The following is an 80,785-nucleotide window of genomic DNA, read 5'->3' on the forward strand; positions in this document are numbered from 1 at the left end:
CTCCCCCGCACCCGCGCCCGCACCCGCACCCGCACCCGCACCCGCACCCGGCGACATGAGCTCACGGATTTCCACTGAGATCAGGCACCCGATTTCCACTGAAACCGGGTCCCCGACTCCCACTGAGATCGGGTCCCCGGGCCCCACTGAGATCGGGTTCCGGATTTCCACTGAAATCGGGGGTCGGATTTCCACTGAAATCCGGAAGACCGGCCCCGGCCTGGTGACTGCAGGGACACGGACGCGGGTGGTCTCGGTTGGGTGGGTTTTTGTGGGTGGTGCGGTCCGCTGGGGCGGGGGTGCTGCCTGGATGGGTGTTCGGTCGGCGAGGAAGCGTTGGGGGCGCCGGGCCTCCTACGGGTCAGCGGCCTTGGTGAGCCGGGAAGTGGCTGAGATCCGGGGTTGATGAAGTTCTCGTTTCGGCGCTGTCAGCAGGGCGTTTCGGGGCGCGCGCGAGCGCATCGCATAGATCTTTCCGATGCGTTGCTCCGATTATTTCTTCTTGTTCGATGTTGCGGGCGGCTTCTAGCGTCCACATGAGATCCGGTCCGAGGAGGCCACCGATGACCGCACCTGAATCCGCTCCCGCCAGAGAGCTCATCGAGACGACAGCCGATCCCGCGACGTTGCGCCGCAGCGTCGCGGCGGGTGCGGTCGGCGTCTTCGTGCACTGGTTCGACTGGGCCGCCTACGCCTACCTCGCGAGCACCATCGCCTCGGTGTTCTTCCCCGCGGGTGACGCCACCGCCGGTCTCCTCGCCGTGTTCGGGGTCTTCGCGGTGTCGTTCGGCATCCGCCCCGTCGGGGCGCTGGTGTTCGGGCCGCTCGGCGACCGGATCGGCCGCAAGCGCACGCTGTCGCTCGTCATCTTCCTGATGTCCGGGGCCACGCTCGTCATCGGCCTGCTGCCGGGATATTCGACGATCGGGATCGCGGCACCGCTGCTGCTGGTGCTGCTGCGGTTGCTGCAGGGCTTCGCGGCGGGCGGCGAGTTCGGCAGCGCGGCGAGCTTCCTCGCCGAGCACGCACCCCGCCGTCGGCGCGGTTTCGGCGTCAGCTGGCTGGAAGTCGGTTCGCTGCTCGGGTTCCTGGCCGGCTCGTTCGTGTTCTTCCTGCTGTCGGTGGGGCTCTCGGAGGAGCAGCTGACCTCGTGGGGCTGGCGCATCCCGTTCCTCATCGCCGCGCCGCTGGGCGTCGTCGGCTTCATCATCCGCAACAAGATCGAGGACACCCCCGAGTACCGCGCCCTCGAAGAGGCCGACACCGTGCCCAGCAGGCCCGTGCGGGAGCTCCTGCGCAACAACGCCAAGCAGCTGCTGCAGGTCGCCGGTCTGATGACGATGATGCACGTGCCGTTCTACGCGATCCTCACCTACCTGGTGACCTACGAGACCGACCACCTCGGCCACGCCTCCGGCGACGCCGCCCTGCTGTCCACCGCGATCTCGCTGATCGGGCTGGTCCTCGTGCCGGTCTTCGGTCGGCTGTCCGACCGGATCGGCCGGCGGCCGGTCCTGATCGGTGCGGGAGTGGCGCTGTTCGTCCTGTCCACCCCCGCCTACCTGGCGATGCGCACGGGCCTCGTGGGGACGTGGATCGGCGGACTCGCGCTCGGCGTCGTGCTCTCGGCCATCCTGGGCACCTACGCGGTGTGGTCCGCCGAGATCTTCCCGACCCGGGTCCGCCAGGGCGGGCTGTCCATCGCCTACAACATCACCGCCGCGCTGTTCGCCGGCACCGTGCCCTACCTGATGACCGTCCTGATCGCCGCCACCGGCAGCACCCTGGTCCCGGGCCCGTACCTCATGGTCGCCGCCGCGGTCGGGCTCATCGCCGCCTTCACCCTGCCCGAGACCGCGGGCAACCCGCTGCTGCGCCCGGAGGACCTCAGCAGCGAGCGCTCCGAAACCTGAACCGGCAGCCGGTCAGGCGCCCGCGGCAACCGGTTGGTGGACGGGGGCTCCCGTCTTGGCCTGCACCTCGTCCGGGGTGACTCCCGGCGCCACCGACACCAGGTGCAGGCCGTCCGGGGTCACGTCGAGCACGGCCAGGTCGGTGACGATCCGGTTGACCACACCGGCCCCGGTGAGCGGCAGGGTGCAGCGCTCGACGAGCTTCGGGGAGCCGTCTTTGGCCACGTGGTCGGTGAGCACGACGATGCGTCGAGCACCCACGACCAGGTCCATCGCGCCGCCCATGCCCTTGACAAGGGAACCCGGGATCGTCCAGTTCGCCAGGTCACCGGTGCTGCTGACCTGCAGCGCGCCCAGCACCGCGATGTCGATGTGCCCGCCGCGCATCATGCCGAACGAGGCGGCCGAGTCGAAGTAGCTGGCGCCCGGGTTGACCGTGACGGTCTGCTTGCCCGCGTTGATGAGGTCGGCGTCCTCCTCGCCCTCCCACGGGAACGGGCCCACGCCGAGGATCCCGTTCTCGCTCTGCAGGGTCACCTCCACGCCGTCCGGGACGTGGTTGGCGACCAGGGTCGGGATGCCGATCCCGAGGTTGACGTAGTCGCCGTCGCGCAGCTCGGCGGCGGCGATGGCGGCTATCTCGTCACGAGTCCAGCTCATGTGCTGCTCCTAGTTCGTCGAGGCGGTGGCTCGGGGGCGCACGGTGCGCTTCTCGATGTCCTTGACCCGGGGCTTGGCCCGCACCAGGCGGTTCACGTGGATCCCGGGCGTGACGATCCGCTCGGGGTCCAGGTGCTCCTCGGCGAGGTGCTCGACCTCGACCACCGCCACCCGCCCGCACGTCGCGACGACGGGGTTGAAGTTGCGCGCGCTGGCGCGGTAGACGAGGTTGCCCGCCGGGTCGGCGGTGTGGGCGTGCACCAGCGCGACGTCGGCGACGATCGCCCGCTCCTGGACGTGGGTCACCCCGTCGAACTCCGCCAGCGGCTTGCCGTCGGCGACCGGAGTGCCCACGCCCGCGCGGGTGTAGAACGCGGCGATGCCCGCGCCACCGGCGCGCAGCCGCTCCGACAGCGTCCCCTGCGGCGCGAACTCCACCTCCAGCGTCCCGTCCAGGTACTGCTGGGCGAACCGCTTGTTCTCCCCCACGTACGACGCGATCACCCTGGACACCTGCTCGTTCTCCAGCAGCAGTCCGAGGCCCTTGCCGTCCACGCCCATGTTGTTCGACACCACCGTCAGATCGCTGACGCCGCTGTCGCGCACGACCTCGATCAGGTCGTTCGGAACACCGCACAGGCCGAACCCGCCGACGGCGAGCGTCATGCCGTCGGTGAGCACACCGCGCAGCGCCTCCTCCGCGTCGGTACGCAGCTTCGACACCTCATCACCTCTCCCACGTCCACTTAACGGACGTCGGGAAGTAAAGGACGCGCGAGGCCAGTACCGCAATGTTTGGGGATTGTTCGGGTGCGATCCGCTCGCTCGATGACCGACTGGGCCGAACCGCGTTCACTCAGCGGACGCTACGATGGCGGGCATGAGCGATGGTCCGAACGCCCACCTGGTCGGCAAGATCGGCGCCGTGCTCCGCGCGCTGTCCACGACGAACGCGGCGGGCACGACGACGACCGAGCTCGCACGCGAGACCGGGCTCCCCCGGCCGACCGCGCACCGCCTGCTCAGCTCGCTGGCGGAAGAGGGGTTCGTCGACCGCGACCTGCACACCGGCAACTGGTTCCTCGGGCCCGAGCTCTACCTGCTCGGGCAGACCGCGGGGAGCCGGTACGACGTCACCCACCACGCGCGCGACAGCGTGCACCGGCTGGCCGCCAAGACCGGTGAGAGCGCGTTCTTCTCGGCGCTGCGCGGTCAGGAGACGGTGTGCCTGCTGCGCGAGGACGGGGATTTCCCGATCCGCTCGTTCGTGCTCTACGAAGGCGCGCGGTTCCCGCTCGGAGTCGTCTCGGCGGGCCTGGTCCTGCTCGCCTTCCAGAACGACGCCGACATCAACTCCTACCTCGACGACACCGACCTGACCGCTCGCTGGGGCCAGGACCACTCCCGCGAGGCGATCCGCACCCGCGTCGACCGGACCCGCCGCCTCGGCTACGCCGTGAACCCCGGGTTGGTCGTCGAGGGCAGCTGGGGCATGGCCGCCGCCGTGTTCGACCACACCGGCAAACCCGCCTGGGCCCTGACCCTCACCGGCATCGAATCGCGGTTCACACCGGCGCGCCAACCGGAGCTCGGCGCACTCCTGCTCCACGAAGCCCACGTCCTCACCCGGCACCTGACCGGCACCCGGCGAGACCGGTGAGCGCTCCTACGTCCCGTCACCGCCCGCACCGAGAGCGATGTCGGCTTCGATGAGCGCGGTGATCTGCTCCTCGCTGCACCCGAGCGAGGCGAGGATGCGCCGGGTGTCGGCGCCCTGCTCGCGCGGTGTCGACCGGACGTTGCCGGGAGTTCTGCCGAGCTTGATGGGAAGCCCGATGCCGCGGTAGTCGTCGCGCTCGACGACCATCTCCCGATGCCTGACCTGCGGATCGGTCAGCGCCTCGCCGACGTGGTGCACCGGGGTGGCGGGAACGCCCCGGTTTACCAGCGCCTCGCTGAGCTCGTGGCGCTTCCTGGTGCTGATCGGCTCGGCCAGCAGCTCGCGCAGCGCGGCGATGTTGCGCACCCGGTCGGCGTTGGTCGTGAACCTGGGGTCCTCGGCGAGCGCCGGTGTTCCCAGCACGTCCACCAGGGTCTGGAACTGGCGGTCGTTCCCGCCGCTGATGAAGATCAGCCCGTCCGCTGCCTCGAAGGTGTCGTAGGGGGCGATCGACGGGTGCGCCGATCCGGTGCGCTGCGGGGTCTGACCCGAGGCCAGCCAAGCCGAGGAGTGCGGGTGCAACAGGGACACCGCGGTGTCCAGGAGGGCGCAGTCCACCAGCTGGCCGCGTCCGGTGGTGTTCCGGTCGTGCAGCGCCAGCAGGATGCCGGAGAAGGCGTAGATGCCGGTCACCATGTCGACGATCGGCACGCCGACCCGCAGCGGTGGACCGGTCCGCTCGCCGTTGATGCTCATCAACCCGCCGTAGGCCTGCAGGATCGCGTCGTAGCCGGGAGCGGACCCCATCGGACCGTCGGTGCCGAAACCGGTGATGCGGCAGTGCACCAGCCGCGGGAAGCGCGTGCCGATCACCTCGTCGGAGAAGCCCCACTTGGCCAGCGTCCCCGCCTTGAAGTTCTCCACCACGACATCGGCTCCGGCGAGCAGTTCGCCGAGCAGCCGCTGGCCCTCCGGCTCGGCCAGGTCCAGGCAGATGTTGGCCTTGTTGCGGTTGATCCCGGCGTGGTAGGCGCTCATCGACTCGGTGACGAACGGCGGCCCCCAGGTGCGGGTGTCGTCGCCGGCCGGTGGTTCGACCTTGATCACCTCGGCTCCGTGGTCGGCGAGCATCTGCGCGCACAGCGGCCCGGCGAGGATCCGGGACAGGTCGACGACGCGCAGGCCGCGCAAGCTGCCGGTGGGTTCAGGTGTGGTCATCGGTGATCCTGTTCGTTCTGCGCGCTCAGTAGGACTTGGGCAGGCCGAGGACGTGGTGGGACACGTAGTTCAGGACCATCTCCTGGCTGACCGGGGCGAGCCGGAGGATCCGCGACTCCCGGAAGTAGCGCTCCACGTGGTACTCCCGGGCGTAACCCATGCCGCCGTGGGTCTGGATCGCCTGGTCGGCGGCGTGGAAACCGGCGTCGGCGCACAACCACTTCGCCATGTTCGCCTCCTTCCCGCACGACAACCCCCGGTCGTAGCGCCAGGCGGCGTTGCGCGCCATGAGCTCGGCGGCGTCGAGCCGGGTCGCGGCCTCGGCGAGCGGGAACGCGACCCCCTGGTTCTGGCCGATCGGCCGGTCGAAGACGACGCGCTCCTTGGCGTAGCGCACGGCCTTGTCCAGCGCCGCGCGGCCGATGCCGAGCGCCTCGTGCGCCAGCAGGATCCGCTCCGGGTTGAGACCGTCCAGGAGGTACCGGAAACCGTCGCCCTCGGCTCCGATCCGCGCGCTCTCCGGCACGAACAGGTCGTCGATGACCACCTCGTAGGAGGAGACCGCGTTGCGTCCGAGCTTGGGGATCGGGCTCAGGTGCACGCGCTCGGGGTCGATGTCGATGAGGAACAACGACATGCCGTCGGTCGACCGGGACACCTCCTCGCGCCGCGTGGTCCGGGCGATGAGCACCATCTTCTGCGAGTCGCCCGCCTTGGTGATCCACACCTTGCGGCCGTTGATCCGATAGCCGCCGTCGACGCGCTCGGCGAAGGTCGAGATGCGGGTGGTGTCGGTGCCCGCGTCGGGTTCGGTGACCCCGAAGCAGACGTGCAGCGAGCCGTCCGCGGCCGCGGGCAGGACCTCCTCGCGCAGCTGCTCGCTGCCGTGCTTGACGATCGTGTTCAGCCCGAAGATGGTCAGGTGCATGGTGCTGCACCCGTTCATCCCGGCACCGGAGGCGGCCACCTCCTCCAGCAGCAGCGCGGCTTCGAGGACTCCGAGCCCGCCTCCGCCGTACTGCTCGGGGATGGCGATGCCGAGCCAGCCGCCCTCGGCGAAGGCGTTGTAGAACTCCCACGGGAACCGGGTGTCCGCGTCGCAGTCGGCCCAGTAATCATCGGAGAAGCTGCGGGCCAGTTCCCGCGCCCCCGCCCTGAGATTCGCCTGGTCCTCGGACAGTTCGAAGTGCATGCCCCGGCCTTTCGTGTTCGTATTTGCGAACAACACGACTGATATGAGAATAGATTCTTCCGCAGCGGCGCGGCTGTCAACCGCTTGACAGTGACTCGCTTCACTTCTTATGTTCCCGATTGCGACGCCCCGTTGGTATTTCCGAACGCCCCACGCGCGGCTTCTCACGCGATCTCCGCGATCACCACCGTCGAAGAGGATTCGAGCAATGACGCTGAACAACGCCGCATCGGCACCGCCAGATCCGTCCTCCCGCAAGGCCGTCGGGCCCGCGGTGGTGATCGGCTCAGCACTGGAGTGGTTCGACTTCTACCTCTACGCCTCGATGGCCGCGCTGGTCTTCGGCAAGCTGTTCTTCCCCGCGAGCAACCCGACCACGGCGACCTTGGCCTCGATGGCCACCTTCGCGGTCGGCTTCCTCGCCCGACCCTTCGGCGGCATCGTCTTCGGCCTGATCGGCGACAAGTTCGGCCGGAAGACCGTGCTGTCAGCCACCTTCCTGCTGATGGGCATCTCCTCCGGACTCATCGGCCTGCTGCCGACCTACTCCTCGGTGGGCCTCATCGCGCCGATCCTGCTGGTGGTGCTGCGCCTGCTCCAGGGGCTGGGCGCCGGGGCCGAGCTGGGCAGCGCAACCGCGGTGGCCTACGAGCACGCCGACGCGAAAACCCGCGGGCGGCAGAGCTCCTTGCCCGCCTTGGGCGTCAACATCGGACTGTTCGCGTCCTCGCTCACCGTCACCGTGCTGACCAGCTTCAGCGAGGAGTTCCTCCACGACTGGGGATGGCGGATCCCGTTCGTGGCCACCTTCGCCTTGGCAGGACTCGGTTTCTGGGTGCGACGCCAGATGCCCGAGACCCCGGAGTTCGAGAAGGCGGCCCGCACGGCGCAGGCCGGCGCGAAGGCCACGCCGCTGCGCTCGCTGCTGCGGTCCCACTGGCGCGGTCTCGCCGTGGTCATGGCGGTCACCATGGGCTACAACGGGGTCAGCTACATCTTCAAGACCTTCTCGCTGTCCTACCTCACCACGTTCCGCGACGTGCCCGCCAACGTCGGCGCTTTCGGCATCACGCTGGCCAGCGCCTGCGCCATCATCACGGTGCCGATCGCCGGCCGGATCTGCGACTTCGTCGGCGCCAAGGCGGTCATCCTGGTGGGCGCGCTGGCCACCGCGGCGCTGGCCTTCCCGTTCTTCTGGTTGCTGGACTCCGGGCAGCACGTGGCGATCTGGATCGCGCTCATCCTCGCCACCGGCATCGTGGTGCCCGCGATGCTCAGCGCCCAGGGCGCGTTCCTCTCGCAGCAGTTCCCGACGCGGACCCGGGTGTCCGGCCTGGGAACCGGCCGGGAGGTCGGCGGCGCCTTCTCCGGAGGGCTCGCGCCGGTGGCCGCGCTCGCCCTGGTCACGGCCACGCCCGGGCACGCCACCTGGGCGGTGTCGCTGATGTTCGTCGGTGGAGCCGCGCTCATCGCCGTCGGCGCGCTGTTCGACCAGATCAAGGCCGTCGAGGCCGACGAGGCGCAGCTCGCCGAAGCAGTGGGCGACAAGGCCTGAAGCACCGGCGGTAAGTTCGACACCGCCGGGGTCGGTCGACACGATGGGGAACGCAGTGCCACTTGCCGAATCGGGAGCAGCCAAGGCGCACCGGACCGTTTCGCGGATCACCACCATCCTCGAACTCGCCGCGTCGCGCCGGTCCGGGGTGCGACTGTCCGAGCTCGCCACCGAGCTGGACGCACCCCGGTCCTCGCTGCACGGCCTGGTCAAGGGCCTGGTCACCGACGGTTACCTGCGCGAGCAGGGCGGCGCCTACACCATCGGGCCGGCGATCAGCGCTCTGCTCGCCGCGGCACCGCCCACGGTCGCCGAGGCCGCCCGCGGAGCCATGGAGGAGTTGCACCGCCAGTTCAACGAGACCGTCATGCTGGCCTCCCCGGTCGGGAGCTCCCTCGTCTACACCGACGCCATCGAGTCCACGCAGCCCATCCGCTACTCCGCTCCGCTGCGCGTCCGGCGCCCGCTGCACCCGACGAGCTCGGGCAAGTGCCTGCTGGCCTTCGGCACGGAGCGGTTCCGGGAGAACTACCTGACCGGCCACCTCGCCGACGTGCCCCGCGTCGACCAGGTCCGCCACGAGCTCGACGAGGTCGCGAAGGCCGGGGTCGCGATCAACCGCGGTGAAACGCTCCCCGACATCACCGGGGTCGGAGCACCGGTCTTCGACAAGGGCCGCGTCGTGGCGGCCATCGCCCTGGCAGGCCCGACCTCCCGGCTCGGCGACGTCGTCACCGACATCGCCGAAGCCACCAAGGCCGCCGGCCACGAAGTCTCCGAACGCCTCGCCGGCCGCTGAGCGGACCACCACCGCAGGCCGTGCGGCCCGTCGACCACGCCGAACCACCCAGGGAGCGCGCCGTGCACGTGGGTACCTTCTCGATCGCCGCCTACGACGTCGCCTCCGGGCGGGCGGGAGTCGCGGTCAGCACGCGCATGCCCGCCATCGGCGCGTTGGCGGTGTTCACCGACGCGACCTCGGGCAGCGTGGCCACCCAGGCGCTGATCAACCCGCTGCTCGGCGTCGACGGCCTGGAGCTGCTCGAGGAGCACTCCGCGGAGGAGACGTTGCGCAGGCTCCTGGACGCCGACCCCGGAGCGGATTCCCGCCAGGTGTCCATCGTGGACAAGCACGGCGGCTCGGCGGCTCACACCGGGGTGGAGACGCATCCGTGGAGCGGCCACCGGACGGGACCTGGATTCGCGGTCGCGGGGAACATGCTCGTCGACGGCCGGACGATCGACGCCATGGTCGAGTCGTTCGAGGCCACCACCGACGAGCCCCTGCACGAACGGCTGCTGCTGTCCCTGGAAGCCGGCCAGCGGGCCGGTGGGGACAGGCGCGGCAAGCAGAGCGCCGCGCTGCGGGTGAGCAGCGGCGAGCCGTACCCGTACCTGGACCTGCGCGTGGACGACCACCCCGAACCGGTGGCCGAGCTGCGCAGGGTCCACGAGGTCGCGAAGCGAGAGCTGCTGCCGTTCGTCGAAGCGCTCCCGACGAGGGACAACCCGCACGGCAGGTTCCACGAGCTCCTCGGTCTCCCGGACGAGGGCACCGCGCCCTGAACGGGCCTCACGTCACGCTGAAAGCACCGGCCCGATCCGGGTTTTCACGCGGCTCGCCCCTCGTCGTCCTCCCCGCCGGGTTCAGGAGCGGTGCCGGAGGCGACGAAGCGCCGCCAGCGGTCCCACGTGCCCCGCAGGGCCTCGTCGGCGCTGTGCGCCTGCCGCGCGAGCGAGCGGGCGATGGACCCGGGACCCGCGAGCGGCGTCTCCGGCGGGGAGACCCGCCCGTCCGGACGCGCGCCGAGCAGTGCGGCGGTCGCGAGCACCCGGCAGTCGCCGAGGATTCCCGGTGCCTTCCTCAGCTCGGGCGAGCGCAGGTCGAGATCCTCGACCAGGAGGTCGCGCCCGGCCAGGGCGCACCGCAGCGTCGAGCGCAGCCCGCCTCCCTCTTCGCCGCTGCGCCCGAGCACCAGGGTTTCCGACAGCAGGGCCAGCGCGCCGTCGTCCAGGGCGATGCCGGTGCGCCGGTCCACGTCGGCGCCGCCCGCGACCACGAACGGAGCCGCGGCCCAGACGAGCGAGCCTCCGGTTCCGACGTGCACGTCGGCGGCCCAGCTCTGGTGACCGCCCCGCGCGTCGTAGGCGACCACGCCCGACGGCTCGACGAGTTCGAGGTGCACGCCGCTGCCGACCGCGACCTCCACTCGCAGGTCGTCTCCGGCGAGCAGGGTGGCGCACACGCCGACGAGCGCGATGCGCACGCGCGGTCCGTCGATCCCGAGCAGGCGGGGGCGCAGGAATTCCCCCGCCTGCAGGACCGTGGCCCGCGCGACGCCGTCGACGAGTTCGATCGACACCGTTGCCATCGCGCGGTCACCCGTGGTGGACGTGCGGGGCCATCGGCCCCGGGTCCACTGCGGTGTGCTCGCCCCGGCGGTGCTCGGCCACGAGGTGGTGCACCCACTTGCACAGGTCGCCGACGGCCGTCGGGTCCGTGCGGGACAGCGCGAGCGTGGGCAGGCCGGAGCGCACCGATGAGGCGTCGGTGATCATCCGGGCGACGTCGACGTCCACGTGCTCGGCGAGGTCGGTCTTGTTGATCACGAGCAGGTCGGCGCGTTCGATGCCGGGGCCTCCCTTGCGCGCGACGTCGCCGCCACCGGCCACGTCGATGCAGAAGATCTGGGCGTCGACCAGCGCGGGGCTGAAGGTCGCCGTGAGGTTGTCGCCGCCGCTCTCGACGAGCACGACGTCCAGCGGTCTGAAGGCGCGCTCCAGGTCTTCCACGGCGATGAGGTTGGCGGTGACGTCGTCCCGGATCGCCGTGTGCGGGCAGGCGCCGGTCTCCACGGCGCGAATCCGCTCGACGGGGAGAACGCCTGCGGCGCGCAGCATCCGGGCGTCCTCGTCGGTGTAGATGTCGTTGGTGACCACCGCGAGCTCCAGCTCGTCGGCGAGCTGCCGACACAGCGTGGCGATCAGGGTGCTTTTGCCGGTGCCGACCGGCCCGGCGATCCCCAGCCGCAGCGGCCGGGACGCAGCGCTGCCGTCGCGGTGTTCGTGTTCAGGCAACGAAAATCCTCCTCGTGCTGTTCTCGTGCTGCAGAGCCCAGTGCTCTGCCAGCGGTGCGGTCACGGCGGGCATCTCGGCCGGGCAGGTGACCGCGACGGCGATCTCCGCGGATTCGCGGACGACCTCCGCCGACTCCCAGATCCACCGCGCGGTGTCGACGGGGTCGACGGGCAGCAGCTTCAGCGCCGCCGCCGCGACCGTCTGGGCGTCCTCGTAGAGGCACGCCCGCGCGACGCGCGACTCGTCCAGCCCCATCACGGCCGCGACGACGCCGAGGGCCACGGGGCGCTGCGGCCCCGGGCCGAGCGCGTCGAGGGCGGCCACGGCCGGGTGGTACGGCCACAACCGCTCGGCGAGCCGGACCAGTCCCCGCCCGAGCAGGGCGGAGGCCGCGCGCACCGGCTCGGTCGGCGTTCGCGCCAGCAGCGCGTCGTGGATCTCGTCGAGCCGGACGTGCTGCTCCCCGGCCGCCCGCAGGGTCAGGACGGCGGCCGAGGCGTCGACCAGCGCGACCGAGCGCAGTCGAGCGCGGAGGTACTCGGCAACCTCCGCGCGGTCGAGACCGGCCGCCAGCGCCGGTTCCAGACCGGCGGAGTGCGCGTGCCCGCCGGTGGGAAGACGGGCATCTGCCAGGAGCATCGCTCCCAGGTCCGGGTCCATCACCCACTCCTCAGAACAACGAGTAGCGCTGGGCGAGCGGGACCGTGTCGACGGGGTTGGGGCGGACCCGCTCGCCGTCGATCTTGATGTTGAAGGTCTCCGGGTCGACCTCGATCCGCGGCAGCGCCGTGTTGTTCGGCAGGTCGTGCTTGGTGACGCTGCGGGTCTCGCGCACCGCGGCGAGCCTGCGCCGCAGGCCGAGCTTCTCGGCCAGCCCGTCGTCGAGCGCCGCCTGCGCCACGAAGCTCACCGACAGGTGCGGCGCGGAACCCGGTCCCTGGGGCAGCGCCGGGCGCATCATGACCGGCTGCGGTGTCGGGATCGTGGCGTTGGGATCTCCGAGAGCGCCCCACACGGCGGCGCCGCCCTTGATCACGGTGAAGGGGCGGATGCCGAAGAAGGCCGGATCCCACAGCACGAGGTCGGCCAGCTTGCCCGGTTCGACCGAACCGACCTCGTGGTCGATGCCGTGCGCGACGGCGGGGCAGATCGTGTACTTGGCGACGTAGCGACGGGCGCGTTCGTTGTCGGCGGGCAGCGACGAGCCCAGCGGTCCGCGCTGGTTCTTCATCACGTGCGCGACCTGCCAGGTGCGGCACACCACCTCGCCGATGCGCCCCATCGCCTGCGCGTCGGACGAGGTGATCGACATCGCGCCGATGTCCTGCAGGATGTCCTCGGCCGCCATCGTCGTCGGGCGGATGCGCGACTCGGCGAACGCGAGGTCCTCGGGCACATGCGGGTTGAGGTGGTGGCAGACCAGGAGCATGTCCAGGTGCTCGGTGGCGGTGTTGACCGTGTGCGGCAGGGTCGGGTTCGTCGAGGCCGGCAGCACGTTGGGCTCACCCGCGACGACGATGATGTCGGGTGCGTGCCCGCCACCGGCGCCTTCGGAGTGGAACGCGTGGATGCCGCGGCCGTCGATCGCGTCGAGGGTGTGCTGCACGTAGCCGGTCTCGTTGAGGCTGTCCGCGTGCAGGGCGACCTGCAGGCCGTACTCGTCGGCCGCGCGCAGCGCCGCGTCGATGGCCGCCGGGGTGGCGCCCCAGTCCTCGTGCACCTTGTACCCGCCCGCACCGGCCAGGGCCTGCTCGGCGAGCCCCTCGGCGCTGACCGTGCTGCCCTTGCCGAAGAGGATGACGTTGAGCGGTAGGTGGTCGAGGGCCCGGTGCATCATGGCCAGCGACCAGGAGCCCGGGGTGACGGTCGTGGCCTTCGACCCCTCGGTCGGTCCGGTGCCGCCGCCCACCACGGTCGTGGTGCCGGTGGCCAGCGCTTCGGCCATCTCGATCTCGGTGAGGAAGTGCACGTGGGTGTCGATCGCGCCCGCCGTCAGGATCTTGCGGTCCCCCGCGATGACGTCGGTGGTCGGACCGATCTTCAGGTCCGGGTGCACGCCGTCCATCACGTCCGGGTTGCCGGACTTGCCCACCGCGACGATGCGCCCGTCGCGGATGCCGACGTCACCGCGGACGACGCCCCAGTGGTCGAGCACGATCACGTTGGTGATGACCAGGTCGAGAGCACCCTCCGCGCGCGTGGTCATGCCCTGCGCGCCGGACTCGCGGATGCTCTTCCCGCCGCCGAACACCGCCTCGTCGCCACCGACGCAGAAGTCCTGCTCGATCTCGATCCACAGGTCGGTGTCGCCGAGCCGGACCTGATCGCCGGTGGTCGGCCCGTACAGCTTCGCGTACTCGCGACGACCGATCTGGCTCACTGCCCCTCCTCGGAGTGCTGCTGATCGCCACCTCGCTCGTCGGAGGCCGAGGCCGTGCCGGGCATCTCGGGTTCGGAACCCGGGGTTCCGTACGGGACGACCTTCCTGGGTTCGCGCGTGTAGGTCGGCAGTTCCCGGTCGCGGATCTGCAGACCGGGCACGTGCCCGGTCCCGCCCAGCGCCACCAGCTCCACGAGCTTGCTCACGCCGGGCTCGAAGCGCACCGACGTCCCGGCGGGGGAATCCAGGCGGTAGCCCTGGGCGGCGTCGCGGTCGAAGGTCAGCGCCGGGTTGGCGTCCGGGAAGTGCAGGTGCGCCCCGATCTGGATGGGACGGTCGCCGTCGTTGACCACCAGCAGCGTTCGCCGCTCGCGACCGGCGTTGAGCTCGATGGGCGTCTCGCGGACGCGGACCTCGCCGGGGATCACGAGATCGGCTCCGTGATCGTGACGAGCTTGCGCCCGTCGGGGAAGGTCGCTTCCACCTGCACGTCGGAGAGCATCTCGGGCACGCCCTCCATGACTTCCTCTCGCGTGAGCACGCGCCTCCCCTCGTTCATGAGCGCGTCGACGGTGAAGCCCTCACGGGCGCGCTCGATCGCCCAGCAGGACAGCAGGGCGACCGCTTCCGGGTGGTTGAGCAGGACGCCGCGTTCCCGTCGATCGCGGGCGATCATTCCGGCGACGCTCAAGAGCAACTTCTCCGCGTCAGACGGAGTGAGATTCATGAAATCACCTCGCATCACTGAAGTTCGCGACCGACTGTAAGGCACGTGCGGATCACCGCACAACGCGCATGCAAATCGTGAAACCGCGCTTCAAAAACAGCGAACCTGCTGTTCATGACGCCAGTAACGCTGGGCCCGAACAACTTCCACGCAAGAAAAGCGCGCAGCGAAGGTTTTCGTCCGCTTAGGATATTTTGGCGACTCTCGCCACACAACGCGTTTTTCGGAAACTTCATCGAGAGCCGAATCCCGAAACCCGCGCGATACATCCGCGCAATACAAAGGACCGAACAAACTTTCCCATTCGGCCTCGCCGGGTTGAAAAGATGCGCGCCTCGAGGACGAGAGGAGCAACTCCTCCTCGGCGCCCGCGCGGCTCAGCCCCGGCCGCGGCCGGTGAGGACGTTGCGGAGCCGGACCGCGACGTGCAGATCGCCGAGCTTCTCGGGATCGGTCACGTCGATCCCCAGCGACGCCGACAGCTTGTCCAACCGCTGGTAGAGGGTCTGCCTGCGCACGTGCAGGCGTTCGGCGGCCTGGGTCTTGTTCGCCCCGCAGTCGAAGAAGACCTCCAGGGTCCGCAGCAGGCGATCCCTCGTCTCGCTCGGCTCGTCGAGCAACGCCCCGAGCTGCTCGCGGATGAACCGCTGCAGGACCTCGTCGGCGTCGAGCTGGTGCACGAGCCGGTGCAGCGACCAGTCGGCGGCGTCGACGACCCGGGTCGTCTCGCCGTCCGCGAGATCCAGCTGGAGGCAGCGACGCGCTTCAGCCACCGCGTGCGGGATGCCGCCGCTTCCGCTCACCAGCGGACCGATCCCGACGGCCGGGTGCTCCGGCCCGAGCACGCCGAGCTGGCGCACGTCGTCGATCAGGTCCCGCCGGGAGCGTTCGGGCCGCCGCGCGTCCAGCGCGACGAGGGCGAGGTACTCCTTTTCGTCGGCGTGACCGACGGCCATCCGGCCGTTCCGCTGCAACTGCTGCTCCAGCGCTTCGCGCACCCCCGGGTCGTCGCCACCGGTGACGACGGCGACGAACGCATCCGTGCCCGTCAGACCGGAGTTGGCGAGCAGGACGTCGAGGTCGTCGTGCGCGGCGGAAGGGTCGCGGAGGTGCTGGAACAGCGCGCGGGTGGCGCGCATCCGCGGAGTGGGCGGTTGCGCGCGCAGCAGCGCCAGGGCGAACGCCTGCGGCGCCCGGCCGAGAGCCGCTTCCAGCACCAGCGGGTCGGCACCGGGCGCGGCCAGCACCTCCAGGTTCGCCGTGCTGATTCCGTGCACGGCGACGGTGGCGCGCCAGGTCACGACCTCGCCCGCGTCACCCGCTTCCCGCCCCGGCGCTCGCGAGAGCACCGCGCCCGAGCGATCCCGCACGACGACAGCGGCGCCGGTGAGCTCCGCGAGCGCGCCGGTGAGCTCCTGCAGGCCCGCCCCGGAGGTCAGCTCCGCCGACAGCGCATCGGAGATCGAGTCGGCCAGGCGCAGCCGCTGCACCGAATCGTTGATGATCAGGCCGTTGATGCCCTCGGTGATCTCCACGAAGGGGACGGGACGGTCGAACCGGATCAGCGGGAACCCGTGCTTGGCGCACTCGTCGATCAGGGCGTCCGGAACTCCGAGACCGGTGCTGGCGGTCTCCACGGCCAGCGCGGTGACACCGCGAGCGGCCAGGTCGCGGACGTAGGTGCGCTGACGCGACGGCGAGACCTCCGAGAGCACCACTCCCCCGGTGAGCAGCAGCTCCCCGCCCCGGAGCAAGGGCGCGATGTCGATGACCTCGCTGGAGTGCACCCACCGCACGCTGCGCGAACCCGCCTCGGCACCGACCAGCAGCACCGGCTCCCCGCGTTGCACGCTGCGGTGGCGCAGCACCTCGTCGAGCGACATCTTCATGACAGATCGTCCAACTGCGATCGACATTTGGTTGACGGAATGTACCTTGTTTCCTTCCTCCTCGGCCAGAAGCATGAGATCTCACCAATGCCAGCGTGGAGGGGAGACCCGATGACGAGTCCGGCAGGTGACGACCCCGCAAGAGGCGACCTGGAGGAATGCCTCCAACCGATCCCCGAGGAGTCCAGGACGCGCCGGGTCTCGGGGCAGTTCTGGATCTGGGCCGGCGCGAACATCGCACCGATCAACTGGGTGCTGGGAGCGCTGGGCATCGAGCTCGGCCTCGGGCTGTCCGACACGTTGCTCGTGCTCATCGCGGGCAACTTCGTCGGGATGGCCCTGTTCGGACTGTTCGTGCTGCTCGGCCAGCGCACCGGCGCGACCGGGATGGTGCTGTCCCGGGCCGCGTTCGGCCGCCGCGGGGCGTACCTGCCCGCGGCGATCCAGGCGCTGCTCGCCGTCGGGTGGTGCGCGGTCAACACCTGGATCATCTTGGACCTGGTCATGGCGCTGCTCAGCGAGCTCGGGGTGGTGGACCCGGCCGCCGAGAACCACGCCGCGAAGCTCGTCGTGGCCGCGGTGATCATGGGCGCGCAGGTGCTCATCTCCTGGTTCGGGTACCGCGCGATCTCCAGCTTCGAACGCTGGACCGTCCCACCGACGATCGCCGTGCTGGTCCTCATGTCGCTGGTCGCGTGGACCGGGCTGGAGATCGACTGGGGCTACGCGGGCCCGCCGGGACAGGTGCTCACCGGCATCGAGCGCCTCAGCGCGATGACCGCGGTCATGACCGCCATCGGAATCGGCTGGGGCATAACCTGGTTCACCTACGCGGCCGACTACTCGCGGTTCGTCAGCACCACCGTACCGCGACGCAGGCTCTACCTCGCCAGCACGCTGGGGCAGTTCCTCCCGGTCGTCTGGCTCGGAGTCCTCGGTGCCTCGCTGGCCACCAAGAACGGCGAGGCCGATCCCGGACGCCTGATCGTCGACAACTACGGCTCGCTGGCCGTGCCCGTGCTCTTCCTGGTGGTGCACGGGCCGATCGCCACGAACATCCTCAACATCTACACCTTCGGCGTCGCCGCGCAGGCCTTGGACGTCAAGGCCTCGCGCCGCACGCTGAGCGTCCTGGTGGGCGTGTTCTCGATGCTGTGCGTGACGCTGTTCGTCTTCCACGGCGACCTCGCGTCCGTGCTGGACTCCTGGCTCGTCTCGCTCGTCGCGTGGGTCGCCTCCTGGGCCGGGATCATGCTCGTCCACTTCTTCGCGCTCGAACGCGACAACAGCCGCACGGACCGGTTGTTCGCGGCGGTCGGCAGCCGGCTCCTGCCGGACGTCAACTGGGCGGCGGTGGTCTCCTTCGGCGCGGGCGTGGTCTCCACCTGGCTGTTCATGCACGGCGTCCTGGAGGTCTTCCAGGGACCGATCGCCGGTGCGATGGGAGGCATCGACCTGTCCTGGCTGGCCGGTGGACTCGTGTCGGCGGGCCTCTACGCCGTGCTGGGGCCGCGCGCGCACCGCCGTCACCTGCCCGAGCAGCTGCCGAAGCGCGAGCCCGATCACGCCCCCTCCTGAGCAGTGCCATTCCGATGTGGAACGAGGTGAACATGTCCGGAACTCCCGGGTCCTTCCCGTGGCAGCGCGGTGTTCGCGCCGCGGCCGCGCTGACCTTCGACGTCGATGCCGAATCCTGCGCCCTGGTCCAGGATCCCGGCTCGGTGGAGCGCATGTCCCTGATGGGGCACCAGTCCTACGGCCCCCGGGTGGGCGTGCCGCGGCTGCTGAACGTGCTGCGGCGGCACGACGTGCGGGCGACGTTCTTCGTCCCCGGCTACACCGCCGAGTGCTACCCGGACGCGGTGCGCGCCATCGTCGACGACGGTCACGAGGTGGCCCACCACGGGTACGTGCACGAGTCGATGCGCGGGCTCGACGAGGGCAAGGAGGCCGAGTACCTGGACCGGGGGCTCAAGGCGCTCGAACGCGTCGCCGGTGTCCGGCCGACCGGCTACCGCGCGCCGTGGTGGGAGATGAACTGGCACACCCCGAAACTGCTGGCGGAACGCGGTTTCACCTACGACTCCAGCCTGCTCGACGACGACGTCCCCTACCTGATGACCAGCTCCGGGCCGGGTTCGACCGAGCTGATCGAGATCCCGGTGGACTGGTCGCTGGACGACTGGGAGCAGTTCGCCTTCTACCCCGGCTGGACGGGCAGCGGTGTCATCGAGAGCCCGCTGAAGGCGCTGGAGATGTGGTCGCTGGAGGCCACGACGCGGCACGCCGAGGGCGGCTGCTTCGTCCTGACCGCCCACCCGTTCCTGTCCGGGCGCCCGGCCAAGGCCAACGTCCTCGACCGGCTGCTGGAGCTGTTGCGATCGCTCGACGGCATGTGGGTGACCTCGCTCGCCGAGATCGCCGCGCACGCGCGACCGGTCTGCGGTCCCGCCCGCACCCACGAGCGGCTGACCGACGTGCCGGTGTGACCGCTCAGGGGTGCGGCGGCGCGTCGCCGTCGCACCCCGGTGCGCCCAATCGGGTCGAGATCTCCGCGGCGGTCTCGCGGACCACTCCGGCCAGTTGGCCGCGCAGCTGCTCCGACACGCGGAAGCTGGGCGCCGACAGCAGCAGGGCGGCGACGAGGTGCCCGCGGTGGTCGCGCACCGGCGCGCTGATGCCGACCTCCTCGACGTGGGTCTCACCGGCGTTGATCGCCACGCCCGAAGCGCGCACCGCGGCGAGTCGTTCGAGGTAGGCGCTCAGCTCGGCGTCGTCCCTGCGCTCCGAGCGCACCAGTCCCCGCTCCAGCAGTTCTCGGGCGCGCCCTTCCGGCAGCTCGGCCAGGAACACCTGCACCGACGAGCTCGCCGCGGTGGTGTAGCGGGTCCCGATCGGGGTGGTGTGCTTGACCAGCTTCGGGCTCGGGACCTGCTCGACGGAGACGGACTCGTGGCCGCTCCACACGACGAGAGCGCTGGTCTCCCCGGTGCGTTCGGTGAGCCGCTCCAGCGACGGGTAGGCCACGCGGCGGACGTCGAGGTTGGCCAGCAGCGGACCGGCGATGCCGATCAGACCGAGACCCAGCCGGAAGCGCCCGCTCTCCGGGTCGCGCAGGACCAGGTCGAGCTGCTCGAGCTGGTTGAGCAGCCGGGACACGGTGCTCTTGTGCAGGTCCACCCGGCGGGCGATCTCGGTGACGCCGAGCGCGGGCTCGTCCACCGAGAACGAGCCCAGGACGCGGATGCCGTTGTGCAGCACCGAGTTGGCGCTCCTGGCCTCCTGCCGGTCGAGTTCGTCGTTGTCGCTCATCGTCGTGCCCTCCTGCACCGCCGCACACCGCTCGGGACCGCGACGACGCCGGCCCCCGAACCCGGAGACCGGCGTGGCCTGCGATCCGCCGTCAGGCGGGGAGGACGTTGTGCTCGGGTCCGTAGGGGAAGCGGGTGATGTTCTCCGCGCCGTTCTCGGTCACCACGAGGATGTCATGCTCGCGGTACCCGCCCGCTCCTTCCTGCCCCTCCGGGATGGTGATCATCGGTTCCATGGACACGACCATCCCGGGTTCGAGGACGGTCTCGATGTCCTCGCGCAGCTCCAGGCCCGCTTCGCGGCCGTAGTAGTGCGACAGCACGCCGAAGGAGTGGCCGTACCCGAAGGTGCGGTGCTGCAACAGCTCCTGCTCGTCGTAGACCTTGTTCAGCTCCGCGGCGATGTCACCGCAGACCGCTCCGGGGCGGATGAGCTCCAGGCCGCGTTCGTGCACCGCGGTGTTGACCTCCCAGTACCGCAGCTGGGCCGCGCTGGCCTCGCCGTAGACCAGGGTGCGTTCCAGGGCCGTGTAGTACCCGGCGATCATCGGGAAGCAGTTCAGGCTCAGCAGGTCGCCGCGCCGGACCTTCCGGGAGGTCGGCCAGTTGTGGGCGCCGTCGGTGTTGACCCCGGACTGGAACCACACCCAGGTGTCCCGCAGCTCGGCGTCGGGGAAGGAGCGCGCGATCTCGCGCACCATCGCCTGGGTACCCGCCAGCGCCACCTCGTACTCCGGCACGCCTTCGGCGACCGCGGCGGTCACGGCGGCCCCGCCGAGGTCGGCGATGCGCGCGCCCTCCTTGATCAGCGCGATCTCCTCGGGGGACTTCACCATCCGCTGGGCCATGGCCGTCGCCGAGACGTCGGTGAACTCGAACCCCGGCAGGACCCGGGCGATCCGCGCGCGCAGCGCCGGCGCCAGCTCGTCGTCCTCGACGCCGAGCCGCCCCTTGGTGACCCCGGCGTCGGAGAGCACCGTGGCGATGGCGTGCTCGAAGTTGTCGCGCTGCCAGTCGGTGTAGACGACGTTGTCGCCGAAGCTCCGCCGCCACGGCTGCCCGGCGTCGATGTTGGCCGACACGGTGACGTGGCTGCCCTGCGTGACCACCAGCGCGTAGTTGCGCCCGAACGCCGTGTAGAGGAAGTCGCTGTAGTAGTTGATGTTGTGGTAGCTGGTGAAGACGACCGCGTCCACGCCCGTTTCGGTCATGCGCCGGCGCAGCACGTCCACTCGCCGCCGCATCTCCGCCTCGGAGAACGTCGGTGCGACGCGTTGTCCGTTGTGGATGGTCTTGAGGCGTTCCATGCTCATCGAGCAGATCCCTTCTCGTGATCGGTGCTGCACTGTGCGGACCCCGGCGCCGGCCCGTCGGGGTCGGAACCGGGTGGAACGTGGCGCGCCGCGCGCATGACCAGCACCGCGGCGACCCCTGCCGCGGCGAGGTACCAAGCCGGGGCGACCGGATCGGCACTCGCGTGGATCAAGGAGGTGGCCACGAACGGAGCCGTCCCGCCGAACAGGGCGTTGGCCGTGTTGAAGCTGAGCGCGAAACCGCTGTAGCGCACGTGCGTCGGGAACAGCTCGGACAGGAACGCCGGGAGCGTGCCGTCGTTGGTGCTGAGCACGATGCCCAGCGCCGTGTGGATCAGCACGACACCGACCACGCCGGCGGTTCCGAGGAGCAGGAAGACCGGGATCGCCAGCACGGCGAACAGCGCTCCGGCCAGCGTCAGCATCCTCGCGCGACCGACCCGGTCGGAGAGGCGGCCCATGAGCAGCACGGCCCCGATGTAGACCACGAGGGTCACGCCGGTGGACGCGAACGAGCTCGTCTTCCCCAGCCCGAGCTCGGTCGACAGGTAGGTCGGCATGTAGCTCAGCAGCATGTAGAACCCGACGGCGTTGAGGCTGGTGACCCCGAACGCGACGAGGAGTCTGCGCTTGTTGTGCGCGAAGGCGTCCCGCAGCGGCGCCTGCACGGCGGACTGCCGGCCTTCCAGCTCCCGGTACTCGGGGGTGTCCTCGAGCTTGAGCCGGATGTAGCGGCCGATGAGTCCCAGCGGTGCGGCCAGCAGGAACGGGATGCGCCAGCCCCAGGACGCCATCGCCTCGTCCGAGAGCATCGAGGTCAGCGCGGTGACCACGACCGAGCCGAGCAGGAGCCCGCAGGCGGTGCTGGCGGGAACGACGCTGGTGTAGGCGCCCTTCCGGCCTCGGGGCGCGTATTCGAAGAGGAACGCCGAGGCGCCCGCGTACTCGCCCGCCGCGGAGAAGCCCTGCACCAGCCTGGTCGCGAGCAGCAGCAGGGGCGCGGCGATGCCCACGGCGGCGAAATCGGGCAGCAGGGCGATCACGCAGGTGGCGGCGGACATGATCAGGATCGACAGCGACAGCGCGTTGCGCCTGCCGAACCGGTCGCCGAAGTGCCCCCAGAAGAGGCCACCGACGGGACGGATGACGAACGACAGCGCGAACACGCTGAAGGTGGCCAGCAGTCCGGCGGTCGGCGAGGTGCCCGGAAAGAACACGCTCGCGATCGTGGTGGCGAGGTAGCCGTACACGGCGTAGTCGAACCACTCGACGAGGTTGCCGATGAAGCTGGCGCTGACGACGCGGCGCATCGTCGACGGCGCAGGCGTTCTCCGCCCGGGATCGGACGTGCTGGAAGGCATGCTTGCCCACTCCCCGATGGGTCGAGTCAGCGATGCAGGTGCGAACCCGCACCGTCCCCTTTCACCTAACCTGGTTCGCTAGAAACAACACAGTTGCGATCTCTGCAACGTAGGGACCCTGCGCCGCACTGTCAACGCCCACCTCGGCCGACGAGCACACTCCAAAGCCACGTATCCGCAGGTGAAAAGCACATTTCCGCACAGGCCGAAGTCAAGCCAAACACCCCGACAGCGGACACTCCGCGCAACATGAGTGCACCCGATGCAACACCGGATCGGACTCAGGGACGTCGCGCGCTCACGTGCGCGGGTACCGCTGCTCGCCCGCCAGCTCGGCCCCGACCTGGCGGACCAAGGCGAGGAACTCCGCGACCACCGGCCGGTGGTCGCGCTCGAGCCAGATCACCGACAGCGGCAGCGTCGCGGGGCGTCGCAGCGGCACGACTCGGACGCCGTCGGTGACCCGACCCGCCGTGGAGGCCGGGATCAGCGAGAACGCGCGCCCGTCGGCGATCAGGTACGACCGGCCGCCGACGATGCGGGGCGGGCTGACCAGCACCAGCGGGTTCAAGCCGCGGTCGGCGCAGAGGCGCATCAGCTCGTCGTAGTAGTCGGGGTTCTGCTCGCGCGGCCAGAGCAGCAGCGGCAGATCACCCATCTCGGCCAGGTCGATCGCCTCTTCCCTGGCCAGCGGGTGCTTCTCGCTCAGCGCGACCAGAACCGGTTCGGTGCGCACCAGGTCGGACCGGTGGTGCGGCGGCGGTGTCACGAAGCGGCCGAGGCCGACATCGCAGTCGCGGTTCACCAGGGCGTCGGCCACTTCCCCGGTCTCCACCGGGACCTCCAGCAGCTCCGCGTCCGGCATCGCCGACTCCGCGCGGCGCAGGACGACCGGCAGGATCTCGTCCATCACGCTCGGCGTCACCGCGATGCGCAGCCGACGCGACCGCATGTCGGTGAGCCGGCGCGCGCGGGCGACGAATGCACCCGCTGCGGCGCACAGCGCGCGGGCGTCGTCGAGCAGCGCCTCTCCCGCCTCGGTCAGCGCCACCGTCCGGGTCGAGCGGTCGAACAACGTCGTGCCCACAGCACCTTCCAGGCGCCGGATCTCCTGGCTCACGACCGGCTGCGAGCAGTGCAAGCGCTGCGCCGCGCGCCCGAAGTGCGACTCGTCGGCGACCGCGACGAACACCTCGAGCTGCCGCAACGTCACACCCATAGCGTGACGCTATCAGTCGCGTCCGAATTGTTCGTTGTTTCCAACGCACCGGCGGCTCTAGATTTCTCGCCACCAGCAAGAGATCCCGTCGGAGGTTCGCGCAGATGTTCGTGGTGTCAACGGAAGTTCGTGACGCGGTCGCCACCGGTCGCCCGGTGGTCGCGCTCGAGTCGACGATCTTCACGCACGGGCTGCCGCGCCCGCGCAACCTGGAAGTCGCCCGGGAAGCCGAGGCCAGGCTCAGGGACAACGGCGTGGTCCCGGCGACGATCGGCGTCGTCGACGGCGTGCCGACGATCGGGCTTAGCGACGACCAGATCGAGCTGCTGTCCAACGAGGACGACGCGGTCAAGGTCAGCGTGCGCGACCTGCCGGTCGCCGCGGTCAAGGGGCTCTCCGGCGGCACCACCGTCGCGGCCACGGCGCTGCTCGCGCACAAGGCCGGCATCGAGGTGTTCTCCACCGGTGGTCTCGGCGGTGTCCACGAAGGCGCCGGCACCAGCTTCGACGAGTCCGCCGACCTGTTCACCCTCGCCGACGTGCCGATCCTGGTGGTCAGCGCGGGCGCGAAGTCCATCTTGGACATCTCCGCCACCTTGGAACGGCTGGAGTCCCTCAGCATTCCGGTCGTGGGCTACCGGACGAACCGGTACCCCGGCTTCTACGTCGCGGATTCCGGGCACGAGATCGACTTCTCGGTCGCCGACCCCCGCGAGGCGGCTGCGATGGCCCGCGCCCGTCGGGAGCTGGACCTGCGGGCGGCGCTGCTGATCGCCAACCCGGTTCCCGAGGACGAGCAGCTCCCGCCCGAGCTGCACGATCGCGTGGTGGCCGAGGCGTGGCAAGCGGCCCGCGAGCAGAACATCGTCGGCCAGGACACCACACCGTTCCTGCTGGACCACATCGTCAAGGCGACCGGCGGGCGCAGCCTGGAGGTCAACATCGCCGTGTACCGCAACAACGTCTCCCTCGGCGCCGAGATCGCCAAGGCGATGGGGGCGTGATGGGACGCAAGGTGCTCGGCGTGCTGGGCGACCTCGTCGAGGACGTCGTCGTCTGGCTGCGCGAACCGCTCCGGCAGGCCACCGACACCGACGTGGAGATCCACCGGGTGCGCGGCGGGAGCGCGGCCAACGTCGCCGCTTTCGCGGGCTGTCCGACGCGCTTCCTCGGCTCGGTGGGCGCCGACTTCGCCGGGGACGCGCTGGTGGGCGAGCTGTCCTCGCACGGCGTGGACGTCCGGGTCCAGCGCCGCGGCCGCACCGGCACGATCGTGGTGCTCATCGACGAGCGCGGCGAGCGGGCCATGCTGCCGGACCGGGGCGCCTCGGTGCTGCTCGACGACGTGGAGCCGTCCTGGACCGACGGGCTCGCGCACCTGCACGTGCCCGCGTACTCCTTCGCGGGCGGCGCCGTCCGCGACGCCGCGATCGCCGCGGTCGGCCGGGTGCGATCGGAAGGCGGCTCGGTGTCGCTGGACGCCTCGTCGACCGGGATGCTGCGCCACCACGGCGTGGACCGGTTCCTGGACCTCGTCGCCGAGCTGGAACCGGACCTGCTGCTGGCCAACGCGGCCGAAGCCGAGCTGCTCGGCCTGCACGACGCCGAGCTGCCCAAGACCACCGTGGTGGTCAAGAACGGTCCCGACCCGACCGCCGTGCTCACTCCCGGTGCCGCGCCGCACCACGTGCCGGTGGCACCGGTCGAGGAGGTCCGCGACCTCACCGGCGCCGGGGACGCGTTCGCCGCGGGCTTCCTCACCGCGCTCCTGGAGGGCGCTCCCGTCGAAACCTGTTGCACGAACGGGCACGCCTTCGCCGCGCGCGTGCTCAACGCCCCGGGCGCCACGATGCGCCCGGCCTGATCTCGAAGAGTGGTGCGTTCAATGGAGCACGTGCGCTTGGCCGACTCCCGCGGGCAGCGAGCCCCGGTCGGCCGCTTGATGGCCGCGCTGATCGGCGCGGTGGTCCTCTTCCAGCTCAACGCGACCATGCTCAGCCCGGCCGTCACCGACCTCGGTGAGCGCTTGGACGCCGGTGCCGACCAGGTCGGCCTCCAAGCCACCGTCTTCTTCCTGTCCGCCGCGCTGTTCGGGGTGTTCCTGCCCCGGCTGTCCGACATCGCCGGTCGTCGACCGGTGATCCTCGCCGTCGTGGCGGTGACCAACGCGGGCACCGTCATCGGCCTGCTCGCGCCGAACATCGAAGTCCTCTACGCCGCCCGCGGCGTGCAAGGCGTGTGCGGCGTGCTCGTGCCGATGTCGCTGATGGTGCTGCGGGATGCCGTGCCGCCCGACCGGTTCGGCCTGCACGTCGGGATCATCACCGGTGTCAACGGCGGGGTCGCCGGGGTCGACGCCCTCCTAGGTGGTGTCATCGTCGACACCGTCGGCTTCCGCGGTGTTCTCGCGACGATCCTCCTCGTCGGGGTCATCGCCGCTGGACTGGTGTGGCGGTGGCTTCCCGACAGCCGGCCTTCAGCAGGGGCGCGGATGGACTGGCGGGGCGTCGCCCTGCTGTGCGCGACGATCGGCCTGCTCACCGTGGGGATCTCCGGTGGGGGCGTCCTCCTGGTGGGTGCGGCTGCGGTGCTGTTCGCGGTGTTCGTCCTGGTCGAGCGACGCCGCCCGGACAGCCTGGTGCCGGTGCGGCAGATGCGCGACCGCGGTACGTGGGGATTGCTGCTCACCACGACGCTGACGCTCGCGGGGGTCTTCGCGGCGATCAACTTCGTCCTGCCGCTGCTGGCGCAGGAGGGTTTCGGGATGAGCGCGAGCACCGCGTCGCTGCTCTACCTCACGCCGTACGCCCTGGTCGGATGGCTGGTGGCGCCGTTCGCGGGCCGGCTCGCGGAGAACATCGGGTACCGGAGGGTCTTCCGCGTCGGGGTGCTCGGCAGCGTGGTGGCGCTGGTGATCATGATGTTCGGGCTCTCCTCCCCGGCAGTGCTCGTCGGCTGCGCGGTGCTGCTGGGCGTGACGGCGGCCGGGATGGCCAACATCATGCTCAACGCCATGGGCGTGGTGTACTCCCCCGCCGACAACCAGGGGCTGCTGCCCGGGCTGAACTCCGCCGCGTTCAACGTGGGTGCGTCGCTGGGGACTGCGGTGCTGTCGTCGCTGGTCGGCCAGCCCGGCGGGTACCAGCTGGCGTTGGCCGTCGCGGTGGTGATCTCGCTGCTCGCGCTCGCGGTGTCCTTCGTCCTACCGGCGGGGCAACGGCAGTAGGCGGTCCGCGCCGTCTCCCGCGAGTGGGAGATCGCGCTTCACCCGACGGACTCGGGCGAGCGGGTTCGTGCGGTCCAGGCCACGGCCGGGATGATCGCGAGCGCGACGACTCCGCCCACGATCGTGAGCGTGGCGTAGTCGCTGCCGGCCACGACGAGACCGGAAGCCAAGCCGCCACCCGCACCGGAGAGGGCGATGGCGACGTCCACCGTCCCCTGGGTCTTGGCGCGGGTCGCGAGCGGAACGGTGTCGGTGATGATCGCCGTGCCGCTGACGAGTCCGAAGTTCCAGCCGAGACCGAGCAGCCCGAGGGCGAGCGCCAGGAGCAGAACCGAGTGGGGCGGGGCAAGAGCGGCGAGCAGACCGGCCGCCAGGAGGGTCACGGCCGCGGCGGTCGCCACGGGCAGGCGGCCGAACCGGTCGACCAGCAGGCCGCTGATCGGCGAGGGCAGGTACATGCCGGCCACGTGCACGGCGATCACCAGCCCGGCAGCACCCACGTCGTGGCCGTGGTGCTGCATGTGGATGGGGGTCATCGTCATGATGCCGGCCATCACCAGCTGCGTGAGGACCATGACCGACGCGCCCAGCACGAGTCGACCGCCACCTCCGGACACGCCGGTGACGCGGTGCCGCGCACCGATGTCCTGCGGAGCGCTCGCGGCGAGCTCGCGCGCGGTCAGCAGCGGATCCGGCCGCAGCATCACCCAGAGCACGAGCGCCGCAGCGGCGTAGGCGGCCGCGGCGAGCAGGAACGGCCCTGCCAACCGCGGGATGTCGAGCGCGTCGGCCAGATCACCGGTGATCTCGGCCAGGTTGGGCCCGGCGACGGCGCCGAGCGTGGTGGCCATGAGCACGGTGCTCACGGCCCGGCCCCGGTGCTGCTCGGGTGCGAGATCGGCTCCGGCGTAGCGGGCCTGGAGGTTGGCGGCGGTACCGGCGCCGTAGACGAACAGCGCGGAGAACAGCAGGGCCACGTTGCCGAGTGCGGCTGCCACGACGACACCGAGGCTGCCGAGGGCCCCGGCGCCGTAGCCCAGCGATAACCCGGCGCGCCGCCCCCACCGCTGCGAGAGGCGCCCGACGAGCACTGCCGCGGCGGCGGAACCGATGGTGAACAGGGCGCTGGGAAGACCCGACAGGCCGGTGCTGCCGAGCAGGTCCTGGGCCAGCAGGGCGCCGACGGTGATGCCGGCGGCGAGCCCGGCCCCGCTGAGGACCTGGGCGGCGACGAGCACACCCACGACGCGGCGGTGAGCGGGGTGAACAGCGGCGTTCGACACGGGATGCCTTTCCGGAGCCGGGATGGGTGAGCGATGCGCGTTGGTGCGTCAGCGCTCGGTGGTCTGGGTGATCCGCCGCGAACGGCGAGGGATCTGACCTTGCTCGAAACGGTGGACCTCGCGCGGAATCCATCCGCGAGCGAGCGCGGTGACGAGTTCGTGGTCGAAGCGCGCTGCTGGCCGCGTGCGCGTTCTCGGACTCAGGCGCTTTCCACCGGCAGTTCGGCGAGCCGCCATTCGAGCATCCCGTCGGCCAGGCGCCGGGCGCTGCGCCCACGCGCGTTGAGCAACCGCACGGCGTCGTGGGCGAGAACGCAGTAGCTGCCACGGCAGTAGGCGACGATCTCCTGATCGGCCGGGATGTCATCGAGCTTGTCGGCGAGCTCTTCCACCGGGATCGAGACCGCGCCGGGGATGTGCCCGGCCTCGTACTCCTCGCGCGGGCGTACGTCGAGAACGACGACCTCTCCACTCCGGGCGCGGTGCAGCAGGTCGTCGCGGCTGACCTGCTCGGCGTCGTCGGGCCCCAGGTAGGCGGCGCTGGCCGCTTCGACGTCCGGCAGGTGCGCGCTCGCAACCGTGCGCACCAGCGCGTAGAGGGCCGCCACGTCAGTCCCGGCGAGCCGGTAGTAGATCTTCGTGCCCTCCCGGCGCGTGGCGACCAGGTTGGCCTGCTTGAGCGTCTGCAAGTGCGCCGAGGCCGTCGTCATGCCCAACCCCGCAGCACGCGCCAGCGATTCGACCGTGCGCTCGCCTTGGGCGAGCAGGTCGACCAGTTCGAGTCGTTTCCCACTGCCCAGCGCCTTGCCGACGCGCGCGAACTGATCGAACAAGGCCGTCTTGGCGTCTCGATCACCCATCATTCTCCAATCATCCTTGGAATAGGGTATAACTAGCACCAGAGCAAGCTCCACCCCGGATGGGAGACGCCACGATGAGCACGGTGGATCTTGTCCCCCTGGTCGATGACGGACTGGGAAACTCCGCCTATCTGGTCGATCTGGGCGACGGTCGCGCGCTGGCGGTGGATGTGAGCCTGGACCTGCGAGGCACGTGGCAGGCCGCGCGCCGACGCGGGTTGACGTTGGCCTTCGCCGCCGACACGCATCTGCACGCCGACTTCGTCTCCGGCGCGCGGCAACTCGCCGCCACCGAAGGAACCCGCGTGCTCGCCTCGGCTGCGGGGAACCGGGAGTTCGCCCACACCGGCCTGCGCGAGGGCGACGAGGTAGACCTCGGCGGATTGCGCCTGCGAGCGCTGGCCACACCGGGGCACACCCACGAACACCTGTCGTTCCTGCTGCTCGACGGCGACCGACCTGCTGGGGTGTTCACCGGCGGATCCTTGCTGGTCGGCGCCGCGGCACGCACCGACCTCGTCTCACCCGAGCAGACCGAGGCCCTGGCGCGTCGGCAGTACGCCTCGCTGCAACGGCTGGCCGAGCTGCCCGACGAGCTCGCGGTGTGGCCCACCCACGGAGCCGGATCGTTCTGCTCGGCACCACCGGGAGCGCAGCGCACCAGCACCATCGGCGCGGAAAAGACCCACAACCCCCTGCTGCGCGCCGAGGACGAAGACGCGTTCGTGACCGCCCTGCTCGACTCGCTGGGCAGCTTCCCGCCCTACTTCCTGCGGCTGCCCGAGCACAACCGGCGCGGACCCGCCGTGCTCGCCACCGACCCAGCGCTGTCCAGTGTGGACGTGGCACAGGTGCGAGCGCTGCGCGCCGACGGCGCACAGGTCATCGACGTGCGCCCGGTGCGCCAGTTCGCCGCCGGTCACATCCCCGGCGCCCTGTCGATTCCGCTGCGCCCGGCGTTCGCATCGTGGCTGGGCTGGCTGGCCGACCCCGAGCGTCCGCTGGTGGTCGTCCGATCGGACGACCAAGACCCGGCCGAGATCGTTTGGCAAGCCGTCAAAATCGGCTGCACCAACCTCTCCGGCGAACTGACCGGCGGCATGACCGCCTGGACCGCCGCCGACCAGCCCACCACCACGACCCGCCTCGTCGACGCCGACGAGATCACCCGCGAGCACGTCGTGGACGTGCGCCAGGACGCGGAATTCACCGCCGGGCACATCCCCGGAGCCACCCACGTCGAACTGGGCGCGCTGTCCGACATCGCGGACGCGCTGCCCCGAACGCCGACAGTGGTGATGTGCGGGCACGGCGAACGCGCGATGGGAGCCGCCAGCCTGCTCGAACTAGCCGGGCACCGCGACCTCGCCGTCCTCGAAGGCGGCCCCGACGACTGGGCCGAAACCACCGGAGGCTCCCTGGAAGGCGGAGCATGAGCTCCACCGATCTGCGTTTGGGGTTGCGCGCCAACCTCGCCCAGTTCAGCCTCCTCGTGCTCGTCAACGCCCTGGTCGGCGGGATGGTCGGCCAGGAGCAGACCGTGCTGCCCCTGCTGGCCGAGCAGGAGTTCCACCTGTCCGGCTACACCTTCCTGTTCACCTACGTGTTCGTCTTCGGGATCAGCAAGGCCGTCACCAACTACTTCGCGGGCACGTGGTCGGACCGCTTCGGGCGCAAACCCGTCCTCATCGCCGGATGGCTGATCGCGATCCCCGTGCCACTGATGCTGATCTGGGCACCGGACTGGGGCTGGATCGTGGCCGCCAACCTCCTGCTCGGCATCAACCAGGGCCTGACCTGGTCCACCACCGTGATCATGAAGATCGACCTCGTCGGTCCCCGACAGCGCGGCCTGGCCATGGGCTTCAACGAAGCCGCCGGCTACGGCGCCGTCGCGATCACGGCCGCGCTCGCCGGTCACCTCGCCGAGCAGCACGGGTTGCGACCAGTGCCCTTCCTGCTCGGTGCCGCGTACGTCGTGCTCGCCCTCGCTCTGTCGAGCCTGGCCGTCCGCGAAACCCGGGAGCACGCCCGCCTCGAAGCAGGCCAACCCACAACCGCGCCGGGCGTTCGGACCGAACTGACCAACGGGCAGGTCTTCACCCGCACCACCATCACCGACCCGGCCCTGTCCTCGGCGAGCCAAGCCGGCCTGGTCAACAACCTCAACTTCGGCCTGTCCTGGGGCCTGTTCCCCCTGCTGTTCGCCAGCGCCGGACTGACCGTCGGCCGCGTCGGCCTCCTCGTCGCCCTCTACCCCGCCGTCTGGGGAGCCGGACAACTCGCCACCGGCGCGTTGTCCGACCGATGGGGCCGCAAGCACTTCATCACCGCCGGCATGCTCACCCAAGGCGCAGCGCTCGCCCTGATCGCGCTCGCCGATACCTTCTCAGCGTGGATCGCGGCGACCGTCCTGCTCGGCGCCGGCACCGCGATGGTTTACCCGACACTGCTGGCCACCATCGGCGACGTCGCCCATCCCGGTTGGCGTGCCCGCTCGGTCGGCGTCTACCGGCTCTGGCGTGACAGCGGCTACGCCGCGGGCGCCGTGCTCGGCGGCGTCGTCGCCGACCTCGCCGACATCCGCGCCGCGGTCTGGGCGGCAGCCGCCCTCAGCCTCGCCTCCGGGATCAGCATCGCCATCCGCATGCACGAAACCCACCCCCGAAACCGCCGCGCAGACGAGGAAATCGCATGACCGGCCACGATGGACTCCGCAGCACTCCGATCTACCTGGACCACGGCCACCGCGCTCACACCACGGTCGACACCGTCCGCGCCGCCGTCGCCCGGGCCCGCGCCGCACTGCGGCTCCCCCTCGGCCGCTGGACCACCGCAGATGACCTCTCCAGAGCCGCGGGCCGGATCACCAACGCCGCGAACGGAAACGGCCCGGACGTTTCCGGCTGAGGTGATGTCCCTGCACCTCGAACGGGCATCCCCCGTCGGTGCGTCTGCCGTGCGGAGTCAGGGCTGCGGATCGGTGTCCGGGGTGAGGCGCACGCAGCAGTGGCCGGGTCGCGGGTCCAGGCGGGCGGCCAGTCCGGTGACGCCGGCTTCGGCGAGAAGCCCGCTGCACAGCTGCAGGTTCATCCCACCAACCGGTCGAGGTGGAACGCGGCCGTCGTGCGCGCGAGATCGACAGCGGCCGCCGCCTCGCGACTCGGCGCTCCGGTCGTCGCCGCCTGGCTGGCCGGGATCATCATCAACCTGGTGACCATTCCCGCCTACTACGACGTCGCGCTGCGCGACTTCGGCCTCCTGGTGGCGGCGGTCGCACTGGCCAGGCTCGCCGTCGCGCACTCGCCTCGGCGCGGTGCGCGATGAGGCCGCCGGCCGGAGGCGCGGTGAACCTGACCGAGGACCTCCTGCCCGAGCGCGGCGGGGGCAGGGCGGCGCTGCACGTGGTGCACGGACGCCAGGGCTACGACCTGGACGCGGCCGAACGGGCGGTCGCCGACCTGCTCGTCGCCATGGGCAAGGACCCCTCCGACCCGCACCTGGCCGACACCCCGCGCCGGGTGGCGGCCAGCTACGCGGAACTGCTGACACCGCGCGAGTTCAACCTGACCACGTTCCCGAACGACGAGGGCTACGACGAGCTGGTCCTCGCCACGAGCATTCCGGTGCAATCGCTGTGCGAGCACCACATGCTGCCGTTCCACGGGATCGCGCACGTCGGGTACCTGCCCGATCAGCGCATCCTCGGACTGTCGAAGCTCGCGCGGGTCGTGGAGCTGTTCGCCCGCGATCTGCAGGTGCAGGAACGGCTCACCAAGCAGGTCGCCGACTGGCTGCAGGACAAGCTGGCGCCCAAGGGCGTCGGCGTCGTCATCGAGGCCGAGCACCTGTGCATGTCCCTGCGGGGCGTGCAGGCGGGCGGTTCGCGCACGGTGACCTCCGCGCTGCAGGGGTCGTTGCGCGACGACCCCCAGACCAGGCAGGAGTTCTTCGCGCTCACCAACACCGGACGCTGAGACCGACGGTGCCGGACGGACTCGAAATCCGTCCGGCACCGTCGACTACTTGGTCTCCCCGGCGAGGTCGACCGCGCGACCCTCGCGGGTCATCAGCACGCAGCCGGTGGAGATCAGGAACGACAGGGCCCAGACCGACGCCACCAGCCACAGCTGGCCACCTGCCGCGAGCACCAGCCCGGAGGCGATCGCCGGGGTGAACCCGGCTCCGAGGGTCGAGGCGGTCTGGTAGGCCAAGGACGCGCCGGTGTAGCGCATCCGGGTCGGGAAGAGCTCGGCGACGAACGCGCCGAACGGCCCGAAGATCACGCCTTGAACGATGCCGTTGGCCAGGAAGAGCCCGATCGCGAAGCCCCACAGCGTGCCCGTCTGCAGGAGCCAGATGATCGGGTACGCCAGCACCGCCCCGGCGAGCATGCCGGCGAACATCACCGGCTTGCGGCCGAACCGGTCGGACAGGCGGGCGGCGAACCAGATCGCCACGATCGTCAGGGTCGCCCCGACCGCCTTGACGTTGAGCACTCCGGTCCGGTCCACCCCCAGCTCGATGACGTAGGCCACCGCCCACACCGTCATCAAGCCCTGCACGGTGTAGGAGCTCATCCCGGCGATGATGCCGAGCACGAGGTTCCGCGGGTACTGGGTGATGACCTCCATCAGCGGGATCTTGCGCCGTTCGGCCTTCTCCCCCAGCTCCAGGAACAGCGGCGTCTCGGCCACCTTCAACCGGATCACCAGTCCGATGGCGATCAGCACGATGCTGAGCAGGAAGGGAACCCGCCAGCCCCAGCTGAGGAACTGCGCGTCCGGCAACGTCGACATCGCGGACATGACCAGCGTCGCGAGCACGGCACCGGCCGGGCCACCCATGTTGGCGAAGCTGGCCGCGAAGCCACGGCGCGTCGACGGGGCGTGTTCGAGCGCGACCAGCATCGCGCCGCCCCACTCACCACCGACGGCCAGGCCTTGCACCAGCCGCAGCACGACCAGCAGGGTCGGTGCCGCGACCCCGATCTGCGTGCTGGTCGGCAGCATGCCGATCGCGCTGGTGGCAACGCCCATCAGCACCATGGACACGATCAGCACGCCCTTGCGCCCGAGCCGGTCGCCGAAGTGGCCGAAGATCGCACCACCGAGCGGACGGGCCACGTACCCGACTGCCAGCGTGCTGAACGAGGCGAAAAGCCCCACGGCGGGCGGCATCCCGGCGAAGAACAGCTCGCCGAACACGAGGCTGGCAGCGGTCGCGTACAGGATGAAGTCGTAGAACTCGATGGCGCTGCCGATGAAGCTCGACGCCAGGATGCGCCGCATCTCCCGCGTGTTGAGGGTGTCCGAAGTGGAGGCCCGCTGCACGGCTCCGGTGGTCTGGTTCATGGTGCGACCACCCCTTCACGCGCGAGGTGAGCTCCGGGCGACGTCCCGAAGGGCAGCACGTCGAGGTCGTCGGGGACGAAGAAGGCTCCGCGGCACCGCTGCGCCGCGCTCTCCCAGACCGATCGCGGCGCGGTGCCGGGCACCAGGTGGTGCAGGGCCAGCGCCTTGGCGCCCGCCGCGTTGGCGATGTCGACCGCCTGCTGCGGGCTGGTGTGCGACTTGGTGTGGTGTTCGATCGAGGCCTGCGCGGTCGGGCCTCCACCCGAGTAGGTGCGGAGCACCCAGTCGAAGTCGATCGCCTCGTGCAGCAGCAGGTCGGTGTCGCGGGCGAGGCGGGCCAGGTTGTCGCAGGGAGCGGTGTCACCGGAGAACGTGACCGAACCCGCGGCGGTGTCGAAGCGGAACGCGAAGGCCGGTGCGATCGGCGGGTGGCGCACGAGAGTGGCGGTGACGGTGACCAGCTCGTCGGCGTAGACCTCGAAGGGCCGCACGTCGTCCGGTGTCGGGTTGTCGTTCGGGTGGTAACCGGAGTCCTCCGGGACGCGGATGTCCTCGGGCAGGAAGTGGTCGAGCGGGCTCGGGCGCAGGGCGTCGAGCACGCGATCGTTGAGATCGGTGGCGTGGGCGGCCATCAGGTGGTGGAACATCGCCGCGATGCCGGGTGTGGGTTGCTCGGCGAACACCGGGGACGGCGGCACCACCGCGTGGGAGGCGGCGGGCGGCAGCGCGCCGCGGTCGCCGGGCCCGATGATCCGGATCGGGTGCTGGTCCGCGCCCAAGGTGAACATGCCGAAGAGTGCCAGGCTCGCCAGGTCGACGGTGTGGTCGGAGTGCAGGTGCGTGAGGAACACGGCGCGCAGGGAGCTGACCTGGATGCCCGCCAGGTTCAGCTGCCGCCCGACGCCGTGACCGGCATCGACGAGGTAGGCGCGGTCGCCGACGACGACGGCGGTGGCGATGCCCGAGCGCTCACCGGCATCCGCACCGGGCCACCAACGGGGCCCTCCTGCCGTGCCGAGGGTGACGACCCTGGGCCGGAGATCGGCGACGCTGCCGCGGAGGAGTCTAGTGGTGTCAGTCACAACGGCGATTGGACCTCGCCCGACCGAACGGCACAAAGACGAATTTTCAGGGCATCCGATAGTGCTCTTCTATCGGTCCTGGTGAAGCAGCATCCGCTGGAACTCCTGCGCGGCGGGAGAGAGCCGGCCCGGGCGCTGGAAGACGTTGATCCGACGGTTCAGCGGCGGCTCCATCGAGCAGAGCACCGCGCCCTTGAGCTCGGCCAGACTCGCCAGCGGCTGCGGGAGGACCGCGCACCCGGCACCGGCGACGACGAGGTGCAGCGCTGATTCGCGGTGCCCGACCTCCACCACGACGTTGAGCTCCACCCCGCGACGTCCGGCCTCGGCGCGCAGGAGATCGCGCACCAGCGTGCCTTCGAACCCGGTCACCACGTCCCTGGTCAGCAGGTCCTCGACGGTCATCCGCCCCTCCGGCGGCAGGGCGCTGCCCGGCGGCAGCGCGACGACGAGCTCCTGCTCGCCGACCAGCGCGCTCTCCAGGTCATCGGCCGGGTGGGGCATCGCGTCGGCGAGGCCCAGCTCCGCCTCACCGCTGCGCACCGCCGCGTGCACGCCCTCGCCGAACTCCCACTGCTTCAACCGCACCCGGACCTGCGGATGACGGGCCCGGAACCGCCCGATCACCTCCGCGAGCGGATCGAGGGCGAGCGTGGGCAACGTGACCAGGTCCAACCGGCCGGCCATCAGCCCGGTCACGTCCCGCACTGCCGCCCGGCCGATCTCCAGCTCGCGCAACGCCCTGCGCGCGGAGTCGATCAGCGCGGCACCCGCCGAGGTGAGCTGCACGCTGCGGGGCAACCTGTGGAAGAGCTCCGCGCCCAACTCCCGTTCGAGCACCTTGATCGAGTGCGACAGCGAAGGCTGCGCCACGTGCAGCGCAGCGGCGGCCGCGGTGAAACCGCCGTGGTCCACCACGGCCAGGAAGTACTCCAGCTGACGACGTTCCACGCGCCTACCGTAAGCGCCCCACGACGCACCCACGCGCACGAGACGCACGGCGTGCCCCCACGTCCGCCGCTCTGTCCGATGTGGCCCCGCCGTGAACCACCCGCCCTGCGCCCAACCCGGAAAGAGGCGCGCTGACGGCCGAATCCCTCCCCCGACGTCCCGCTCGGGCCCGGCCGTCTCGGTCGAGGGCGTGCGCCCTCGACCGAGACGGGAGAGGTCAGGCCGCCGTTGCGTCCTTCTTGCGGGTGAGGGCGTTGTCCAGCGTGTAGGCGCCGCCGCGGAAGGCCAGCACCAAGGAGGCCGCCGCGAGCACCAGCACGTACTCGATGCCGCCGTCGGCGTCGGAGACGAAGAAGCCGGTCGGCAGGTGGTAGAACACCAGCGCGCCCAGCATGTTCAGCGCCAGCAGCACTCCGGCCACCGGCAGTCCGACGCCCAGCACCAAGGCCGCGCCGCCGACGGTCTCCACCAGGGCCGCGACCCACGCGGAGACGCCCGGCACCGGAATCCCCATCTGGCCGAACGACTGGGCGGTCCCTGCGATGCCCCACTCGAGGAACTTCTGCAGACCGTGGGCGATGAACACGGCTCCGATGACCACGCGGCCGACGAGCAGCAGCAGGTCACCGGCGGTCGAGGGCTTGTTCACTTGATTTCTCCTTCTACTGGTGCGAGTTCTCGCTTGCCCGGAGAAGTCCGGGACGCATGTGCGGGGTTCGACGCCTCACCGGCCGCCCACGCGCGGGCGGTCCCGACGACGGCCGCGACGACGTCGAGTTCGGTCTCGTCGCGCGGGCCGTGGACCAGCACCATTCCGGGGGTCAACCGAATTCCGGCCAGCGGGTGGGCGACCGCCCAGCCGCGCGCGATCGCGTCGGCCGCCAACCCCACCGGCAGCGCGACGTGCAGCGACCCGTCGAATCCGGGGTGCAGGTGGGCGAACTCGCCGGCGCTGGGCACCAGGAACGCCTCGGGCGGGCCCGCGTGCGGCGGCGTCAGCACGAACCCGCGGGCACCCGGGACGGAGATGGCCGACTGCGCGCTGTTGACCCCGGGCAGCGCGGCGATCCGGCGGAACAGCTCCTCCTGCAGCTCCGGCGGCGCGTTGTCGGACAGCTGCTGCTGCGGGATGGTGTCGCTGATCTCGGGACGTGGTCCGCGCCGTTCGGGCAGCCCGTCGGGGAACTCCGCCCACCGCTCGGGAACCCGAGGACCGGAGCCGTACCGCTGGAGGAATCCGGCGCGTTCCTCCAGCCAGGCCCCCAGGTTCGCCAGCACTTCGGGCGTGACGCCGTGCCCGCCGGGCGAGCGCACGGCGAAGGTCGGTGCACCGGAGGCACCGGTCAGGTAGTCCCACGTGCGGTCGAGCAGTTCACGCGGGATCACGCGGTCCTGCTCGCCGTGGGCGAGGAACACCGGCACCCCTGCCAGCCTCGCCGGAGTCGTCGGCACCCCGGCGTCGAAGGGCAGCGTGCCGCAGAGGATCGCCGCGCCCGCGAAGCGCTGCGGTTCGTCGAGCAGGAGGCCACCGGCGAACGCGGCACCGCCGCTGAAACCGACCAGCAGCACCGGCCGCTCGGGCGCGACGTCGTCGAGCCACGCGCGGAACCAGTCCGCGGTGGCCCGCAGGGACTCCGCGACAGGCCGACCGATGCCGCGGTTGGCGAACCAGGCGAAACCGTCGCCCTCCGCGATCGGCGCGCGCACCGCCGCGTACGACAGGCCGGTGGGCAGCGAGTCGGCGAGGGCGATGATCTCGCTCTCGCGCGATCCCCGCCCGTGCAGCAGCACGACGAGCGGACCGGCACCGTCTCCGCGTTCCAGCACCACAGGATCCGGGAAGCCGCTCATGTCCCCACTTCCATTTCCCTGACTAGTCAGATGTTGCCACGGTAATCACCAATAGTTCACGGCGTCAACCTCTGACGAGTCAGCTACCGGCGCGGTACGCTCGCGCCGTGCCCTCGCCGATCGACGACCGCCTCATCACCACGTTCGGGCGCCTGGTGGAGTCCTACAGCCGGCTCGAACAGCGCCTCGGCCCCGCCATGGAGGCCGAAGCCGGGCTGCCTCACGCCTGGTTCGAGGTCCTCATCCGCCTGGCCCGCTCGGAGAACGGGCAGTTGACCATGGGAGCGCTGGCCGACGAGATCGCGCTCACCACCGGCGGCGTCACGCGCCTGATCGACCGGATGCACAAAGCCGGCTACGTCGAGCGCCGCCCCTGCTCCACCGACCGGCGCATCTCCTTCGCCGCCATCACCGACCGCGGCCGGGAGGTCCTCGACCGCGCGGCGGTCGGGCACGCGCGCAACCTGCGGGAGCTCTTCGCCGACTTCAGCGACGAGGACCTGACCACGCTGGACGGCCTCCTCGACCGCCTCCGCGACCGCGCGCAGCGGAAGGACTGACCCGGCGGATCAGGTGAACACGGTGGCCAACCCCGAGGCGATCACCAGCGCCGCGACGATCCGCGCGAACGCGCGCGTGGAGAGCTTGGTCGAGATCCTCATGCCCAGCGCGTTGCCCGCGAGCCCAGCCAGCAGCAAGACCGGCAGGGTCGGCCACAGGTGAGGGAGGTCCGGGTACCGGACGAGCGCCAAGATCCCCAGCGAGAGCAGGTTGGTGATCACGAAGTAGCAGGCGAGCGTGGCGAGGAAGGCCGAGACCGGCAACCGGCACCGGCCCAGAAGCGCCGCGACCGGCGCCCCGTTGAGCGAAGTCGTGGTGGACAGGTAGCCGCTCAAAGCCCCGGTGGCGACGTGTTCGGCCCGACCGATCGGCCTGACTCCGCGCACCGGCAGCAGCAGCTGGATCCCGAGCAGCACCACCACGACACCCGCCGTGATCCGCAAGACCTGGGGCGGCAAGAGCCCGACGGTGAGCGCCCCCAGCACCGCGCCGGGCGCGCTGCCGCACATCAGCAGCCAGACCTGCCTGCCGCGGATCTCCCCGCGCCGCCGGATCGCGACGAGGAGGCGGGTCACGATCGTCACGGTCAGGTTGACCACGACGACCGTGGGCACGTCGTAGCCGATCAGCAGGAGCGCGGGCGTGGCCAGCAGCGATGCCGCGAAGCCGGACATGCCGCCGACGACCGCCGCGATCCCGATCGCGACCGCCCCGAGCAGGAGCGCGCTCACCCTCGACCAGCCCGAACCGCGAGGGCCTGGTGATCGACTTCGCTCGGCGTGAGCACAGAATCTCTCCCCCTCGTCCGGCGTCAGTGCCTGCCCGCCAGCAGAACAGGCCGAACGGAGTGCGAGGGCGAGGCGTCGACGACATCACGTGCTCGCCGGATCCGCTTCCACGAGGCGGTCTCGGCCGTCACCTAAACTGGCGTGCGTTGGAGGTGCGATGCTCGGGCTGGGTGAGTTGGAGCTGAAGGTCATGGACGTCCTGTGGGCGGCCGACGAGCAGCTTCGCGTGCGTGACGTGCTCGAGCAGCTCCCGGCTGAGCGCGAGTTCGCCTACACCACGATCATGACGGTCCTCGACCGCTTGCACGACAAGGGCTGGGTGGGCCGCGCCCGCACCGGCCGCGCCTACGGCTACTGGCCCGCGCGTTCTCGGGAAGAAGCGGGTGCGCACGTGCTGCGCGAGGTCCTCGACTCCTCCGGCGACGCGGAGTCGGTGCTGCTGCACTTCGCCGCCTCGGTCTCCGAGCGCGAGTCGGAGCTGCTGCGCCGAGCCCTGGAGAAGGGGCGCGGGGCATGACGATCGCCATCGGGCTGCTCGCGGGCGCAGTCGTGATCGCGGTCTTCGGACCGCTGTACCTGCGGCCGCTGCTTCACCCCCGGGTTCGTCCCGGCGTCGCGCTGGCCGGGTGGGTCGCCTCCCCGCTGGCGGCGATCGGCACCGCCATCACCGGCGCGGCGCTGCTGCTGGTGCCGAACAACGCGAACGTCGACGGCGTCATCGGCATGGCGCAGAGCTGCGTCAACGTCGTGCACGGGCACGCGAGCGCCTGGGAGCACCTGCTCCGGCTCGGCGGAGCGGCGCTGGTGGCCGGCGCGGTGCTGCACGTGCTGGTCACGGCCGCCGGACTCGTCCGCAGGGAAGCCGCCCAGCGGCACCGCCACATGACGGCCGTGCGGCTGCTCTCCCGCGAGGACCCGGAATCCCGCGTGCTCTGGCTGGACCAGACCATGCCCGTGGCCTACAGCATCGGCGGCCGGCGCGGGGCGATCGTGGCGACCACCGGGGTGCGGCGGCTCGACGCCGAGACCCGGGAAGCCGTCCTCGCCCACGAGCGCGCGCACCTGTCCGGGCGGCACCACGCCCTGGTGCTGCTCATGACCGCGCTCGCCAAGGCGCTGCCGTTCGTGCCGCTGTTCCGGACCGCACCGTCGACGGTGCGCGTGCTGGTGGAGCTCGCCGCCGATGCCGCGGCCGCACGGCACTGCGGCGCGGGTTCGGTGCGCGCCGCGCTGCGCGCGGTGACCGGTGACGCGGTGCCCGCGGCCTCGCTGGCGATGTCCCGGGAATCCCTGCAGCTGCGGCTGCACTGGCTGAACAACTCGGCTCCGGGGAGCCTGCACCGGACGAGCTACGTGGCGACCGCGGTCGTCTCCGCGTCCCCGGCCGTCGTCGCGGTGGGCGTCGTGGCCTGCCTGGTCCTGCTGTACTGCTTCGGCATCTCGGTCCTCTGACGAGGTCCTCCGCTGAGCTTCCCGGCAAGCGCTGAAACGCGGCTGCCCGAAGCGGTTTCACCGCGCCCCCAGGTGCCGCATGGCGGACATCACCCCTGGAGCCCTGTCCCGGCTCAACTACTACAGCTCGTCGTAGGTAGGCTCGCGGCTGCCGGAGCTGAAGGAGAGTGGTGACCGATGAGCGGCGCAGGCAAGAAGAAGTGGCTCAACGTGACCGCGGTGGTGCTCGCCGTCGTGGCCGCGTTCCTGCTGGGGACCATGCTGACCTCCCGAGGCAGTTCGGATCAGGCCGCGCCGCAGCAGGCCGAGAAGCAGCAGGAGAGCCCGCTGGTGAAGCTGGCGCGCCGCACACCCGGCGACCCGCTGGCCATCGGCAAGCCCGACGCTCCGGTCGTCATGCTCAACTACTCCGACTACCGATGCCCGTTCTGCGCCAAGTTCACCCGGGACATCGAGCCCGAACTGATCAAGCGCTACGTCGAATCCGGCGTCCTGCGCATCGAATGGCGCGACTTCCCCATCTTCGGCGAGGAGTCGCTCGCAGCCGCCAAGGCAGGCCGGGCGGCTGCGGCCCAGGGCAAGTTCTGGGAATACGTGGGCGCGATCTACCAGGACGCACCGGAGAAGGGCCACCCGTCGCTTCCGCACGACGAGCTCGTCGGCTACGCGCAGCGGGTCGGGATCACCGACATCGCGAAGTTCGAGGCGGACATGAACGACCCGGCCACGCTGGAGGCCATCCGGGCCGACGCGATCGAGGGTTCGCAGATCGGCGTGTCGAGCACGCCGACGTTCCTGGTCAACGATGAGCCCATCCTCGGTGCCCAGCCGCTCGACCAGTTCGTGCAGACCATCGAGCGGGTGGAAGCGGCCGCGCGATGAGCGAGATCGGACTGCTCGGCGCGTTCCTCGGCGGGCTGCTCACCCTGATCAGCCCGTGCTCGGCGATGCTGCTCCCGTCCTTCTTCGCCTACGCCTTCGACGGGCTCGGCAAGCTGGTCGCCAGGTCCGCGGTCTTCTACCTGGGTCTGGCGACCACGCTGGTCCCGCTCGGGGCCGCCGCGGGGTTCTTCGGCGCGCTGCTGACCCAGCACCGCACGACGCTGACCCTGCTCAGCGGCGTGGTGCTGATCGGCCTGGGCTTGCTGCAGATCTCCGGCAAGGGCTTCGGGTTCACCGCGGCGCAGCAGCTGACCGGCCGGATCCACATCTCCTCTGGTCTGTCGGTCTACGCGCTGGGCACCGTCTACGGGCTGGCCGGGTTCTGCGCGGGGCCGCTGCTCGGCAGCGTGCTCACCGTTTCGGCCGCCGGGGGCGCGCCGCTCTACGGTGCGATCCTGCTCGCCGTGTTCGCCCTCGGCATGGCCTTCCCGCTGTTCCTGCTCGCGCTGCTCTGGGAGCGGTTCCAGCTCGGACGGCGGGCGTGGCTGCGCGGGCGCGAGGTCGCGATCGGCCCACTTCGCCTGCACACCACCAACATCGTTTCCGGGCTCGTGTTCGTGGCCATCGGCTTGATGTTCGTCCTCACCGAGGGCACCGCGAACCTCGGCGGTCTGACCGATGTGGACACCCAGTTCGCGGTGCAGGCGTGGCTCCAGCAGACCGTCGCGGGCGTCTCGAACTCCGCCGTGCTCCTGGCGCTCACCCTGATAGCGCTGGCCGTGGTGCTGTGGAAGATCGCCCGCACGCGCGCGGAGCCAACTGCCGCCCGCAACGAGCAGGAGCGCTGAGCAGGCTCAGCTCCCCGCGGGCGGATCGGGGCGGACGTCGGTCTTCGGGTCGTCGTCCGCCGGCGGTTCGGCTTCGAGCGCCTCGTCGGCTCGCTGGCTGCCGCCGCTGCGGAGGTGCCCCTCCATCTCCTTCTCCAGCTCGTCGTCCTTCATCGGTCCGTGCTTGTCCGAGCCCCGCTGCATGGTGCCCACTCCTCGTCGTCGAGAGCCGGTAGCCACCCAGCCCTACCCGGTCGACTGCACGTGAAAACCGGACTCCGCCGGCAGCCCGGTGAGGTGGCCAGCGATCGAAGCCGGGTCTTGAGCGCTCGCGGTCTGCCTTCACCGACCTCGTCGGCGACGGCAGCCCGTCCCCCCGGGAGAACCGCTCATCCCTGCGGTTCGCCGATCAACCGGCTGAGCTCCTCCCCGCCGTAGCCCAGGGACTCGAGCACCTCGCGACTGTGCTGGCCGAGGGTCGGTGGGGCCGTCCTCGCCCTGGGGCGATTCCCGTCGAAGGTGACGGGCAGCGCGATCTGCTCGAGCGGGCCGACGACCGGGTGGTCGACCTCGTCGATCATCCCGAGCGCCGCGGTCTGGGGGCAGGCGTAGACCTGATCGAGCGTCCGGACCGGTGCGACCGGCACCTCGTGCTCCTTGAGCAGCGCGAGCCAGTGGGCGGTGGTCTTGCGCTGCACCTCCTCGGCGATGCAGCGGTTCACCTCGTCGCGGTGCTCCACGCGGCCCGCGTTGGTCGCGTAAGCGGACCGGGCGGCGAGGTCGCCCCGGTCCAGCGCCGCGCACAGGGAGCGCCAGTGCGCGTTGTTGCCGACCGCGATGACGAGGTGCCCGTCGGACGTGGGGTAGGCCTGGTACGGCACGAGACTGGGATGACCGGACCCCAACCGCGGCGGGTTCTTCCCGGTTGCGAAGTAGCCGGTGGCGAAACCTGCGTGGAAGGACAGCTGGGACTCGTACAACGACGTCGACACGTAGCTTCCCCTGCCGGTGCGGGCGCGTTCGACGAGGGCGGCCAGAACACCCGTGAGCCCCCACATCGCCGCGCCGAGATCGCCGATGGCGAACCCCGCCTTGACCGGAGGACCGTCGGGGTCACCCGTCAGCGACATCAGACCGGCAGCCGCTTGCACGACCATGTCGTAACCGGGTTCGTCACGCAGGGGCCCGGTCTCACCGTATGCGGAGATGTGCAGGGCCACGAGCCGCGGGTGCCGCTCGACGAGCTGCGGTCCGTGGAAGGTCTTCGCCAGGGAGCTGCCCGGCCGGAAGTTGTCGATGACGACATCGCTGCGCTCCAGCAACCGCTGAACGACCTCCTCCCCTTCGGCGGTGGTGAGGTCCAAGGCCAGCGACCGCTTGTTCCGGTTGACGGCCAGGTTGTAGGTGGCGTCGGGCCCGTTGAAGGGCGGACCCCACTGGCGGGTGGGGTCCCCTCCGTCGGGGTGCTCGACCTTGATCACCTCTGCGCCCATGTCGGACAGCGCCTGCGTGACGTAGGGACCGGCGAGGATCTTCGACAGGTCCAGCACTCGAACGCCTGCGAGCGGAGCTGCCCTCCCGCCCCGCGCGTCGGAGTCGATCACCATGCGCTCACCTCGCGGGCGCGGTCGGGAGCGCCGCCGTCGACGATGACCTCCAAGGCGGCGACAGCGGCGGTCGGGACTTCCTCCGGCGTGAACATCCGCTGCAGGAAAGCCTGGGCGACCAGGGTTTTGCGCGAGCCCAGCCCTTCCTTGACCTCCCAGGAGGCTTGTTCGACCAGCAGCGTGGCCATGGCGGCCTGGCTGAGCGCTTCGGTGAAATCGCCGACGGCGAGCTCCTGCTCGTCGCGGTCGCTGGCGAGGAGCGCGTCCCCTCGATCGCGCAGCGCACGCCAGTGGTCGTCGAGTCGGCCGACCAGCGGCATCTCGCCGGCGAGCTCGCCGGAGCGGAGTCGTTCGAGGTAGGAGTCGGCGAGGATCTGATGCGCGCTGTGCAGGCGCATGCAGCGGAGGACGTCGAGCGCGACGACGTTGGACGCCCCTTCCCAGATCGAGCCGAGCTGGGCGTCGCGGACCAGTCGCGGGTTGATCCAGTCCTCGATGTAGCCGTTACCCCCGCGGACCTCCATGGCCTCCGAGGTCACCCAACGCCCGCGCTTGCACACGGTGTACTTGGACATGGGGGTGAGAACGCGGGCTACCAAGCGCGCGCGCTCATCGCCGGCGTCACCCTTCTCGAGCTGGTCACCGATCTCCAGCACGATGCCCAACGCGGCTTCGGTGTCCAGTTGCAGGCCCAGGAGCGTGCGGCGCATGAGCGGCTGGTCGAACAGGGGTTTGCCGAACACGACGCGCTGCCGGGTGTGGGTGATGGCTTCGTGGACGGCACGGCGCATCAGAGCGGTGGAACGCATGACGTTGGAGACCCGGGAGTGGTTGACCATCTCCAACATCTGCTGGACACCGCGGGTGAGATCGCCGATCGGGCGGGCGTGAGCGTCGTCGAGGGTGACCTCGCCGCTGGCCATCGAACGGGTACCGAGCTTGTTCTTGAGCCGGTCGATCCGGTAGCTGTTGCGGCTTCCGTCGGGACGCAGCCGGGGAAGCAGGAACATGCCGAGTCCGCGCGTGCCCTCACCTTGTCCCGGGACCTGGGCGAGGGTGAGGATGACATCGGCGGTGACGTTGGAGCAGAACCACTTGCGGCCCTTGAGGGTCCAGTGGTCGCCGTGATCGGTGGCCACAGTCGCGGTCTGCGCCAGATCGGTTCCGCCGTCGATCTCGGTCATGAACATCGCGCCGGTGGCGTGCGCCTCCGCATCGGTTGATGTGAGCGCCTCGATCTCCGCTCGGAAGGCTTCCGGGTCGAACATCTCCAGCACCCGGGCCGCGGAGTCGGTCATGTTGATCGGGCAGCCGAGACCGTACTCCGCTTGGGAGAAGAGGTAGGACAGGGCGTACTTCACCACGTGGGGCGCCGCAGCCGACCAGCCGAGCACTCCGCGGTGGGACAGGGCCGCGAGGCCGAACCGGCAGAACCCGATCTCGACCATCTCCTCGTAGGAGGTGTGGAAGTCCACCTCGTCGATGCGGTCGCCGCTGGGCGAGAACTGCCGCAGCGTCGGGACGTTGACCTCAGCGGCCGCGGCGAGGCCGTCGAGTTCACCGGCGGCGAGCTCGCCGAGCTCGGCGATCACCGGCTCGATCCGGGAGCGGTCGTCAGGCGCCAGGTAGCGGTCCAGCAGCGGGCGCAGTGCGGGATCCAGGTCGGCGAAGTTCACGGGTTTCCTTTCCGTTGAGGGGTTTTCAGCGCCCGACGGGCTCGGGGGCGGCAGCGGTCTGGTTCGACTCGGCGGCTGCGATCCGGCGCAGCAACGGCACGACCGCGGCCAGGGTGATCACGACGTAGAACACGCCGAGACCGACGACCGACCAGATGCTTCCCGTGGTGGTCAACAGGAGCTGGCACACGAACGGCGCGGTGCCCGAGAAGACCGTCGCGCAGAGCTGGTAGGACAGCGAGATCCCGGTGTAGCGGACCTCGGTGGGGAAGGCCGAGGACAGCACGCCTGCGATGACCGCGTAGTACATCGCGTGCGGCACCGTGGCCAGCACCATGCCCGCCGTCGCCCACCAGAAGGAACCGGTCTGCACCAGCGCGAAGAGCAGTGGCAGGAAGACGATCTCGGGCAGCAGCATCCACATCACCGCCCGCTTCAGGTTGATCCGACTGCCCAGGATCGCGCCGAACGGCTGACCGAGGACCTGCACGGCCAGCGCGAGCGCCACGATGGCGAGGAACGTCGAGCGGTCGAACAGCGGAGCGTCGCCCTTGGTGGCCCAGGACAGCACGAAAGTGCTCTTGACGTAGGTGAGGGCGACCCCGGCGACGCAAGCGCAGGTGCCCAGCACGACCAACCAGGGGTACCGGGTGACGACGATCTTCGCCGGCAACCCGCTGTCCTTCTTCTGCTCCAGCAACCTGGCCATCTCGGGGGTCTCGCCCATGCGCAACCGGATGAACAACCCGACGATCATCAGCACCGCCGAGACCAGGAACGGGACGCGCCAGCCCCACGAGGTGAAGGCATCGTTGGGGAGCTGGGCAACGGCGAAGAAGGCCAGGGTCGCGAGGAGGTTGCCGACCGGCGAGCCCTGCTGCGCGAAAGCCCCGTAGAGCAACTTCTTGCCGGGCGGGGCGTACTCCGTGGCGATGAGCACCGCGCCGCCCCACTCGCCGCCGACGGCGATGCCCTGGACCATCCGCAAGACCACGAGCAGGATCGGGGCCAGCACCCCGATTTGGGCGTATCCGGGGAGCAGACCGATGGCGACGGTGGCCACGCCCATCATGGTCAACGTGACGACCAGCGCGGACTTGCGGCCGTACTTGTCGCCGAAGTGCCCGAACACCAACCCGCCGAGCGGGCGGGCCAGGAAGCCGACCCAGAAGGTGGCGAACGCGGCGAGGGTTCCGATGGCGGCCGGAGCGCCCGCGAAGAACACCTTGCCGAACACCAGAGCAGCGGCGGAACCGTAGATGTAGAAGTCGAACCATTCCAGTGTGGTGCCCGCGAATGCGCTGATCCCGGCGCGACGGGCGTCGCGATTCATCCCGGCCGGGGCCGGTGCTGCGGTGCTCTGCTCGGTCATGGTGCGCTCCTCGTCGAGCCCTGCCTCCCGTGTCGTGACCACGACCGGGTTTGCGGTGATGCGAGACACCATGACATCGCTGATCAGGTTCGGTCCAAGTCCAATAATGGGCCGCGGAAAGTCGCCTGACGACTCAATCGGGCGTGGGAAGCACCTCCTCCGCGAGATCGAGCACCGCGCGCAGCACGGCGGACTCATCCGCCTCCCGCCACACCAGCGAGACGGGCAGCACGGGCGCCTCACCTTCCAGCGGCACGAACACCACGTGATCGAGCCGGATCGTCTGCGCGGCCTCCACGACCAGGGCGATTCCGACTCCCGCGCCGATCAGCGAGAGGAGGCTGAACGAGTCAGGCGCCTCTTGCACGATGGCCGGGCTGAATCCGGACTCCAAGCAGGACCGCACGAACAGCTCGCGCACCTCCGACCCACGCGCGGCCGGGAACGCCACGAATCGTTCGCCGGCGAGTTCGCCGAGCGCGATCTCCGAGCGGCCGGCGAGCGGGTGAACATCGGAGAGCGCGACCATCAGCCGGTCCCGCCGCACCAGCCGCGCTGCCAGCCCGCGCGAGTTCGACACCGTCGCGAACCCCACGTCCACGGCACCTTCGGCGATCTTCCCGACCGTCTCCCCGGAGTACTTCGGACCATGCAGCACCATCTCGACGCCCGGCAGCTCCACCGCCGCGGCCCGGGTCAGCGCCGGGAGCGTGACCGCGCTGCTGACGCCCGCGAAGCCCAGCGTGATCCGGCCGATCTCACCCCGTCCGGCCGCCTGCGCTGCCCGGCGAGCCACCGACGCCGACGCCAGCACCTCGCGCGCCGAGTCGAGGAAGGCGTTCCCGGCCGCGGTGAGCTGCACCGACCGAGTGCTCCGCTCGAACAACGCGACACCGAGGTCGCGCTCCAACAGCCGGATCTGCTGGCTCAGCGGTGACTGCGACATGTGCAGCCGCGCCGCGGCTCGTCCGAAGTGCAGCTCCTCGGCGACCGCCACGAACCCAGCAAGATGTCTCAGCTCCACGGCACCCTCCCTGGTCAGCGAGAAACCGGAAGACTATCGCGGAACGCATCTCAACGAGGTGCTTGATTGATTCAACATGCGACATGAACCGTCGTTCGTGGGGACGCGAGATCCGGTGATCGCCTGGCTCACGTCGAGGGCCGAGGCGCCGAGGACTCACTTGGTGGCCGAGGCCGGGGCGGCGACATGCCTGCGCGAGCACGGCGGTGTCCGAGTCTCGCGTGGACACCACCAACGACGACGGCCCGCCGTCACTCCGCGGGCAGCACCGCCACCGGGCAGTTCGCCTGGTTGAGCACCGCGTGACTGACCGATCCGAGGAAGGCGCGGCGCACCGGTCCCCTCCCGTGGCTGCCCACCACCAGCAGGTTCGCTCCGTCGGCCTCGCCGAGGAGGAGGTGCGCGGGCTGGTCCGCGCCGACCACGTGGCGGACCCGCACATCGGGGTACTGCTCACCCCACCCGGCCGTCGACTCGGCGAGCACCTCGTTGGCCCTGTCCCGGAACTCGCTCCGGTCGGTGTCCCACTCGTCGACGATGTCGAACGGGTTGAACGCCGATTCGCCCCAGGAGTGCACGGCCACCAGCGGGCGGTCGTGCCGAGCGGCGGACTCGTAGGCGAAGCCGATCGCCCGTGTGCTCACGGCGGAACCGTCGACCCCGACGACCACCGGGGCGTCCGCCGCCGAGTTGATCTCGCCGCGCACCACGACGATCGGGGCAGCGGCACGGCGGGCGATGACCTCCGCCGCGGTCACCCCCAGGCGATCCGTTCGGCCCCCCACCAGAGGGCCGCCCAGCACGACCAGCTCCGCTTCGTCGGCGAGCTCGATCAGGAGTTCCGCCGCGTCGCCGATCGGGATGCTCTTGCGCACCTCGATGTCGGGGGCGATCGCCCTGCACGAGTCCTCCAGGGCGTCCAGCTCCCGACGAACCGCGTCCGCCAGCTTCCCCATGACCTCATGCTCGTCGGGGATGCGCATCGGGATGGAGTGCTGGAAGGGCCGCGCAAGGACGTGCACCAGCAGCAGCGGCGAACGCCTGTTGGAGGCCTCCTGCGCGGCCCAGCGGGCCGCTTCGCGAGACGCTTCCGTGCCGTCGAAACCGGCGAGCACCGCTGAGCGGGCTTCCTCGGCCATGCGAATCTCCTCCGATCGAACCGCAGCGGGACTGCGGGCTCCGAATACCCGCTGGGCCCCGCGGTCAACCGGGCAGCGCCACCACGAGGTGCACATCGCCTCCTCGCGTCATCGCCGCCGCCCGGAGCTGGGGTGGTCGATGCGCAGCGCGAAGCGCTCGAACGGCCCCGGCCGCGCGTCCGAGGGCGCGAGCAGCGGCCCGTCGTGACGTCGTTCGCCGGTGGCGCCGCGCCCGTCGGCGAGGCGGGCCTGGACCAGCTCGTGCATCCGCGCCCCGCACCGCCGGTAGAACCCGAGCTGGGTGGCCCGGCCGAACAGGCGCCAGCCCAGCCGGAGCACCGGATCGAGCGCCGGGTCGTCCTGGGAGAACCCGGTGATCACGAACTCGACGGTCCCCGAGCTCATGTCCTTGATGACCTCGTAGGTCATGCGACCGCGTTCGAGGTGCCCTTCGAGCGTCTCGTAACCCCAGCCCCACACCCTGCGGTCGCCCTCGCGCGTCTCGTCGATCACCACGGTGACGCGCACGCCCATGTCGAAGCGCAAGCCGTAGAAACGCCCCTCCAGCAGCATGTTCCGGCCCAGCAGCTCCTCGCGGCCGTCGTAGACGGCGCGGACGCGGTCGGGATCGGAGAACTCGTAGTCGCGCACCAGAGCGCGAGCGATGTCCCACGCACCACCGGGTTCCGGAGGCCCCGGTGCTTCGCGGGCGAGGAAACACCTATGAGTGTCGAAGTTCCACTCACCTCCGGGCGAATGCGGCTCGTCCTCGGTGAAGTTCACGCTCCTGCCCCGCAAACCCGCCAGCGCGCGAGCCCGATGCGCGGCGCTCGTGGGACGAGGGATGCGCACCGTCACTCGAACTCGCGCAACGAGTCACCGATCAACCACAACGTCGGAGGCCACAACCCGGTGAACAGCGCGCGGCGTTCGGCGTTGCCGCGCTCCTGCTGATCAACGGTCTTGGCCCGGATCCACAGGCCGAGGCACAGCGCGATCCCGCCCATCGACGCCAGGTGCAGGTACGCGCTGCGCAGTCCGATCCGGTGAAGCAACCACACGAACATCGGGTCCTCCCGAAAGCCTGGGTTTCGCCTGCCGCCCGGAGGGGCACACCTTCACCATGCCCGTCTGAGAGCGTCCACGCGAAAGGAACGAGGTGACCCCCGACGTCTCGCCCGTGCGCATCGTGTCGACCGTGATCCGCTCGACACTCGGGATGGCGCTGGTCTCCTGGCGCTACCTCTGGCTGACCACTCCCCTGCACCGTCGCGAGGAACCCGGCGACGAGTGGGACCTGCCCGCCGACGTGCCCGGCGATCACCTCGACGAGCGCTGCCAGCAGGTCTCCGATGGAGCGGGTCCGCTGTTCCACCGGCACTTCAGCGTCGTCATCGACGAACCCGACATCGGCGCACCGGAGTTGATGGCGATGGTGATGGCCGACTTCAACCGCGCTCTGCCGAGCGAAGTCGCGACGTTCGACCGATCGCACACCCAGCAGAGCCCGCTGCAGCTCGGCGAGGACTGCGTCGTGCGCATGCCGGGGCCGTGGAACGGCCCGGTGCGCGTCATCGGCCGTGCGGACACCTCGTTCCGCTTCGCCACCTTGCGCGGGCACCTCGAAGCGGGCCAGATCGAGTTCAGCGCCGCGCCGGAGGGAAGCGCGATCGTCTTCGAGATCGAGACGTGGGCGCGACCCGGCAGCCCGCTCGTCCACTTGCTCTACACCCGCCTGCGGCTGGCCAAGGAGATCCAGCTGAACATGTGGGTGCGCTTCTGCCTCCAGGTCGCCAAGATGGCCGGCGGACGCCCGCGCAACGGCGTCCGCATCCACACCCGCGAACTCATCCACCACTTCCCCGCGACGACTCCGGTCTGACGAATTCGACGGCGGTTGCGGTTTCCGGACAGCGAGTGCGCCTTGCGGATCGCGGGGTGTTCGGCGGCTGCCTAGCGTGTTCGAAGAGCCGCAGCCGGCGCAGGTCCGGTGCTTCCGCGCCGACTGCGGTTCCACCAGCGCACATCCCGAAATCCGTTGGGGGTAGCCGTGGTCCGCGACACTCTCGACACTCTCCGGCAGCGCACCGTGTGGCGCGGGCTCAGCGACGTTCCCGCCGACTGGCCGTCCTGCGCGGTCACCATCGGCGTGTTCGACGGCGTGCACCGCGGGCACGCCTGGCTGATCGAGAACACCCTGCGCGCCGCGGCCGAGTCCGACCTGCCCGCGGTGCTGGTCACCTTCGACCCGCATCCGGCTCGCGTGCTCGGGCTGCCGCGCGACACCTCGGCGCTGAGCAGCATCGAACGCAGAGCCGGGATCGCCCGCGAACTCGGCGTCGACCGCGTGTGCGTCCTGCCGTTCACCCTCGAGCTGGCCCGGATGAGCCCCGCGGAGTTCATCGAGAACGTGCTGGTCAACGCGCTGCACGCCCGCAGCGTGGTGGTCGGCGCCAACTTCACCTTCGGGCATCGCGGCGCCGGTGACGTCGACACCCTGCGGAGCCTCGGCACCCGCCACGGCTTCACCACCCGCGGGGTGCACCTGATGCCCGTCAACGGGGCGGACTGCTCGTCGACTCACATCCGGGGCTGCCTGCAGCGCGGCGACCTCCTCGCGGCCACTCGCGCGCTCGGCCGTCCGCACGAGGTGGAGGGCGTGCTCACCGGCGGCCACGAGGTGGCTCTCCCGGAGGGCACCGCACTCCCGTGCGCGGGGCGTTACGCGGGACTGGCCGCCGGACGCACCGTCGAACTCGTGGTCACCGGCTCGCCCCGGCACGATTCCGATGCCCTGCGACTTCGATGCCTCGACGGTCCCGGCGCACCCGGCGAGACCGTCCGAGTTCAATTCCTGGAAAAGATCGGCACCTGATCCGGTGCGCATGAATGATCAGGAATAGACGCACATCAACTACCGAACGAAAAATGAGTTGGTCGTCTCATAGGAATTCTGGGCACTTGACATGGTGGCTAGAATTTCGCAATCAATGAGAACGCTTTGCCCTGATCAGGGCGTTGCGATTCACCTCACCCGAAGCATTCGGAGGAGACGTGGCAAGGCGCGTTGGAAAGCTGCTCGTTCCCGTCACCGGCATGTCCGGCGTCACATATCCCGTGGGCACCACCGTGGTCACCCACGGCCGCGGTTCCGCCGTCGACGCCTTCGTGAGCGGCGACTGGCTCCCGCTCGCGTGGTGGGAGTTCGCCGACACCGCCGACCACCACCTGGACTCCTCCCACTCCTGACGGCGGTTCCTAGCCGGGTTCGCCGCGGCGCTTCCGGTGCAGCACCCAGATGAAGTCGGCCAACGCGCCGACCGCGAGCACGACCAGGACCCAGGCGAACCACGCCAGCGGCGGGACGAGCACGAAGAGCCCGACCGCCGCCGCGGTGCAGAAGACGAGGCCGAACCCGGCCAACCACAGCCGCAGCGTCAAAGCGCTCCGCGCGGCCGGCGCCCCCAGGTAGCGCACCCCGGGATCGTGGTAACCGGGCAGTCCCCGCTCGTAGTCGCGCCGCTCACGTCTCCGCTCCATGCGCGAGGACTACCCAGCACACCTCCCCCTGAACATCGGCAACGCCGCCGTCCGGCTCAGGCGCCGGCCCGGCCGGGCTTGGTGATGGTGCCGTAGTCGAGCCCGCCGTGGGTGTGCGTCGGGACGACGGGCCACTGCCGCTTCCACGGAGCGCACTCCGAGGACGGGATGATCTGCAGCCACTGCGGCGCCTTCGGCGAGCGGGACGCCAACGTCTTCTCCTTGACCATGGAGTCGTACTGGTCCAGCGAGTCTTCGAGCGTGTTGGCGTTGAGCACCACCTCGCGGCCGTAGAAGCGGGCCTGCTGCTTCACACCGGGGATCTTCGACAGCTCCGGCTGCCAGCTGTCGGCGGCCATGCCGTTCTCCGACGAGACCCAGACGCCGTCGGGCGTGTTGACGACCAGCGAGTGGTTTCCGTCGGTGTGCCCGGGAGTCCACAGGAGACTGACGCCGACACCGAGTTCCACGCCGCCGTCGATGATCTCGAGCTGGTCGGTCGAGACGCCTTCCATGCCGCGCTCGACGTACCAGGCCCACTGCATGGGGTGCATCGACTCGAAGGTGCCCAGCTCCTTGCGGTGCACCAGCAGCTTCGCGTGCGGGAACAGGGGCTCGCGCGGTGCCGGCTCGCCCGGGATCGGCGTGCTGCTGCCGAGGATCATGCGCACGTCCTGCACGTGCAGGTCGAAGCTGAGGTAGTCGACGTCCGAGTTGCTCAGCCCCAGCCCCGGCAGCACCGCGTCGGGGTCGTTGTAGTACTTGACGAAGAGCTTCTCGGCTCCCAGCTTCTGGCTCAGCGCCTGCAGCTTGTTGTAGAAGGGCGCCTCGGCGGAACCGGCGGCCACGGTCGGCTCCCACACCAGGGTCTTGAGCCGGCCGTCGAACCCCTCGAACTGGATGACGAACATCCGGTTGATGATGGAGATCATCGGGTTGAGGTGCACCGAGTAGCCCTGGAAGGCGAACCGCGTCGGGTAGGGCGCCGCGGCGATGTCGATGCTCTTGATCGCGGAGACGTGCCCCTGAGTGAGGAAGCGCTCCCGGTAGCTCTCCGCGGCGGCGCGCACCGCCCGCAGCCGCTCGCCGCGCGGCCAGATGTCGTGGACGCCCTCGAACTCCGGGATCGGGCGGGTGATCTGGGCCGGTGGTGAGGTCGTCACGCTGTCGTCCCCTCGCCGTCGGTGTCGGTCACGTGCTGGGCTTCGTAGCGGGCGCGGATCGCCTTGTCCGGCACGGCGGCGACCTGGTCGGGCACCATGAGCCGGAGCACGAGGTCGCGAGCGCGTTGGGGCAGGAGGTCGGCCCACCGCGTCAGCGGACCCACGTAGCCGGGCACGGTCAGCTCGAAGCGCGGACGGCGGATGACCGACACGACGGCGTCGGCGACCTCGCCGGGGCTGAGCAGCCGCGCCGCCCCGGTGGCGGTGCCCGCGGCGAGTTCGGTGTCGACCACGCCCGGCATCACCACCGACAGCGCGACACCGCTGCCGCGCAGCTCGGCGCGCACACCCGCCAGGTAGCCGAACACGCCGTGCTTGGTGGCCGCGTACGTCGCCTCCCCGGCCGGGGACACCTTGGCCGCCGCCGAGGCGACGGTGACGATGTGGCCGCGCCCGCGGGCGCGCATCGCCGGCGCGGCCAGCTTCACGCCCCGGATCACCCCGTGCAGGTTGACCGCGAGCTGCCGCTCGGTGGCCGCCTCCGGTTCCTCGTCGAAGCGGCCGACCCACATCACGCCGGCGTTGTTGACCAGCACGTCGATCGGACCCCACCGGCCCTCGACCGCGCTCAGGAACCCGCGGAGCGAGGCCGAATCGGTCACGTCGCAGTCGAAAGCCTCGACGGTGCCCGCGATGTCCCGCGCGGTGGCGTGCGCGGCGTCGAGGTCGCGATCGCCGATGGCCACGCGCGCTCCGCTCGCGGCGAGCCGTTCGGCGATCGCGCGCCCGATCCCCCGCGCTCCCCCGGTCACCGCGACGACCTTGCCCGGCAGTGAGCGCGCCATCCTCGTTTCCCCGTTCCCCAATCTGACACGCCTCTGTGTCAGATATGCGGTGGGTAGGATGCCACAGAAGCCGACCTGAGGAAAGAGCGATGACGCAGAACGCCGGGCACCAGCGACCGGGGCGCCGCTACTCCGGGCTCGACGCCTCCGAACGCACCCGGCAACGCCGCGAGGCGCTGCTGGAGGCCGCGCTGGAGCTGTTCGCCTCCCAGGGCTACCCGGCCACCTCGGTCAAGCAGCTCTGCCGGCAGGCCGGGCTGACCGAGCGCTACTTCTACGAGTCCTTCCGCGACCGGCACGCCTGCCTGATGGCGCTCTACGACGAGCTGGTCGACCGGCTGCGCGCGGCGACCGTCGCCGCGCTCGACGATGAGCTCGAAGCCGACGCGGTGACCTGGCGCGGGCTCTCGGCGTTCGTGGAGCACCTGACCGCCGACACGCGCCGCGCCCGCGTCATCCTGCTGGAGGTCGTGGGGGTCTCCGCGGAGCTGGAGGACCGCAGGCACGCGGTACTGCGGGAGTTCGCCGAACTCACCACCGCCGTGTGGCTGCGCTTCGACGACCAGTCCGCCCCGAGCGACCGGCAGCGGCTGGCCGCCGTCGGCCTCGTCGGCGCGGTCAACCACCTGCTCGTCGACTGGCTCCACCGGGGGCAGGAGGAACCGCCGACGGTCCTCGTCGAGACCTGCTCCACCCTCTTCGAAGGCGCCCGGCACCAGCTCGACGCGTGACGCGGGCGAGCGCCCCGAAACTCCGCAACGCCGCAGGTCATGCGCGGTGCGTCGTGTGAGAGCATGACGTCATCATGGAGGATCTGCTGCTCGACAACCCGGTCATCGCCAGCGTCAAGGACGATGCCGGGCTGGATGCCGCGCTCCGGTCGGAGTGCCCGGTCGTGTTCCTGCTCTACGGCTCGGTGCTCACCGTGCCGTCGCTGGTGGAACGGCTCAAGGACGCGGGGAAGACGGTCCTGGTCAACGTCGACCTCGTCGAGGGCTTCGTCGCCAAGGAGATCGTCGTCCAGTTCGTGCGGGAGAAGACCGGCGCCGACGGGATCCTCAGCTCCAAGGCCGCGCTGGTGAAAGCCGCTCGCGCGCACGGACTTCTGGGCGTGCACCGGTTCTTCCTGGTCGACTCGTTCTCCTACCACAACCTCGGCAGGCAGATCGCGATCTCCAAGCCCGACTACGTCGAGATCCTGCCCGGCTGCGTGCCCCGGGTGATCACCTGGCTGCGGGCCGACGTCGACGTGCCGATCATCGCCGGCGGCCTCGTGTGCGACAAGGACGACGTGGTCGCCGCCCTCGGAGCTGGGGCAGCGGCCATCGCCTCCTCGAACACCGACGTCTGGGCGATGTGAGTCAGCCGAAGATCCGGGCGGACCGGCGGAACACCTCGTCGGTGTGCCGGGTGATGTCCCGGTAGACCTCGTGCTGTCGTGCGTAGAGCTCGTGGTTCGCCTCGTCGGGCCGGAACTCCTCACCGACCGAGACCATCGCCGCCACCGCCTCGTCCACGCCGGTGAACCGCCCGAGACCGACCCCCGCGCAGATCGCGGCACCCAGCCCGGCTCCGTCGTTGACCGCCGTGCGGACCGCGGGAACGCCGAAGACGTCGGCGACGATGCCCATCATCACGTCGGCACCCGCTCCGCCACCGGAGACGATCACCCGCTCGAAGCCGGCGCCCAGCTCGTCGGCCATCGCACCCGCCCGGTCGTACATCGTCAGCGCGATCGCCTCCAGCACCGAGCGGTAGAGGTGGAACCTCCCCTGCCGACCGTCGAAGCCGAGGAACGCGCCCTTGCGGTGCGGCGCGTCGGTCGGTGCCAGCCAGTCCAGCACCGTCATCAGGCCGTCGCAGCCCGCGGGCACCTGCGCGGCACCCGCGTTGAGGTACTCCTCGGAGCTCAGGCCGGCTCGCCGCGCGCCCGTGACGACCTCTTCGCCGAGCAGGTCCCGCAGCCAGCTCACGGTCCACATGCCGCGCCGGATGCCGTCGCTCTCGTAGAGGTACTCGTGCGGGACGCTGCCGAAGTTGGTCCAGAACCCCTTGGCGCCGTGGACGTTCCGCTCGCCGACGGTCATGCTCGCGATGTAGGTGCCCAGCGAGATCAGCAGGTCCCCCGATCCGCGCAGCCCGCACCCCAGCGCCTCGACGGCCTTGTCGTTGGCGGTGGCCACCACCGGCAGACCGACCGGCAGACCGGTGTGCTCGGCGGCGGCCGCGGTGACCCTGCCCAGGGTCTCCCCCGGCATGACCAGCTCGAAGAGCATCTCCTGCGGGATGCCCACCGATTCCCGCACCTCCGGGTCCTTCGACCACTGCCAGGTGTCGGTGTCGATCGGCCACATGCCCTGGTAGTTCGCCGCGGTGTCCCGGAACTCCCCGGTCAGCCTGTGGGTGATGTAGCCCGAGGAGGTCGTGACGTGGGCGACCGACTCGTCGGTGCGGGCGTAAGGCCGGGAGACCCGCTCGTCCATCCAGCTCAGCACCGGCTGCGCGAGGGTTCCGTCGGCTCGCAGCAGCGCGCGGCAGAAGCGGATGGTGCACAGCCCGACACCGGCGATCTCGGCCGGGTCGCCCGGGAAACCGGCCATCGCCTCGCGGCACGCGGCACCCACCGAGGACCACAGGTCGTCGTCGGGATGCTCGACCACCCCGGGACTCGGGGTGTGGTTGGGGCGCAAGGCCTGCCGCCCCCGGCTGACGGGGTTGCCGCGCTCGTCGAAGATCGTCACCTTCGTGCTCTGCGACCCGTTGTCGATGCCGATCAGGTAACCCGTCATCGCCTCTCCAAGCAAGATCTCTTCATCGGTTGCTTCGCTCGGTGGCGGAACCTGAGCGGCTCCGTCGCAATCACAACCATCTCCTGGGCGGGAAGGGCCGGCCGCGCCGTTGCGGCCGCCCTGCCCCATCAGTCCGCGGGGAAGATCGTCCCGCGGTTCATGATCCCGCGCGGGTCGAAGGCTTCCTTGAGCCGGACCAGCATCTGGTACGCGCTGCCGTGCTCCTGCTCGGTCCACTGCGCGCGGTACTTGCCGATGCCGTGGTGGTGCACCATCGAACCGCCGTGCCGCAGGGCCTCCTCGACGATGATGGCGTTGAGCGGCTTGTGGTACTTCTCGATCTCCTCGCGGGGTTCGCAGTTGATCTCGTAGTCGTAGACGAAGTACATGTTCGTGCCGGTCTGGTAGCTGTGCGAGGAGTGCCCGCCCAGCATCGTCAGGTCCGCGACGTGCGGGTACTCGGTGCGGATGCGGTGCATCACCGCGTCGTAGATCGCGCCGACGCTGGACCAGTCGGCCGAGACCTCGGTCGTGTAGCCCAGGCGCTGCTCGGCGAGCATCGTGTCCTGCTCGGCCTTGATCTTGTCGGGGCCCCAGTTGAGGTTGTCGAACCAGGCCTCGACGAGCGCCGGGTCGACGGCCGTGTGCGGGTGCTGGGAGACGACGCGCTCGATCTCGGCGCTGGTGGCCTCCACGATCCCCTTCGGACCCTCGGAGACGAACACCAGCACGCACTTGCCGTCGGCGAAGTGCGAGAAGTGCTGCGCGGCGTCCTCTTCGGAGTACACCCGCGCCACCGACGGCCGGAAGCCCTCGGTGATCACCTCGCGCAGGATCGACACACCGGTGCGCACGTCGTCGATCAGGTAGCCGTGGAAGCGGTTGTTCTCCGGCTGGTGCTTGAACACCTTGACGGTGACCTCGGTGACGAAGCACAGCGCGCCCTCGTTGCCGATCACGACGTGCCGGATGTCCGGTCCGGCCGCGCGGCGCGGGACGTTCTTGATCCGGCTGACGGTGCCGTCCGGGAACACCGCCTCCAGCCCGACCACCATGTCCTCGATGCCGCCGTAGAGGGTCGAGAACTGGCCGATCGAGCGGGTCGCCACCAGTCCGCCCATCTGCGCCAGCGGCTTGGACTGCGGCGAGTGCCCGGTGGTCAGGCCCTGCTCGCGCAGCGCGTCCTCCAGCACCTGCAGCGGGACCCCGCACTGGGCGGTGGCCTGCATGTTCTCCTCGTCGATGCGCACGATGGAAGCCATCTCGGAACCGTCGAGCACGATGGTGCCCTCGACGCTGGTCTCCAGCCCGCCCTCGGTGCCGGTGCGTCCGGTGCGCGGCACCACGTTGATCCGGTGCTCGTCGGCGAAGGCCAGCACCTCGGCGACCTGGCGGGTGTCGGCGGCGCGCACGACGGCGCAGGGCAGCGGGCCGTCGAAGATGCCGTGGACCGCGGTGTACTTCTTGAACCGGTCCACGCTGGCCTCGCGCAGCACCTGCTCGTCGGTCACCACCCGTTCGTCGCCCACGATCTCGCGCAGCCGCGCGACGATCTCGTCGTTGTCGAATGCCGTTGGTGCGGTCAAGGTTTCCTCCGTGTGGGTTGCGGGACGGGTCAGCGGGTGAGGTAGCCGCCGTCGACGGTGAGCACGTGCCCGTTGACGTAGTCGGAAGCGCGGGAGGCCAGGAAGACGGTGGCGCCCATCAGGTCCGCGACCTCGCCCCAACGGCCGGCCGGGATGTGGTCCAGGACGCGCTGGTTGGCTTGCGCGTCGGCCCTGGTGCGCGCGGTGATCGCGGTCGCGAAGTAGCCGGGGGCGATGGCGTTGACCTGGATGTCGTGCTGGGCGAGCTCGTCGCAGTAGGCCTTGGTGAACCCGACGATGCCGTGCTTGGTCGCGGCGTAGGCCGGGGACCACTGGCCGCCGAGGAAGGAGAACAGCGAGGCGATGTTGATGATCTTGCCGGAGCGCTGCTCGGTCATGAACCGGGCCGCCTCGCGACCCAGCTCGAACGGCGCGGTGAGGTTGATGTCGAGCATCGGGTCCCACTGCTCGCGACCGAAGTCCTCCACCGACGCCATCCGGCAGATCCCGGCGGAGTTGACCAGCACGTCCACCGAACCGAGCCGGGAGACGCAGTCCTCGATCACCCGGCGCGGTGCCCCGTCCTCGGTGATGTCGACGTCCAGGAACTCCATCCGCCGGCCCTCGGCCTCGACGAGCTCGCGGGTGGTGCCGTCGTCGTCGAGCACGCTGGGGACGAACACGTCGGCGCCCGCCTTGGCCAGGGCCAGCGTGAACGCCTGCCCGAGCCCGGTGTTGCCGCCCGTGATGACGGCGTTCTTGCCCGCGAGGGAGAACGCGTCGAGCGAGAAGTCGCGGATGTCCATGGATCGCCCTTCTTGAGTGTGGGGAGTGTTCACGCGGCCGGTGCGAGTTCGGGGCCGGTGGCCTCGCGCACCCGTCGCGACCGCAGGATGATCGTGGTGAGCACCGCGCCGAGCACCCCGGCGGCCACCAGGAACAGGAACATCGAGTCGTACCCGCCACCGCGCTGGGGCACACCGGCGGCCGGATCTCCGGTCCACCACGCGGCCAGCGGCGGCAGGAACGCGTCCGGGAGATAGGCCAGCCCGGAGGCCAGGCCGATGACCCCGCCGCGCTGCCGCTCGGGAATGCCGACCTCGGCCACGCCGGCCCAGTAGACCCCGCGGCTGCAGAAGACCATCAGGCACAGCGCGAACATCAGCACCAGAGCCACCCACTTCAGCCCGGATTGCCTGGGCAGCAGCAGGAACGCCGCAGAGATGACCGCCGCGCCCACGAACATCCAGCGCAGGAATCCCGCGGTGGAGCGGGTGATCTTGTCCACGCACACCCCGCCGAGCGGACCTCCGATGAACTGGAACACGTAGGTGCGGGCCACGCCGATGGCACCGATGAGCCCGGCGGCCATGCCGAACTCGTTCTCCAGCAGCGGCGAGAAGTAGCCGAGCGTGGTGTAGAAGCAGTACATCAGCATGATCGAACCGCCGAGCAGCCACGTGTAGCGGTTGCGCGCCGCGTCCAGCAGCTGCCGCAGGGTGAGCGCGCTGCTCCCGAGGGCGGCGAGCCGTTCGCGATCGACCCGCACGACCCACCAGACCAGCCCGGCGAAGACGAAGGCCAGCACGCCGTAGATCCGGATCAGCGCCAGCACCCCGTCCGAGGGCACGACCGCCCGGGCGACGAGCACCGCCCCGACCCCGCCGATCAGCGTCGAGGTCACGCCGCGGACCGCCTCCAGGAAGCCGAACAGCCTGCCCTGCTGCGAGGCGTCCCCGAGCATCCCGATGGCTTTGACCAGCGCCGACCAGTACAGCGCCATGCCGGTCACCGCCATCACCACGTGCGCCACGAGCACACCGGTGAAGCCCGGGGTGGTCGTGAGGTAGAGGTCGGCGGCACCGGTCCCGGCGAGCGCGGCCACGATCAGCGAGCGGGGCGAGAAGCGGTCGGCGAACCAGCCGCCGAAGAAGTACATCACCGCCGCGACGGCGCCGAAGACGGCCATCACGGTGCCGTACTCCTGGCCGGTGAGCCCGAGCGCGGTGTAGGTCGGTTCGAGGAACACGAACCGGATGTAGGCGACCTGGAAGATGATCCCCGCCGTCATCGACAGGATCAGGTAGCTCGCCCAGTCCCGGGCAGTTCTCATCGTGGCCACCTCGTCGTGGTGAGTGCTGGTGCTCGGGATCGGCGGGAGAACCGATTCCGGGCATGAAAAAAGAGAACAGTCCCCCGGTGCGTGCACGGGTTACTGTTCTCTGCGTCTCTAGTAACCACTCGCGGCGAGCCGCGAGCGAATGTTCTGTTGTGCGACGGGGACTGCCCGTCGGGCCGGAACGTTAGCCAGACCGCTGGAAGCGTGTCAAGTCCCCGCGTGAGGCGGAGCACGAGCCCTCACGCGGGGAGACGATCGGGAGCTGTCAGTAGCCGATGCTGCGGAGGTACTCGCGGGAGTCGCGCAGGCAGTCCATCGGGTCGCGGCCGTACTGGTCGTCCTGCTCGACGAAGAAGTACTCGGCCCCCGCCAGCTCGGCCGCGGGAAGCAGGTCCGGCCAGTTCATGTTGCCCTGGCCGACCTCCGCGAACTGCACGTTGGTGTTGAACAGGGTCATGAACTTCGCCCTGTCCTCGGGGTTTCCCGAGGCGATGAGGTCCACCGCCTCCGGTGGCAGCGGCAGCACGCGGAAGTCCTTGACGTGAATCGTCTTGCACACGCCCGAGTACTGCCGGAGCATGTCCCGCGGGGCCATGCCGCCGCGCTGCACCCAGAACAGGTCGACCTCGAAGGCCACCGTCGCCGCCACCCGGCGGACGAGGTCGAAGATCCGCTCACCGTCGAACTGGGCGAGGTCGACGTGGTGGTTGTGGTAGAGCAGCGCGATCCCCTCGCCGGCCAATCGCCGAGCCTGCTCCTCGCACTCGGCCGCCCACGCCTCGCAGGCGTCCTTGGACGCCATCGCCTCGTAGGGCATCATCCCGATCCGCACGTAGCGGGTGCCCAGGCGCCGGCAGTCGGCGACGATCTTGTCGAAGTCGGTGTCGAGGCTGTCGCCGGTGGCGAACGCGTTGCGCTTGAGCGCGACGGACAGCGCTCCGACGTCGAGCCCCAGCTCGGTGACGCCCTTCTCGAGGTCGGCGGTGTTGGCCTCGTCCATCGGGATCTGCGAGACCTCGACCGCGTCGTAGCCGAGGTCCCGCAGCTGCCGCAGGACCGGGAACATGCCCTGCTCCGAGACCTGCTGCTTGACCATCATCATCTGAACGCCGAGGACTGCCATGCGTTCTCCCATCGTTGTCGGGGTGTGCGAGATCGGATCAGAAGGTCCCTGCTTCGACGGCGGCCGTGCGCTCGTCCTGCCTGGCGACGTCCTTCGGGTAGGTCTTGTAGAAGGCGAACCAGTACACCGCGTTGAGCAGGTACGGAACGGTCACGAGGTAGAGCATGACCTGGGTCAGGCCCAGCGATTCGCCGAGGAATCCCATGGCCAGCGTCAGCAGCGCCGAAAGTCCGCCCTGGATCAGGGAGAACAGCACGGCGAAGGCCGTCGCGGACAGCTGCTTGGGGGCGACCGCCGAGACCATCGGCAGCACGCAGGCGGAGAAGCCGATCAGCATGATCAGGCCGAACAGGAACATCACGACGTAGGCGACGATGCCCTTGCCCCAGTCGATCTGCAGCGCCACCACGGACATCCCGGCCACGGCGACCAGGTAGAGCTGCATCAGCGCGATCCGTCCCCTGTGGCCGAAGCGCCGGACGAACCAGTCCCCGAGGAACCCGCCGAAGAAGGACGACAGCGCCATGCCGCCGGAGAACACCGAGAACAGCAGCGCCGCCGAGGGCACGCCCCAACCGCGGGCGTCGACCATGAAGGTCACGAAGTAGGTGAACAGCACGAGGCTGGTCACCAGCGGCAGCATCCCGCCGAGCAGCGCGATCGTGGGGATCTTGAACAGCTTCACGGCGTCGGCGAGGCGGAACCGGCCCACGTCGGGGTCGTCGGAGATGGCGGTGCGGCGCTCCGGTTCCCGGACGAAGACCAGGATGGCGAAGCCGGACAGCACGCTGAGCCCACCCATGGCGAACATGCCGTAGCGCCACCCGTTGGGATCGTTGGCGAACAGGGCGATGGCCGGTCCGAGCCCCATGCCGATCAGCGATCCGAGCGAGCGGACCGTGCCGAAGGCGCGTCCGCGCTGCTCGTCGTCGAAGAGGTCGCTGAGCAGGCCGTTGGTGATCGGTTCGGAGGCGACGGTGCCGAGGACGCCGATGCTGTAGAGGATCAGCAGCGTCGTGAAGTTCGGCGCGAGGCCGGCCGCCGCGGTCCACGCGCCCCAGAGACCGGTGACGATGAACAGCACCTTCTTGCGGCCGAACCGGTCGGCGGCCATGGCCCACAGCGGTCCGGCGATCATGCGGGCGAACCGCGACAGGCTCGCCATGATGCCCAGGGCGCCGAGGCTGAGCCCGAAGGCGTCGCGGATCAGCGGGAAGAACGTGTTGATCAGGCTGTTCTCGGAGTTGTCGACCGCGCTGGCCGCCGCGAGGGAGACGATCGCCTTGCCGCGGCCCTTCACGGGTGCCGCACCGGCTTCCTCCGGGGCCGCGGTGAGATTGCCGGTGTTCGCTCTGCCGGAGGAGTCGGAACCGTCCGCGTGGTTCACGCTCATCGGGTGTGTCCTTTCGCCGGGCGCTCGTCGTTGGGCGACCGCAGGTGCGAGAGGCTGGGCGGCGGTGGCGGTCGGTGCTCACCCGTCGTCCAGCCCGAGGTGCACACCATTGCGACAGACGTCACAGCGGGACAGAAGCGGTTGCCAGAAGTTGCAGCCGAGCCCGGCCTGACCTGCTCTCTCCGCCGACAACAGGACGCCCTGGCTCCGCCTGCGGGAGGCGGAGCCAGGGCGTCCTGTCCGGTCGGTGTCAGGCTCCTGCCGGGCGTTCGGGGAACTTTCCCTCCGAGCGGATGCGCTTGTTGAGCTCGGCGAGGTAGAGGTCCTCGTCGAAGTCGAGCGAGACCTCGTGGCCGAGCCAGCTCGACAGGTGGATCGCGTTGGCCAGCCGCACCCCGTTGACGCCCTCGCTGCCCGGCGCGAGCAGCGGCGTGCCGTCGAGGACGTTCGCCGCGAAGTTCTCCAGCACGCCCGAGTGCTGCGCGCCCCAAGCGGATTCGAACTCGATGACCTCCTGCGAGTAGTAGGTCGTCGGGTCCACCTCGCCCTTGAAGAGCTTGCGCACGTCGTCCATGCCCATGCGGTCCGAGAGCGCGCGCTCGTCGTCGACCAGGCGGGTGACGGTGGCGGTCTTCGAACCGTCGACGACGATCTTGCCGCGGTCGCCGAGGATCTCCAGCCGGTCGGTCCCGGCGAGGTCGTGGACGGCGGTGACGAAGGTGCCGGTGGCCCCACCGCCGTAGTCGACCACAGCCGTGACCTCGTCCTCCACGGCGATGTCGCGGCGGAAGCCGTAGGCGACCTTGGCGTACACCGACTTCGGGACGCCGCAGATCCACTGCCACAGGTCGAGCTGGTGCGGCGCCTGGTTGACCAGGACGCCGCCGCCCTCACCGCCCCAGGTGGCGCGCCACGCCGACTGCTCGTAGTAGCCCTGCGGGCGCCACCAGGTGGTGATGATCCAGTTCGTCCGCCGGATCGCGCCGATCTCGCCGTCGTCCACGATCTGCTTGATGCGCTGGTACAGCGGGTTGTTGCGCTGGTTGAACATGATCGCGAACGTCAGCTCGGGGTGCTGGGCCGCGCACTCGTTGAGCTCCTTGACCTGCTTGGTGTAGACCCCGGCGGGTTTCTCGACCAGCGCGTGGACACCGGCCCGCAGCGCGTCGACGCCGATCTGCGGGTGCAGGTAGTGCGGCACCGTCGTCACGACGGCGTCCACCTCCCCCGCGGCCAGCAGCGACTCGTGGTCCTCGTGCACCGGCACGCCGTGCTCGGCTGCGGCCTCCCGCCGGGCGGCCTGGACGTCGGCGATGGCGCCGATCTCGACGTTGGGCACCAGGCCGTCCTCGATGAACTTCGCGTACGCCGAGCCCTGGGCCCCGAAACCGACGATCCCGAGCCGGACCTTCCTGGACATGGGCGTTTCTCCTTCGTCTCGCGAGCCGGTGGCCGCGCCTCCTGGGGAAGAGGTGCACTCGTGACTCTGCGCGCTCGTGACCGGTTCGGCCACGGGTTGCCAGCTGTTTCCGGCCGTTGCTCCGGTCGGGCGTGGCAACAAGCGGCAACACGTAGGAGTGCCGTGGATCACCCATCATGGTGGGGGAAGACCTCTCCACCCGGCTCAGTGAGGAGCACCCCGCATGTGGACCCTCTCGGGATTCTCCGACGAGATCTCGCCCGAGCTCGCCGAGCAGGCCTCGCTGCTCGGCGAGCTCGGACTGTCGTACCTGGAGTTCCGCAGCGCGTGGGGCACCAACGTCCTCGACCTCGACGACGAGCAGCTCACCCGGGCGAAGGACCTGCTCGACGCCCACGGCCTGCGGGTGTCGAGCATCGGATCGCCGATCGGCAAGATCTTCCTCGACGAGGACTTCGACGCCCACCTCGACCGCGCCCGCCACGCCGTCGACGTCGCGCACCGCTTCGACGCCCCCTACATCCGGGTCTTCTCGTTCTTCATGCGCCCCGGCACCGACCCCGACCACGCCCGCGACGAGGTGCTGCGCCGCATGCGCGCCCTCGCCGACGTGGCGGAGCGGGGCGGCGTCGTCCTGCTGCACGAGAACGAGAAGGAGATCTACGGCGACCTCCCCCGCCGCTGCGTCGACCTCCTCGAATCGGTGGGGTCGCCGAACCTCCGCGCGGCGTGGGACGCCGCCAACTTCGTCCAGGTGGGCGTGCGGCCCTTCACCGAGGGCTACGCCGCGCTGCGCCCGCACCTGGAGTACGTCCAGATCAAGGACGCGCACCTCGCCGACGGTGAGGTGTGCGCGGCGGGTCGCGGCGACGGCGAGGTCGCCGAGACCATCCGGGCGCTGCGCGAGGACGGCTTCGACGGGTTCTTCTCCCTCGAACCGCACCTGTCCCAGGCGCACAGTTTCGGCGGGTTCTCCGGTCCCGAGCTGTTCACCGAGGCGTGGCAGGCGTTCACGGCCCTGCTGAAGGAGGAAGGGATCGAGCACCGATGATCACAGCGGCCGTCATCGGGTGCGGCGACGTCTCGGCCGTGCACCTCGACGCGATCGCAGCGTTGGAGGACGTCGAGCTCGTCGCCGTCTGCGACACCGATCCCGCGGCGCTGACCACGACCGCCGAGCGCTGCGGCGTCGCCGGGTTCGCCGACCACCGCGCCCTCCTGGAGGCGGTGCGCCCCGACGTCGCCCACGTCTGCACCCCGCACCACCAGCACGCGCCGGTGGCCCTGGACCTGCTCGACGCCGGGGTGCACGTGCTCGTCGAGAAGCCGCTCGCCCACACCCTCGACGAGGCCGAGCGCCTCGTCGAAGCCGCCGAGCGGAGCCGCAGCCGGGTCGGCGTGTGCTTCCAGAACCGGTACAACGCCACCGCGCAGGCCGCTCGGGAGGTGCTCGACTCCGGCGAGCTGGGCCCGGTGCGCGGCGCGACCGCGACCGTGATGTGGACCCGCACACCGGACTACTACCGCGCCAAACCGTGGCGCGGCAGGTGGGCCACCGCCGGTGGTGGGCTGCTCATCAACCAGGCCATCCACACCCTCGACCTGGTGCAGTGGCTCGTCGGCGAGGTCGTCGAGGTCCAGGGCCGCGCCTCCACCCGCCAACACCTCATCGAGGTCGAGGACACCGCCGAGATGCTCCTGACCCACGACGGCGGAGCGCGCAGCCTGGTGTTCGGCTCGCTGGCCAACGTGGTCCACGCACCCGTCACCATCGACATCACCGCCGAGCGCGGCACCCTCTCGATCCGCGGTGACCTCACCATCACCCACGCCGACGGACGGGTGCGCACGGTGGCCGAACGCCGGTCGTCGTCGAACGGTCGCTCCTACTGGGGCGCGTCCCACGAAGCGCTCATCCGGGACTTCTACGCCCAGCTCGGCGAGGACGAGCCCTTCTGGATCAGCCCCCGCGAAGCCACGAAGGCGCTCCGAGTCCTCACCGAGGTCTACGCCCAGAGCGACCTCGCCGAACCAGCGCACGCGGCCTCCCCCAGCCGCGCGCGCTAGTCCGGCGAGTCCCGCTCCCGTCAGCCCAGGCTCAGCGCCTCCTCGGCGGCGTTGGTCGCGAGCTCGCGGTCGGCCGCGACCAGGCCGAGCCGGGTGCGCCGGTCGAGCAGGTCGGAGACGTCGAGAGCGCCCTCGTGCCGCACCGCGAAGCGCAGTTCGGCCGGGGTGACGTCCACGCCGTCGATGGGTTCCAGGAGCCGCCGGTCACCGCCGGCCTCGGCGATCACGGCCGTCGCCTCCGTTCCGTAGCGGGAGATCAGCCGCTGCGGAGCGTCCACGGTGGACAGCCGTGCGGAGCTCGCCGCGCCGACGAGGGGGAGCTCGCGCGTGCGGCACGGCCGGGTGGTCAGCGCGGTGGCGTCCACGGCGTCCTGCGCCATCTTGCGGTAGGTCGTCAGTTTCCCGCCCACGACGCTGATCACGCCGTTGTCGCCGGTGATCACCGCGTGCTCGCGGGAGAGGTCCGAGCTCTGACCGTCACCGGCGTCCAGCAGGGGCCGCAGGCCGGAGTACGTGCCGAGCACGTCCTCCTCGCGTATCGGTCGCGCCAGCACGGAGTTGACCGTCGTCAGCAGGAAGGAGATCTCCTCGGCCGAGGCGGTCGGCACGTCGGGGATCGGGCCCTCCTGCTCCTCATCGGTGAGTCCGATGTAGACCCTGCCGTGCCCGGCGGGAAGCGCGAACACGAACCGGTTGGTGGTGCCGGGAATCGGCACGGTGAGCCCCGCGTCCAGCCCGCCGAACACCGCGTCGGAGACGACCAGGTGCGTGCCCCGGCTCGGGCGCAGGCGCAGTCCCGGCGCCACCTCGCCGGCCCACACCCCGGCCGCGTTGATCACCTTCCGGGCTCGGACGTCGACGGTCTCGCCGGTGAGCCGGTCCCGCAGCACGGCACCATCACCGGTCACCTCCTCCGCCGCGCAGCGCGTCAGGACGCGAGCCCCGTGCGACGCCGCGGTCCGCGCGAGGCCGACCACCAGCCGCGCGTCGTCGACGAGCTGACCGTCCCAGGACAGCAGCCCGCCGCGCAGCCCTTCCTGCCGAACGGTCGGCACCATCCGCCGCGTCTCCACGCGGGAGACCCGCCGCGGCGGGGCCAGCACCGATCCGGCGGTCCCGGAGCCGCGGCGCAGCAGGTCGCCCGCGACGAACCCGGCGGCCACCAGCGCCACCTGCTTCGCACCGACTCCCGAGAGCAGCGGCACCAGCTGCGGGAGCGGGCGGATCAGGTGCGGCGCGGTCCGCTCCATGAGGATGCGGCGTTCCACCGCGCTCTCGTAGGCGATCCCGACGTTGCCGGAGGCCAGGTAGCGCAGTCCGCCGTGCACCAGCTTCGAGCTCCACCGGCTGGTGCCGAAGGCCAGGTCGTGCTTCTCGGCCAGCACCACGCTCAGGCCGCGCGAGGCGGCGTCCAGCGCGACACCCGCGCCGGTCACACCACCGCCGACGACCAGCAGGTCGACCTCGCCTCCGTCGGCGAGCTCGGTCAGGTCCCTGGTGCGCCGGGCGGCGTTCAGCGAGATCATCAGATCACTCCTGGGGGCTGAGGTAGGCGTCGAGCACGACGCGCAGCTGCGCGTCGAGGCGTTCCGGGGGGAGCGCGTCGGAGACGATGCGGGCGGACAGGACCGCGGACTGCGCCAGCAGCAGGACCATCGCGGCGAGCTCGCCCGGGTCTCCTCGGCGGATCGTGCCGCTCTCCTGCCCGCTGCGGATGGCGGCGGTGAGGACGTCGAGGATGCGCTGCTGGCTGGCCCCGAGCCGGTCGAACACGTAGGTGGTCAGCAGCTCCGGGTCGGTTTCGAGGATCTTGACGAACAGCGGGTGCTGCCGGACGGCCGACACGGTGCGCACGATCCCGTCGATCCCGTGCTCGCGCGTCCCCTCCCCGGTGTCGGTGGGGAGCAGGGCGACGAGCTCGCGGGTGAGCAGGTCCGCGGACAGCGTTCGCACGTCAGGCCAGCGCCGGTAGACCGTCGGGCGACTCACCCCTGCGCGGCGGGCGATCTCCGCCAGGGTGGTGCGCCGCATGCCGACCGCGAGCACGCTCTGCTTCGCGGCGTCGAGGATGGCATCGTCGTTACGGCTTGACGTCATGTGTAAAACTGTAACGCATGACTGAGCTTGAGCACCGCACCCCGGAGCAGGAGTGGAACGCCTGGGGCACCGCCGAGGGGGCGAGCCCGGTTTCCGAGGAGGTGCGCACCCTCATCGAGCAGGGGCTCGGTGTGGAACGCCGGGACACCCCATCGGTGAGCCGTTCCGAGGTGCGCGTCGGGGAATCGCGACTGACCGCCGAGGTCCGCTCGGCGCTGGCCGCGATCGTCGGTGACGACGGAGTGCGCACCGACGACGACACCCGGCTGCTGCACTCGGGCGGCAAGAGCACCCCGGACCTGCTGCGCCGCCGCGCCGGCGAGGCGGAGTCCGCGCCCGACGCCGTGGTGCTGCCCGGCTCCCACGAGCAGGTGTGCGCGGTGCTGGCGCAGTGCGCCGAGCACCGGGTGGCGGTGGTCCCGTTCGGGGGCGGGACCAGCGTCGTCGGTGGCGTGGAGCCCGAACGGGGCGGCTTCAGCTCGGTCATCGCCCTGGACCTGCGGCTGCTGGACGGCCTGCTGGAGATCGACGCCGAGTCGCAGACCGCGACCTTGCAGGCCGGGCTGCGCGGCCCGGAGGCCGAGACCCTGCTGTCCGAGCACGGCTTCACCCTGGGCCACTTCCCGCAGAGCTTCGAGCACGCCAGCATCGGCGGCTTCGCCGCGACGCGCTCCTCGGGCCAGGCGTCGTCCGGCTACGGCCGGTTCGACGGCATGGTGGTGCGGCTGCGCGTCGCGACCCCGAACGGCGAGCTCGATCTCGGCCGCGCTCCCGCCTCCGCGGCGGGACCGGACCTGCGGCAGCTCTTCCTCGGTTCGGAGGGTGCGCTGGGGATCATCACCGAGGTGACCGTCCGGGTGCACCCGAAGCCGCGGGAGGTGGAATCCGAGGCCTGGTCGTTCCCGGACTTCGCCACCGGCGCGACGGCGTTGCGGCTGCTCGCCCAGGAAGGCGCGCTGCCCACCGTCGCCCGGCTCTCCGACGAGGCCGAGACCATGATCAACCTCGCCACCGCGCGCGACGTCGGCAGCGGCGAGCAGACCGGCGGCTGCCTCATGATCACGCGCTACGAAGGGCCCCGCATCGCCGCCCGCCAGCGAGTGGCGGAACTGCTCGCCGAGGCCGGCGGCTCCTCGCTGGGCGCCGGACCGGCCGAGAAGTGGGACCACGGCCGCTACCACGGCCCGTACCTGCGCGATGCGCTGCTCGACGTCAACGCCGTGGTGGAGACGCTGGAAACCGCGTGCACCTGGTCGCAGCTGGCGGAGACCTGCGATGCCGTGCGCGCGGCGCTCACCGAGTCGCTGCAGGCGCAGGGCACCCCTCCCCTGGTCATGTGCCACATCTCGCACGTGTACCCGACGGGTGCGTCGCTGTACTTCACGGTGGCCTGCGGCCGCGGCGAGGACCCGGTGGCCCAGTGGATGCGGGCCAAGCGCGCGGCGGGCGACGCCATCAGCCGCTCCGGAGCCACCATCACCCACCACCACGCCGTGGGCATGGACCACGGCGCGTGGCTGACCGACGAGATCGGTGAGCTCGGCGTCCAGGTGCTGCGCGCGGTCAAGTCCACTGTGGACCCCTCCGGCGTCCTCAACCCCGGCAAGCTGATCCCGTGATCACCGACATCGCCCTGCTGGTCAACCCGCGCTCCGGCCAGGGCCGAACCGCCGCCGTCGCGCTGCGCGCGCTGCGACACCTGCGGGCGTCCGGCGCGTCGGCGACGGTCCTGGTGGGCCGGGACCAGGCGGATTCGCTGGCGCTCGCGCGCCGAGCCGTCGCGGCCGGAACCGGGGCGCTGGTCGCCTGCGGCGGTGACGGAGTCGTCAACACCGCGCTGCAAGCGGTCGCCGGGACGGACACGCCCTTCGGCGTCATCCCCGCCGGAACGGGCAACGACCACGCCCGGATGCTCGGAGTCCCGCGCCACGACCCGGTGTCCGCCGCGCAGGTGGTGCTCGACGGCGCCGTGCGCCCGATCGACCTGGGACGCGTCGGCGACCGCTGGTTCGGCACGGCGTTCGCCGGCGGCTTCGACGCCCTGGTCACCGAGCGCACCAACCGGCTGAAGTGGCCGCGCGGCAAGCTGCGCTACAACCTCGCGACGCTCATCGAGCTGGCGGCGCTGCGTCCGCTGGACTACGTCCTGGAACTCGACGGCCGGACGGTGTCGACGCAGGCGATCCTGGTCGCGGTCGGCAACGGCCAGACCTACGGCGGCGGCATGCGGATCTGCCCGGACGCGGTGCCCGACGACGGCCTGTTCGACGTCACCGTCATCGGCCCGGCCCGGCGCGACCAGATCGTGCGGCTGCTGCCCACGATCTACCCCGGCACGCACGTCCAGCACTCGCAGGTGACGACCTACCGGGCCAGCCGGGTCCACCTGTCGACTCCGGGAGTCATGGGTTACGCCGACGGCGAGCGGTTCGCGGAGTTGCCGGTGACGTGCGAATGCGTCCCTCTCGCGGCCAAGGCCCTCGTGCCGGCCTAGACGAGGGGACCCCTCGGGGGGAACGCGTTGCTGCGACCCGGCGATCGGCCGGGTCGCAGCAACAGCGTCACCACCTACTGGGTGAGCAGGGTCAACCCGTAGGCGGAGAGGGCTTCTCGGACCGGCTGGTAGTAGGTCTCGCCGCCGGTGCGGCAGTCGCCCCAGCCGCCGGAGGTCATCCCCTGGGCCTGGTTGCCGGAGATGAACGAACCGCCGGAGTCGCCCGGTTCGGCGCAGACGTTGGTCCGGGTGAGCCCGCTGACGGTGCCCTCCTGGTAGCGCACCGACTGGTTCTTGGCCAGCACGGTGCCGCAGTGCCAGCCCGTGGTGGAACCGGAACGGCAGATCGACGAGCCCAGCGGGGCTTCCGCGGTCCCGGACACCCGGACGTAGCCGCTGCTGTAGTCGTAGACGAGGGGGTATCCGGTGTCGTCGGTGCCGGTGTTGACGAAGGCGTAGTCGTTGCCGGGGAAGGACGAACCGGCGAAGTAGCCGGTCGGCTGGGTGGTGCGCTCACCCGGCGCACCGCAGTGGCCCGCGGTGACGAATCCACCTTGGACGGCGAAGCCCATCGAGCACCGCGCGCCGGAGGCGGTGTAGTAGGCGTAGCCGCCGACGACGTCGGCGTAGGTCTCCGGCTGCGCGGGAAACTCCACCACCCGCACCGATTCCTCCGGGACCTGCGCGTCGCGCACGAAACTCGTTGCCTGCTCGGCGGTTCCGGGCTGGGTGGTCACCACCACAGCGTTCTCCCGCACGTCGGCGTACCAGCCGGTCACCGCCGCGGGGGCCTGCGCGCCGCGGCCGTTGAGGGCTTCGACGATCCCGTCGAGCTGCCGCTCGCTCGCGGCGACCTGCCGGGGTTCGGCACCGGCCGCGCGCACCTCGTCGGACTTCGCCGCGTCGGTGGTCCCGACGACGAGCTTGCCCAGGTTCGCGTCGAAGTAGGAACCGCCGTAGCTGCCCGCGAGCGCGTCGCGCAACGCGCTGTCCGCTCGGGCGGCGACGGCCTCCTGGCCGAGCCGCGCCACGGCCTGGTCAGCGGTGAGGCCGAGGTCGCGCTGCATGGCCGTGACCAGCTCCGGCGACACCGGCGGACCGGCGGGTTCGGCGATGGTCGCGGGTGCGGTCAGCGCTGCGACCGTTCCAGCGGCGACCAGCGCCGCTCCGGTGATTCGTGCTGCGGTTCTGGGTTTCATCGGACGCCTTTCGCTCAGGGATCACCGGCCCGATCCGGGCGTGCGGGATCCGCTGCAGTGGAGTCGATCAAGGCGATCGGTCAGACCACCGATCAATGAGTGAGCCGATAAAGTGCCAGTGAGGCCAGAGAAATCATCGGACGAGAAGAAGATTAACCCGGTTTCATCCGCAATCAACTATTCGTCGCGGAAACGAGCATTTTTCGCCAAGGCCTTGCGGATCTCACCAGAATTCGCCCAAAGCAGGCGCGGTGGACCCGTTCGCACCAACCGCCAGTCGCGAGCAGCGCCCGTGCGGCGGAGGCGAACGGGTGATGCCCGAGGATCGCCGCACCCGCTGTCGTCCAGGAAAAGCACGAGAACCGAGAATCAATCGGAACTCTTCATTCCACTTGCAATTCCTAGGCCACCTCCGCGCTCGCGATCTCACCGGGCTGCGGACCCGCAGAACGCGCACCGCCCAGCCGTCACAAGCGGCCCGGGTTCGGCCAGAGCACCGTGTCGGGCGGGATCACCCAATTTCAGGTGGTTGGAGCCTCGAGGCGTTCGGGCGGTCAAGCCGCGTGCAGGCGGATCGCCTCGATCAGATCCGCCGGGCTCGCTTCCTTGAGCACGTAGCCGACCGCGCCGGCGTCCATCGCCTGCTGCACCATGCCGCTCTGCGCCGCGGTGAGCACCAGCACGCGGATCTCCGGGCGGGACGCGCGGATCGCGCGGGTCGCCTCGACTCCGTTCATCACCGGCATCGCGAGGTCCATGAGCACCAGGTCGGGCTGCGTGGCCGCCACGGCCCGCAACGCTTCGACCCCGTCGGCGCACACCCCGGCGACGTCGATTCCCGAAGCGGCGAGCAGTGCGGAGAGCCCGCGTCGAACGGACTCGTGGTCGTCCACGATCAACACCCGGATCACGGCGCACCCCCTCCATCGACGTGGAGTCCGCACCTTCGAGGCAGTGTGCGGTTCCCCTCCCGACGTCAGAAGCCATCCGGTAGGGGGACCCACACCCGAAACATGGGGGGTTCGCGCCCGAGCCACCAGGGGATTAACTCCTGCCGCCGAGCGCGGAGGAGCGCCTGGAACGCCCGGTGGTCCGGGGCGCGAGAGGGGATCGCGCCCCGGCCCACCGGGGACCGCCGTGCAGCACGACGGTCAGTGTGCGGACGCCTTCTCAGCGCCCGCGCCGGTCAGCGAGCGAACCTCCATCTCCGCGTACTTGTCCTCCAGGTGCTCCTTGGACAGGACCGTGCCCAACCACCCGAAGAAGAACGCCGCCGGGATCGAGACCAGGCCCGGGTTCTGCAGCGGGAACCAGTGGAAGTCCACGTTCGGCAGCATCGACTCCTCGGTCCCGGACACCGCCGGGGAGAACACGATCAGCACCACGGTGGTGACCAGACCGCCGTAGATGCTCCACAGCGCACCGGAGGTGTTGAACCGCTTCCAGAACAGCGAGTACAGGATCGTCGGCAGGTTCGCCGAGGCCGCCACGGCGAAGGCGAGCGCCACCAGGAACGCGACGTTCTGGTTGCGGGCCAGGATGCCGCCGACGATGGCGACCGCGCCGATGACCACAGCGGTGATCCGCGCGACGCGGACCTCCGCGTCCTTGTCCTCGACCTTCCCGCGCTTGATCACGTTGGCGTAGATGTCGTGGGCGAACGACGCCGACGCGGTGATGGTCAGCCCCGCCACCACGGCCAGGATCGTGGCGAAGGCGACCGCGGCGATGAACCCGAGCAGCAGCGGTCCGCCCAGCGCCTGGGCGAGCAGCGGTGCCGCGGAGTTCGACGAACCCGGCGCGTTCTTGATCGCCTCCGGGCCCACGATGGCCGCCGCGCCGTAGCCCAGCACCAGCGAGAACAGGTAGAACAGGCCGATCAGCCAGATCGCCCACACCACCGAGCGCCGCGCCTCCTTGGCGGTCGGCACCGTGTAGAAGCGCATCAGCACGTGGGGCAGTCCCGCGGTGCCCAGCACCAGGGCGATGCCCAGGGACAGGAAGTCCAGCTTGCTGGTCTCGGACTTGCCGTACTTGGCGCCGGGGTTGAGCAGCTTCTCGCCGGAGGACGCCCGGTCGACCGCCGCCTGCAGCAGACCGGAGAAGTCGAAGCCGTAGAGCCCCAGCGTCCACACCGTCATCACGGCCGCGCCGCTGATGAGCAGCACCGCCTTGATGATCTGCACCCAGGTGGTGCCCTTCATGCCGCCGACCAGCACGTAGACGATCATGATGACGCCGACGATCGCGATCACCAGCGCCTGCCCGCTCCCGCTGGACACGCCCAGCAGCAGCGAGACGAGCACTCCCGCACCGGCCATCTGCGCCAGCAGGTAGAAGAAGCTGACCATCAGCGTCGAGGTCGCCGCCGCAGCGCGCACCGGGCGCTGGCGCATCCGGAACGCCAGCACGTCGCCCATCGTGTACTTGCCGGTGTTGCGCAGCAGCTCGGCGACCAGCAGCAGCGCCACCAGCCAGGCGACCAGGAAGCCGATCGAGTACAGGAACCCGTCGTAGCCGTAGAGCGCGATCGCGCCGACGATGCCGAGGAACGACGCCGCCGACAGGTAGTCACCGGCGATCGCGATCCCGTTCTGCGGCCCGGAGAACGCGCGGCCGCCCGCGTAGTAGTCGGCCGCGCTGCGGGTGTTGCGGCTGGCGCGCAGCACGACGACCAGCGTCACCACGACGAAGGCCGCGAAGATTCCGATGTTGAGCAGCGGGTTGCTTCCTTGCAACCCCTGCGCGAGGTGGTACATCCCAGCTACTCCTCAGGGTTGTCAGGAGGCGTCTTCGACCTTGGCGCGGATGCGCTCGGCCACCGGGTCCAGGTTCCGGTTGGCGTAGCGCACGTAGATCGTGGTGATGACGAAGGTGGACACGAACTGCAGCAGGCCCAGCACCAGCCCGATGTTGATGTTGCCGACGAGCTTGATCGACATGAAGCCGTGCGCGTAGTCGGCCAGCAGCACGTAGACCAGGTACCAGACGAGGAACAGCGCGGAGACCGGGAAGACGAACGCCCGCAGCCGCCGGCGCAGCAAGGCGAAGTCCTCGCTGGCGTGGGCCTCGTGCCACACATCTTCGGTGGGCGGCGGATTGGCCGAGTCGGTGGTGCTCACGGATCCTCCCTAACGTGTGAGGAGCGCCACGTTAAGGAAGCCACGAGCTGCAGCGGGAGCCGTCCGGGACCGATGACCGACGCACGAGACGAACGGTCGACGAACGGCGCGCCGACCGGGACGAGCGGTCGTGCCCGTCTCCTGCCCGTTACCTGCGCGTCAACATCGCGTTCAGGAGCGCGAGGGTTCGTCCAGGTGCAGGCGCAGCATGGCGGTCTCCGCCCACGTCGGGGTCTTCCCGCGCAGCGAGACCGCGATCATGGTGGCGAAGGACAGCGGCACCGCCCACGGAGCGGGCTGGGCGAGCAGGATCGCTGGGACGCCGTCGAGCTGCGGGCCGAACAGGGTCGCGCCGATGGCTCCCGACGTGGCGGTCAGCCCGACGAGCACGCCCCACAGCGCTCCGGTCCGGGTCAGCCGCGGCCACCAGATGCCCAGCACCAGCAGCGGGCAGAACGTGGCGGCCGCGACGGTGAAACCCCAGGTCACAAGCACGCCGGCGGACAGGTGGGCGGCTTGCAGCGCGAGCAGGACGACCACGGCCGCCGCACCCAGCACGGTCCAGCGCAGCTGGCCGAGACCGCCCGGGGTGAGGTCGTGGGAGATCGCGCCGGAGACCACCAGCAGCAGGCCCAGCGAGGTCGCGAGGAACGCCGCGAACGCCCCGCCCGTGAGCAGCGAGGTGAACACCGTGCCGACCCAGCCGGTGTCGACCTGCGCTGGCAGCCCGACCACGACCGAGTCGGTGACGCCGGAGAGGTACAACTGCGGCACGAGCACCCGGCCGAGCGCGCCGTAGATGCCCGGGAACAGGTAGAAGCTGCCCAGCAGCAGCACGGTGATGGCCGCGGCCCGGCGTGCCGCGCGCCCGTCGGGGCTGGTGTGGAACCGCACGATGACGTGCGGCAACCCCATCGTTCCGAACATGGTGGCCACCAGCACCGCCCAAGTCCCCAGCAGCGGGTGGCCGGCGTTCTCCAGGTCCAGCAGCGGCCGCCGCCAGTCCGGCCCGCCCGGCACGTCCATGCCGTCGATCTCGGGGACCGCCGCACCGGCCGGGAACGTCAGCGTCCGCCCCGCCTCGATCTCGTGAGCGCCCGGCGGCAGCGGTACCGGCCGTCCCTCGGCGTCGCGCGCGGTCACCGGTTCGGTGACGTCGAGGTCCACCGCGACGCGGAACGTCACGGGGGTGTCCTCGGCGAAGTGGGTGAACTGCACCGGGTGCAGCGCCTCGTGCCGCACCGCCGGGCCCACCTGCAGCACCAGCCACACCGCGGGGATCACGAACAGCAGCAGCTTCAGGCAGAACTGGAACGCCTGCACGTAGGTCGCCGCCCGCATGCCGCCCAGCGCGAGCGTCACCGACACCGCGGTCCCGGCGATGACCACGCCCACCCAGTACGGCGTCCCGCTGACGACGCTGAGCACTAGTCCCGCGGTGCGGAACTGCGGGACCAGGTACAGCCCGCCGATGATCAGCACCACCACCGCGGCCAGCCGCCGCAGCTCCGGCGAGGCGAAGCGGGCCTCGGCGAAGTCGGGCACCGTGAGGGCCCCGGACCGGCGCATCGGGGCGGCGACGAGCACCAGCATCGCCACGTACCCGGCGGTGAACCCCACCGGGTACCACAGCGCCCCCACGCCGTGGGACAGCATCAGCCCGGCCACGCCGAGGAACGACGCCGCCGAGAGGTACTCCCCCGAGACCGCCGCCGCGTTGACCAGCGGTGACACCTGCCGGGAGGCGACCAGGAAGTCCGAGGTGGTGCGCATGGCCGCCACCCCGCGCAGCCCGATCAGCAGCGTGAGGAGCACGACGACCGCGACGGCCAGCAGCGCGAACACGGCTCAGCGCTCCTCGACGCGCTCGGCCGCGCGCAGCTGCCAGCGCGCCAGCGCGGCCATCGCCGGGAACGGCAGCAGCACCAGCAACGCCCAGGAGACCGGGACGCCCAGGACCCGCACCTCGTCGAGCGCGGGCGCCGCGGCGAACACCAGCGGCAGCCCGAAGACCAGCGCGAACAGCAGGAGCAGCGTCACCGCGCCGAGCCTGCGCTGCGCCCGGTGCAGGGACCTGGCCCGCAGGGCCTCCCCCGGTTCGAGGCGCGGCGCTCGCCAACGCCGCCGCATCATGCGGCGAGCGTGCGCCACCCGGGTTTGCGGGCTGGTCACCGCCACCCGCTTCGGGCCACCGCTCATCCGCGCCCCCGCGAGTGGGTGCTCTCGGCCTGACGGGCGTTGTCCAGCAACCGCTCCCGCAGGTCCCGGGCGTGCCTGCGGCTGACCGGGACGTCCCCGGCGTCGGTGTGGGCGTTGAGCGCTCCGGCGGAGTCGCTGCGCAGTTCCCGCACCGCGTCCAGCGACAGCAGGAAGCTGCGGTGCACCCGCACGAAACCGGCTCCCTCCCAGTACTCCTCGAGCCGGGAGAGCGGCATGCGCACCACGTGCACGCCGCCGCGGGTGTTCAGCCGCACGTAGTCGCCGTGCGCCTCGACGAACAGCACCTCGCTGCGCCGCACGTAGCGGGTCCGCCCCGCCGTCTCGACCGGGAGCGCGACCATCGCGTCCGGCTGCGCCGGAACGGGTTCGGCGACGTCCTCAGTGGCCAGCAGCCGGGTGACGCGATCCAGCGCCGCCGAGAGCCGTTCCGCGCGAACGGGTTTGAGCAGGTAGTCAACGGCTCCGATGTCGTAGGCCTGCACGGCGTGCTGCTCGTAGGCGGTGACGAACACGATCACCGGCGGCTCGCTCATCTTCGCCAGCAGCGACGCCAGCTCCATGCCGTCCAGCCCGGGCATGGAGATGTCCAGGAACACCACGTCGAACCGGTCGCTCTGCAACGTGCGCAGCGCGCTCAGCGAGTCCGAGGCCGCCACGACCTCGGCGACCTCGGGCGCCTCCCGCAGCAGCCTGCACAGCTCGTCGAGCGCGGGCGGGAGGTCGTCCACTGCCAGCGCGCGCAGTCCTTCGGTCAACTCGGCACCACTCCCGGATGGAATCGCGGGACGCGGACGACCACTCGGGTACCCGCTCCCTCGGCGGTTTCCACGACCAGCCCGTACCAGGCCCCGTAGACGCTGCGCAGCCGCCGGTCGACGTTGGCCAGCCCGACCGAGTCGGCCGGCCCGTGCCCGGCGAGGATCGCCTCGGCGTGGGCGGGGTCCATGCCGACCCCGTCGTCCTCGACGCTGATGACCAGGTCGTTGCCCTCGGCTTCGCCGCGCACCTGCACGGTGCCGACGCCTTCGGAACCCGGGGTGAACCGGGGTTCCATGCCGTGCCGCACGGCGTTCTCGACCAGCGGCTGCAGCACCAGGTACGGGATCGCCACGGCCAGCACCTCGGGCGCGACGCGGATCTGCACCCGCAGCCGCTCCCCCAGCACCGCCCGCTGCAGGGCGAGGTAGGTCTCGATGGCGTGGAACTCGTCGGAGACGGTGGTGTAGTCGCGGTGCCGGGCGAGCCCGTAGCGGATGAACTCGGCGAAGTCGAGCATCAGCTCGTGGGAGCGCTCGGGGTCGGAGCGCACGAGCGAGCCGATCACGGTCATCGCGTTGTACATGAAGTGCGGGGAGATCTCGGCCCGCAGCGCGCGCAGCTCGGACTGCGCGGCCAGCTCCGCCGAGTGCTCCAGCCTGCCGTGCTCCAGCGCGTCCTCGACCCAGGCGGTGGCTTCGCGCACCGCCGACATCCGGACCTCGCCGTCGATGACCAGCACACCGGCGAGCTCCTCCTGCACCAGCAGCGGCATGGCCACCAGCGGTGGGCGGCCGCTGCGGGTTTCGGTGTGCAGCACGTCGGCCACCGAGGTCACCGCGTCCGGCTCGGCCTTGGACCTGCCGGACCACTGCAGCGACCCGGACAGGTCGCTGATCCCGACCGCGTTCACGTCGAGGAGCCGACGGAGGTCGCGCAGCGCGCTGGGCACGCCGGGTCCTGCGGGGCCGGCGCGGAGGTTCACGGCCAGGCGGCGCGCGGTGCGCAGCACCGATTCGGAGTCCGAGCGCCGCAACGACCACGCGCCTGACGGCGTGCGGTGGGTCGGTGCCGGCATCGAGAACCCCAAATCGCCATTGATGGATGCTGGGATGCTAATCCGTTCGGCTGACGTGAGCGAGACCGCTCATCGGCCGCTCGTCGCGGAGCAGGGGCGTTCGGACGCGTCAGCACGACGATCGGTCGCGCAGGTGGTGCCAGAGATCACGGGAGTTGCTTACGTTGCGTGCCCAGTACCGCGCACCGAGCATCAGGGAGTGTCCGTGAGCAACGAAGCCCACGACCGATTCGCACCGTCCGAGGATTTCGCGGCGCAGGCCAACGCCACGTCGGCGCTCTACGGCCAGGCCGATGCGGACCGCGAGGCGTTCTGGGCCGAGCAGGCATCGCGGTTGCAGTGGGACACCGAGTGGGACCAGG

81 protein-coding genes and 1 pseudogene are annotated in these 80,785 nt (G+C 70.5%); 30 read left to right on the top strand and 52 right to left on the bottom strand.

Features of this window, described 5'->3' with window-relative positions:
* Positions 1–563 precede the first annotated feature (563 nt).
* Positions 564–1,913, top strand: coding sequence for an MFS transporter (locus E1181_RS15665; RefSeq protein WP_132675462.1), 1,350 nt, complete (start codon positions 564–566; stop codon positions 1,911–1,913).
* A gap of 12 nt (positions 1,914–1,925) precedes the next feature.
* Here the strand turns inward: E1181_RS15665 and E1181_RS15670 are convergent, their stop codons facing one another.
* Both E1181_RS15670 and E1181_RS15675 read right to left on the bottom strand, forming a co-directional pair.
* Complete coding sequence (locus E1181_RS15670) at positions 1,926–2,573, bottom strand: 3-oxoacid CoA-transferase subunit B (RefSeq protein ID WP_132675464.1); 648 nt, start codon at positions 2,571–2,573, stop codon at positions 1,926–1,928.
* Between the two features lie 9 nt (positions 2,574–2,582).
* Complete coding sequence (locus E1181_RS15675) at positions 2,583–3,296, bottom strand: CoA transferase subunit A (RefSeq protein WP_132675466.1); 714 nt, start codon at positions 3,294–3,296, stop codon at positions 2,583–2,585.
* A gap of 157 nt (positions 3,297–3,453) precedes the next feature.
* Here E1181_RS15675 and E1181_RS15680 point away from each other — a divergent pair, with 157 nt between their 5' ends.
* On the top strand, positions 3,454–4,233 hold the full coding sequence (locus E1181_RS15680; protein ID WP_132675468.1) for an IclR family transcriptional regulator: 780 nt from the start codon (positions 3,454–3,456) through the stop codon (positions 4,231–4,233).
* Positions 4,234–4,239: 6 nt separating this feature from the next.
* On the opposite strand, the gene E1181_RS15685 is transcribed toward E1181_RS15680, so the two are convergent.
* Both E1181_RS15685 and E1181_RS15690 read right to left on the bottom strand, forming a co-directional pair.
* Positions 4,240–5,451: a CaiB/BaiF CoA transferase family protein gene (locus E1181_RS15685; protein WP_132675470.1), complete on the bottom strand. Its 1,212-nt coding sequence runs from the start codon at positions 5,449–5,451 to the stop codon at positions 4,240–4,242.
* A gap of 25 nt (positions 5,452–5,476) precedes the next feature.
* Positions 5,477–6,643 carry an acyl-CoA dehydrogenase family protein gene (locus tag E1181_RS15690; RefSeq protein WP_132675472.1) on the bottom strand — a complete coding sequence of 389 codons (1,167 nt, stop codon included), beginning with the start codon at positions 6,641–6,643 and terminating at the stop codon, positions 5,477–5,479.
* A 208-nt stretch (positions 6,644–6,851) separates the two neighbouring features.
* Here E1181_RS15690 and E1181_RS15695 point away from each other — a divergent pair, with 208 nt between their 5' ends.
* The 3 genes from E1181_RS15695 (at position 6,852) to E1181_RS15705 (ending at position 9,764) form a co-directional block, all read left to right on the top strand.
* Positions 6,852–8,198, top strand: coding sequence for an MFS transporter (locus E1181_RS15695; protein ID WP_132675474.1), 1,347 nt, complete (start codon positions 6,852–6,854; stop codon positions 8,196–8,198).
* 43 nt (positions 8,199–8,241) lie between these two features.
* Positions 8,242–8,997: an IclR family transcriptional regulator gene (locus tag E1181_RS15700; protein WP_132675476.1), complete on the top strand. Its 756-nt coding sequence runs from the start codon at positions 8,242–8,244 to the stop codon at positions 8,995–8,997.
* A gap of 62 nt (positions 8,998–9,059) precedes the next feature.
* Positions 9,060–9,764, top strand: coding sequence for a DUF1028 domain-containing protein (locus tag E1181_RS15705; RefSeq protein ID WP_132675478.1), 705 nt, complete (start codon positions 9,060–9,062; stop codon positions 9,762–9,764).
* Between the two features lie 44 nt (positions 9,765–9,808).
* Here E1181_RS15705 and E1181_RS15710 read toward each other — a convergent pair whose 3' ends face one another.
* The 7 genes and pseudogenes from E1181_RS15710 to E1181_RS15740 all read right to left on the bottom strand — a co-directional run bounded on the left by E1181_RS15710 (position 9,809) and on the right by E1181_RS15740 (position 16,273).
* Positions 9,809–10,570 carry an urease accessory protein UreD gene (locus tag E1181_RS15710; RefSeq protein WP_132675480.1) on the bottom strand — a complete coding sequence of 254 codons (762 nt, stop codon included), beginning with the start codon at positions 10,568–10,570 and terminating at the stop codon, positions 9,809–9,811.
* A gap of 7 nt (positions 10,571–10,577) precedes the next feature.
* Positions 10,578–11,276: an urease accessory protein UreG gene (ureG, locus tag E1181_RS15715; RefSeq protein WP_132675482.1), complete on the bottom strand. Its 699-nt coding sequence runs from the start codon at positions 11,274–11,276 to the stop codon at positions 10,578–10,580.
* Positions 11,269–11,937, bottom strand: coding sequence for an urease accessory protein UreF (locus E1181_RS15720; protein WP_132675484.1), 669 nt, complete (start codon positions 11,935–11,937; stop codon positions 11,269–11,271). Before E1181_RS15720 ends, ureG begins: the two co-directional genes overlap by 8 nt.
* Positions 11,938–11,947: 10 nt before the next feature.
* Positions 11,948–13,657 carry an urease subunit alpha gene (locus E1181_RS15725; RefSeq protein WP_132675486.1) on the bottom strand — a complete coding sequence of 570 codons (1,710 nt, stop codon included), beginning with the start codon at positions 13,655–13,657 and terminating at the stop codon, positions 11,948–11,950.
* A 146-nt stretch (positions 13,658–13,803) separates the two neighbouring features.
* Positions 13,804–14,085, bottom strand: a pseudogene (locus tag E1181_RS15730) (urease subunit beta); the annotation flags it as partial.
* Positions 14,082–14,384: an urease subunit gamma gene (locus E1181_RS15735; RefSeq protein ID WP_132675490.1), complete on the bottom strand. Its 303-nt coding sequence runs from the start codon at positions 14,382–14,384 to the stop codon at positions 14,082–14,084. The pseudogene E1181_RS15730 and the gene E1181_RS15735, both read right to left, overlap by 4 nt.
* A 377-nt stretch (positions 14,385–14,761) precedes the next feature.
* A complete protein-coding gene (locus E1181_RS15740; RefSeq protein ID WP_165944636.1) occupies positions 14,762–16,273 on the bottom strand; it encodes a PucR family transcriptional regulator in 1,512 nt (503 codons plus the stop codon).
* Positions 16,274–16,384: 111 nt separating this feature from the next.
* Between E1181_RS15740 and E1181_RS15745 the strand changes: the two genes are divergently transcribed.
* Entirely contained in the window at positions 16,385–17,851 is a 1,467-nt protein-coding gene (locus E1181_RS15745) for a purine-cytosine permease family protein (RefSeq protein ID WP_207922164.1), read from the top strand.
* Positions 17,852–17,883: 32 nt separating this feature from the next.
* Positions 17,884–18,762: a polysaccharide deacetylase family protein gene (locus E1181_RS15750; RefSeq protein ID WP_132675496.1), complete on the top strand. Its 879-nt coding sequence runs from the start codon at positions 17,884–17,886 to the stop codon at positions 18,760–18,762.
* Between the two features lie 4 nt (positions 18,763–18,766).
* Here E1181_RS15750 and E1181_RS15755 read toward each other — a convergent pair whose 3' ends face one another.
* From E1181_RS15755 to E1181_RS15770, 4 genes are all read right to left on the bottom strand, one after another.
* The gene (locus E1181_RS15755) at positions 18,767–19,585 is read right to left on the bottom strand and encodes an IclR family transcriptional regulator (protein WP_132675498.1); all 819 of its coding nucleotides are present in this window, start codon (positions 19,583–19,585) and stop codon (positions 18,767–18,769) included.
* A gap of 91 nt (positions 19,586–19,676) precedes the next feature.
* Positions 19,677–20,897 (bottom strand): aminopeptidase P family protein, encoded by a 1,221-nt coding sequence (locus tag E1181_RS15760; protein WP_132675500.1) that lies wholly within the window; start codon positions 20,895–20,897, stop codon positions 19,677–19,679.
* Positions 20,894–22,258 carry an MFS transporter gene (locus tag E1181_RS15765; protein ID WP_132675502.1) on the bottom strand — a complete coding sequence of 455 codons (1,365 nt, stop codon included), beginning with the start codon at positions 22,256–22,258 and terminating at the stop codon, positions 20,894–20,896. Before E1181_RS15765 ends, E1181_RS15760 begins: the two co-directional genes overlap by 4 nt.
* A 298-nt stretch (positions 22,259–22,556) precedes the next feature.
* Positions 22,557–23,477 (bottom strand): LysR family transcriptional regulator, encoded by a 921-nt coding sequence (locus tag E1181_RS15770; protein WP_132675504.1) that lies wholly within the window; start codon positions 23,475–23,477, stop codon positions 22,557–22,559.
* Positions 23,478–23,581: 104 nt separating this feature from the next.
* On the opposite strand from E1181_RS15770, the gene E1181_RS15775 reads away from it, so the two are divergent.
* The 3 genes from E1181_RS15775 to E1181_RS15785 are packed head-to-tail and all read left to right on the top strand — an operon-like array spanning position 23,582 to position 26,703.
* Positions 23,582–24,481 (top strand): pseudouridine-5'-phosphate glycosidase, encoded by a 900-nt coding sequence (locus E1181_RS15775; RefSeq protein ID WP_132675506.1) that lies wholly within the window; start codon positions 23,582–23,584, stop codon positions 24,479–24,481.
* Entirely contained in the window at positions 24,481–25,341 is an 861-nt protein-coding gene (locus E1181_RS15780) for a carbohydrate kinase family protein (RefSeq protein ID WP_235876800.1), read from the top strand. Before E1181_RS15775 ends, E1181_RS15780 begins: the two co-directional genes overlap by 1 nt.
* A gap of 21 nt (positions 25,342–25,362) precedes the next feature.
* Positions 25,363–26,703, top strand: a complete 1,341-nt coding sequence (locus tag E1181_RS15785; protein ID WP_132675508.1) for an MFS transporter — start codon at positions 25,363–25,365, stop codon at positions 26,701–26,703.
* A 38-nt stretch (positions 26,704–26,741) separates the two neighbouring features.
* On the opposite strand, the gene E1181_RS15790 is transcribed toward E1181_RS15785, so the two are convergent.
* Positions 26,742–27,941: an MFS transporter gene (locus tag E1181_RS15790; RefSeq protein ID WP_132675606.1), complete on the bottom strand. Its 1,200-nt coding sequence runs from the start codon at positions 27,939–27,941 to the stop codon at positions 26,742–26,744.
* Positions 27,942–28,186: 245 nt separating this feature from the next.
* Positions 28,187–28,846, bottom strand: coding sequence for an ArsR/SmtB family transcription factor (locus E1181_RS15795; RefSeq protein WP_132675608.1), 660 nt, complete (start codon positions 28,844–28,846; stop codon positions 28,187–28,189).
* Between the two features lie 74 nt (positions 28,847–28,920).
* Between E1181_RS15795 and E1181_RS15800 the strand changes: the two genes are divergently transcribed.
* From E1181_RS15800 to E1181_RS15810, 3 genes are read left to right on the top strand one after another with little or no spacing between them, the layout of a single operon-like run.
* Positions 28,921–30,282, top strand: a complete 1,362-nt coding sequence (locus E1181_RS15800; protein ID WP_132675510.1) for an MBL fold metallo-hydrolase — start codon at positions 28,921–28,923, stop codon at positions 30,280–30,282.
* A complete protein-coding gene (locus E1181_RS15805; protein WP_132675512.1) occupies positions 30,279–31,544 on the top strand; it encodes an MFS transporter in 1,266 nt (421 codons plus the stop codon). The genes E1181_RS15800 and E1181_RS15805 overlap by 4 nt, the downstream gene beginning before the upstream one ends.
* Complete coding sequence (locus tag E1181_RS15810) at positions 31,541–31,756, top strand: hypothetical protein (protein ID WP_132675514.1); 216 nt, start codon at positions 31,541–31,543, stop codon at positions 31,754–31,756. The genes E1181_RS15805 and E1181_RS15810 overlap by 4 nt, the downstream gene beginning before the upstream one ends.
* Before the next feature lie 57 nt (positions 31,757–31,813).
* Here the strand turns inward: E1181_RS15810 and E1181_RS32585 are convergent, their stop codons facing one another.
* Positions 31,814–31,939, bottom strand: a complete 126-nt coding sequence (locus E1181_RS32585; RefSeq protein ID WP_268952470.1) for a hypothetical protein — start codon at positions 31,937–31,939, stop codon at positions 31,814–31,816.
* Positions 31,940–31,972: 33 nt separating this feature from the next.
* Between E1181_RS32585 and E1181_RS15815 the strand changes: the two genes are divergently transcribed.
* Both E1181_RS15815 and folE read left to right on the top strand, forming a co-directional pair.
* Positions 31,973–32,173 (top strand): hypothetical protein, encoded by a 201-nt coding sequence (locus E1181_RS15815; protein WP_207922165.1) that lies wholly within the window; start codon positions 31,973–31,975, stop codon positions 32,171–32,173.
* Between the two features lie 41 nt (positions 32,174–32,214).
* Complete coding sequence (gene folE, locus E1181_RS15820) at positions 32,215–32,823, top strand: GTP cyclohydrolase I FolE (RefSeq protein WP_235876804.1); 609 nt, start codon at positions 32,215–32,217, stop codon at positions 32,821–32,823.
* 45 nt (positions 32,824–32,868) lie between these two features.
* Here folE and E1181_RS15825 read toward each other — a convergent pair whose 3' ends face one another.
* The 5 genes from E1181_RS15825 to E1181_RS15845 all read right to left on the bottom strand — a co-directional run bounded on the left by E1181_RS15825 (position 32,869) and on the right by E1181_RS15845 (position 38,084).
* Entirely contained in the window at positions 32,869–34,200 is a 1,332-nt protein-coding gene (locus tag E1181_RS15825; protein WP_132675518.1) for an MFS transporter, read from the bottom strand.
* Positions 34,197–35,282, bottom strand: a complete 1,086-nt coding sequence (locus E1181_RS15830) for an MBL fold metallo-hydrolase (RefSeq protein WP_132675520.1) — start codon at positions 35,280–35,282, stop codon at positions 34,197–34,199. Before E1181_RS15830 ends, E1181_RS15825 begins: the two co-directional genes overlap by 4 nt.
* A gap of 69 nt (positions 35,283–35,351) precedes the next feature.
* Positions 35,352–36,233, bottom strand: a complete 882-nt coding sequence (locus E1181_RS15835) for a LysR family transcriptional regulator (protein ID WP_132675522.1) — start codon at positions 36,231–36,233, stop codon at positions 35,352–35,354.
* Positions 36,234–36,450: 217 nt separating this feature from the next.
* Positions 36,451–36,882, bottom strand: a complete 432-nt coding sequence (locus tag E1181_RS15840; protein WP_132675524.1) for a DoxX family protein — start codon at positions 36,880–36,882, stop codon at positions 36,451–36,453.
* Positions 36,879–38,084, bottom strand: a complete 1,206-nt coding sequence (locus tag E1181_RS15845; protein WP_132675526.1) for a luciferase domain-containing protein — start codon at positions 38,082–38,084, stop codon at positions 36,879–36,881. Before E1181_RS15845 ends, E1181_RS15840 begins: the two co-directional genes overlap by 4 nt.
* 107 nt (positions 38,085–38,191) lie before the next feature.
* On the opposite strand from E1181_RS15845, the gene E1181_RS15850 reads away from it, so the two are divergent.
* Positions 38,192–38,644 (top strand): MarR family winged helix-turn-helix transcriptional regulator, encoded by a 453-nt coding sequence (locus tag E1181_RS15850; RefSeq protein ID WP_132675528.1) that lies wholly within the window; start codon positions 38,192–38,194, stop codon positions 38,642–38,644.
* Between the two features lie 9 nt (positions 38,645–38,653).
* Here E1181_RS15850 and E1181_RS15855 read toward each other — a convergent pair whose 3' ends face one another.
* On the bottom strand, positions 38,654–39,376 hold the full coding sequence (locus tag E1181_RS15855) for a sulfite exporter TauE/SafE family protein (protein WP_132675530.1): 723 nt from the start codon (positions 39,374–39,376) through the stop codon (positions 38,654–38,656).
* A gap of 214 nt (positions 39,377–39,590) precedes the next feature.
* On the opposite strand from E1181_RS15855, the gene E1181_RS15860 reads away from it, so the two are divergent.
* The 4 genes from E1181_RS15860 (at position 39,591) to E1181_RS15875 (ending at position 42,615) form a co-directional block, all read left to right on the top strand.
* Entirely contained in the window at positions 39,591–39,950 is a 360-nt protein-coding gene (locus E1181_RS15860; RefSeq protein ID WP_132675532.1) for a BlaI/MecI/CopY family transcriptional regulator, read from the top strand.
* Positions 39,947–40,885: a M56 family metallopeptidase gene (locus E1181_RS15865; RefSeq protein ID WP_132675534.1), complete on the top strand. Its 939-nt coding sequence runs from the start codon at positions 39,947–39,949 to the stop codon at positions 40,883–40,885. The genes E1181_RS15860 and E1181_RS15865 overlap by 4 nt, the downstream gene beginning before the upstream one ends.
* Positions 40,886–41,062: 177 nt before the next feature.
* Positions 41,063–41,767: a DsbA family protein gene (locus E1181_RS15870; RefSeq protein ID WP_132675536.1), complete on the top strand. Its 705-nt coding sequence runs from the start codon at positions 41,063–41,065 to the stop codon at positions 41,765–41,767.
* Complete coding sequence (locus E1181_RS15875; protein ID WP_132675538.1) at positions 41,764–42,615, top strand: cytochrome c biogenesis CcdA family protein; 852 nt, start codon at positions 41,764–41,766, stop codon at positions 42,613–42,615. Before E1181_RS15870 ends, E1181_RS15875 begins: the two co-directional genes overlap by 4 nt.
* Positions 42,616–42,621: 6 nt before the next feature.
* Here E1181_RS15875 and E1181_RS31465 read toward each other — a convergent pair whose 3' ends face one another.
* The 8 genes from E1181_RS31465 to E1181_RS15910 all read right to left on the bottom strand — a co-directional run bounded on the left by E1181_RS31465 (position 42,622) and on the right by E1181_RS15910 (position 50,479).
* Positions 42,622–42,798 carry a hypothetical protein gene (locus E1181_RS31465; protein WP_165944637.1) on the bottom strand — a complete coding sequence of 59 codons (177 nt, stop codon included), beginning with the start codon at positions 42,796–42,798 and terminating at the stop codon, positions 42,622–42,624.
* A 185-nt stretch (positions 42,799–42,983) separates the two neighbouring features.
* The gene (locus E1181_RS15880; protein ID WP_132675540.1) at positions 42,984–44,201 is read right to left on the bottom strand and encodes a CaiB/BaiF CoA transferase family protein; all 1,218 of its coding nucleotides are present in this window, start codon (positions 44,199–44,201) and stop codon (positions 42,984–42,986) included.
* Positions 44,195–45,931, bottom strand: a complete 1,737-nt coding sequence (locus E1181_RS15885; RefSeq protein ID WP_165944640.1) for an acyl-CoA dehydrogenase family protein — start codon at positions 45,929–45,931, stop codon at positions 44,195–44,197. Before E1181_RS15885 ends, E1181_RS15880 begins: the two co-directional genes overlap by 7 nt.
* The gene (locus E1181_RS15890) at positions 45,903–47,249 is read right to left on the bottom strand and encodes an MFS transporter (RefSeq protein WP_132675544.1); all 1,347 of its coding nucleotides are present in this window, start codon (positions 47,247–47,249) and stop codon (positions 45,903–45,905) included. The genes E1181_RS15885 and E1181_RS15890 overlap by 29 nt, the downstream gene beginning before the upstream one ends.
* Positions 47,250–47,382: 133 nt before the next feature.
* Positions 47,383–48,273: a LysR substrate-binding domain-containing protein gene (locus E1181_RS15895; RefSeq protein WP_132675546.1), complete on the bottom strand. Its 891-nt coding sequence runs from the start codon at positions 48,271–48,273 to the stop codon at positions 47,383–47,385.
* A gap of 251 nt (positions 48,274–48,524) precedes the next feature.
* Positions 48,525–49,412 (bottom strand): universal stress protein, encoded by an 888-nt coding sequence (locus tag E1181_RS15900; protein WP_132675548.1) that lies wholly within the window; start codon positions 49,410–49,412, stop codon positions 48,525–48,527.
* A gap of 108 nt (positions 49,413–49,520) precedes the next feature.
* Positions 49,521–50,195, bottom strand: a complete 675-nt coding sequence (locus tag E1181_RS15905; RefSeq protein WP_235876801.1) for a DUF1990 family protein — start codon at positions 50,193–50,195, stop codon at positions 49,521–49,523.
* 71 nt (positions 50,196–50,266) lie between these two features.
* Positions 50,267–50,479 carry a hypothetical protein gene (locus tag E1181_RS15910; RefSeq protein WP_132675550.1) on the bottom strand — a complete coding sequence of 71 codons (213 nt, stop codon included), beginning with the start codon at positions 50,477–50,479 and terminating at the stop codon, positions 50,267–50,269.
* A 92-nt stretch (positions 50,480–50,571) separates the two neighbouring features.
* Here E1181_RS15910 and E1181_RS15915 point away from each other — a divergent pair, with 92 nt between their 5' ends.
* The 3 genes from E1181_RS15915 to E1181_RS31470 all read left to right on the top strand — a co-directional run bounded on the left by E1181_RS15915 (position 50,572) and on the right by E1181_RS31470 (position 52,661).
* Positions 50,572–51,294, top strand: a complete 723-nt coding sequence (locus E1181_RS15915) for a DUF1990 family protein (protein ID WP_235876802.1) — start codon at positions 50,572–50,574, stop codon at positions 51,292–51,294.
* Positions 51,295–51,462: 168 nt separating this feature from the next.
* Positions 51,463–52,287, top strand: coding sequence for a cytidyltransferase (locus E1181_RS15920; RefSeq protein WP_235876803.1), 825 nt, complete (start codon positions 51,463–51,465; stop codon positions 52,285–52,287).
* 221 nt (positions 52,288–52,508) lie between these two features.
* On the top strand, positions 52,509–52,661 hold the full coding sequence (locus E1181_RS31470) for a hypothetical protein (protein WP_165944638.1): 153 nt from the start codon (positions 52,509–52,511) through the stop codon (positions 52,659–52,661).
* Positions 52,662–52,670: 9 nt separating this feature from the next.
* Here the strand turns inward: E1181_RS31470 and E1181_RS15925 are convergent, their stop codons facing one another.
* The 3 genes from E1181_RS15925 to E1181_RS15935 are packed head-to-tail and all read right to left on the bottom strand — an operon-like array spanning position 52,671 to position 54,960.
* Complete coding sequence (locus E1181_RS15925) at positions 52,671–52,952, bottom strand: DUF6343 family protein (RefSeq protein ID WP_132675552.1); 282 nt, start codon at positions 52,950–52,952, stop codon at positions 52,671–52,673.
* Positions 52,953–53,008: 56 nt separating this feature from the next.
* Positions 53,009–54,115 carry an MBL fold metallo-hydrolase gene (locus E1181_RS15930; protein WP_132675554.1) on the bottom strand — a complete coding sequence of 369 codons (1,107 nt, stop codon included), beginning with the start codon at positions 54,113–54,115 and terminating at the stop codon, positions 53,009–53,011.
* Complete coding sequence (locus E1181_RS15935; protein WP_132675556.1) at positions 54,112–54,960, bottom strand: SDR family oxidoreductase; 849 nt, start codon at positions 54,958–54,960, stop codon at positions 54,112–54,114. The genes E1181_RS15930 and E1181_RS15935 overlap by 4 nt, the downstream gene beginning before the upstream one ends.
* Before the next feature lie 89 nt (positions 54,961–55,049).
* On the opposite strand from E1181_RS15935, the gene E1181_RS15940 reads away from it, so the two are divergent.
* Positions 55,050–55,691 carry a TetR/AcrR family transcriptional regulator gene (locus E1181_RS15940; RefSeq protein WP_132675558.1) on the top strand — a complete coding sequence of 214 codons (642 nt, stop codon included), beginning with the start codon at positions 55,050–55,052 and terminating at the stop codon, positions 55,689–55,691.
* A gap of 74 nt (positions 55,692–55,765) precedes the next feature.
* The gene (locus tag E1181_RS15945; RefSeq protein WP_132675560.1) at positions 55,766–56,320 is read left to right on the top strand and encodes a glycerol-3-phosphate responsive antiterminator; all 555 of its coding nucleotides are present in this window, start codon (positions 55,766–55,768) and stop codon (positions 56,318–56,320) included.
* Position 56,321: 1 nt separating this feature from the next.
* Here the strand turns inward: E1181_RS15945 and E1181_RS15950 are convergent, their stop codons facing one another.
* The 7 genes from E1181_RS15950 to E1181_RS15980 all read right to left on the bottom strand — a co-directional run bounded on the left by E1181_RS15950 (position 56,322) and on the right by E1181_RS15980 (position 65,390).
* Complete coding sequence (locus E1181_RS15950) at positions 56,322–57,749, bottom strand: FGGY-family carbohydrate kinase (protein WP_132675562.1); 1,428 nt, start codon at positions 57,747–57,749, stop codon at positions 56,322–56,324.
* Between the two features lie 128 nt (positions 57,750–57,877).
* Positions 57,878–59,335 carry an FAD-binding oxidoreductase gene (locus E1181_RS15955; protein WP_132675564.1) on the bottom strand — a complete coding sequence of 486 codons (1,458 nt, stop codon included), beginning with the start codon at positions 59,333–59,335 and terminating at the stop codon, positions 57,878–57,880.
* Between the two features lie 29 nt (positions 59,336–59,364).
* On the bottom strand, positions 59,365–60,141 hold the full coding sequence (locus E1181_RS15960) for an SDR family oxidoreductase (RefSeq protein WP_132675566.1): 777 nt from the start codon (positions 60,139–60,141) through the stop codon (positions 59,365–59,367).
* A gap of 29 nt (positions 60,142–60,170) precedes the next feature.
* Positions 60,171–61,448: an MFS transporter gene (locus tag E1181_RS15965; protein WP_132675568.1), complete on the bottom strand. Its 1,278-nt coding sequence runs from the start codon at positions 61,446–61,448 to the stop codon at positions 60,171–60,173.
* Positions 61,449–61,719: 271 nt separating this feature from the next.
* Entirely contained in the window at positions 61,720–62,577 is an 858-nt protein-coding gene (locus E1181_RS15970; protein ID WP_132675570.1) for a sugar phosphate isomerase/epimerase family protein, read from the bottom strand.
* Positions 62,578–62,614: 37 nt separating this feature from the next.
* A complete protein-coding gene (locus E1181_RS15975) occupies positions 62,615–63,970 on the bottom strand; it encodes an MFS transporter (protein ID WP_132675572.1) in 1,356 nt (451 codons plus the stop codon).
* A gap of 250 nt (positions 63,971–64,220) precedes the next feature.
* Positions 64,221–65,390, bottom strand: a complete 1,170-nt coding sequence (locus tag E1181_RS15980; protein WP_132675574.1) for a Gfo/Idh/MocA family protein — start codon at positions 65,388–65,390, stop codon at positions 64,221–64,223.
* A 223-nt stretch (positions 65,391–65,613) separates the two neighbouring features.
* On the opposite strand from E1181_RS15980, the gene E1181_RS15985 reads away from it, so the two are divergent.
* Both E1181_RS15985 and E1181_RS15990 read left to right on the top strand, forming a co-directional pair.
* Complete coding sequence (locus tag E1181_RS15985; protein ID WP_132675576.1) at positions 65,614–66,441, top strand: sugar phosphate isomerase/epimerase family protein; 828 nt, start codon at positions 65,614–65,616, stop codon at positions 66,439–66,441.
* A complete protein-coding gene (locus tag E1181_RS15990; protein WP_132675578.1) occupies positions 66,438–67,457 on the top strand; it encodes a Gfo/Idh/MocA family protein in 1,020 nt (339 codons plus the stop codon). The genes E1181_RS15985 and E1181_RS15990 overlap by 4 nt, the downstream gene beginning before the upstream one ends.
* A 20-nt stretch (positions 67,458–67,477) precedes the next feature.
* Here the strand turns inward: E1181_RS15990 and E1181_RS15995 are convergent, their stop codons facing one another.
* Both E1181_RS15995 and E1181_RS16000 read right to left on the bottom strand, forming a co-directional pair.
* Positions 67,478–68,983 carry a glycerol-3-phosphate dehydrogenase/oxidase gene (locus E1181_RS15995; protein WP_132675580.1) on the bottom strand — a complete coding sequence of 502 codons (1,506 nt, stop codon included), beginning with the start codon at positions 68,981–68,983 and terminating at the stop codon, positions 67,478–67,480.
* A gap of 4 nt (positions 68,984–68,987) precedes the next feature.
* Positions 68,988–69,554 (bottom strand): TetR/AcrR family transcriptional regulator, encoded by a 567-nt coding sequence (locus E1181_RS16000; protein ID WP_132675582.1) that lies wholly within the window; start codon positions 69,552–69,554, stop codon positions 68,988–68,990.
* Between the two features lie 17 nt (positions 69,555–69,571).
* Here E1181_RS16000 and E1181_RS16005 point away from each other — a divergent pair, with 17 nt between their 5' ends.
* Both E1181_RS16005 and E1181_RS16010 read left to right on the top strand, forming a co-directional pair.
* Positions 69,572–71,173 carry an FAD-binding oxidoreductase gene (locus E1181_RS16005; RefSeq protein ID WP_132675584.1) on the top strand — a complete coding sequence of 534 codons (1,602 nt, stop codon included), beginning with the start codon at positions 69,572–69,574 and terminating at the stop codon, positions 71,171–71,173.
* A complete protein-coding gene (locus E1181_RS16010) occupies positions 71,170–72,048 on the top strand; it encodes a diacylglycerol kinase (protein WP_132675586.1) in 879 nt (292 codons plus the stop codon). The genes E1181_RS16005 and E1181_RS16010 overlap by 4 nt, the downstream gene beginning before the upstream one ends.
* 74 nt (positions 72,049–72,122) lie before the next feature.
* Here E1181_RS16010 and E1181_RS16015 read toward each other — a convergent pair whose 3' ends face one another.
* The 8 genes from E1181_RS16015 to E1181_RS16050 form a co-directional block, all read right to left on the bottom strand.
* Positions 72,123–73,247, bottom strand: coding sequence for a S1 family peptidase (locus tag E1181_RS16015; protein WP_132675588.1), 1,125 nt, complete (start codon positions 73,245–73,247; stop codon positions 72,123–72,125).
* A 554-nt stretch (positions 73,248–73,801) separates the two neighbouring features.
* Positions 73,802–74,158 carry a response regulator gene (locus E1181_RS16020; RefSeq protein ID WP_165944639.1) on the bottom strand — a complete coding sequence of 119 codons (357 nt, stop codon included), beginning with the start codon at positions 74,156–74,158 and terminating at the stop codon, positions 73,802–73,804.
* Between the two features lie 240 nt (positions 74,159–74,398).
* A complete protein-coding gene (locus tag E1181_RS16025) occupies positions 74,399–76,006 on the bottom strand; it encodes a solute symporter family protein (protein WP_132675592.1) in 1,608 nt (535 codons plus the stop codon).
* A 21-nt stretch (positions 76,007–76,027) separates the two neighbouring features.
* Positions 76,028–76,369, bottom strand: a complete 342-nt coding sequence (locus tag E1181_RS16030) for a DUF485 domain-containing protein (RefSeq protein WP_132675594.1) — start codon at positions 76,367–76,369, stop codon at positions 76,028–76,030.
* A gap of 171 nt (positions 76,370–76,540) precedes the next feature.
* Complete coding sequence (locus tag E1181_RS16035) at positions 76,541–78,214, bottom strand: sodium/solute symporter (protein ID WP_132675596.1); 1,674 nt, start codon at positions 78,212–78,214, stop codon at positions 76,541–76,543.
* Between the two features lie 3 nt (positions 78,215–78,217).
* Complete coding sequence (locus tag E1181_RS16040) at positions 78,218–78,568, bottom strand: DUF485 domain-containing protein (RefSeq protein WP_132675598.1); 351 nt, start codon at positions 78,566–78,568, stop codon at positions 78,218–78,220.
* Complete coding sequence (locus tag E1181_RS16045) at positions 78,565–79,344, bottom strand: LytR/AlgR family response regulator transcription factor (protein ID WP_132675600.1); 780 nt, start codon at positions 79,342–79,344, stop codon at positions 78,565–78,567. Before E1181_RS16045 ends, E1181_RS16040 begins: the two co-directional genes overlap by 4 nt.
* Positions 79,341–80,423 carry a sensor histidine kinase gene (locus E1181_RS16050; protein ID WP_132675602.1) on the bottom strand — a complete coding sequence of 361 codons (1,083 nt, stop codon included), beginning with the start codon at positions 80,421–80,423 and terminating at the stop codon, positions 79,341–79,343. Before E1181_RS16050 ends, E1181_RS16045 begins: the two co-directional genes overlap by 4 nt.
* A gap of 199 nt (positions 80,424–80,622) precedes the next feature.
* Here E1181_RS16050 and E1181_RS32785 point away from each other — a divergent pair.
* Positions 80,623–80,785, top strand: a 163-nt coding sequence (locus E1181_RS32785) for an acetyl-coenzyme A synthetase N-terminal domain-containing protein (protein ID WP_307870716.1), incomplete at its 3' end; no start/stop codon positions are given.

This window comes from Saccharopolyspora terrae (assembly GCF_004348435.1).
Classification (GTDB): Bacteria; Actinomycetota; Actinomycetes; order Mycobacteriales; family Pseudonocardiaceae; genus Saccharopolyspora; species Saccharopolyspora endophytica.

Bases quoted from the DNA above. Each gene is read 5' to 3' on its own strand.
- E1181_RS15700 (WP_132675476.1), top strand. From the start codon at position 8,242: ATGGGGAACGCAGTGCCACTTGCCGAATCGGGAGCAGCCAAGGCGCAC.
- E1181_RS15775 (WP_132675506.1), top strand. From the start codon at position 23,582: ATGTTCGTGGTGTCAACGGAAGTTCGTGACGCGGTCGCCACCGGTCGC.
- E1181_RS15865 (WP_132675534.1), top strand. From the start codon at position 39,947: ATGACGATCGCCATCGGGCTGCTCGCGGGCGCAGTCGTGATCGCGGTC.
- E1181_RS15890 (WP_132675544.1), bottom strand. From the start codon at position 47,249: ATGACCGAGCAGAGCACCGCAGCACCGGCCCCGGCCGGGATGAATCGC.
- E1181_RS15680 (WP_132675468.1), top strand. From the start codon at position 3,454: ATGAGCGATGGTCCGAACGCCCACCTGGTCGGCAAGATCGGCGCCGTG.
- E1181_RS15825 (WP_132675518.1), bottom strand. From the start codon at position 34,200: ATGAACCAGACCACCGGAGCCGTGCAGCGGGCCTCCACTTCGGACACC.
- E1181_RS15810 (WP_132675514.1), top strand. From the start codon at position 31,541: ATGACCGGCCACGATGGACTCCGCAGCACTCCGATCTACCTGGACCAC.
- E1181_RS15910 (WP_132675550.1), bottom strand. From the start codon at position 50,479: ATGTTCGTGTGGTTGCTTCACCGGATCGGACTGCGCAGCGCGTACCTG.
- E1181_RS16005 (WP_132675584.1), top strand. From the start codon at position 69,572: ATGACTGAGCTTGAGCACCGCACCCCGGAGCAGGAGTGGAACGCCTGG.
- E1181_RS15690 (WP_132675472.1), bottom strand. From the start codon at position 6,643: ATGCACTTCGAACTGTCCGAGGACCAGGCGAATCTCAGGGCGGGGGCG.
- E1181_RS16025 (WP_132675592.1), bottom strand. From the start codon at position 76,006: ATGTACCACCTCGCGCAGGGGTTGCAAGGAAGCAACCCGCTGCTCAAC.
- E1181_RS15710 (WP_132675480.1), bottom strand. From the start codon at position 10,570: ATGGCAACGGTGTCGATCGAACTCGTCGACGGCGTCGCGCGGGCCACG.
- E1181_RS15970 (WP_132675570.1), bottom strand. From the start codon at position 62,577: ATGGCAGTCCTCGGCGTTCAGATGATGATGGTCAAGCAGCAGGTCTCG.
- E1181_RS15780 (WP_235876800.1), top strand. From the start codon at position 24,481: ATGGGACGCAAGGTGCTCGGCGTGCTGGGCGACCTCGTCGAGGACGTC.
- E1181_RS15880 (WP_132675540.1), bottom strand. From the start codon at position 44,201: ATGGTGATCGACTCCGACGCGCGGGGCGGGAGGGCAGCTCCGCTCGCA.
- E1181_RS15785 (WP_132675508.1), top strand. From the start codon at position 25,363: ATGGAGCACGTGCGCTTGGCCGACTCCCGCGGGCAGCGAGCCCCGGTC.
- E1181_RS16015 (WP_132675588.1), bottom strand. From the start codon at position 73,247: ATGAAACCCAGAACCGCAGCACGAATCACCGGAGCGGCGCTGGTCGCC.
- E1181_RS15765 (WP_132675502.1), bottom strand. From the start codon at position 22,258: ATGCCTTCCAGCACGTCCGATCCCGGGCGGAGAACGCCTGCGCCGTCG.
- E1181_RS15695 (WP_132675474.1), top strand. From the start codon at position 6,852: ATGACGCTGAACAACGCCGCATCGGCACCGCCAGATCCGTCCTCCCGC.
- E1181_RS15800 (WP_132675510.1), top strand. From the start codon at position 28,921: ATGAGCACGGTGGATCTTGTCCCCCTGGTCGATGACGGACTGGGAAAC.
- E1181_RS15750 (WP_132675496.1), top strand. From the start codon at position 17,884: ATGTCCGGAACTCCCGGGTCCTTCCCGTGGCAGCGCGGTGTTCGCGCC.
- E1181_RS15925 (WP_132675552.1), bottom strand. From the start codon at position 52,952: ATGGAGCGGAGACGTGAGCGGCGCGACTACGAGCGGGGACTGCCCGGT.
- E1181_RS15940 (WP_132675558.1), top strand. From the start codon at position 55,050: ATGACGCAGAACGCCGGGCACCAGCGACCGGGGCGCCGCTACTCCGGG.
- E1181_RS15745 (WP_207922164.1), top strand. From the start codon at position 16,385: ATGACGAGTCCGGCAGGTGACGACCCCGCAAGAGGCGACCTGGAGGAA.
- E1181_RS15670 (WP_132675464.1), bottom strand. From the start codon at position 2,573: ATGAGCTGGACTCGTGACGAGATAGCCGCCATCGCCGCCGCCGAGCTG.
- E1181_RS15945 (WP_132675560.1), top strand. From the start codon at position 55,766: ATGGAGGATCTGCTGCTCGACAACCCGGTCATCGCCAGCGTCAAGGAC.
- E1181_RS32585 (WP_268952470.1), bottom strand. From the start codon at position 31,939: ATGAACCTGCAGCTGTGCAGCGGGCTTCTCGCCGAAGCCGGCGTCACC.
- E1181_RS15740 (WP_165944636.1), bottom strand. From the start codon at position 16,273: ATGAAGATGTCGCTCGACGAGGTGCTGCGCCACCGCAGCGTGCAACGC.
- E1181_RS15720 (WP_132675484.1), bottom strand. From the start codon at position 11,937: ATGGACCCGGACCTGGGAGCGATGCTCCTGGCAGATGCCCGTCTTCCC.
- E1181_RS15770 (WP_132675504.1), bottom strand. From the start codon at position 23,477: ATGGGTGTGACGTTGCGGCAGCTCGAGGTGTTCGTCGCGGTCGCCGAC.
- E1181_RS16000 (WP_132675582.1), bottom strand. From the start codon at position 69,554: ATGACGTCAAGCCGTAACGACGATGCCATCCTCGACGCCGCGAAGCAG.
- E1181_RS15980 (WP_132675574.1), bottom strand. From the start codon at position 65,390: ATGTCCAGGAAGGTCCGGCTCGGGATCGTCGGTTTCGGGGCCCAGGGC.
- E1181_RS15665 (WP_132675462.1), top strand. From the start codon at position 564: ATGACCGCACCTGAATCCGCTCCCGCCAGAGAGCTCATCGAGACGACA.
- E1181_RS15870 (WP_132675536.1), top strand. From the start codon at position 41,063: ATGAGCGGCGCAGGCAAGAAGAAGTGGCTCAACGTGACCGCGGTGGTG.
- E1181_RS15845 (WP_132675526.1), bottom strand. From the start codon at position 38,084: ATGAGCGGCTTCCCGGATCCTGTGGTGCTGGAACGCGGAGACGGTGCC.
- E1181_RS16050 (WP_132675602.1), bottom strand. From the start codon at position 80,423: ATGCCGGCACCGACCCACCGCACGCCGTCAGGCGCGTGGTCGTTGCGG.
- E1181_RS15805 (WP_132675512.1), top strand. From the start codon at position 30,279: ATGAGCTCCACCGATCTGCGTTTGGGGTTGCGCGCCAACCTCGCCCAG.
- E1181_RS15685 (WP_132675470.1), bottom strand. From the start codon at position 5,451: ATGACCACACCTGAACCCACCGGCAGCTTGCGCGGCCTGCGCGTCGTC.
- E1181_RS15760 (WP_132675500.1), bottom strand. From the start codon at position 20,897: ATGAGCATGGAACGCCTCAAGACCATCCACAACGGACAACGCGTCGCA.
- E1181_RS15995 (WP_132675580.1), bottom strand. From the start codon at position 68,983: ATGATCTCGCTGAACGCCGCCCGGCGCACCAGGGACCTGACCGAGCTC.
- E1181_RS15985 (WP_132675576.1), top strand. From the start codon at position 65,614: ATGTGGACCCTCTCGGGATTCTCCGACGAGATCTCGCCCGAGCTCGCC.
- E1181_RS15900 (WP_132675548.1), bottom strand. From the start codon at position 49,412: ATGGCCGAGGAAGCCCGCTCAGCGGTGCTCGCCGGTTTCGACGGCACG.
- E1181_RS15795 (WP_132675608.1), bottom strand. From the start codon at position 28,846: ATGGGTGATCGAGACGCCAAGACGGCCTTGTTCGATCAGTTCGCGCGC.
- E1181_RS16040 (WP_132675598.1), bottom strand. From the start codon at position 78,568: ATGAGCGGTGGCCCGAAGCGGGTGGCGGTGACCAGCCCGCAAACCCGG.
- E1181_RS15755 (WP_132675498.1), bottom strand. From the start codon at position 19,585: ATGAGCGACAACGACGAACTCGACCGGCAGGAGGCCAGGAGCGCCAAC.
- E1181_RS31470 (WP_165944638.1), top strand. From the start codon at position 52,509: ATGTCCGGCGTCACATATCCCGTGGGCACCACCGTGGTCACCCACGGC.
- E1181_RS15990 (WP_132675578.1), top strand. From the start codon at position 66,438: ATGATCACAGCGGCCGTCATCGGGTGCGGCGACGTCTCGGCCGTGCAC.
- E1181_RS31465 (WP_165944637.1), bottom strand. From the start codon at position 42,798: ATGCAGCGGGGCTCGGACAAGCACGGACCGATGAAGGACGACGAGCTG.
- E1181_RS15935 (WP_132675556.1), bottom strand. From the start codon at position 54,960: ATGGCGCGCTCACTGCCGGGCAAGGTCGTCGCGGTGACCGGGGGAGCG.
- E1181_RS15875 (WP_132675538.1), top strand. From the start codon at position 41,764: ATGAGCGAGATCGGACTGCTCGGCGCGTTCCTCGGCGGGCTGCTCACC.
- E1181_RS15975 (WP_132675572.1), bottom strand. From the start codon at position 63,970: ATGAGCGTGAACCACGCGGACGGTTCCGACTCCTCCGGCAGAGCGAAC.
- E1181_RS15965 (WP_132675568.1), bottom strand. From the start codon at position 61,448: ATGAGAACTGCCCGGGACTGGGCGAGCTACCTGATCCTGTCGATGACG.
- E1181_RS15960 (WP_132675566.1), bottom strand. From the start codon at position 60,141: ATGGACATCCGCGACTTCTCGCTCGACGCGTTCTCCCTCGCGGGCAAG.
- E1181_RS15860 (WP_132675532.1), top strand. From the start codon at position 39,591: ATGCTCGGGCTGGGTGAGTTGGAGCTGAAGGTCATGGACGTCCTGTGG.
- E1181_RS15950 (WP_132675562.1), bottom strand. From the start codon at position 57,749: ATGACGGGTTACCTGATCGGCATCGACAACGGGTCGCAGAGCACGAAG.
- E1181_RS15735 (WP_132675490.1), bottom strand. From the start codon at position 14,384: ATGAATCTCACTCCGTCTGACGCGGAGAAGTTGCTCTTGAGCGTCGCC.